Annotated in this window: 117 protein-coding genes, 1 tRNA gene and 3 pseudogenes (1 of these 121 running past the window's edge); 37 read left to right on the top strand and 84 right to left on the bottom strand. The window is 58.9% G+C overall.

Going from position 1 to position 112,565, the window contains the following annotated elements; all coding sequences use genetic code 11:
* On the top strand, window positions 1–459 hold the final stretch of the coding sequence (gene gliR / locus AC0J6G_RS03995) for an AraC family transcriptional regulator GliR (RefSeq protein WP_475251507.1). Its footprint begins 564 nt before the window's first position; the window shows 459 of its 1,023 coding nt (coding positions 565–1,023); its start codon lies beyond the left edge, outside the window; its stop codon occupies window positions 457–459.
* 60 nt (window positions 460–519) lie between these two features.
* Here the strand turns inward: gliR and AC0J6G_RS03990 are convergent, their stop codons facing one another.
* Window positions 520–1,734, bottom strand: a complete 1,215-nt coding sequence (locus AC0J6G_RS03990; RefSeq protein WP_475251505.1) for a molybdopterin molybdotransferase MoeA — start codon at window positions 1,732–1,734, stop codon at window positions 520–522.
* Window positions 1,731–2,270 (bottom strand): molybdenum cofactor biosynthesis protein B, encoded by a 540-nt coding sequence (moaB, locus tag AC0J6G_RS03985; protein ID WP_475251503.1) that lies wholly within the window; start codon window positions 2,268–2,270, stop codon window positions 1,731–1,733. Before moaB ends, AC0J6G_RS03990 begins: the two co-directional genes overlap by 4 nt.
* A 67-nt stretch (window positions 2,271–2,337) precedes the next feature.
* Between moaB and mobA the strand changes: the two genes are divergently transcribed.
* The 5 genes from mobA to AC0J6G_RS03960 all read left to right on the top strand — a co-directional run bounded on the left by mobA (window position 2,338) and on the right by AC0J6G_RS03960 (window position 5,615).
* Entirely contained in the window at window positions 2,338–2,919 is a 582-nt protein-coding gene (gene mobA / locus AC0J6G_RS03980) for a molybdenum cofactor guanylyltransferase MobA (RefSeq protein ID WP_475251501.1), read from the top strand.
* 77 nt (window positions 2,920–2,996) lie between these two features.
* Complete coding sequence (locus AC0J6G_RS03975) at window positions 2,997–3,218, top strand: YgdI/YgdR family lipoprotein (protein WP_475251499.1); 222 nt, start codon at window positions 2,997–2,999, stop codon at window positions 3,216–3,218.
* 142 nt (window positions 3,219–3,360) lie between these two features.
* Window positions 3,361–3,437 (top strand) — tRNA-Pro (locus tag AC0J6G_RS03970).
* A 285-nt stretch (window positions 3,438–3,722) separates the two neighbouring features.
* Window positions 3,723–3,947 carry a DUF2061 domain-containing protein gene (locus AC0J6G_RS03965; RefSeq protein WP_475251497.1) on the top strand — a complete coding sequence of 75 codons (225 nt, stop codon included), beginning with the start codon at window positions 3,723–3,725 and terminating at the stop codon, window positions 3,945–3,947.
* A 108-nt stretch (window positions 3,948–4,055) separates the two neighbouring features.
* Window positions 4,056–5,615: a glycoside hydrolase family 17 protein gene (locus AC0J6G_RS03960; protein ID WP_475251495.1), complete on the top strand. Its 1,560-nt coding sequence runs from the start codon at window positions 4,056–4,058 to the stop codon at window positions 5,613–5,615.
* Here AC0J6G_RS03960 and AC0J6G_RS03955 read toward each other — a convergent pair whose 3' ends face one another.
* Window positions 5,616–5,984 (bottom strand): hypothetical protein, encoded by a 369-nt coding sequence (locus tag AC0J6G_RS03955; protein WP_475251493.1) that lies wholly within the window; start codon window positions 5,982–5,984, stop codon window positions 5,616–5,618.
* 104 nt (window positions 5,985–6,088) lie between these two features.
* Between AC0J6G_RS03955 and AC0J6G_RS03950 the strand changes: the two genes are divergently transcribed.
* From AC0J6G_RS03950 to AC0J6G_RS03935, 4 genes are all read left to right on the top strand, one after another.
* Window positions 6,089–6,661: a hypothetical protein gene (locus tag AC0J6G_RS03950; RefSeq protein WP_475251491.1), complete on the top strand. Its 573-nt coding sequence runs from the start codon at window positions 6,089–6,091 to the stop codon at window positions 6,659–6,661.
* 141 nt (window positions 6,662–6,802) lie between these two features.
* On the top strand, window positions 6,803–8,101 hold the full coding sequence (locus tag AC0J6G_RS03945) for a serine/threonine protein kinase (RefSeq protein ID WP_475251489.1): 1,299 nt from the start codon (window positions 6,803–6,805) through the stop codon (window positions 8,099–8,101).
* Window positions 8,102–8,135: 34 nt separating this feature from the next.
* On the top strand, window positions 8,136–8,870 hold the full coding sequence (locus AC0J6G_RS03940; RefSeq protein ID WP_475253584.1) for an MlaA family lipoprotein: 735 nt from the start codon (window positions 8,136–8,138) through the stop codon (window positions 8,868–8,870).
* Window positions 8,871–8,934: 64 nt separating this feature from the next.
* On the top strand, window positions 8,935–9,378 hold the full coding sequence (locus tag AC0J6G_RS03935; RefSeq protein WP_475251487.1) for a MerR family transcriptional regulator: 444 nt from the start codon (window positions 8,935–8,937) through the stop codon (window positions 9,376–9,378).
* Between the two features lie 155 nt (window positions 9,379–9,533).
* On the opposite strand, the gene AC0J6G_RS03930 is transcribed toward AC0J6G_RS03935, so the two are convergent.
* The 10 genes from AC0J6G_RS03930 to ccmA all read right to left on the bottom strand — a co-directional run bounded on the left by AC0J6G_RS03930 (window position 9,534) and on the right by ccmA (window position 16,854).
* Window positions 9,534–9,860 (bottom strand): hypothetical protein, encoded by a 327-nt coding sequence (locus AC0J6G_RS03930; protein WP_475251485.1) that lies wholly within the window; start codon window positions 9,858–9,860, stop codon window positions 9,534–9,536.
* Window positions 9,857–11,059, bottom strand: a complete 1,203-nt coding sequence (gene ccmI, locus AC0J6G_RS03925; protein ID WP_475251483.1) for a c-type cytochrome biogenesis protein CcmI — start codon at window positions 11,057–11,059, stop codon at window positions 9,857–9,859. Before ccmI ends, AC0J6G_RS03930 begins: the two co-directional genes overlap by 4 nt.
* Window positions 11,059–11,556, bottom strand: coding sequence for a cytochrome c-type biogenesis protein (locus tag AC0J6G_RS03920; RefSeq protein WP_475251481.1), 498 nt, complete (start codon window positions 11,554–11,556; stop codon window positions 11,059–11,061). Before AC0J6G_RS03920 ends, ccmI begins: the two co-directional genes overlap by 1 nt.
* Entirely contained in the window at window positions 11,553–12,089 is a 537-nt protein-coding gene (locus AC0J6G_RS03915) for a DsbE family thiol:disulfide interchange protein (RefSeq protein WP_475251479.1), read from the bottom strand. Before AC0J6G_RS03915 ends, AC0J6G_RS03920 begins: the two co-directional genes overlap by 4 nt.
* Complete coding sequence (locus AC0J6G_RS03910) at window positions 12,086–14,059, bottom strand: heme lyase CcmF/NrfE family subunit (RefSeq protein WP_475251477.1); 1,974 nt, start codon at window positions 14,057–14,059, stop codon at window positions 12,086–12,088. Before AC0J6G_RS03910 ends, AC0J6G_RS03915 begins: the two co-directional genes overlap by 4 nt.
* Window positions 14,056–14,544 carry a cytochrome c maturation protein CcmE gene (ccmE, locus tag AC0J6G_RS03905; RefSeq protein ID WP_475251475.1) on the bottom strand — a complete coding sequence of 163 codons (489 nt, stop codon included), beginning with the start codon at window positions 14,542–14,544 and terminating at the stop codon, window positions 14,056–14,058. The genes AC0J6G_RS03910 and ccmE overlap by 4 nt, the downstream gene beginning before the upstream one ends.
* Window positions 14,541–14,717, bottom strand: a complete 177-nt coding sequence (ccmD, locus tag AC0J6G_RS03900; RefSeq protein WP_475251473.1) for a heme exporter protein CcmD — start codon at window positions 14,715–14,717, stop codon at window positions 14,541–14,543. Before ccmD ends, ccmE begins: the two co-directional genes overlap by 4 nt.
* Window positions 14,714–15,472 (bottom strand): heme ABC transporter permease, encoded by a 759-nt coding sequence (locus tag AC0J6G_RS03895; protein ID WP_475253582.1) that lies wholly within the window; start codon window positions 15,470–15,472, stop codon window positions 14,714–14,716. The genes ccmD and AC0J6G_RS03895 overlap by 4 nt, the downstream gene beginning before the upstream one ends.
* A 78-nt stretch (window positions 15,473–15,550) precedes the next feature.
* Window positions 15,551–16,222 carry a heme exporter protein CcmB gene (gene ccmB / locus AC0J6G_RS03890; protein WP_298190582.1) on the bottom strand — a complete coding sequence of 224 codons (672 nt, stop codon included), beginning with the start codon at window positions 16,220–16,222 and terminating at the stop codon, window positions 15,551–15,553.
* Window positions 16,219–16,854, bottom strand: coding sequence for a cytochrome c biogenesis heme-transporting ATPase CcmA (gene ccmA, locus AC0J6G_RS03885; protein WP_475251470.1), 636 nt, complete (start codon window positions 16,852–16,854; stop codon window positions 16,219–16,221). The genes ccmB and ccmA overlap by 4 nt, the downstream gene beginning before the upstream one ends.
* 162 nt (window positions 16,855–17,016) lie before the next feature.
* Here ccmA and fliK point away from each other — a divergent pair, with 162 nt between their 5' ends.
* Together fliK and AC0J6G_RS03875 are read left to right on the top strand one after the other, a co-directional pair.
* Window positions 17,017–18,558: a flagellar hook-length control protein FliK gene (gene fliK / locus AC0J6G_RS03880; protein ID WP_475251468.1), complete on the top strand. Its 1,542-nt coding sequence runs from the start codon at window positions 17,017–17,019 to the stop codon at window positions 18,556–18,558.
* The gene (locus AC0J6G_RS03875) at window positions 18,555–18,881 is read left to right on the top strand and encodes an EscU/YscU/HrcU family type III secretion system export apparatus switch protein (protein WP_475251466.1); all 327 of its coding nucleotides are present in this window, start codon (window positions 18,555–18,557) and stop codon (window positions 18,879–18,881) included. The genes fliK and AC0J6G_RS03875 overlap by 4 nt, the downstream gene beginning before the upstream one ends.
* 25 nt (window positions 18,882–18,906) lie before the next feature.
* Here the strand turns inward: AC0J6G_RS03875 and AC0J6G_RS03870 are convergent, their stop codons facing one another.
* The 34 genes from AC0J6G_RS03870 to putP form a co-directional block, all read right to left on the bottom strand.
* A complete protein-coding gene (locus AC0J6G_RS03870; RefSeq protein WP_475251464.1) occupies window positions 18,907–19,311 on the bottom strand; it encodes a DUF2802 domain-containing protein in 405 nt (134 codons plus the stop codon).
* Window positions 19,312–19,314: 3 nt separating this feature from the next.
* Window positions 19,315–19,794 carry a chemotaxis protein CheW gene (locus tag AC0J6G_RS03865; RefSeq protein WP_274087870.1) on the bottom strand — a complete coding sequence of 160 codons (480 nt, stop codon included), beginning with the start codon at window positions 19,792–19,794 and terminating at the stop codon, window positions 19,315–19,317.
* A gap of 105 nt (window positions 19,795–19,899) precedes the next feature.
* Window positions 19,900–20,730 (bottom strand): CheW domain-containing protein, encoded by an 831-nt coding sequence (locus AC0J6G_RS03860; protein ID WP_475251462.1) that lies wholly within the window; start codon window positions 20,728–20,730, stop codon window positions 19,900–19,902.
* An 87-nt stretch (window positions 20,731–20,817) separates the two neighbouring features.
* Window positions 20,818–21,606 (bottom strand): ParA family protein, encoded by a 789-nt coding sequence (locus tag AC0J6G_RS03855; RefSeq protein ID WP_475251460.1) that lies wholly within the window; start codon window positions 21,604–21,606, stop codon window positions 20,818–20,820.
* 52 nt (window positions 21,607–21,658) lie between these two features.
* Window positions 21,659–22,528: a flagellar motor protein MotD gene (gene motD, locus AC0J6G_RS03850; protein WP_475251458.1), complete on the bottom strand. Its 870-nt coding sequence runs from the start codon at window positions 22,526–22,528 to the stop codon at window positions 21,659–21,661.
* 12 nt (window positions 22,529–22,540) lie between these two features.
* Window positions 22,541–23,281 carry a flagellar motor protein gene (locus tag AC0J6G_RS03845; protein ID WP_475251456.1) on the bottom strand — a complete coding sequence of 247 codons (741 nt, stop codon included), beginning with the start codon at window positions 23,279–23,281 and terminating at the stop codon, window positions 22,541–22,543.
* Entirely contained in the window at window positions 23,281–24,384 is a 1,104-nt protein-coding gene (locus tag AC0J6G_RS03840) for a protein-glutamate methylesterase/protein-glutamine glutaminase (protein ID WP_475251454.1), read from the bottom strand. The genes AC0J6G_RS03845 and AC0J6G_RS03840 overlap by 1 nt, the downstream gene beginning before the upstream one ends.
* 43 nt (window positions 24,385–24,427) lie before the next feature.
* A complete protein-coding gene (locus tag AC0J6G_RS03835; RefSeq protein ID WP_475251452.1) occupies window positions 24,428–26,614 on the bottom strand; it encodes a chemotaxis protein CheA in 2,187 nt (728 codons plus the stop codon).
* 11 nt (window positions 26,615–26,625) lie between these two features.
* The gene (locus tag AC0J6G_RS03830) at window positions 26,626–27,414 is read right to left on the bottom strand and encodes a protein phosphatase CheZ (RefSeq protein WP_475251450.1); all 789 of its coding nucleotides are present in this window, start codon (window positions 27,412–27,414) and stop codon (window positions 26,626–26,628) included.
* Between the two features lie 19 nt (window positions 27,415–27,433).
* Window positions 27,434–27,808 carry a chemotaxis response regulator CheY gene (locus AC0J6G_RS03825; RefSeq protein WP_475253580.1) on the bottom strand — a complete coding sequence of 125 codons (375 nt, stop codon included), beginning with the start codon at window positions 27,806–27,808 and terminating at the stop codon, window positions 27,434–27,436.
* A 94-nt stretch (window positions 27,809–27,902) separates the two neighbouring features.
* Window positions 27,903–28,649 carry an RNA polymerase sigma factor FliA gene (gene fliA, locus AC0J6G_RS03820; protein ID WP_475251448.1) on the bottom strand — a complete coding sequence of 249 codons (747 nt, stop codon included), beginning with the start codon at window positions 28,647–28,649 and terminating at the stop codon, window positions 27,903–27,905.
* A complete protein-coding gene (fleN, locus tag AC0J6G_RS03815) occupies window positions 28,646–29,476 on the bottom strand; it encodes a flagellar synthesis regulator FleN (protein WP_475251446.1) in 831 nt (276 codons plus the stop codon). The genes fliA and fleN overlap by 4 nt, the downstream gene beginning before the upstream one ends.
* 77 nt (window positions 29,477–29,553) lie before the next feature.
* Window positions 29,554–30,852, bottom strand: a complete 1,299-nt coding sequence (gene flhF, locus AC0J6G_RS03810) for a flagellar biosynthesis protein FlhF (RefSeq protein ID WP_475251444.1) — start codon at window positions 30,850–30,852, stop codon at window positions 29,554–29,556.
* Between the two features lie 15 nt (window positions 30,853–30,867).
* Window positions 30,868–32,991, bottom strand: coding sequence for a flagellar biosynthesis protein FlhA (gene flhA / locus AC0J6G_RS03805; protein ID WP_475253578.1), 2,124 nt, complete (start codon window positions 32,989–32,991; stop codon window positions 30,868–30,870).
* Between the two features lie 132 nt (window positions 32,992–33,123).
* Entirely contained in the window at window positions 33,124–34,260 is a 1,137-nt protein-coding gene (gene flhB / locus AC0J6G_RS03800) for a flagellar biosynthesis protein FlhB (RefSeq protein WP_475251442.1), read from the bottom strand.
* Between the two features lie 3 nt (window positions 34,261–34,263).
* Window positions 34,264–35,040 carry a flagellar biosynthetic protein FliR gene (gene fliR, locus AC0J6G_RS03795; protein WP_475251440.1) on the bottom strand — a complete coding sequence of 259 codons (777 nt, stop codon included), beginning with the start codon at window positions 35,038–35,040 and terminating at the stop codon, window positions 34,264–34,266.
* Between the two features lies 1 nt (window position 35,041).
* Window positions 35,042–35,311: a flagellar biosynthesis protein FliQ gene (gene fliQ, locus AC0J6G_RS03790; protein WP_475251438.1), complete on the bottom strand. Its 270-nt coding sequence runs from the start codon at window positions 35,309–35,311 to the stop codon at window positions 35,042–35,044.
* A 2-nt stretch (window positions 35,312–35,313) separates the two neighbouring features.
* Window positions 35,314–36,099, bottom strand: coding sequence for a flagellar type III secretion system pore protein FliP (gene fliP / locus AC0J6G_RS03785; RefSeq protein ID WP_475251436.1), 786 nt, complete (start codon window positions 36,097–36,099; stop codon window positions 35,314–35,316).
* Window positions 36,099–36,530 (bottom strand): flagellar biosynthetic protein FliO, encoded by a 432-nt coding sequence (gene fliO, locus AC0J6G_RS03780; protein ID WP_475251434.1) that lies wholly within the window; start codon window positions 36,528–36,530, stop codon window positions 36,099–36,101. The genes fliP and fliO overlap by 1 nt, the downstream gene beginning before the upstream one ends.
* Before the next feature lie 2 nt (window positions 36,531–36,532).
* Window positions 36,533–37,003 (bottom strand): flagellar motor switch protein FliN, encoded by a 471-nt coding sequence (gene fliN / locus AC0J6G_RS03775; RefSeq protein ID WP_475251432.1) that lies wholly within the window; start codon window positions 37,001–37,003, stop codon window positions 36,533–36,535.
* Between the two features lie 30 nt (window positions 37,004–37,033).
* The gene (fliM, locus tag AC0J6G_RS03770; protein ID WP_475251430.1) at window positions 37,034–38,005 is read right to left on the bottom strand and encodes a flagellar motor switch protein FliM; all 972 of its coding nucleotides are present in this window, start codon (window positions 38,003–38,005) and stop codon (window positions 37,034–37,036) included.
* A 13-nt stretch (window positions 38,006–38,018) separates the two neighbouring features.
* The gene (gene fliL / locus AC0J6G_RS03765; protein WP_475251428.1) at window positions 38,019–38,546 is read right to left on the bottom strand and encodes a flagellar basal body-associated protein FliL; all 528 of its coding nucleotides are present in this window, start codon (window positions 38,544–38,546) and stop codon (window positions 38,019–38,021) included.
* A 233-nt stretch (window positions 38,547–38,779) separates the two neighbouring features.
* Window positions 38,780–40,051: a flagellar hook-length control protein FliK gene (locus AC0J6G_RS03760; protein ID WP_475251426.1), complete on the bottom strand. Its 1,272-nt coding sequence runs from the start codon at window positions 40,049–40,051 to the stop codon at window positions 38,780–38,782.
* Window positions 40,052–40,160: 109 nt separating this feature from the next.
* Window positions 40,161–40,514: an Hpt domain-containing protein gene (locus tag AC0J6G_RS03755; protein WP_475251424.1), complete on the bottom strand. Its 354-nt coding sequence runs from the start codon at window positions 40,512–40,514 to the stop codon at window positions 40,161–40,163.
* A gap of 30 nt (window positions 40,515–40,544) precedes the next feature.
* The gene (locus AC0J6G_RS03750) at window positions 40,545–42,239 is read right to left on the bottom strand and encodes a SpoIIE family protein phosphatase (RefSeq protein WP_475251422.1); all 1,695 of its coding nucleotides are present in this window, start codon (window positions 42,237–42,239) and stop codon (window positions 40,545–40,547) included.
* A 14-nt stretch (window positions 42,240–42,253) separates the two neighbouring features.
* The gene (locus AC0J6G_RS03745; protein WP_475251420.1) at window positions 42,254–42,559 is read right to left on the bottom strand and encodes an STAS domain-containing protein; all 306 of its coding nucleotides are present in this window, start codon (window positions 42,557–42,559) and stop codon (window positions 42,254–42,256) included.
* Window positions 42,560–42,709: 150 nt separating this feature from the next.
* A complete protein-coding gene (gene fliJ, locus AC0J6G_RS03740; RefSeq protein ID WP_475251418.1) occupies window positions 42,710–43,162 on the bottom strand; it encodes a flagellar export protein FliJ in 453 nt (150 codons plus the stop codon).
* 3 nt (window positions 43,163–43,165) lie between these two features.
* The gene (fliI, locus tag AC0J6G_RS03735) at window positions 43,166–44,527 is read right to left on the bottom strand and encodes a flagellar protein export ATPase FliI (RefSeq protein ID WP_475251416.1); all 1,362 of its coding nucleotides are present in this window, start codon (window positions 44,525–44,527) and stop codon (window positions 43,166–43,168) included.
* On the bottom strand, window positions 44,517–45,335 hold the full coding sequence (fliH, locus tag AC0J6G_RS03730; RefSeq protein ID WP_475251414.1) for a flagellar assembly protein FliH: 819 nt from the start codon (window positions 45,333–45,335) through the stop codon (window positions 44,517–44,519). The genes fliI and fliH overlap by 11 nt, the downstream gene beginning before the upstream one ends.
* Window positions 45,336–45,338: 3 nt before the next feature.
* Window positions 45,339–46,355, bottom strand: a complete 1,017-nt coding sequence (gene fliG / locus AC0J6G_RS03725) for a flagellar motor switch protein FliG (RefSeq protein ID WP_475251412.1) — start codon at window positions 46,353–46,355, stop codon at window positions 45,339–45,341.
* The gene (gene fliF / locus AC0J6G_RS03720; RefSeq protein ID WP_475251410.1) at window positions 46,348–48,129 is read right to left on the bottom strand and encodes a flagellar basal-body MS-ring/collar protein FliF; all 1,782 of its coding nucleotides are present in this window, start codon (window positions 48,127–48,129) and stop codon (window positions 46,348–46,350) included. Before fliF ends, fliG begins: the two co-directional genes overlap by 8 nt.
* A 15-nt stretch (window positions 48,130–48,144) precedes the next feature.
* Window positions 48,145–48,474 carry a flagellar hook-basal body complex protein FliE gene (gene fliE / locus AC0J6G_RS03715; RefSeq protein ID WP_475251408.1) on the bottom strand — a complete coding sequence of 110 codons (330 nt, stop codon included), beginning with the start codon at window positions 48,472–48,474 and terminating at the stop codon, window positions 48,145–48,147.
* Window positions 48,475–48,568: 94 nt separating this feature from the next.
* Window positions 48,569–48,790: a VF530 family protein gene (locus AC0J6G_RS03710; protein ID WP_475251406.1), complete on the bottom strand. Its 222-nt coding sequence runs from the start codon at window positions 48,788–48,790 to the stop codon at window positions 48,569–48,571.
* Window positions 48,791–49,014: 224 nt separating this feature from the next.
* Window positions 49,015–50,502: a sodium/proline symporter PutP gene (putP, locus tag AC0J6G_RS03705; protein ID WP_475251404.1), complete on the bottom strand. Its 1,488-nt coding sequence runs from the start codon at window positions 50,500–50,502 to the stop codon at window positions 49,015–49,017.
* Between the two features lie 598 nt (window positions 50,503–51,100).
* On the opposite strand from putP, the gene AC0J6G_RS03700 reads away from it, so the two are divergent.
* Window positions 51,101–51,958 (top strand): HDOD domain-containing protein, encoded by an 858-nt coding sequence (locus tag AC0J6G_RS03700; protein ID WP_475251402.1) that lies wholly within the window; start codon window positions 51,101–51,103, stop codon window positions 51,956–51,958.
* Window positions 51,959–51,969: 11 nt separating this feature from the next.
* Here AC0J6G_RS03700 and AC0J6G_RS03695 read toward each other — a convergent pair whose 3' ends face one another.
* The 5 genes from AC0J6G_RS03695 to AC0J6G_RS03675 form a co-directional block, all read right to left on the bottom strand.
* Window positions 51,970–52,389, bottom strand: coding sequence for a group I truncated hemoglobin (locus tag AC0J6G_RS03695; RefSeq protein WP_475251400.1), 420 nt, complete (start codon window positions 52,387–52,389; stop codon window positions 51,970–51,972).
* Window positions 52,390–52,391: 2 nt separating this feature from the next.
* Window positions 52,392–53,249 (bottom strand): DUF3034 family protein, encoded by an 858-nt coding sequence (locus tag AC0J6G_RS03690; RefSeq protein ID WP_475251398.1) that lies wholly within the window; start codon window positions 53,247–53,249, stop codon window positions 52,392–52,394.
* Between the two features lie 2 nt (window positions 53,250–53,251).
* Window positions 53,252–55,591, bottom strand: coding sequence for a putative bifunctional diguanylate cyclase/phosphodiesterase (locus AC0J6G_RS03685; protein WP_475251396.1), 2,340 nt, complete (start codon window positions 55,589–55,591; stop codon window positions 53,252–53,254).
* A complete protein-coding gene (locus AC0J6G_RS03680; protein WP_475251394.1) occupies window positions 55,575–56,258 on the bottom strand; it encodes a methylamine utilization protein in 684 nt (227 codons plus the stop codon). Before AC0J6G_RS03680 ends, AC0J6G_RS03685 begins: the two co-directional genes overlap by 17 nt.
* Window positions 56,259–56,428: 170 nt before the next feature.
* Window positions 56,429–57,181 carry a helix-turn-helix domain-containing protein gene (locus AC0J6G_RS03675; RefSeq protein ID WP_475251392.1) on the bottom strand — a complete coding sequence of 251 codons (753 nt, stop codon included), beginning with the start codon at window positions 57,179–57,181 and terminating at the stop codon, window positions 56,429–56,431.
* Between the two features lie 293 nt (window positions 57,182–57,474).
* On the opposite strand from AC0J6G_RS03675, the gene AC0J6G_RS03670 reads away from it, so the two are divergent.
* The 3 genes from AC0J6G_RS03670 (at window position 57,475) to cmoB (ending at window position 59,779) form a co-directional block, all read left to right on the top strand.
* The gene (locus tag AC0J6G_RS03670; RefSeq protein ID WP_475251390.1) at window positions 57,475–57,876 is read left to right on the top strand and encodes a protease inhibitor I42 family protein; all 402 of its coding nucleotides are present in this window, start codon (window positions 57,475–57,477) and stop codon (window positions 57,874–57,876) included.
* Window positions 57,877–58,070: 194 nt separating this feature from the next.
* Window positions 58,071–58,814 (top strand): carboxy-S-adenosyl-L-methionine synthase CmoA, encoded by a 744-nt coding sequence (gene cmoA, locus AC0J6G_RS03665; RefSeq protein ID WP_475251388.1) that lies wholly within the window; start codon window positions 58,071–58,073, stop codon window positions 58,812–58,814.
* Window positions 58,811–59,779 carry a tRNA 5-methoxyuridine(34)/uridine 5-oxyacetic acid(34) synthase CmoB gene (cmoB, locus tag AC0J6G_RS03660; RefSeq protein WP_475251386.1) on the top strand — a complete coding sequence of 323 codons (969 nt, stop codon included), beginning with the start codon at window positions 58,811–58,813 and terminating at the stop codon, window positions 59,777–59,779. The genes cmoA and cmoB overlap by 4 nt, the downstream gene beginning before the upstream one ends.
* An 88-nt stretch (window positions 59,780–59,867) precedes the next feature.
* Here the strand turns inward: cmoB and pdxJ are convergent, their stop codons facing one another.
* From pdxJ to rpoE, 12 genes are all read right to left on the bottom strand, one after another.
* Window positions 59,868–60,614, bottom strand: coding sequence for a pyridoxine 5'-phosphate synthase (gene pdxJ / locus AC0J6G_RS03655; RefSeq protein WP_475251384.1), 747 nt, complete (start codon window positions 60,612–60,614; stop codon window positions 59,868–59,870).
* Complete coding sequence (gene recO, locus AC0J6G_RS03650) at window positions 60,607–61,305, bottom strand: DNA repair protein RecO (RefSeq protein ID WP_475251382.1); 699 nt, start codon at window positions 61,303–61,305, stop codon at window positions 60,607–60,609. Before recO ends, pdxJ begins: the two co-directional genes overlap by 8 nt.
* 43 nt (window positions 61,306–61,348) lie before the next feature.
* Window positions 61,349–62,251, bottom strand: a complete 903-nt coding sequence (gene era / locus AC0J6G_RS03645) for a GTPase Era (RefSeq protein WP_475251380.1) — start codon at window positions 62,249–62,251, stop codon at window positions 61,349–61,351.
* Window positions 62,244–62,933 carry a ribonuclease III gene (gene rnc / locus AC0J6G_RS03640; protein WP_475251378.1) on the bottom strand — a complete coding sequence of 230 codons (690 nt, stop codon included), beginning with the start codon at window positions 62,931–62,933 and terminating at the stop codon, window positions 62,244–62,246. The genes era and rnc overlap by 8 nt, the downstream gene beginning before the upstream one ends.
* Window positions 62,930–63,307: a DUF4845 domain-containing protein gene (locus AC0J6G_RS03635; RefSeq protein ID WP_475251376.1), complete on the bottom strand. Its 378-nt coding sequence runs from the start codon at window positions 63,305–63,307 to the stop codon at window positions 62,930–62,932. The genes rnc and AC0J6G_RS03635 overlap by 4 nt, the downstream gene beginning before the upstream one ends.
* A gap of 103 nt (window positions 63,308–63,410) precedes the next feature.
* On the bottom strand, window positions 63,411–64,265 hold the full coding sequence (lepB, locus tag AC0J6G_RS03630; RefSeq protein WP_475251374.1) for a signal peptidase I: 855 nt from the start codon (window positions 64,263–64,265) through the stop codon (window positions 63,411–63,413).
* 6 nt (window positions 64,266–64,271) lie between these two features.
* Window positions 64,272–66,071, bottom strand: a complete 1,800-nt coding sequence (gene lepA / locus AC0J6G_RS03625) for a translation elongation factor 4 (protein WP_475251372.1) — start codon at window positions 66,069–66,071, stop codon at window positions 64,272–64,274.
* 147 nt (window positions 66,072–66,218) lie between these two features.
* Complete coding sequence (locus tag AC0J6G_RS03620) at window positions 66,219–67,601, bottom strand: DegQ family serine endoprotease (RefSeq protein ID WP_475253576.1); 1,383 nt, start codon at window positions 67,599–67,601, stop codon at window positions 66,219–66,221.
* A gap of 82 nt (window positions 67,602–67,683) precedes the next feature.
* Window positions 67,684–68,139, bottom strand: coding sequence for a SoxR reducing system RseC family protein (locus AC0J6G_RS03615; protein ID WP_475251370.1), 456 nt, complete (start codon window positions 68,137–68,139; stop codon window positions 67,684–67,686).
* Window positions 68,136–69,083, bottom strand: a complete 948-nt coding sequence (locus AC0J6G_RS03610) for a MucB/RseB C-terminal domain-containing protein (RefSeq protein ID WP_475251368.1) — start codon at window positions 69,081–69,083, stop codon at window positions 68,136–68,138. The genes AC0J6G_RS03615 and AC0J6G_RS03610 overlap by 4 nt, the downstream gene beginning before the upstream one ends.
* Window positions 69,084–69,105: 22 nt before the next feature.
* Window positions 69,106–69,699, bottom strand: a complete 594-nt coding sequence (locus AC0J6G_RS03605) for an RseA family anti-sigma factor (RefSeq protein ID WP_475251366.1) — start codon at window positions 69,697–69,699, stop codon at window positions 69,106–69,108.
* Window positions 69,700–69,730: 31 nt separating this feature from the next.
* Window positions 69,731–70,312 (bottom strand): RNA polymerase sigma factor RpoE/AlgU, encoded by a 582-nt coding sequence (rpoE, locus tag AC0J6G_RS03600; RefSeq protein ID WP_090252003.1) that lies wholly within the window; start codon window positions 70,310–70,312, stop codon window positions 69,731–69,733.
* Window positions 70,313–70,680: 368 nt separating this feature from the next.
* On the opposite strand from rpoE, the gene nadB reads away from it, so the two are divergent.
* On the top strand, window positions 70,681–72,297 hold the full coding sequence (nadB, locus tag AC0J6G_RS03595; protein ID WP_475251364.1) for an L-aspartate oxidase: 1,617 nt from the start codon (window positions 70,681–70,683) through the stop codon (window positions 72,295–72,297).
* On the opposite strand, the gene AC0J6G_RS03590 is transcribed toward nadB, so the two are convergent.
* Complete coding sequence (locus AC0J6G_RS03590) at window positions 72,266–72,718, bottom strand: protein YgfX (RefSeq protein WP_475251362.1); 453 nt, start codon at window positions 72,716–72,718, stop codon at window positions 72,266–72,268. The genes nadB and AC0J6G_RS03590 overlap by 32 nt on opposite strands.
* On the bottom strand, window positions 72,702–72,956 hold the full coding sequence (locus AC0J6G_RS03585; RefSeq protein ID WP_475251360.1) for an FAD assembly factor SdhE: 255 nt from the start codon (window positions 72,954–72,956) through the stop codon (window positions 72,702–72,704). The genes AC0J6G_RS03590 and AC0J6G_RS03585 overlap by 17 nt, the downstream gene beginning before the upstream one ends.
* 151 nt (window positions 72,957–73,107) lie before the next feature.
* On the opposite strand from AC0J6G_RS03585, the gene ygfZ reads away from it, so the two are divergent.
* The 3 genes from ygfZ (at window position 73,108) to AC0J6G_RS03570 (ending at window position 75,784) form a co-directional block, all read left to right on the top strand.
* Window positions 73,108–74,049 (top strand): CAF17-like 4Fe-4S cluster assembly/insertion protein YgfZ, encoded by a 942-nt coding sequence (ygfZ, locus tag AC0J6G_RS03580; RefSeq protein WP_475251358.1) that lies wholly within the window; start codon window positions 73,108–73,110, stop codon window positions 74,047–74,049.
* Window positions 74,050–74,106: 57 nt separating this feature from the next.
* Window positions 74,107–74,943: an HDOD domain-containing protein gene (locus tag AC0J6G_RS03575; protein WP_475251356.1), complete on the top strand. Its 837-nt coding sequence runs from the start codon at window positions 74,107–74,109 to the stop codon at window positions 74,941–74,943.
* Window positions 74,944–75,022: 79 nt separating this feature from the next.
* On the top strand, window positions 75,023–75,784 hold the full coding sequence (locus AC0J6G_RS03570; RefSeq protein WP_475251354.1) for a substrate-binding periplasmic protein: 762 nt from the start codon (window positions 75,023–75,025) through the stop codon (window positions 75,782–75,784).
* Here the strand turns inward: AC0J6G_RS03570 and AC0J6G_RS03565 are convergent.
* A complete protein-coding gene (locus AC0J6G_RS03565; protein ID WP_475253574.1) occupies window positions 75,774–77,195 on the bottom strand; it encodes a sensor histidine kinase in 1,422 nt (473 codons plus the stop codon). The genes AC0J6G_RS03570 and AC0J6G_RS03565 overlap by 11 nt on opposite strands.
* A 22-nt stretch (window positions 77,196–77,217) precedes the next feature.
* Window positions 77,218–77,889, bottom strand: coding sequence for a response regulator (locus AC0J6G_RS03560; RefSeq protein ID WP_475251352.1), 672 nt, complete (start codon window positions 77,887–77,889; stop codon window positions 77,218–77,220).
* 206 nt (window positions 77,890–78,095) lie between these two features.
* On the opposite strand from AC0J6G_RS03560, the gene AC0J6G_RS03555 reads away from it, so the two are divergent.
* The 6 genes from AC0J6G_RS03555 to AC0J6G_RS03530 all read left to right on the top strand — a co-directional run bounded on the left by AC0J6G_RS03555 (window position 78,096) and on the right by AC0J6G_RS03530 (window position 84,512).
* Window positions 78,096–79,367 (top strand): OprD family porin, encoded by a 1,272-nt coding sequence (locus AC0J6G_RS03555; protein ID WP_475251350.1) that lies wholly within the window; start codon window positions 78,096–78,098, stop codon window positions 79,365–79,367.
* 29 nt (window positions 79,368–79,396) lie between these two features.
* Window positions 79,397–80,374: a Bug family tripartite tricarboxylate transporter substrate binding protein gene (locus AC0J6G_RS03550; RefSeq protein ID WP_170048055.1), complete on the top strand. Its 978-nt coding sequence runs from the start codon at window positions 79,397–79,399 to the stop codon at window positions 80,372–80,374.
* 142 nt (window positions 80,375–80,516) lie between these two features.
* Window positions 80,517–80,960 carry a tripartite tricarboxylate transporter TctB family protein gene (locus tag AC0J6G_RS03545; RefSeq protein ID WP_475251348.1) on the top strand — a complete coding sequence of 148 codons (444 nt, stop codon included), beginning with the start codon at window positions 80,517–80,519 and terminating at the stop codon, window positions 80,958–80,960.
* Between the two features lie 2 nt (window positions 80,961–80,962).
* Window positions 80,963–82,471, top strand: a complete 1,509-nt coding sequence (locus AC0J6G_RS03540; RefSeq protein WP_475251346.1) for a tripartite tricarboxylate transporter permease — start codon at window positions 80,963–80,965, stop codon at window positions 82,469–82,471.
* Complete coding sequence (locus AC0J6G_RS03535) at window positions 82,464–83,495, top strand: AbrB family transcriptional regulator (protein ID WP_475251344.1); 1,032 nt, start codon at window positions 82,464–82,466, stop codon at window positions 83,493–83,495. Before AC0J6G_RS03540 ends, AC0J6G_RS03535 begins: the two co-directional genes overlap by 8 nt.
* 147 nt (window positions 83,496–83,642) lie before the next feature.
* Window positions 83,643–84,512 (top strand): DUF6279 family lipoprotein, encoded by an 870-nt coding sequence (locus tag AC0J6G_RS03530; RefSeq protein WP_475251342.1) that lies wholly within the window; start codon window positions 83,643–83,645, stop codon window positions 84,510–84,512.
* Between the two features lie 7 nt (window positions 84,513–84,519).
* Here the strand turns inward: AC0J6G_RS03530 and ung are convergent, their stop codons facing one another.
* From ung to AC0J6G_RS03515, 3 genes are all read right to left on the bottom strand, one after another.
* Window positions 84,520–85,212 (bottom strand): uracil-DNA glycosylase, encoded by a 693-nt coding sequence (gene ung, locus AC0J6G_RS03525; RefSeq protein WP_475251340.1) that lies wholly within the window; start codon window positions 85,210–85,212, stop codon window positions 84,520–84,522.
* Window positions 85,213–85,299: 87 nt separating this feature from the next.
* Window positions 85,300–86,088 (bottom strand): hypothetical protein, encoded by a 789-nt coding sequence (locus AC0J6G_RS03520; RefSeq protein WP_475251338.1) that lies wholly within the window; start codon window positions 86,086–86,088, stop codon window positions 85,300–85,302.
* A gap of 134 nt (window positions 86,089–86,222) precedes the next feature.
* Complete coding sequence (locus AC0J6G_RS03515) at window positions 86,223–87,104, bottom strand: AraC family transcriptional regulator (RefSeq protein WP_475251336.1); 882 nt, start codon at window positions 87,102–87,104, stop codon at window positions 86,223–86,225.
* A 182-nt stretch (window positions 87,105–87,286) separates the two neighbouring features.
* On the opposite strand from AC0J6G_RS03515, the gene AC0J6G_RS03510 reads away from it, so the two are divergent.
* From AC0J6G_RS03510 to AC0J6G_RS03470, 9 genes and pseudogenes are all read left to right on the top strand, one after another.
* The gene (locus AC0J6G_RS03510; protein WP_475251334.1) at window positions 87,287–88,795 is read left to right on the top strand and encodes a CoA-acylating methylmalonate-semialdehyde dehydrogenase; all 1,509 of its coding nucleotides are present in this window, start codon (window positions 87,287–87,289) and stop codon (window positions 88,793–88,795) included.
* Between the two features lie 117 nt (window positions 88,796–88,912).
* Window positions 88,913–90,160, top strand: a complete 1,248-nt coding sequence (locus tag AC0J6G_RS03505) for a substrate-binding protein (protein ID WP_475251332.1) — start codon at window positions 88,913–88,915, stop codon at window positions 90,158–90,160.
* A 6-nt stretch (window positions 90,161–90,166) separates the two neighbouring features.
* Window positions 90,167–91,333: an isobutyryl-CoA dehydrogenase gene (locus tag AC0J6G_RS03500; protein WP_475251330.1), complete on the top strand. Its 1,167-nt coding sequence runs from the start codon at window positions 90,167–90,169 to the stop codon at window positions 91,331–91,333.
* A 112-nt stretch (window positions 91,334–91,445) separates the two neighbouring features.
* Window positions 91,446–92,264: an enoyl-CoA hydratase gene (locus tag AC0J6G_RS03495; protein WP_475251328.1), complete on the top strand. Its 819-nt coding sequence runs from the start codon at window positions 91,446–91,448 to the stop codon at window positions 92,262–92,264.
* Between the two features lie 166 nt (window positions 92,265–92,430).
* Window positions 92,431–93,534, top strand: coding sequence for an enoyl-CoA hydratase/isomerase family protein (locus AC0J6G_RS03490; protein WP_475251326.1), 1,104 nt, complete (start codon window positions 92,431–92,433; stop codon window positions 93,532–93,534).
* Between the two features lie 126 nt (window positions 93,535–93,660).
* The gene (gene mmsB / locus AC0J6G_RS03485) at window positions 93,661–94,557 is read left to right on the top strand and encodes a 3-hydroxyisobutyrate dehydrogenase (protein WP_475251324.1); all 897 of its coding nucleotides are present in this window, start codon (window positions 93,661–93,663) and stop codon (window positions 94,555–94,557) included.
* A 48-nt stretch (window positions 94,558–94,605) separates the two neighbouring features.
* A pseudogene (locus tag AC0J6G_RS03480) lies at window positions 94,606–94,848 on the top strand (transposase); the annotation flags it as partial.
* A 223-nt stretch (window positions 94,849–95,071) separates the two neighbouring features.
* Window positions 95,072–96,422: pseudogene (locus tag AC0J6G_RS03475) on the top strand (IS110 family RNA-guided transposase).
* Window positions 96,423–97,025 (top strand): annotated as a pseudogene (locus AC0J6G_RS03470) (IS3 family transposase); the annotation flags it as partial.
* 88 nt (window positions 97,026–97,113) lie between these two features.
* On the opposite strand, the gene flgL reads toward AC0J6G_RS03470, so the two are convergent.
* The 11 genes from flgL to flgB all read right to left on the bottom strand — a co-directional run bounded on the left by flgL (window position 97,114) and on the right by flgB (window position 108,368).
* Window positions 97,114–98,364, bottom strand: coding sequence for a flagellar hook-associated protein FlgL (gene flgL / locus AC0J6G_RS03465; RefSeq protein ID WP_475251322.1), 1,251 nt, complete (start codon window positions 98,362–98,364; stop codon window positions 97,114–97,116).
* A gap of 75 nt (window positions 98,365–98,439) precedes the next feature.
* Window positions 98,440–100,476 carry a flagellar hook-associated protein FlgK gene (flgK, locus tag AC0J6G_RS03460; RefSeq protein WP_475251320.1) on the bottom strand — a complete coding sequence of 679 codons (2,037 nt, stop codon included), beginning with the start codon at window positions 100,474–100,476 and terminating at the stop codon, window positions 98,440–98,442.
* 6 nt (window positions 100,477–100,482) lie between these two features.
* Entirely contained in the window at window positions 100,483–101,658 is a 1,176-nt protein-coding gene (gene flgJ / locus AC0J6G_RS03455; protein ID WP_475251318.1) for a flagellar assembly peptidoglycan hydrolase FlgJ, read from the bottom strand.
* Between the two features lie 13 nt (window positions 101,659–101,671).
* Complete coding sequence (locus AC0J6G_RS03450) at window positions 101,672–102,775, bottom strand: flagellar basal body P-ring protein FlgI (RefSeq protein WP_475251316.1); 1,104 nt, start codon at window positions 102,773–102,775, stop codon at window positions 101,672–101,674.
* A gap of 11 nt (window positions 102,776–102,786) precedes the next feature.
* A complete protein-coding gene (flgH, locus tag AC0J6G_RS03445; RefSeq protein WP_475251314.1) occupies window positions 102,787–103,506 on the bottom strand; it encodes a flagellar basal body L-ring protein FlgH in 720 nt (239 codons plus the stop codon).
* Window positions 103,507–103,628: 122 nt separating this feature from the next.
* On the bottom strand, window positions 103,629–104,414 hold the full coding sequence (flgG, locus tag AC0J6G_RS03440) for a flagellar basal-body rod protein FlgG (RefSeq protein ID WP_397494392.1): 786 nt from the start codon (window positions 104,412–104,414) through the stop codon (window positions 103,629–103,631).
* A gap of 46 nt (window positions 104,415–104,460) precedes the next feature.
* The gene (locus tag AC0J6G_RS03435) at window positions 104,461–105,201 is read right to left on the bottom strand and encodes a flagellar basal body rod protein FlgF (RefSeq protein WP_475251312.1); all 741 of its coding nucleotides are present in this window, start codon (window positions 105,199–105,201) and stop codon (window positions 104,461–104,463) included.
* Between the two features lie 206 nt (window positions 105,202–105,407).
* Window positions 105,408–106,763: a flagellar hook protein FlgE gene (gene flgE, locus AC0J6G_RS03430; protein WP_475251310.1), complete on the bottom strand. Its 1,356-nt coding sequence runs from the start codon at window positions 106,761–106,763 to the stop codon at window positions 105,408–105,410.
* 44 nt (window positions 106,764–106,807) lie between these two features.
* Window positions 106,808–107,476, bottom strand: coding sequence for a flagellar hook assembly protein FlgD (gene flgD / locus AC0J6G_RS03425; RefSeq protein ID WP_475251308.1), 669 nt, complete (start codon window positions 107,474–107,476; stop codon window positions 106,808–106,810).
* 25 nt (window positions 107,477–107,501) lie between these two features.
* Entirely contained in the window at window positions 107,502–107,945 is a 444-nt protein-coding gene (flgC, locus tag AC0J6G_RS03420) for a flagellar basal body rod protein FlgC (RefSeq protein WP_475251306.1), read from the bottom strand.
* Window positions 107,946–107,960: 15 nt separating this feature from the next.
* Entirely contained in the window at window positions 107,961–108,368 is a 408-nt protein-coding gene (flgB, locus tag AC0J6G_RS03415; RefSeq protein WP_475251304.1) for a flagellar basal body rod protein FlgB, read from the bottom strand.
* A gap of 363 nt (window positions 108,369–108,731) precedes the next feature.
* On the opposite strand from flgB, the gene AC0J6G_RS03410 reads away from it, so the two are divergent.
* Both AC0J6G_RS03410 and bfr read left to right on the top strand, forming a co-directional pair.
* Window positions 108,732–108,950: a bacterioferritin-associated ferredoxin gene (locus AC0J6G_RS03410; RefSeq protein WP_475251302.1), complete on the top strand. Its 219-nt coding sequence runs from the start codon at window positions 108,732–108,734 to the stop codon at window positions 108,948–108,950.
* Between the two features lie 269 nt (window positions 108,951–109,219).
* Window positions 109,220–109,690: a bacterioferritin gene (gene bfr / locus AC0J6G_RS03405; RefSeq protein ID WP_475251300.1), complete on the top strand. Its 471-nt coding sequence runs from the start codon at window positions 109,220–109,222 to the stop codon at window positions 109,688–109,690.
* Window positions 109,691–109,759: 69 nt separating this feature from the next.
* Here the strand turns inward: bfr and grxD are convergent, their stop codons facing one another.
* Window positions 109,760–110,086 carry a Grx4 family monothiol glutaredoxin gene (grxD, locus tag AC0J6G_RS03400; protein WP_475251298.1) on the bottom strand — a complete coding sequence of 109 codons (327 nt, stop codon included), beginning with the start codon at window positions 110,084–110,086 and terminating at the stop codon, window positions 109,760–109,762.
* 119 nt (window positions 110,087–110,205) lie between these two features.
* A complete protein-coding gene (locus AC0J6G_RS03395; RefSeq protein WP_475251296.1) occupies window positions 110,206–112,314 on the bottom strand; it encodes a molybdopterin oxidoreductase family protein in 2,109 nt (702 codons plus the stop codon).
* Window positions 112,315–112,565 lie beyond the last annotated feature (251 nt).

The raw sequence follows: 112,565 nt of genomic DNA, 5'->3' as shown, positions 1-112,565 counted from the left end.
CGTTTTCAGCAAAGCTGTAATGCGCTGATCGTGCCGCTGGAGTACCTCAGCGTGCCGCTGCGCCAGGCCGACGCTAACCTGCTGCGCACCCTGGAAGAACACGCCCTCACGCTGATGGCTGGGCTGGACGACAACGAGCCACTGCCGCAACGGGTGAAAAACGCCCTGCGCCTGCTGCTCAAAGATGGCCTGCCGCGCAAAGAACGCGTAGCAGAGAAATTCAACGTGACGGTGCGCACCCTGCAGCGTCACCTGCAGCTGGCTGGCACCAGCTACCAGCAGATTCTCGATGAGTTGCGTCAAGAACTGGCCGAGCACTACCTGCTGCGCAGCGACCTGGCGATTCAGGATATCGCCAGCTACCTGGGCTTTACCGAATCGCGCTCCTTTCACCGCAGCTTCAAAACCTGGACCGGGCAAACACCGGGCGAATTTCGCGAAAGCCGACGCAATAGCTGACACCGTTGGTGGATGGGTAAAGCGCCATCCACCGTGCAGGGACACATCAAGCGCACTGCCCTATCCGAGAATTTCGCTTAGCGGGATAAACCTCAGACTATCGCCCTCGCTCAAGGTGGTGTTCTCCAGCACCTCGGCAAACCCCTCAGCCCAGGCGGCGCTGCGCAGAACACCGGAGCTCTGGTTCGGGTAAGGCACCACGCGGCCGTTTTCCAGGCGTGCACGCAGGTATTCGCGGCGATTACCTGGCTTGCTCCAGGTAAATCCAGCCGGCATCGGAAAGCCCAACGGCTCGACCCGCTGCACACCCAAACGGCGCAACAGATATGGCCGCGCGAGCAGGCCAAAGGTGACCAGGGTCGAGGCCGGATTACCCGGCAGGCCGATCACCGGCACGCCACGGAACTGCCCGCAGGTCAGTGGCTTGCCCGGCTTGATCGCCAGCTTCCACAGCGCCAGCTCGCCCTCTTCGCGCAGGGCCATACCCAGGAAGTCCGCCTCGCCCACTGATACACCGCCGGTGGACAGAATCAGGTCAACATCGCTCAGCGCGCCCAACGCCGCGCGGGTCAACTCCAGGTCATCGAGCAGAATGCCGCCATCCACCACCTCGCAGCCCAGACGCTGCAACCAGGCGATCAGTAAACGGCGGTTGCTGTTGTAGATCTGCCCGGGGCCGAGCGGCTGACCCGGCTCGACCAGCTCATCGCCAGTCGATAAAACGGCCACGCGCGGGCGCCGGCGCACCGTCAATTCGGCGCACCCCAGGGACGCAGCCAGGCCCAGTTCGATCGGGCCTAAACGAGTACCGGCCGGCAATACCGAATCACCAACACGGTTTTCCTGGCCCTGGGCGCGCACGTTCTGCCCGCGCTTCGGTGGCTGGCTAAAGGCAACGCGGCCATCCTTGCCGAGCACGGCGTTTTCCTGCATTTCCACACTATCGGCGCCGTCTGGCAGCGGCGCGCCGGTAAAGATCCGCGCACAGGTGCCGGGCTGCAAAGGTGCCGGCGCGCTGCCGGCCTGGATACGTTGGCTGACGACCAGAGGCTCGCCCGCCCAATCGGCATGGCGCAGGGCATAGCCATCCATGGCGCTGTTGTCCCACGGCGGCAGATCCAGCTCAGCCAGCAACGGCTCGGCCAATACTCGGCCTGCGGCGTCGCTCAGCGTGACCCGCTCACATTCAACAATCGCGCTGGCTTCGGCCTGCGCCAGCAACTGCGCCAGCGCCGCCTCAACGGGCATCAGCCCTGGCTGGTCACAGCCGCTCATCCACGGCTCTCGCAGGCGACCACCGATTTGAGATGCGGGACGAAATTGCACGGGCGATGACGGTTATCCAACTGCTCGCCAAGGATGCCATCCCAGGCAGTGCGACAAGCGTTGGTCGAACCCGGCAGGCAGCACACCAGGGTGCCGTTGGCCAGGCCGGCCAAGGCGCGGGATTGGGTGGTCGAGGTGCCAATATCAGGCACGGAAATCTGCCGGAATAACTCGCCGAAACCATCGACCTGTTTGTCCAGCAAACAGGCCACGGCTTCCGGAGTGCTGTCGCGGCCGGTGAAGCCGGTACCGCCGGTGATCAGCACCACCTGCACCTGGTCTTCGGCAATCCAAGTGGCAACTTGGGCGCGAATTTTATACAGATCGTCCTTGAGCAAAACTCGCGCGGCAAGTTGATGGCCAGCGGCTTGCAGGCGATCGATCAGCAGCTGGCCGGAGGTATCGGTTTCCAGGCTGCGGGTGTCACTGACGGTCAAAACAGCAATGTTCAGGGGCACAAAAGGTGCGTCGGCCTTATGGCTCATGGCAGGCTTCCAGTTATGGTCAATAATGGCGGCCGTTATATCACAGGGCTGTTTTCGGAGACCGTTTATGCCTGGCGTAAATACATCACCCACATGTTCAGTGTTGCTGCTTGCCGGCGGACGCGGACAGCGCATGGGCGGTGCGGATAAAGGCCTGCTCGAGTGGCACGGCAAACCACTGATTGCCTGGCTGCATAATTTGGTTCGGCCGCTGACGGACGACTTGATCATCTCCTGCAACCGCAACCGTGAATGCTACGCCCCCTTTGCTGACCGCCTGGTGCAAGATGATGACAGCGATTTCCAGGGCCCGCTGGCAGGTATTCGCGCGGGCCTGCGCGCCGCTCGCCAGGCGAATGTGTTGATCTTGCCGTGCGACGCGCCCCAACTCGACAAATCGCTAGTTGAGGCGCTACTCAGCATGGCCGCTGAGCGCGCAGTGGTGGTGCGTCAGGACGAGTTTCTCGAACCGCTGTTCAGCGTCATTCCCCGCGCACTGCTTGCCGACCTGGAACAGGCCTGGCAAGCCGGCGAGCGCAGCCCACAACGTTGGTTGCGCAGCCTTAATCCATTGACAGTGGAGTGCCCACTCGGTGACCCTCGCCTGGCCAACATCAATACCCTCGACTTGCTGACGGCACGCGGATAAACACCGACAAGGGAACTTGACCGGCAAAGTTTCGTCACAAGCAAGGTAAAAACCCCTATCCAATCAAGGAGAAACCCATGTCTCAGCGGATTATTCCAGCATTGCTGCTTACCTTGGGCCTGGTCGCGCTGACTGGTTGCGCGTCCCCAACTGTAATTACCCTCAATGATGGCCGTGAAATCCAGACCATCGACGAGCCGGACTTTGATGAGGATTCGGGCTTCTACGAGTTTGAGCAACTCGATGGCAAACGCGCCAAGGTCAACAAGGATCAAGTGCGTACCGTCAAAGAGCTGTAAGCCAATGATCCAGGCGGCGTCTCCTTTATTTGAGGCGACGCCTGGGCTCTAACATAGGCATTTCACGCACACGGCAATAGAAAAAATTAAAAACCAACCCCCCTTGTGCAGCAAAACTTTTTCAGTAAAATTTCGGCCCATTCGGAGTGTAGCGCAGCTTGGTAGCGCGTCTCGTTCGGGACGAGAAGGTCGCAGGTTCGAATCCTGCCTCTCCGACCATTCCCCATGCAGCGTGTTTGTTTCGGTAAAACATGCTGCACAAAAAACCGGCCCATGAGGCCGGTTTTTTTATGCGTGTTGCGCATCTTTACCCCCCCCCCAAATGGCGCATGCCCGCTAGCCTGCGGTGAGCCCCGTTAGAGCATGGCCCATGCCATTAGCCACCTACACGCCTCGATTAATTATCAAAAGCTATCAACACCATCACATCAAAACACTTTAACAATATACGTTAGCCCCCTACATTGCTTCTCAATAAAGGTTAATTCTCATTTGAGGTGCAGCGTGCTCAAGACTGTGACGTTTACCCTGATGCATTTTTGCATCGCCTTCGGCGTCACTTACGCGCTGACCGGCAGTATTGCCGCCAGTGGCTTGGTGGCCGCCATCGAACCGCTGTGCAACTCGGTGGGTTTCTACTTCCACGAAAAGCTCTGGCAGCGCATTGAAGGGCGCTCAACGCCTGCCGATTCACAGCCTAAACACGCCTGGCTGCATCACCAGGCGTGACGGCTTGATACACACGTACAACACAGCCGGCTGAGGCGTAAAAACAGCCAGCAGGACGCTCAGTCAATCCGCTACTATGCGCGGCTCAGCCACCATACGCGTCCGATCATGCCTGTCACTTCTCGCTTCCCTGCAGCGCCCTACCTGCTTGCCTGCCTACTTGGCTTGCTGGCACTTTTTGGCCTTTGGTTTGGTATTGGCCAACCCGTTGAATTAGCCGATGCTGCCACCCCCACACATAAACTGCAGTGCGCGTCCTACACGCCGTTCGATAAAGACCAGTCACCTTTTGATCAGCCGATGCAATTGCGCCCCGAGCGCATGGATGCGGACCTAGCGATACTGGCTAAGCGTTTTGAATGCCTGCGCACCTATTCGGTAACCGGTCTGGAAGACCTACCCAATATGGCGCGTAAGCATGGCCTGAAGTTGATTGTTGGCGCCTGGGTCAGTCGCAACCCAGCCGATACGGCCGTTGAAATTGCAGGTTTGGTGAAGACCGCCAACGCGCACCCAGACGTCATTCAGGCAGTGATCGTCGGTAACGAGGCGCTACTGCGCAAGGAAGTGACTCCACAGCAACTGGTGGCGCTGATTGAGCAGGTCAAAGCACAGATCAAACAACCGGTAACCTACGCCGACGTCTGGGAGTTCTGGCTCAAACACCCGGAAGTCGCGCCTGCAGTGGACTTCATCACCATCCACCTGCTGCCCTACTGGGAAGATAATCCCGCGGGCATTGAAAGCGCGCTGCATGAAGTCGCGCAGGTGCGCCACACGTTTGGCAACGCCTACGCGCCCAAGGACATTCTGATCGGCGAAACCGGCTGGCCGAGTGAAGGCCGCCAGCGCGAAACAGCGGTGCCAAGCCTGGTCAATCAGGCGAAATTCATCCGCGGCTTTGTCGCGTTGGCCGAGCAGAATGGTTGGCACTACAACCTGATTGAGGCGTTTGACCAGCCGTGGAAGCGTGTCAGCGAGGGCGCAGTGGGCGGTTACTGGGGTTTGTATGACGCCGACCGCCAGGACAAATCGATCCTCGCCGGCAGCGTCTCCAACCTGCCGCATTGGCCGGCTTGGCTGGCGTTGAGCCTGGGCCTATTTGCCGCCACGCTGCTGCTCGCGGGGCGCCCACAGTCGCCGCGTGCCGCTCTACTCCTGCCATTACTGGCGGCGATTGGGGCCGGCTGTATCGGTTTGTTTGCCGAGTTGACGCTGATCACCAGCCGCTATGTGGGCGAATGGCTTTGGGCTGGCGCGCTGATTGCCCTGAACCTGCTGATCCTGGCCCACGCTGCCCTGCTGCTCAGCCAGAAGACGGGCTGGCGCGCACGGCTATTCAACTGGCTGCATAGCAAAGGCGCGCTGTGGCTAGCGCTGAGCGGTTTTGCTGGGGCGGTGATGATGCTCGCGCTGGTGGTGGACGCGCGCTACCGCAGCTTCCCCAGCGCCGCACTCTTGTTGCCTGCGCTGGTTTACCTGTGTCGCCCAGTGGGCGGCTACCGCCGTGAAATCGCCCTGCTCGCCCTGCTGATCGGCGCCTGCATTGCGCCGCAGCTGTACCAGGAAACTCTGAGCAACGGGCAGGCTCTGGGCTGGGCGCTGACCTGCGTGTTACTGGTGGCCGCGCTGTGGCGCAGCCTGCGGGTTAAAACGCAGGCCGCCTGATCAGGCAGTTTGCGGCGCACGCACCCAGCGCAACAGCGCCAGCACCACGGCAAATACCGCGAGGCTGGCGCTGTACAACACCAGCGCTGGCAGACCGAGCAGCAATGCAGGTACCGCCAGGCGCTTGCCCCAAGCGCCTGGCAGCACAAATGCCAGCACGGCACACACCAGCGCCGCCCACGCCAGGACTCGAAAGTGAATCAACCAGCCGAGGCTCGCGCGCACCTGACACGCCAACTGCTGCGGAGCGTCGACGCACAAGCCAACCCACTGCGCACCCTCCATCAGCTGATAACGCAGCACAAAGCTCAGCGTTAGACACAAGGCTGCAGCGATCAGCAGAGCAGTCAGGGGCAGATAACGGGACATAGGCAACTCAAGCAGACAAAAAGGCTGCGTAGGATAAGCCGCCACGTCACGGATAACATCCCCCGAGATCGCGTCCCCACAGCCGCTGCAGCTAGAATCCAGCCATGATCATACGTCGCCTGATACTCATAACCGCCAGCTTGCTCGGCCTCTGGATGCTATGGGTTATTGTGCTGCCCACGCCCGGCAGCCTGCCGCCCACAACGCCGCCGCCCAGCGGTAGCTGGCGCGTGACTGAGCACACGGTCAGTGCGCTGGAGAATTTCCAGCTAGAGGCGCGCATCCTGGGCCGTGAAGATTATTACTTCGACCGCGGCGCCAAGCTCTCACCGACTGATCTGGCACTCGGCTGGGGACCGATGGCTGAGCCTGAGGTGCTGCGCCATATCAGCATCAGCCAGCGCAACCGCTGGTACTTCTGGCGCGACGAACAACTGCCAATCGAGCGCCGGCAAATTGAGATCCACAGCGCCAACATGCACCTGATACCGGCTAACGCGGAGGTCGCCAGCACCCTGGCCGGGCTCAAAGAGGGCCAACAGATTCGCCTGAGCGGACAATTGGTGCGAATCGACGGCGATGACGGTTATCGCTGGGTCAGCTCGCTCAGCCGTGAAGACACCGGTGACGGTGCGTGCGAACTGATCTGGGTCGAACAACTGGCTGTGCTGCCCTAAAGCGCGCCATTGCAACAGAACCTTCTTCGCTTTGTGGCTGCCGCGCGTAACTAAAAGGCACTTGACCGAGCTTATGTGGTCAAATTGAGCCGGCATTATGCCGCTACAGCAGAATCAGCCCCGCTCTTAAGAGATTTAACCATGTCGCACGCCCCTCGCCTGCTTGTCCTTCTCGGTTGCTTGGCCCTGATGACCGCCGCCAATGCTGCTGATATAGATGCCAGCAGCTATGGCTACCCCATCACCAACCCATTCGAAGCGACCATCGCAACCACGCCGCCAGATCTGCGCCCGGAATTACCGGCCGATGCCGACATCAATGAGCGTGATTACCAGATCAAGCTGCGCCCGGAGCGTGAATTCGAGCTGCCCGCTAACTTTTGGTCAGTCACCAAGATGCGTTACCGCATGGCCAAGCAGTCCGGCGAAGCGCCGCTGATCTTTATCATCGCCGGCACCGGCGCGCACTACGCCAGCAGCACCCCGGAATACTTGAAGAAGCTGTTCTACGGCGCGGGCTATCACGTGGTGCAACTGTCATCGCCGACCAGCTATGACTTTATGAGCTCGGCCTCACGCTTTGCCACACCCGGCATTACCCGCGACGATGCCGACGATTTGTACCGCGCCATGCAGGCCGTGCGCGCTCAGCACCCACGCCTGAAAGTCAGCGAGTTTCACCTCACCGGCTACAGCCTCGGCGCACTGCAGGCCGCTTTTGTCAGTGAGCTGGATGAAACCCGCCGCAGCTTCAACTTCAAGCGCGTGCTGCTGCTCAACCCGCCGGTCAACCTCTACACCTCGGTCACCAACCTCGACCGCATGGTGCAAACTCAGGTTAAGGGGATCGATAACAGCACCACTTTTTACGAACTGGTCCTGGGCAAGCTGACCCGCTACTTCCAGAACAAAGGCTACGTCGATATCAACGACGCCCTGCTCTATGATTTTCAGAACTCCGGCGAGCAACTCAGCGACGAGCAAATGGCCATGCTCATAGGCGCGGCCTTTCGCTTTTCCTCAGCCGATATTGCCTTTACTTCGGACCTGATCAACCGCCGCGGCCTAATCACTCCAGTCGACTATCCCATCAGCCAAGGCACCAGCCTTACGCGGTTCTTCGAGCGCGCGCTGCAATGCGACTTTGACTGCTACCTGACCGAACAGCTGATCCCCGTGTGGCGCGCCCGCTATGACGGCGGCAGCGTGGCGCAGCTGATTGATCAAGTCAGCCTGTATGCCGTGGCTGATTACCTGAAAAACAGCAGCAAGATCGCCGTCATGCACAACGCCGACGACGTCATTCTCGGCCCCGGCGACCTGGGCTTTCTGCGCCGCACCCTGGGCGATCGCCTAACTGTTTACCCGCTGGGTGGCCATTGCGGCAACCTCAACTACCGCGTCAATAGCGACGCCATGCTGGAGTTCTTCCGTGGCTAAGCCCATCTCTCTTGCCGTATTTTTCACCTTAGCAATGGGTAGCAGCCTGGCGCACGCCGAGCACAGCGTTGGTGACGATGGTTTCAAACAGCCAATGCAACACTTGCAGTTCAACCCTGGGTTAGACCAGCGTGAGTTCGAACGCTCGACTTTCAACGCTCTGCAGGTTTATGACCCGCTGGAGTCATGGAACCGCCGCGTTTATCACTTCAACTACCGCTTTGATGAATGGGTATTCCTGCCGATTGTCGATGGCTACCGCTACATCACCCCCACTCTGGTGCAGACCGGTGTGAGCAACTTCTTTAGTAACCTAGGGGATGTGCCGAACCTGCTCAACAGCGCGCTGCAGTTCAAAGGCAAGCGCACGATGCAGACCACCGGCCGCCTGCTGCTTAACACCACCGTGGGGGTTGCCGGCTTGTGGGACCCGGCTACACGCGTGGGCTTACCCAAGCAGAAAGAAGACTTCGGTCAGACACTCGGCTATTACGGTACGCCAGCCGGCCCTTACCTGATTCTGCCGTTGCTGGGTCCGTCGAACCTGCGTGATACCGGCGGGCTAGTGGCGGATTTTGCGGTGAAAAGCCAGGTCAACTGGCTGAATGTTGCCGAAACCAGCGTCAGCCATCCGGAAATCATCCTGTTGGACGTCGTCGACCAGCGCTCTACGGTGAACTTCCGCTACGGCCAGCTCAACTCGCCATTTGAGTACGAGAAGATCCGCTTCTTCTACCATGAGGCGCGCAAGCTGCAGATTGCTGACTAGCTTGACCTAAGAGTCGCCCCAGCGTTTTAGGCTGGGGCGGCTTTGAAGAGTGCGGAGTTGTGCTATGCGTGTCGCCCAGTTGGCCAAAGCCGCTGCAGTGAGCAGCGAAACAGTGCGTCACTACACCGATCTCGGCCTGCTCAGGCCCACACGTAACCCAGACAATGGTTACCAGCAGTATTCGTCAGCGGATCTGCAGCGCCTGCGCTTTATCGCCCGTGCCCGGCGCCTGGGCTTTAGCCTGAAAGACAGCCAGCAGATTCTCGCCAGCGCCGATAACGGCCAAGCGCCCTGCACCGACGTGCGCGACCTGCTCAGCGAACGTCTGGCCGTCCTGCACGATCACATCAAGGAATGTCAGCGCCTGGCGCTGGTGATGCAAACTGCTTTCGATAACTGGGCTGACAAGGGCGACTGCGCCCCTGACGGCCAAGCCATCTGCCGTTTGATCGAAGATTTCGAGCCCGATATCGAGCGCCGCCCGGCGACGCCCTGCCCTGCACACTAACCAAGCTCTCTCAAAGCTCGCGCGTTTGGGGCCTGCAAGGTGCTGCGTGAGCATTACGCGTCGCAATCATCCTCTGGCGAGGCGCGCTAGCCATAAGCACTTGCCGAGTCTGTTTTAACGCAGCCAGGCCGACGCGCAGCCGATCATCGCCTTGGTTATTGGGCGTAGCGGCGATGCAAACCCGGCGGCACACCGCTGCTATCAGTCGGCAACCAAGGCCCCTGCGGGTTACTGGCCCAGCTCCAACCGGAACGCCAGCGATAATAGGTGCGCTCACGGTAGTAAAGGTCAGCGGTGCCAGTCACGGCATACACCCCGAGGCCCGCGTCCCATCGACTGGCTACGCCAGGCGGGGGCGCAAGGCGTGGGTGGTTGCTGCTGCCACTCGGGCTCACCACCGGAACGCTGCTGAGCGGTGCCTGCACGCAAGCACCGAGCCCTAGCAGGCTGACCAGCACCGCACTGCGCAGTAATGGACTCATGGGGCCTTGCTGTCGGCGCTGTCGATCACCAACTGCTGCAAATCGGTGGTATTACTGGCCAACGGCTGGCTGGTACCCACCCACTCACCGGCGGTGGCGTTGCCACTGCGCGAGATGCGCGCAACCAGCTGCACCTGCTCGAAGCCGGACATTTTCAGCTGCGGCATCATCGCATCGCTGTCTGACAGGCTGACCTCAGCCGGTAGATCCGCCACGCTCAAGCGCTTAACGGCCAGCGGCATTGGCGGGCCAGAGACGGCGCGGGCGAAAATAAACACCGCGTCGCCCGCCTGCACCTTGCCCTGCAGCTCGGCGGCGAGTTCGACGCGCACGGTCAAGCCCTGACTGGCAGCCGGCGTGGCATCAGCTGCCGGGGCGCCAAGTTGCTCACGGGCGCGGTCAATACCGCCCTGAATCGCCTGGCGCGATGGGTCTTCAGGTGGTAATACCTGCACCAGTTGCTGCCAGTGGCCAATCGCTTGCTGGAACTGCCCACTTTCATAAGCGGCAATACCGAGTAAGCCCAGGCTGGTAACTTCAGCCGGATCGGCTTTCAACGCTTCATCGGTCAATGCCTGCAACTGCGGCGTCCACTGTTTGTTACCGGAAAAATACAGCGCCTGCGCCCACTGCCCGAGTAGCTCGGGCTCGCGGCCAGCTATGCCAATGGCACGTTCAAACGCCTCCGCTGCATCCGCCGCACGCTCTTGGGCCATATAAGTACGGCCCAAGAAGTACCAGCTTTCAGCAGACTTAGGATCGTTCTTCACTGCCGCTTCCAGGCGTGCAGTCATTTCCTCGATGGTCTTCGGTTGGTCCGCAAAGGTGCGCGCACGCTCAACATCATCAATGGCACCCCAATGCTGGTAGAGGCCATAGCCCAACAGCGGCATCAACAACGCCATAACCAGCGGAATTTTACCGCCCAGCGAACGCTGTACCGGCACGCTGAGCGCGCCTTCGGTATCGGCCAGCAGCTCTCGAGCCGCCTCGTCCCGGCCGTTGGCCAGTTGCTCGGCATTCAGGGCGCCCGTCGCATGCTGCGCCTGCAGGTCTTGCAGGCGCTCTTGATAAAGGGTCACGTTAAGTGCGGTACGGTCTTCTTCGGCCTGGAGCTTGCGCGCCCGCACCACAGGTATCAGGACAAATGCCAGGGCTGTCAGCAACAGCAAGCCGGCGCATAACCAAAATTCAATCATCAGTCGTTCTTATCCACAGGCGGTTGATTGGCGGGCTGTTGGCTCAGCAAAGCAGCCAAGCGCTGCTGCTCGTCCGTAGACAGGCCATGAGCGGTGTCGCCCGATTTGCCGCGACGACGCAGCAGGATGACCCCAAGCAAGAGGAAACCACCGGCCAGCAAACCAGCCGGGCCGTACCACAGCAACAGCGTGCGCGCAGTGACTGGCGGTTTGTAGAGCACGAAATCGCCGTAACGGCTGACCAGAAAGTCGATGATTTGCTCGTTGCTCTGGCCTTCCTCCAGCATGCGGAAGATCTGTGCCCGCAGGTCCATGGCAATCGGCGCGTCGGAATCGGCAATGTTTTGGTTCTGGCACTTCGGGCAGCGCAGCTCTTGCACCAAGTTGCGATAACGCTGGCGCTCGGTTTCAGTGGCGAACTCGTAGGTGTCGATCGCGGCCTGAGCAGTACCCAGCAGCGCTAAGCCCAATACAGCGGCGCTTAGCAGACGTTTCATGGCTGCACCTCATCGACCAGTTCCTGATACAGCGGCGCCAGCTGCTCGCGCCAGACGCGCTCGTCAATCACCCCGACAAACTTGTGACGGATGATGCCGTCTTTGTCGATCAGGAAGGTTTCAGGCGCGCCATACACACCCAAGTCCAAGCCCAATGTGCCGCGCGCGTCATTGATGTTCAGCTGATAGGGGTCATGGAACTCCACCAACCACTTCTGCGCGGCAGCGTTGTCATCCTTGTAATTGACCCCATGAATGGTCACGCCCAGCTTGGCCAATTTGTTCAGCACCGGGTGTTCCACACGGCAAGCGACACACCAAGTCGCCCAGACATTGACCAGTGCCGGCTTGCCCTTAAGGTCAGCCTCGCTGAGCTGCTTGCCATCCTGCACAGCAGGCAGAGAGAAGGCCGGGAACGGCTTACCGATAAGCGCCGAGGGCAGCTCCGAGGGATCAAGGAACAACCCACGGTAGAGAAACACCGCCACGCCCAAAAACAGCGCCAGCGGCACCAGCAGCAGTAGGCGCTTCATGCCTGCACCCCGGCCACACCCAAGGCATCGCGCACGCGGGTGCGTACTTTGACGCGGTAGCGTTTATCACTGGCAGCCAGAAAGCCACCCAAGCCCATCAGCAGCGCGCCGAACCAGATCCAGCGGACGAACGGCTTGATGTGTACGCGCACGGCCCAGGCGCCGTTTTCCAGCGGTTCACCGAGGGCCACAAACAGATCGCGGGTGATCCCGGCGTCGATTCCGGCTTCGGTCATCACCGATTGCTGCACGGTGTACAGGCGTTTTTCCGGATGCAGCACGGCAATTTGCTTGCCGTCCTCAAGAATGCGCACGGTGCCTTTGTCCGAGGTGAAGTTAGGCCCTTCGAAGTGCTCAGCCCCCTCAAAGACAAACTGGTAGCCGCCGATGTCCACCGACTCGCCGGGCGCCATGCGCATGTCGCGCTCAAAGCTGCCTACGCTGGTGAGGACTACACCAATAGCGCAGATCGCCATGCCCAAATGCGCCACCTGCATGCCCCAGTAACTGCGGGTCAAGCTCGGCAAGCCGCGGAAGAAGCCCTTATGACGGATTTTGTCGATGATGTCGCGCACACCGGCGAGCACCACCCAGGCTGACAACAGGCAAACACCCAGCACCGCCCAATTAAAATCCCCCACCAGGAACGTCGCGATCACAGCCAGCACTACGCTGCCGATCAGCACGGGCGCGAGCATATTCAGCAACCACTTAACCGGCGTGTCTTTCCAGCGCACCAGCACACCTACTGCAATCATCGCCATCAGCAGGCCCATCAAGGGTACAAACAGCGCGTTGAAGTATGGCGGCCCTACCGAGAGCTTGGCCCCGGTCATGGCGTCCAGCACCAACGGATAAAGGGTACCGAGCAGGATCATGGCGGCGCTGACCACCAGAATCAGGTTGTTCACCAGCAGCAGGGTTTCCCGCGACCACAGGGCAAAGCCGACCTGGCTTTTCACCACGGGCGCGCGAATGGCGAACAATGCCAACGAGCTGCCCACCACCAATAGCAGGAAGGCCAGGATAAACACACCGCGCTCGGGGTCGCTGGCAAAAGCATGTACCGAGGTCAGCACGCCGGAACGCACCAGGAAGGTCCCCAGCAAACTCAGAGAGAAGGCTGCAATCGCCAACAGCACGGTCCAGCTCTTGAACACGCCGCGTTTTTCCGTCACCGCCAGGGAGTGGATTAGCGCGGTGCCGACCAACCAAGGCATAAAGGAGGCATTTTCAACCGGGTCCCAGAACCACCAGCCGCCCCAGCCGAGTTCGTAGTAAGCCCACCAGGAACCCAGGGCGATACCGATGCCGAGAAACGCCCAGGCAACGATGGTCCAGGGCCGCGACCAGCGCGCCCAGGCCGCATCCAGCTTGCCGCCAAGCAGAGCGGCGATAGCGAAAGCGAACGCCACGGAGAAGCCGACATAGCCCATGTAAAGCATTGGCGGGTGGACGATCAAACCAAAATCCTGCAAAAGCGGATTAAGGTCGCGGCCATTGGTTGGGGTATCAAACAACAGACGCGCAAAGGGGTTGGAGGTAATGATCAGAAACAGCAGGAAGCCGATGCTGATGATGCCCATCACGCCCAGCACGCGAGCAAGCATTTCTTCCGGCAGCTGCCGCGAGAAGATCGACACGGCAAAGGTCCAGCCGGCGAGGATCAGCCCCCACAGCAACAACGAACCTTCATGCGCGCCCCACACGGCACTGAACTTGTAATACCAGGGCAAGGCCGTATTGGAGTTGTTAGCCACATACGCGACGGTAAAGTCGTCGACCATAAAGGCGTAGGTCAGGCAGATAAAGGAAAACAGCAGGAAGGCGAACTGGCCCCAAGCGGCAGGTGCCGCCAGGCTCATCCACTGCCGGTCGCCGCGCCATGCGCCGATCATGGGCAGCGTCGACTGCACCAGCGCCATGCACAGCGCCAGAATCATGGCCAGATGGCCGAGTTCGGGGATCATTGCGCGTACTCCGATTGAGACGTCTGTTTAGCCGCTTTGGCGGCGTCGTGCTTTTGCTGCATGCCGCTTTGCTCAAGGGCCTGCAGCACTTCAGGAGGCATGTAGTTCTCGTCGTGTTTGGCCAACACTTCATCGGCAATCAACACGCCGTTGGCGTCGAGTTTGCCCATGGCGACGATGCCCTGACCTTCACGAAATAGATCAGGCAGGATGCCGCTGTAACGGATGGTCACGTTCTTGGCGCCGTCAGTGACGACAAAATCGGTGTCCAGGGTATCGCTGGAGCGCTTGACCGAGCCCTCCTCGACCAAGCCACCGGCGCGGATGCGGGTGTCCTGCGGGGCTTCGCCGTTGGCGATTTGCGTAGGGGTGTAGAACAGGTTGATGTTCTGCTGCAACGCGCTCAGGGCCAAGGCCACGGCGATGCCGACACCAGCGATGATCGCCAGGACAATAAACAGGCGTTTCTTGCGCAGCGGATTCACTTCGACTCCTCCCGGCGCAAACGACGCGCCTCGTCTTGCAGATAACGGCGCCGCGCCAGGATTGGCAGCGCCATGTTCAGCCCCAGCACAGCCAAGCTGATGGCATAACAGGACCAGACATAAGGCCCATGGGTCCCCATGGCGAGAAACTCACTAAAGCTGGCAAAACTCATTGGCTTTTCTCCACCAGCGCCTTGACCTCGGCTTTTGCCCAGCTGCTGCGGGCCTCACGTTTGAGCACTTCTAAGCGCATGCGCAGCAGCAGCACGGCAGCAAAAAAGCAGTAAAAGCCCAGCACCATAATCAGCAGCGGCATCCACATTTCGAATGGCATGGCCGGTTTGGACACCACACTGAAGGTGGCGGGTTGATGCAGGGTGTTCCACCACTCCACCGAGTATTTGATGATGGGGATGTTCACCACGCCGACGATGGCCAGCACCGCACAGGCTTTGGCGGCGCTGTCACGGTTGGTGATGGCATTGCCGAGGGCGATCACGCCGAAATACAGAAACAGCAGAATCAGCATCGAAGTCAGCCGTGCATCCCAAACCCAGTAAGTGCCCCAGGTGGGTTTGCCCCATACCGCTCCCGTGACCAGGGCGATTACGGTCATCCAGGCGCCAATAGGGGCTGCCTGCTGCAGGGCAACATCGGCCAGCTTCATTTTCCATACCAGCCCGACTGTGCCGGCCACCGCCAACATCACGTAAATCGACTGAGCGAGAAACGCCGCCGGCACATGGATATAGATAATGCGAAAGCTATTGCCCTGCTGGTAATCCGGCGGCGCAAAAGCCAGCCCCCAAACCAGACCAACCACCAGCAACACAGCGGCCGCCAGGGCTAACCAAGGCAGCCAGCGGCGGCTGATTTCATAGAACCATTTGGGCGAGCCGAGCTTGTGAAACCACGTCCAGTTCATCAGGTTACTCATCAGTGCTAGGGCTGATCAGGGCGCAGGCAGGCACCAGGATCAACCGGCCATTGAGGCTTAGTTATCTACTTACTCAGCGACGCTGATGGTCAAACCAGCGGCGATGGCAAAGGGAGTCAAGGTCACCGCCAATGCGGTGAGGCTGGCCAACCACAACAAGTGGCCAACCGCCGGCAATCCTTGCAGGCTGGCTTGTAACGCTCCGCTGCCGAGAATCAGCACCGGGATGTACAACGGCAAAATCAGCAGCGCGAGTAACAGTCCACCGCGCTTAAGCCCCACCGTTAACGCAGCACCGACGGCACCCAACAAACTCAGCACCGGCGTGCCCAACAACAGGGAAATCAGCAAGACTGGCAAGCAGCGCTCAGGCAAGCCCAACATCAAAGCCAGCAGCGGCGCCAACAGCACCAAGGCCAAGCCAGAGAAAAGCCAGTGTGCCAGCACCTTGGCTAAAACCAGAAGAGCCAGGGGGTGCGGCGAAAGGACCCACTGTTCGAGCGAGCCGTCTTCAAAATCACTGCGAAATAGCCCGTCAAGCGAGAGCAATACGGCCAACAGCGCGGCCACCCATATCAACCCAGGCGAAAGGCTTTGTAACAACTGCGTCTGTGGCCCCACCGCTAACGGGAACAGGGCAATCACAATGGCGAAGAACACCAGCGGATTGGCCAATTCAGCCGGACGGCGAAACAGCAAACGCGCTTCGCGGGCCAGTAGCAGGGTAAAAACATTACTCATGCTGTGCGCTGCCCTAAGTCCAGCTCGCGATAACCGGCCGGTTTAACCCTTAATTCATGGTGCGTGGTCATCACCACCAACCCACCTTGCTGGCAATGTGCGGTCAGATGATTTTCCAGCTGTGCCACTGCGGCTTTATCCAGCGCGGTGAACGGCTCATCCAGCACCCACAGTTGCGGCCCCGGCAAATACAAACGTGCCAACGCCACGCGGCGCTGCTGCCCGGCGGACAAGGTATGGCACGGTACATCTTCAAAACCGCGCAAACCTACCGCCTCCAGCGCCTGCCAAATGGCTTCACGCTCAGCCGGCTGATGCAACGCACAGAGCCAGCCGAGGTTCTCTTCGGCCGTCAACAACCCTTTGATGCCCGCAGCATGACCAATCCACAGCAGGTTACGCGCCAGCTCGGCACGCTGCGCGGTCAAAGGACGATTATTGAGACGGATCTCGCCAGCAGTCGGCTGCATCAGCCCGGCCAACAAGCGCAACAGGCTGGTCTTGCCACTACCGTTAGGCCCGGCAACCTGCAACATTTCACCGGGAACCAGACGCACGTCCAGCCGCTCGAACAGCATGCGCCAATCTCGCTCACAGGCGAGCGCCACGGCTTCGAGAACAGGACTGGTCAAGACATCGGCACCTAACGTAGAGGGTAAAAGCGGCTCAAGTCGACAGCGTCTTGGCCGTTATACTGACGCAAGTGAATACGTAGCCGGCCCTGACGGGGCGCGATTATACATGCCAGGCCCCGCCTCCCGCAGTGGGCATTTTCGACAGGGTGTAACCCACCAATGAGTGAAATCAGCAGCCCACGGCCCTTGCCGCCGACCGCCCCCAGCAGCCGCCCTAATGCGGCAGCGGCTGATCTGGCGGTTAAGCTGCTACAACCCATGCAAGGCCTACTGGCCAGCGGCGAAACCGCCAAAGCCGAAGTCATTGCCCTTAAAGAGGTGGCGCAAAGCTTTCAGCTGCTGCTCAAACTGACGCTTGAGAATGGCCGCCAGACCACCCTGGAAGCCAGCAGCTCAAGGCCTATCGCCCAAGGCACATCCCTGGCGGTAACGGCATTATCGGAAACCCGCCTGGCGCTGTCCGTACTAATGGGCGGCAACAAACCTCTAACGAGCCTGGACCTCGACCAGTTACCGGTTGGCACGCTGTTGCAAGGCAAGGTGGTCGCTCGCGAACAAATGCTGCAGGAGCGCTCACAGCAAGTGGTCTACAAAGTGCTGGTGAGCCTGCTCAATACACCCCTAGCCGGCAGCAAGCTGGCCCTGGAAACCCCGCTAGCACTGCCGGTGGGTAGCCTGCTCAGCGCTCAGGTACAGGGCAACCAATCGCTTAACTTTTTACCCTTGAGCGGCCGTCTTGACCAACTCGCGCTGAGCCAGCAGCTGGGCTCACAAAGTAACCGCCAAGGCTCACTGGAAGGATTATTCAGCGCCCTGCAGGGTCTACGCGGTAACGCGGAGATGAGCGAAGGCCTGCGCACTAGCATCGACAAACTGTTCGGCGCGCTTCCTGATGCAACGCAACTGAGCAGCCCGAAGGGGCTGGCCATGGCCCTGGAAAACAGCGGCATGTTGCTGGAAAGCAAACTGTTGGGCGGCCAAGGCCAGGCGCTCTCAACCGACCTCAAGGCCAACCTTTTACGCCTGATCAGCCAACTATTGCCCACCTTATCAACCGGCAGCCCGCTCGCCGCCAATGCCAGCACAGCCTTAGCCCAAGCGATGCCTGCCCTGGCCCGTGACTTACTCGGCAGTCTCGGCAAAGCGAGCCATCGCCAGCAAGCGCTGAACTTCCCGCTGCCCTCGCGACTGCTGCAAAACATGGAAGGGGAAGCAGACCTCGAGACGCTACTGAAGCTCGCGGCTGCGGCCATCTCACGCCTACAAACGCATCAGCTATCGAGCCTGGCGCAGAGCCAGGTTGGCCCAGACGGTAACCTGCTGACCACGTGGCAACTGGAACTACCAATGCGCAACCAGCAAGACCTGGTGCCGCTGCAGGTCAAGATCCAGCGCGACGAAAGCAACCCGCAAAGCAAGCCGGAGAAAAAGGAAATCCTGTGGAAGGTCGAGCTGGCATTCGACCTTGACCCTCTAGGGCCCTTGCAGGTGCAAGCACAACTGGCACACGGTCGCCTTTCCAGCCAACTCTGGGCAGAACGCAGCAGCACCGTCAGCCTGATCGAAGCGGAGCTGGACAACTTGCGCCAGCGCCTCAACACCGCAGGTGTTCAGGTCGCAGAACTGGCCTGCAGCCAAGGCACACCGCCGCGCGGGCCGCGCACAACCCTGGAACAACGTTGGGTGGATGAAACCGCATGAAGAAGACCAGCCCACGCCAAGCCATTGCCCTGACCTATGATGGCCAGAGCGCGCCAATACTCAGTGCCAAAGGTGATGATGAGCTGGCAGAAGCCATTCTGGCCATCGCCCGCGAATACGAAGTGCCCATCTACGAAAACGCCGAACTGGTGAGTTTGTTGGCGCGATTGGAACTGGGGGATGCGATCCCAGAGCAGCTGTATCGCTGCATCGCTGAAATCATCGCCTTTGCCTGGTACCTGAAGGGTAAATCGCCGAATGGCGACCAACATGACAGCGATATCACACCGCCCTTGCGCTTATTGGAAGGCCCTGCACACTGAACGCAGTTGCCCTCACGCAGATAAGTCAGGAGCGCTGTAACTTAGCCTGCTGCATTTTGCTGACCAACTCGGCCTCGGCCTTACTCAGACCACAGGACTGAGTAAGATCATCCACGCTAGCGCCCATGCCGGCTAAACGCGCAGCCTGGGTGAAGGACAAACTGCTGGGGTCACGCTGCTCAATCTGGTTGAGCTTATCCGGAAGCGGCGCGACGACCCGGCGTAACTCATGTAACTCTTCGCCCATCTGCACACTTCCGGTCAGGTAAGTGTCCAAGCGTCGACTGAGTTCCTTAAGTCGGCGGTCACGCACCGCATCCCGCTCACCTTGCAGCTTTAATGCCTCGCGCAGCTGCCGAGCAAGCCAAATACAGGCAGCCACTAGCCCTAGGCAAACCAGGGCCAACAAGGCCAGCAGCGCGTCGAGCATGAGCTAGATGCTCTCCAGCTCGGACCACTCTTCTTCGCTCATCATCTTGTCCAGCTCAACCAGAATCAGCAGCTCGCCGTTCTTGTTGCACACGCCCTGGATAAACTTAGCGGATTCGTCATTGCCGACGTTCGGTGCGGTTTCCACCTCAGATTGGCGCAGGTAAACCACCTCGGCCACGCTGTCGACCAAGATACCGACCACTTGCTTGTCAGCTTCGATGATGACAATACGCGTGTTGTCCGTCACCTCAGTGGAGTCCAGACCAAAACGCTGGCGCGTATCGATCACGGTCACGACGTTGCCGCGCAGGTTAATGATACCCAGCACATAACTCGGGGCACCCGGCACGGGGGCAATCTCGGTGTAACGCAGGACTTCCTGCACCTGCATCACATTGATGCCATAGGTTTCGTTATCCAGACGGAACGTTACCCACTGCAGGATCGGATCTTCAGAACCTTGCGCCGAACTTTTCTTCATATCCTTAGCCTCGTCATAAACCGCTCACGGCGGCGATCACGGGTGTATACCCCGCTGTCATTACTATAGTTGCAAAGCTGTGCGCGCCGCACAGCTCAGCGTTATTCAGTGGGCCAGCTTGGCGGCCATACGTTTTGCCGCGCCACTGGCGATCAATTCAGCCAGGGAAGCAATATCCAACAAGGCGCACATATGCTCAATCACTGTTCCGGCCAGCCATGGACGCTGAGTGCGTTGAGTGCGCCATTTGACCTCATTAGGATCGAGGCGAATTGAGCGGCTGACCTGATGCACTGCCAACCCCCACTCGTAGCCCTGAACGGAAATTACGTACTGCAAACCTTCCCGAAAATCATCGCGGTAGCGATCAGGCATTACCCAGCGCGCAGTGTCCAGCACCTTAAGGTTACCCGCCTGGCAAGGCAGTATGCCGAGAAACCAGTCTGGTTGGCCAAATAAAGGCGTGAGTTCCTGGCCTTCCAAAGGATAAATAGACCCCAGGCATACCAACGGCACCGCTAGCGTTAAACCGGCGACATCAAACAACAAACATTCAAAAGGACCTTCAGCCCATTCTGGTCGCCCCTGTCGATCGGGCTCTGGTACAACCAGCACCTGAGGCGCAGGCTCAATCACACGAGCGGTCTCGACCACGCGCGGCGGCGCCTTAAACTGGACGTCGCCCTTCGGCACAGGTATCTCGATCGTTGGCAGCACTAACGGGCGCGGCGCCAACTCAGCCAAAGGCTTGGCAGCAAGGGCTTGCATCTGAGGCATTATCCGAGCGTCACGCACCTGCTCTTCGAGCACGGCGGCCTCGAACTCATCCAGCGGAGTGTTTTCGGCTAACTCGACCGCAGCCTCCTGCAGCAAGCCATCCAAATAGGACTGCAAAGCCAGTTGCGGACGTGTAGCGGTGGCGAGAGGGCGACTCATGAATACAACCTGTCAGAACGATCTATACAGACTATCGGCCGAGCTAGCGCCAGACTTGAGCCTATAACTTGAGCATAGACACTCATCTCAGGCGACCTGCGCAGCAATCTGCTGTGCCAGCAAGTGCTTGAGTAACGCCCGGTACGCAATCACGCCACGGCTATTGTTGTCGAATTGGGATGGCGTAAGCCCTGCCCGGCTGGCATCACGCAAACGCGTGTCGACCGGTATGTAGGCCTGCCACAGGTGTTCAAGGTAATTGTTGCGCAATACCCGCAACGTACTCATGGATGCTTGGGTGCGGCGGTCGAACAGGGTCGGCACGATGGTGTATGGCAGCGCCTGCTGCCGCGAGCGGTTGATCATCGCCAAGGTATTGACCATTCTCTCCAGCCCTTTGACGGCAAGGAATTCAGTCTGCACCGGAATCACTAACTGCTGGCTGGCTGCTAGAGCATTGACCATCAACACACCAAGCAACGGCGGACTGTCGATCACCGCATGATCGAAATCCTGCCAGAGCTGCGCCAGACTCTTGGCAATCACCAACCCCAGACCACTCTGCCCAGGCGATTGACGCTCCAACGTGGCCAACGCAGTGCTGGAGGGCAGCAGGGAAATGCGCTCATTACTGGTGGGCAACAGCAGTTGCTGCGGCAGGCCATGAGGCACGCTGCCCTTGTGCTGAAACAGGTCAAAGCAGCTGTGTTCCAGGCTATCTGGATCATGGCCAAAATAGCTGGTCATTGATCCATGGGGGTCGAGATCGACCACCACCACACGCTTGCCGGCATCAGCCAGCAGGCCCGCCAAAGCGATTGATGTGGTGGTCTTACCGACTCCACCTTTTTGGTTGGCTACTGCCCAGACTCTCATCGTTATCATCCTCCCGGTACAGCTATACACCTGACCGAGAACGGGGCCACCCTTATGGGACCGGCGACGTGGGATTGACGGCACCCGCTTGCGGGACCGGCGCTGCGGGTGCTGGTGCAGGTTGCGTGCCAGCCCGCTGCAACGCAGCATCGGGTTTTGCATTGGCGCTACCCACACCGCTCACACTGCGGCGCACATCTAGATTGCGCGAGATCACCAACACCACACGACGATTGCGACCGCGCCCCTCGACTGTGTTGTTGTCGGCCACGGGTTGGAATTCACCATAGCCCACTGCGGCTAAGCGGCCCGGATTAACTCCATCCATAGCCAGCATCCGCACAATACTGGCCGCCCGAGCGGTAGACAGCTCCCAGTTGGTCGGAAACTGCGCCGTTTGAATCGGCAGGTTATCGGTAAAACCCTCGACATGAATCGGGTTCTCATAAGGCGCCAAAATTTTGGCCACCTTCTCGATAATATCGAAAGCCGCATTATTGGGAATGGCATCGCCACTGGTGAACAACAAGCTGGAACTGAGCTCGATTTCAATCCACAACTCGTTACCGCTGACCTTGAGCTGATCTGATTGAATCAGGTCACCGAACGCCTCACGCACACTACTGGCAATGCTCTGCAGATCATCAGCGGATGACTGCGCACTCTCCTCATCAACCAACGAACGATCCGGCTCAGTGGTTCGCGGCCGCTCTTCGCCCACGGGAATGGGCTTAATCGCACGATCAGGCTGGTTGAACACCCCAGTCAGGCTGTCCGAGAGAATCTTGTACTTGCCTTCGTTAATGGAGGAGATTGAATACATCACCACAAAAAACGCGAACAACAAGGTAATGAAGTCGGCATAAGAGACTAGCCAACGCTCGTGGTTTTCATGCTCTTCTTGATGACGCCTGCGGGCCATGTGGTGTCCCCATCAGTCCATAAAGCCTTGCAGCTTCAATTCGATGGAGCGCGGATTTTCACCCTCGGCAATCGATAGGATGCCTTCGAGTAGCATCTCGCGGTAACGCGATTGACGCTGGGCGATGGCTTTGAGCTTGTTACCAATGGGCAGCAGCAGCAGGTTGGCAAAACCAACGCCATAGATAGTTGCCACAAAGGCCACAGCAATCCCGCTACCAAGCATGCTCGGGTCAGCTAGGTTGCCCATCACGTGAATCAAGCCCATGACCGCACCAATAATGCCAATGGTCGGCGCGTACCCCCCCATGCTTTCGAACACCTTGGCCGCCTGAATATCACGGCCTTCCTGGGTGTACAGGTCGACCTCGAGAATACTGCGAATCGCCTCCGGCTCAGCACCATCAACCAACAGCTGCAAACCTTTGCGTGCATAAGGATCGGCCTCGACATCAGCCACGGCCTCAAGCCCCAGCAGCCCCTCTTTACGTGCAGTCATGCTCCAGCCGACCACCCGGTTAATCCCGCCTACCAAATCGATGCGCGGTGGGAAAAAAATCCAGCTGATGATCGCCAGAGACCGCTTGAATACATGCACAGGAGCCTGCAAAAACGCAGCGCCCAAGGTGCCGCCGATTACGATCAGTGCCGCAGGTCCATTGATCAGAGCAGCAGCGTGGCCACCTTCGAGGTAGTTGCCGCCCAAAATCGCGACAAATGCCAGGATGACCCCAATTAGGCTCAGAACATCCATTAAATACAGGTCTCCGCCAAATGCCTGCCGATCTCATCCAGCGGGTAAATAGCATCGGCTAAATTGGCTTTGACGATGGCCATGGGCATGCCGTAGATCACACAACTGGCTTCATCCTGCGCCCAGACCTGACTGCCGCTTTGTTTAAGCAGGCGCGCGCCCTCACGACCGTCAGCGCCCATACCCGTGAGCACGACTGCCAGTACTTTATCCGCATAGGATTTGGCCACCGAGCCAAAGGTGATGTCGACGCAGGGCTTGTAGTTCAGGCGTTCATCACCGGGAAGAATTTTCACTACTCCACGGGCGTCAACCATCATCTGCTTACCACCGGGGGCCAGCAGGGCCAGGCCAGGGCGTAATACATCACCGTCCTCGGCTTCTTTGACGCTGATGCGACATAGTTTATCTAGGCGCTCGGCAAAGGCCTTGGTGAACGCGGCCGGCATATGCTGAATCAACACGATGGGCGCCGGAAAATTAGCCGGTAGTTGGGTCAGCACCCGCTGCAGCGCCACCGGGCCACCGGTTGAGGTGCCGATTGCCACCAGTTTGTAGGATTTACGCTTGGGAGCAGCGCTCACGGCTGCGGGAGCTGGCGCAGTAGCCTGTCGGCCCAACGTACTGGCGGGAGTCGTGGGCCGCGCCGCCGGTCTCGCTTGCGCAGCAGGGGCAACCACCGCTGGAGGGCTCAAGCTGCGCCGGTTACTGCGGGCAATGGTATGAATTTTCTCGCAGAGCAGCTGCTTGACCCGCTCCGGATTACGCGAAATATCTTCAAAATTCTTCGGCAAAAAATCCACGGCGCCGGCTTCAAGCGCATCGAGAGTGACGCGCGCGCCTTCGTGAGTCAGCGAGGAAAACATCAATACCGGCGTTGGGCAGCGCTGCATGATGTTCCGCACAGCCGTGATGCCGTCCATCATCGGCATCTCGTAATCCATGGTGATCACATCAGGCTTGAGTGCCTGCGCTTGCTCGATGGCTTCGCGACCATTAGTGGCAGTACCGATCACCTGAATATTCGGATCGGCTGAAAGAATTTCCGACACGCGCCGACGAAAAAAGCCGGAATCATCAACCACTAACACCTTAACAGCCATAAACACTCCTAAACGGCGCAACAAACACCTGCGCCGCTAACAATCAGATACGTCGAGCGTAACGCTTAAGCATGCTCGGCACGTCAAGAATCAAGGCAATGCGTCCGTCACCGGTGATGGTTGCGCCGGACATGCCCGGAGTGCCCTGGAGCATTTTGCCCAGTGGCTTAATCACGACCTCTTCCTGACCGACCAGTTGATCAACCACAAAGCCGATGCGCTGACTGCCGACGGTGAGAATCACCACATGGCCTTCGCCCTGCTCGACATGAGCTGCGCTGCCGATCAACCAGCGCTTGAGGTAGAACAGTGGCAAGGCTTTGTCGCGCACGATCACGACTTCCTGACCGTCCACCACGTTGGTACGTGATAGGTCGAGGTGGAAGATTTCGTTGACGTTAACCAGCGGGAAGGCGAATGCCTGGTTGGCCAGCATCACCATGAGCGTTGGCATGATCGCCAAGGTCAGCGGGACCTTGATGACGATCTTCGAGCCTTGGCCCTTGACGGAAAATACGTTGACCGTGCCGTTGAGCTGGGAGATTTTGGTTTTCACCACATCCATGCCCACGCCACGGCCGGACACATCGGAAATTTCGGTCTTGGTCGAGAACCCTGGCGCAAAAATCAGGTTGTAGCATTCGAACTCGTTAAGACGGTCGGCCGCATCTTTATCAAGCAGTCCCTTCTCTACCGCCTTGGCACGCAGTACGTCGGCATCCATGCCCTTGCCGTCGTCAGAAATCGACAGAAGGATATGATCACCTTCCTGCTCGGCAGAGAGGATGACTCTCCCGCCACGGGCCTTGCCCGATGCTTCACGCTCTTCTGGCGTTTCAATCCCATGATCGACCGCGTTACGCACCAAGTGCACCAGCGGATCGGCCAATGCTTCAACCAGGTTCTTATCGAGGTCGGTTTCTTCACCGACCAGCTCCAAGTTGATCTCTTTTTTCAGGTTACGCGCCAGATCACGAACCAGGCGCGGGAAGCGCCCAAAAACCTTCTTGATCGGCTGCATACGGGTTTTCATCACCGCAGTCTGCAGATCGGCCGTAACCACATCCAAATTGGACACGGCCTTGGACATGGCCTCATCGCCACTGCTAGACCCCAGGCGTACCAAGCGGTTACGCACCAGCACCAGCTCGCCGACCATGTTCATAATTTCATCCAGGCGCGCGGTATCGACCCGTACGGTGGTTTCCGCTTCGCTGGGTGCCGCAGCCTTTTCTGCTACAGGCGCAGCGGCTGGGGCAGCAGGTGCCTTGGCCGGCTCTACCTTGGCTGCTGGTTTTGCCGCAGGCTTGGGAGCGGCTTTGGCCGGCTCCGCAGGCTTAGCAGCAGACGGAATAGGCTTGATTGCCTCAGGCTCGACAAACTTGCCTTTGCCATGCAGCTGATCGAGCAATGCTTCGAACTCATCGTCGGTGATATCACCCGTTGGCGCGGCGTCAGGCTCAGCCTTGGCCTCAGGCGCGGCAGGTAGTGATGCCGGAGGCGGGGCAAACTGCCCCTTACCATGCAACTGATCAAGCAGCGACTCGAACTCATCATCGGTGATTTCATTATCAGCGCCAGCAGGTGCTGTACTGACTGCACTAGCAGGTACGACAGCGGGATCAGGCGCTACGAATTGGCCTTTACCGTGCAGCTGGTCAAGCAGCGACTCGAATTCATCATCGGTGATTTCATCGCTGCTGCCGGCGCTGGGCACGGCTGCCGACGGCTCATCCAAGGCGCCGAGCAAATGCTCGAATTCACTGTCGGTGATATCGCCGGCGGCGGGCTCAGGCTGCGCCTCAACAGGCTCTTCGACTGGCGCGGGTTCAACAGCACCCGCGGGCTCAGCCAAACGCGCCAAAGCAGCCAGCAACGCGGGAGTGGCGGGAGTTAGATCAGTGCGCTCACGCACTTCGGTAAACATGCTGTTAACGGCATCCAGTGCTTCCAGCACCACATCCATCAACGCGGAGTCGACGCGCCGCTCACCCTTTCGCAGGATGTCGAAGACGTTTTCTGCAATGTGGCAGCATTCCACCAGCTCATTGAGTTGGAGAAAACCGGCGCCACCTTTGACGGTATGAAACCCGCGAAAAATAGCGTTCAACAGATTCATGTCATCCGGGCGACTTTCCAGCTCTACGAGCTGTTCGGACAAGAGGTCAAGAATCTCGCCGGCCTCTACCAGGAAGTCCTGGAGGATTTCTTCATCGGCGCCGAAGCTCATAAGTCGTGCTCCTAAAATCCCAGGCTTGAAAGCAGGTCGTCGACATCATCTTGACTCGATGCGACGTCTTCACGCTTATCGGCATGAATCTGCGGACCTTCACCATGTGAAGGCTGTTTTTGTTTTTCTTGTTCAGCGCGGAGCAACTCGTGGTTGTGCTCAATGCCGGCGAACTGATCCACCTGACTGGCCATCAACACCAGTTTCAGCAGGTTGCTTTCAACCTCAGTGACCAACTGAGTCACTCGCTTGATTACCTGCCCGGTCAAGTCTTGGTAGTCCTGAGCCAGCAAAATATCGTTGAGGTGGCCAGACAGTTTGGCGCCATCGCGCTGGCTGTTTGCAAGAAATAACTCAACGCGCTTGGCTAGCTCACGAAACCCATCGGCGCTCATCTCGCGGCGCATAAAACGCCCCCAGTCTACACTCAGGCTTTGCGCTTGATCACTGAGATCGTTGACCAGCGGTGCGCTCTGCTCGACCAGATCCATGGTGCGATTGGCCGCTTTCTCGGTCATCGTCACCACGTAATTGAGGCGCTCGGTGGCATCGGTGATTTGCGAGACCTCGGTTGCGTGCGGCATACGAGGGTCAAGCTGGAAGTTAACGATGGCGTTGTGCAGCTCGCGGGTCAGCTTACCGACCTCGTGGTAAAGACCACGGTCACGTGCTTTGTTCAGCTCGTGTATCAGCTGTACCGCTTCACCAAAGTTGCCATGTTCCAGGCTTTCTACCAATTGGCGAGCGTTGTGTTTCAGGGACGACTCAAGGTCGCCCTGAACGGAATCTTTATGTTCCATAGAACCCTCATGGCAGACATCAGCCGTTGACCCGCTCGAAGATCTTCTCAATCTTCTCTTTCAGTACCAAGGCAGTAAACGGCTTAACGACGTAACCGTTAACGCCAGCCTGGGCTGCTTCGATGATCTGATCACGCTTGGCTTCTGCCGTTACCATCAGCACCGGCAAGGTTTTCAGGCGCTCATCTGCACGCACAGCGCGCAGCAGGTCGATGCCGGTCATGCCTGGCATGTTCCAGTCAGTTACCAGAAAGTCGAAACTGCCGCTTTGCAGCATCGGCAGCGCGGTAACGCCATCATCAGCTTCTGCGGTATTGGTAAACCCCAAGTCACGCAGGAGGTTCTTAATGATCCGTCGCATCGTTGAAAAGTCATCAACGATGAGGATTTTCATATTCTTGTCCAAGTCGACCTCCGTACAGTCCCAAACGCACCCAGCACCCTGCATGCGCCTTTATTCGTGAAACCGGCTGCGTGAGCTAAACAGCTCAGCGTGCACGCCACTCACCCAAACGGGCGCGTAAACGTGCGGCACACTGACTGTGTAGTTGGCTTACGCGTGATTCGCTAACCCCCAACACTGCACCGATCTCTTTAAGATTCAACTCTTCATCGTAATAAAGCGCCAACACCAAGCGCTCGCGCTCCGGCAGGTTACCAATGGCATCCGCCAAGGCTGCCTGAAAGCGTTCATCTTCCAGATCACGAGAAGGTTCGAGGTGGTTGCTGCCCGCGTCTTCAGTCAGGCCTCCGTGCTCACCGTCCTGCAACAGGTCGTCGAAACTAAACAGGCGGCTGCCTAAAGTGTCGCCAAGAATGCCGTAGTAATCCTCGAGACTCAATTGGAGTTCGGCCGCAACCTCTTGATCTTTAGCGTCTCGGCCTGTTCTGGCCTCAACTTTTCGAATTGCGTCGCTGACCATACGGCTATTGCGATGCACCGAACGGGGTGCCCAGTCGCCTTTACGCACCTCATCAAGCATGGAACCACGGATACGAATACCAACAAATGTCTCGAAACTGGCGCCTTTACTGGAGTCGTATTTTTTTGACGCTTCAAGCAAGCCGATCATCCCGGCTTGAATTAAATCGTCAACCTGCACGCTGGCGGGTAGCCGCGCTAATAGGTGATAGGCAATGCGTTTGACCAAGGGCGCATAGCGCTCGATCAACTGGTGCTGAGAATCCTGCGCCTGCGCCTTGCTATACATACGAAGTCCAGAGGCTGCTGTCATAGGGTCGCGTCTGTGATCGGTTGCTGCACCAAGCGTTCAACAAAGAACTCCAAATGGCCGCGCGGGTTAGCCGGTAAGGGCCAAGCATCGACCTTCTGGGCGATCGCTTTGAACGCCAGCGCGCACTTCGAGCGCGGGAACGCCTCATAGACCGCACGCTGCTTCTGCACGGCCTTTCGCACTGATTCATCGTACGGCACTGCGCCTACATACTGCAGGGCGACGTCGAGAAAACGATCAGTCACTTTGGTCAGCTTAGCAAATAGATTGCGACCTTCTTGCGGGCTATGGGCCATGTTGGCCAATACCCGGAAACGATTCATGCCGTGGTCACGATTGAGCAGTTTGATCAGGGCGTAGGCGTCGGTAATTGAGGTGGGTTCATCGCACACCACCACCAGCACTTCCTGCGCGGCGCGCACGAAGCTAACGACGCCATCACCGATACCAGCGGCGGTGTCGATAATCAGCACATCGAGGTTGTCACTGATATCGCTGAAAGCCTGGATCAGCCCGGCATGCTGCATGGGCGACAGCTGCACCATGCTCTGAATGCCCGAGGCTGCAGGCACGATGCGAATCCCGCCCGGGCCCTGCAACAGCACATCACGCAGCTCGCACTCGCCACTTATAACGTCTTCCAGGGTGCGCTTGGCGCTGAGCCCCAATAAAACGTCAACGTTGGCTAAGCCCAAGTCGGCGTCCATCAACATAACCCTGCGACCTAGGTCAGCCAGTGCCAATGCCAGGTTCACCGAGACGTTGGTCTTGCCGACGCCACCTTTGCCGCCGGTCACTGCAATCACCTGTACGGGATGCATACCCATAATTTCTAACACCTTGTCTAACTTCGACTGGAGCCACTTGGTCGGCTAAGCACCGCTCAATCCCAATAACATGACGCTTAACTGACGCGGCGTGCGGGCTGCTGGTAAAGACCGGCAAACATCTCCGCCATCGTATCTTCGCTCGGTTCTTGGGTCGCCTGCAGCCCAACAGCCCGGCTAACCAATTGATGACTGCGCGGAACGTGCAAATCATCGGGAATACGTGGCCCATCAGTGAGATAGGCTACCGGTAGACGCTGGCTAATAGCCAGTCCTAAAACCTCACCCAGACTGGTGGCTTCGTCCGCTTTGGTGACGATGCAACCGACCAAACCACAGCGTTTATAACTATGGTAGGCGGCTTTGAGCACTTGGCCCTGACTGGTTGCAGCCATAACGAGGTAGTTTTTGGCATTGATGCCACGGCTGGCCAGAGCTTCCAGCTGCATACGAAGCGCAGGATCATTGGCGGGCAAGCCGGCGGTATCAATCAGCACCACCCGCTTGCGCGCCAGCGGAGCCAGAGCCTGGGTCAACGATTGGCCAGGATCGACCAGTGTTACCGGCACATTAAGAATTCGGCCCAAGGTTTTGATCTGCTCTTGCGCACCAATGCGGTAGCTATCCAGGCTGACCAAAGCGATATGCTGCGCGCCGTACTTGAGCACATAACGCGCGGCCAGCTTGGCCAAGGTGGTGGTCTTGCCCATACCCGCCGGGCCAACCAGAGCGATCACGCCGCCCTCTTCCATCGGTTCTTGCTGGGGCGTTTTGATCGCGTGCGCCAAATGCGCCAACAACATACGCCAGGCCTGACGTGGCTCGGCAATAGTAGCGACACGCTCAAGCAGTGCTTTCGACAGCTCGGCAGACAATCCCATACGCTGCAAACGGCGCCATAGATTGGCTTGCTGCGGCTGGCGGTTCTGCAACTGCCCCCAGGCAATTGAACCCAGCTGCACTTCAATAAGCTCACGCAGGCCGTGCAGCTCAAAACGCATGGCATCAAGGGCGCCCTGATCAGCAGGGGCCGACGGGGCACGCGCGGGACGTAGAACATCAGCCAGACTATCTGCCGGGGCATCAGGCATGGCGCCAAACAACTGGCGATCTTTGCCCGCATCCACTTGCGCACGTGTAGTCAGCTCAGCTTGGGCGGTGGCAATTTTCGCCTGGGTCTTGCGCAACTCGGCTTCCAGCGCGGGGTTGGGCTGACGGGACGGCGCAGCAGGCACTTGGTAATCCAACGCAGCAGTCAGCTCGACACCGCCGGCTACTCGGCGATTGCCAATGATCGAGGCATCGGCACCCAACTCATCACGCACCAGCTTCATGGCGGTACGCATATCGGCGGCGAAAAAGCGTTTGACCTGCATGGCCTGTAACCTCGGTTAGTTCTGCCCCACCGTCGCAACGATGGTGACCTGCTTGTTATCCGGAATTTCCTGGTATGCCAGTACATGGATACTCGGAACCGCCAGCCGCGCGAATCGCGAGAGCATCGCCCGGACCGGACCGGCCACCAGCAGTATCACTGGCTTGCCGAGCATCTCCTGGCGCTGCGCCGCTTCCACCAGGGAACGCTGCAGCTTCTCGGCCATACCCGGCTCCAGGAGGATGCCCTCCTCGGAGCCTTGACCGGCCTTCTGAATACTATTTAGCAATATCTGTTCCAACCTTGGCTCAAGGGTGATCACAGGCAGCTCCAGCTCTAGTCCCACGATGCTTTGCACAATTGCGCGGGCAAGCGCGACACGCACTGCGGCCACCATGGCGGCGGGATCTTGACTCTTGATCGAAGCGTTGGCGATGGCCTCGGCAATGGTGCGAATGTCGCGTACCGGCACTTGTTCCTGTAGCAAGCTCTGCAGCACCTTGAGCAGGGTCGACAAGGAAATCATCCCTGGCACCAGCTCCTCGGCCAGCTTCGGCGAGCTCTTGGCCAGCAGTTGCATCAACTGCTGCACTTCCTCATGACCGAGCAGCTCGTGGGCATGCTTATGCAGCACTTGGTTGAGGTGAGTGGCGACCACAGTGCTGGCGTCGACCACGGTGTAGCCCAAGGACTGCGCCTGATCGCGCTGGTTCGCGTCGATCCACACCGCCTCCAGGCCGAAGGCCGGGTCTTTGGCAGCAATCCCGTTGAGCGGACCGAACACCTGCCCAGGGTTGATTGCCAGCTCGCGATCGGGGTACACCTCGGCCTCCGCCACGCTGACACCCATCAGGGTCAGGCGATAAGCATTGGGCTGCAGGTCAAGGTTGTCGCGAATATGCACCGAGGGCATGAGAAAACCCATTTCCTGGGAGAGCTTCTTACGTACGCCCTTGATCCGCGCCAACAATTGGCCACCCTGGTTTCGGTCGACCAAAGGAATCAATCGATAGCCCACTTCTAAGCCGACCATGTCGACCGGCGTTACGTCGTCCCAGCCCAGCTCTTTGACTTCCTGAGCCTTCTGCGCGGGCAGCAATTCCTGCTGACGCTGCACTTCCTTGATTTCGCTTTCCTTGGTTGTGCGCTGCTTGTTAGCGATCCAGTACGCGGCACCGGCGGCGACCAGGCCCAGGCTGATAAAGGAGAAGTGCGGCATGCCAGGCACCAAGCCCATGGCGATCATCACCGCCCCTGTCACCGCCAGCGCACGGGGCGAGGCGAACATCTGCCGATTGACCTGGGCGCCCATGTCTTCCGAGCTGGAAACGCGGGTCACCATGATTGCGGCCGCCGTTGACAGCAGCAGCGAAGGGATCTGCGCCACCAGACCGTCGCCGATGGTCAGCAAAGTGTAGATACGGCCCGCGTCCGCGAAACTCAGCGAATGCTGGAAGATGCCGATGGCAATGCCGCCGATCAGGTTAATAAACAGAATCAGCAAACCGGCAATCGCATCGCCGCGGACAAACTTACTGGCACCGTCCATAGAGCCGTAGAAGTCTGCCTCTTGCGACACTTCACTGCGCCGCAACTTGGCGGTTTCCTGATCAATCAGGCCGGCGTTGAGGTCGGCGTCAATGGCCATTTGTTTGCCTGGCATGGCGTCCAGGGTAAACCGCGCGCTAACCTCGGAGATGCGCCCCGCACCCTTGGTCACCACCACGAAGTTAATGATCATCAAGATGGCGAACACCACGATACCAACCACGTAGTTACCGCCGATCACCACCTCGCCAAAGGCCTGAATCACCTTACCGGCAGCGCCGTGACCGTCCTGCCCATTGAGCAAAACCACCCGCGTAGAGGCTACGTTAAGCGCCAGGCGCAGCAAGGTTGCCGCCAGCAGAATGGTTGGGAACACAGCGAAGTCCAGCGGCCGCAAGGCGTAGATCGCCACCAGCAATACCACGATCGACAGGGCAATACTGAAGGTGAACAACACGTCGAGGAGAAACGGCGGAATCGGCAGCATGACCATGCCAAGCATGACCAGCAGCATCAACGGGATACCCAGATTCCCCTGCTTTAACCCCGACAGGTTGCTGCGTACGTCACCGATCATTTGCGAACGATCTATTGCCACACCACTACCCCAGCCCATTCAATCTTTTGACGCTTTGCGCGCCTCTGGGGAGGGGTTTGCAAGAAGCCGTCCAACTTTGCCAGCACAGGCTAAACAGCAGGCAATCCGGCTACCGACTGTGCGCCGTTACTCGTCGCGGCGTAAATCCGGTGGGATGGGTATCTCAGGCAGGGGCCCAGGCCGCTTACCTTTACCCGCTTGGTACTGGCGCAGCTGGTAGACATAAGCCAATACCTGAGCGATTGCCAGGTACAGGCCGGCGGGTATTTCTTGGTCCAGTTCGGTGGAATAAAACACCGCCCGCGCCAGGGCCGGCGATTCCAGCACCATGACCTTGTGTTCATTGGCGATTTCACGAATCTTCAATGCCATGAAGTCACCGCCTTTGGCCAGCAAAACCGGCGCACTACCCTTGGCCGGATCGTATTTCAAGGCCACGGCAAAGTGCGTCGGGTTGGTGATGACCACATCAGCGTCCGGCACTGACTGCATCATGCGCCGCTCAGCCATTTCCCGCTGCAGCTGGCGAATGCGCTGCTTGACCTCGGGCTTACCCTCGCTGTCTTTGTACTCGTCGCGCACTTCCTGCTTGGTCATCATCAGCTTCTGTTTGCTGCTCCACAGTTGGAACGGCACATCCACCGCTGCAATCAGAATTAACCCGCAGGACATCCATAGGGCGCTCCAGCCCACGACTGTCATCGAATGCAGAATGGCCGATTCCAGAGGCTCGTGAACAATTGCCAGCAGGTCTTCCTGCCAGGCAGACAACACCACCACGCACACCAACAAGATCAAAATGAATTTGCCCAGGGCTTTAAGCAACTCGACCAGCGCCTGTACGGAAAACATGCGCTTAAGGCCTGCCAGCGGGTCCATCCGGCTCGCCTTGGGCGCCATGGCTTCGGCGGAAAACAGCCAACCGCCAAGGGAAATCGGCCCAACAATCGAGACAATCAACAGCAGTATCAGCAGTGGAAACAGCGCGTTCAGCGCGATTTCCCCGGATGCCGCCAGCCACAACGCCATGCTGCGCTCATCCATAACCACGTCACGCGGCAAGGAAAAATTGCCCCGCATGATGTCCATCATGGCCTTACCGATGCTGCCGCCGAACGCCAACATGCCGCCAAACCCACCCAACGTAACGGCCAGGGTGTTCAGCTCTTTGGAGCGGGCAATCTGGCCCTTCTCACGGGATTCGCGCAGGCGTTTCTCCGTGGGTTCCTCACTCTTATCTGCACCGCTCTCGGACTCAGCCATGGCTTAGCGCGCCCTCGCCATTTCACGGAGGAACTGCAAGGCTTCGGTGGCGAACATCTGATATTGCGCGAGGAAATCCGCCATGCCGATCCAAACAATCACCAGCCCGAGTACCAGGGTCAGGGGAAAACCGATGGAGAAGATGTTCAGCTGCGGCGCCGCTCGGGTCATGACCCCGAATGCAAGGTTGACCACCAGCAGCGCGGTGACTGCCGGCAACACTAGAAGCAAAGCAGCGCCTATCACCCAACTCAGCTTGTGGGCAATTTCCCAGTAGTTTTCCAACAGAAAACCGCTACCCACCGGCAGGGTAAAGAAACTCTCGGCGAGCACCTCAAAGACCACCAGATGAGCATTCATCGCGAGAAACAACAGGGTCACGAGAATCGTAAATACCTGACCGATCACCGGCACCGAAATACCGTTGGCAGGATCAACCATTGAGGCAAACCCGAGGCCCATTTGCATGGCAATGATTTGCCCGGCAATCACAAATATCTGGAAAAACAGCTGCAGGACAAACCCCAACATCGCGCCGATAAGGATTTCCTGAGCGATCCAGATAAAGGCCTGCACACTGATTGCGTCAATTTCCGGCATTGGCGGCAGGCTCGGCATGATCACAAGACAGATGGCCAAAGACAGGTACAACCGCACACGGGACGGGACCAACTGGCTGCCGATAAGCGGCATAAACATCAGCAGCGCAGAAATGCGAAACAATGGCAGCAGGAAACTGCCCACCCATGCCCCGATCTGCGCGTTACTTAACTCGAACATGTCAGCCGATCAACATCGGGATATTCATGATCAGGTTCTCGGTGTACTCCATCAGCTCGCGTACCAGCCACGGGCCGGCGAAGATCAGCACCAGCAGGATGACCAGCAACCTGGGCAAGAAACTCAGGGTTTGTTCGTTGATCTGCGTGGCTGCCTGAAACATTGCGACCAACAGCCCCACAATCAGGCTGGGAACTACCAGAATCCCGACAATCACGGCCGTCAGCCACAAGGCATCGCGCACCAGATCAACAGCAACCTCAGGCGTCATGGCTAGGTGCCTCCAAAGCTGGCAGCCAGGGTGCCCATAATCAGCGCCCACCCATCAATCAGCACAAACAGCATGATTTTAAATGGCAAAGAAATGATCAGTGGCGAGAGCATCATCATGCCCATCGCCATCAGAATACTGGCCACCACCATGTCGATGATTAGAAACGGAATAAAGATCATAAAGCCGATCTGGAAAGCAGTTTTCAGCTCGGACGTGACAAACGCCGGCACCAGAATGGTCAAGGGAGCCTCTTCCGGGGACGCGATGTCGGTGCGTTTGGACAGACGCACGAACAGCTCCAGATCGCTTTCACGGGTCTGTGACAGCATAAAATTCTTGATCGGCCCTTCGGCCTTGAGAATCGCGTCTTGGGCAGGCATCTGCTCGTTCAGATACGGCTGCAGCGCCTCGCGGTTAATTTGATCGAACACCGGCGCCATGATGAACATGGTCAGAAACAGCGCCAAACCAACAAGAATCTGGTTAGACGGCGTTTGCTGCAGGCCCAGGGCCTGACGCAGTATCGAGAAGACGATGATGATCCGGGTGAAACTGGTCATCAGCATGACAAACGCCGGAATAAAACTCAGCGCCGTCATGATCAGCAGAATCTGCAGGCTGACCGAGTACTCCTGCTGCCCTTCCGTATCGGTGCTCAGGGTGATCGCCGGAATTGACAGCGGGCTGCTGCCCGACTGAATCAGCGAGCTGGCCGTCGGTGGATCGGCAGCCAAGGCAAGCGAAGCGCCCAGGCTGAACACCAAAACCAGTAAGAAACGCAGCATCAGGACTTGTCCTTCTGATCCTTGCCCAACAGCTCCATCAGGCGCTGGGCAAACTCGGTGGAAGCCGGCTCGGCATCCGGCAAATGCACCGGTTCCTTCATCACATGCAGCGAGGTAATCGTCCCCGGCGTTAGCCCCAACAGCACCTGCTCGCCGCCCACCTGCACCAACACCAGTCGATCACGTGGCCCCAACGCTTGGGTGGCCACGATTTTGATCACCTGCCCACCACGCGGCACAATTTGCTGAACCCGACGCATCACCCAGGCCAGCAGAAAGATCAAACCAATCACCAACAACAAACCCAGCACCAACTGCACCACTTGCCCGCCCATACCGGCACTGGCCAGCGGTTCAGCCGCGGGCGCGACGGGCTCAGCGGCAATAGCAGCAAAGGGCAGCGCCAGGCCCAGCAGAAGGGTTCTGTACATGGTTAGCGCAACTTCTTGATACGTTCGCTTGGGCTGATCACGTCAGTCAGGCGAATGCCAAATTTCTCATTCACCACCACCACCTCGCCATGGGCGATCAGGGTGCCGTTGACCAAAACATCCAAGGGCTCGCCTGCCAGCCGATCAAGTTCGATCACCGAGCCCTGATTAAGCTGCAGCAGGTTGCGAATGGTGATGTCGGTATTGCCGACCTCCATCGAGATCGATACCGGGATATCCAGAATGACATCCAGGTTCGGCCCGTCTAGATTAACCGGCAGGTTGATCTTCGGTACGTTGTCGAATTCTTCCATCGGCGCACGCGGCACCGCTGGCGCCGCGTTACTCGCCGCGAGCATGGCATCGATATCGTCCTGCCCGGTATCGCCGGCCTCAGACAAGGCCGCTGCCCACTCATCGGCAAGCGCCTGCTCTTCTGGGGAACTGGCTTCGTTTTCGTTTTCGTCTGCCATCGTTTTTCCTCGGCTGGCGTTAAATGGGCGTTAGCGCTGACGGTCGATAGGACCGAGCACCTGCAAGGCCAGGTTGCCTTTGTGGGCGCCCAGCTTGGCTTTAAATGAAGGCACCCCGTTTGCACAGAGCACCATATGTTCGGGCAGGTCCACGGGAATGACGTCCCCTGGCTGCATGTGCAAAATATCGCGCAGCTTGAGCTGGCGCCGTGCCACGGTGGCACCCAACGGTACGCTGACGCCGAGAATGTCCTCACGCAAGGCCTTGATCCAGCGCTCATCCTGATCGTCGACGTCAGACTGAAAGCCGGCGTCGAGCATCTCGCGAATCGGTTCAATCATCGAATAAGGCATGGTGATATGCAGGTCGCCGCCACCACCGTCCAGTTCGATATGGAAGGTGGACACCACGATCACTTCACTGGGGCTGACGATGTTGGCCAGCGCCGGATTCACTTCCGAGTTGACGTACTCGAAGTTGATATCCATCACTGCGTGCCAGGCTTCCTTGAGGTCGATAAAGGCCTGATCCAGCACCATACGGACGACGCGCAACTCGGTGGGCGTAAACTCGCGGCCTTCGATTTTGGCGTGACGACCGTCGCCGCCAAAAAAGTTGTCCACCAGTTTGAACACCAGCTTGGCGTCCAGAATAAACAAGCCGGTACCGCGCAGCGGCTTCATCTTCACCAGATTGAGGCTGGTAGGCACATACAGCGAGTGCACGTACTCGCCGAATTTCATCACCTGCACACCGCCCACCGCCACATCGGCGGAACGACGCAGCAGGTTGAACATACTGATGCGAGTGTAGCGGGCAAAACGCTCGTTGATCATCTCAAGCGTTGGCATACGCCCACGGACAATCCGGTCCTGGCTGGTCAGATCATATTGTTTGACGCTTCCCGGTTCGGCTTCGTCCTCGGTTTCCACCAAGCCGTCATCAACGCCATGCAACAGGGCATCAATTTCATCTTGGGAAAGCAGGTCTTGCACAGCCATATACGGCTCCTGGTTACTGCAACACGAGGTTGGTGAACAGCACTTGTTCGACGGTGACCTTGCCGGTTTCTTTCTCGGCAAGCTCCTGCACGCTGGCGGTTGCCTGCTGACGCAGCATTTCCTTGCCCACCGGCGTGATCAAAGAAGCAAAGTCCTGACCGGAAAACAGCATCACCAGGCGGTTACGCAACACCGGCATATGCACTTTCAGCGCATCCAGAGCGGCTTGATCGCGCGTCATAAGGGCGACGCTGACTTGCATATAACGGGCACGACCTTGATGGGTAAAATTCACCACAAAGGCTGGCGTCAGTTCTTCATAAATCGCCGGTTGCTTAACCGGCACGGCAGGCTCGGCGCTGGCTTCTGCCTTGGCCTCATCAGCACCAGCATCGTTCTTACTCAAGAAGAACCACGTCCCGCCTACGGAAAGCCCCACAGCCAACAGCACGGCGAGAACAATGATAATGATCAACTTCATTTTGCCGGCTGGTTTCGCCTCGGCATCTGCCGGCGCTTGCGCTGCTTCTTTCTTAGCCATGCCAATAATCCGTCGTTATTCGGAGTTCTATCCGTTTTCAAAGGGTTGGGAGCAAGTGTTATGCCAGTGTATTAACACGCTTGCTCACTACGGGTGGCCCAGCACCTGACGGTGATTTGGCCAAGGCAGCGGGTCGCACATGCCTTAAACAAAATCGCCCGGCTCCCACACAATGGGAGCCGGGCGAAACGCAGTTTAGATCAGTGCGCTAAGCAACTACAGCAGCAAGCGCTCTAGGCGTAGTAATCAACCAAACTGCGCAGGTTGCCGGAGTGAGTTTGAGAGGACTCAACAGGGCTTGCGTGCAGCTCCTCATCGGCGCCGAGTAACTCACCAACACCACCATTGCCCCCCCTGCCGTTACCACTGCCACCTTCCTGGCCTTGCCAGCCGCGACTCAGCGACTGATCTGAGACGTTTACATCCATCAAGTTCATGCCCTGCTGGGCAAACAGCTCACGCAGACGGTGCATCTGTGCATCGAGCGCTTCACGTACGCCGGCATGTGGGCTAGCAAAGGTGACCTGGCTTTGCTCCTGATTGACGCTGATGCGCACCTCCAGGCGGCCCAACTCGGCAGGGTCGAGTTGAATTTCGGCGGATTTGAGATTCTGACTGGACATCACCATCACCCGGTCAACTACCGCTTCACTCCAACCGCCCTGCTGCATCGGTACGGGTTGCCCAACCACAACCGGCGCACGTGCGGAGAGGGGGCTCTGCTGGCCGATGGCCTGACTCAGCGCATTAAGCTTGCTGACAAAGTTCTCCGGTGTGCTGTTCGCCGTACCTTCCTTCAATGCCTCAAGACTTTTGCCGGTCAGGGCTTCGAGCTGCATATCCGAGAGTTCAAGCGCATCGCCCTCTATCGGCACCTCATCCTGCAGCACCTGACCAGCCAACATGCCCTGGCTCGCATTCTGCGTCGCCAAGGTAGCCTGCGCCACAGGTGTCGCGGCTTGATCCGCCAAGGCTTTTTCCTTCGCGCCCATTTCCAATGCCATGCGCACCGCCGGCAGTTGATTGAGTGCATCCAGCTCCGCGTCAAAGCTGGCCTCAGTCAGGCTCGCCGGACCCGAGCTGTTCAGATTACCGGTGGTCACCAACAGTGGCGCGGGTTCGGTGTCGAGCGCTAACGCTTCAGCCTCTTGCGCTGGCATCTCGCCAGTTATGCCGAGCAACAGCAACGGATCAAGCACCGCACCCTCATTTGCCGGGTCGCTCGGCAAAGGCTTGCCGCTATCGGCAACCTCAGCCTGCCCGGTGGCAGCAACCACCTGCGACTCGTCGTCTGATGCCTCCTTCGGCTTAGTTTCACGCGCAGGTTTGGCGGAGGCTTCGTTACGCTCAGCTGCCTTGGCTTGACGCTCCTTGGCATATACCTGAGAGAAGTTGGAAGCCTCATTCTTGTTGGCTTGGGCGTTGTTTTCCGGCGGCTTTGCGGCAGCAGCCCTAGGTTTTACTGCAGGTGCCGATTTGAGCAGCAGATCGGGGGCAACGGACATGGATACTCTCCGCTCGGGATTAGTCGTGCGAAGGTATTTGCAAGGGGCGGGCCAACTTATTGGCGCAGGGGTAAACGAAGATGGGTATAGCCGTGCGGGGGGAGCGAGACTAATGCCGATAGCGTTGACGCTCGGATTTAAGCAGGATGCGCACAATGGCAAATTCACGCTCAATTTGCTCGACCAGCTCAGGCGCCTGCTCCAGCTGTTCACGCCGCCCAGCCTCCTCCAGATGTCTACACAGCCCCACTAGCGTCAGCGCGCCCATATTGCTGCAGCTGCCTTTGAAACTATGCGCTGCCAGTCGCAGGCTCTGTGCATCCGCCGAGCGTTCAGCCTGGCGCAACGACAGTAACCGCTCCTCTGAGTCGGTTAGAAAGGTATCCAGTAATACTGGATATTCATCTTCCATAACGTCCTGCAACGCCGCTAGTACTGCGCTATCAAGGTGTATATCAGACAACAGCTCGCCCTCCTGGCGTTAGGCGTCGGATTATGCACCAGGCAACCAGGAAAACTCTACGCGCACCCCTGGCTCGTCGTTATCCCAACTGCACCGCTCACTCAATTGCCTGACCAGCTCAAGCCCGCGACCGCTCAAACTGTGGGAGCTGCGGGGCTGCGCAGCTATCAGCGGCGCATTAAAGCCAGAACCGCTGTCTTCGACGCGGATAATCAAACGCCCGCCTGCGCCTTCGGGGAGTAATTGCATATGAAAACGTACAAAGCCGTCCGCGAGCGCAGCCAAACGCACGCTGCGTTGGCGGTAGTACTCGGCAAATCCTTTAGCATCGGCCTTAAGCGCTGAATCCAACCCCAGCACGCCGTGCTCCAGGGCATTTGAATACAACTCGGCCAGCACACTGAACAACGCGCCCGCTTGCGGCCTTAACCCTTGCACCTCAAGCAACAGCTGCAGGAGAAACGGCAACGGATTGAAATGGCGCAGGGTTTCGCCGCGAAACTCGAAGCTGGCCGACCAGTCCAGTGAATGGCTCTGGCCATTGTCCGCAAAGGCCAGCGGCGGCCTACTCAGCTGCCCCTGCTCAACCAGGCTGACCTCAAGCAGGCTGACATCATCCTGCTGCTCACCACTGAAATGCGCCAGTGCCTGCTGGATTTCAGAAAACAGCTCAGTCGGCTGCCGATTAGCAGCGAACACCTCAAGCAAGCGTTCTTCACCGAACAACTCACCCAACTTATTGCACGTTTCCAGCACGCCATCAGACAGCAGAAAAACCCGATCACCCAGCGCCAGCGGATAAACCTCGTACTTATCATTGAACGCGGCGGGCTCCAGCACCCCCAACGGCAAGTGCCGCGACACCAGCGGCAAGCGCTCGCCATTACAGCGCAGCAGATAACCATCCGGCAGGCCACCGTTCCACACCTCAACCACTTGGCGCTGGAAGCTGATGTTCAATACGGTCGCGCAGCAAAACACGCCCACAGGCAGGATGTGTTTGAGCTTGGCGTTGATCTCGCGCAGCACTTCGGCCAGGGAGTAACCCTTGGCAGTCATGCCATAAAACACTTCGGCCAGCGGCATTGCGCCAATCGCCGCTGGCAAGCCGTGGCCGGTGAAGTCGCCCAGTAGCACATGCATGCCGCCTGAGGGCTTGAACGCAGCCAGCAGCAGGTCGCCGTTAAAGACGGCATAGGGTGATTGCAGATAACGAATATTTGGCGCGTCCAGGCAGCCAGAATGGGTGACCTTGTCAAACACCGCCTTGGCCACTCGCTGCTCGGTGAGTAGGTGTTCGTTGTGCATGGCAATCAGGTCGCGCTGCTGCAGCACAGTGTCTTGCAAGCGCCTTAGGCGATCCATGGCCTTGATCTTGGCTTCGAGAATGACCCGGTTATAGGGTTTGGCAAGAAAGTCGTCACCACCGGCCTCCAAGCAGCGCACCAACGCTTCGCCTTCAGTCAGGGAGGTGAGAAAGATGATCGGCACCAGCTCTTCGCCGGCAGCCTGCTTAATCCGCCGCGCCGCTTCAAAGCCATCCATCAGTGGCATTAGCGCATCCATCAGCACCAGCTGAGGACGCTCCTGCTCAAACAGCGCCACAGCCTCCAAACCATTGCTGGCGGTCAGCACGCGGTGCCCCTGACGACTGACGATGGTCGACAGCAACATGCGGTCGGCCGCGTTGTCTTCAGCGATCAGAATAGACAGGCGCTCTGGCATGGCAGGCGAGCCGCTCAAGCGATCTTGAACAGTTGCTCGAAATTGGAAATAGCCAGGATTTTGCGTACATCCGGGTTACAGTTGAGCAGGCTGATCTGTGAGCTGTCGCCGCCGGCATGGTCACGCAACAGCAACAGCATGCCGAGGGCCGAACTGTCGAGGTAGGTGGTTTCCTTGAGGTCAACGATAAAGCGCAGCGGGCTACTGCTGGCATTTTCATACGCATTACGGAATGCCTGATGCGCACCGAAATCGAAGCGTCCCTGAATCATAATGGTTAGCTCTTGCCCATCGGATGAAGGTAGCGAAGTGATAGCCATGAAGTACTCCCATCGACAAAAGGACCTGGCGGCACATTTGGGTGAGCCAAGCTGCAGGTTATGCATGATCAAGATGTAGCATCGCAGCGCCCATGCGGCAACTGTTTAGGCCGTGCTTAATCAAAGCGACTGATGCCGGTGCGGCGGTGCTTAGTACTGCGGATCACGCCCGGCGATGCGCTGCGAGAGCTCATCAAGCAGTTTCTGTTCGCGCTTGTCTTCCGCCATCCGCGCTTCATCCTGATAACGCTTAACCAATTTGCGCAGCCCTTCCATGCGTGCGTAGCGCTGTTGCCAGACCTCGCGCACTTTATCCATATTGGCACGGTGCCAATCGACACTGTTGCGCTGCTGGCCGATGGCGCTTTCCAGTTGAGTGAGAAAGCGCTGGTAGTTCATCAACCATTGCCCGGAAACGCCGCGCTGCCCTTCACTGATCCACTGCTGCTGGTAATCACCGCGGTAGCGCTCAAGATCGCCCAGCTGCACTTCGGCCTGACGCAGAAGCCCCTGGCAGTGACCTAGTTGCAGGGCCGCTTCACGCTCGGCACGCTCGGCCATATCGACCACCGGGGCTAACCGCGCAGCACGACTTTGCGCCATGGCTTACCCGCCTGCTGCGGCAGGGTTGAAGGTTGCCGCCAGCTGCGCACTGCTGCTATCCAGGCTTTCGTTGTCATGCAGGCCCTGGCGCAGGTACTTGACCATGGCGGGTTGACGGGCGATGGCGAGGTCGGTGTCGGCATCACCGCCCGGGACATAGGCGCCGACGCTGATCAAGTCGCGGCTTTGCTGATAACGCGACCACAACTGCTTGAAACGCTGCGCCAGACGCATGTGATCGGCGCTGACCACCTGCGGCATCACCCGGCTGATCGAGGCTTCGATATCAATCGCCGGGTAATGGCCTTCTTCTGCCAGCCGCCGCGACAGCACAATATGGCCGTCCAACACGCCACGGGCAGCGTCGGCGATGGGATCTTGTTGGTCATCGCCTTCGCTGAGCACGGTATAGAACGCGGTGATTGAACCGCCGCCCTTCTCGGCGTTACCAGCACGCTCCACCAGCTTGGGCAGGCGGGCAAAGACCGAAGGCGGATACCCCTTGGTTGCCGGTGGCTCGCCAATGGCCAGGGCGATCTCGCGCTGGGCCTGAGCGAAACGGGTCAGCGAATCCATCAGCAGCAGAACGTTCTTACCCTTGTCGCGAAAATATTCGGCGATACGCGTGCAGTACATGGCGGCGCGCAGACGCATCAGCGGCGCATCATCGGCGGGCGACGCCACCACCACCGAGCGTTTGAGGCCCTCGTGCCCGAGGATCTCATCGATAAATTCTTTAACTTCACGGCCCCGCTCACCAATCAACCCGACCACGATAATGTCGGCCTCGGTAAAGCGCGTCATCATGCCCAGCAGTACCGATTTACCTACACCAGTACCGGCAAACAGACCGAGACGCTGACCACGGCCAACAGTCAGCAGGCCATTGATCGAACGGATGCCGACATCTAGCGGTTCACTGATGGGGTGGCGATTGAGCGGGTTGATCGTTGGGCCATCCATCGGCACCCAATCCTCGGCTTTCATCCCGCCTTTGCCATCGAGGGCGCGGCCGGTGCCGTCGAGCACGCGGCCAAGCATCGACATGCCCATCGGCAGGCGCCCGGTATCCGGCAGCGGCACTACACGGGCACCGGGGGCGATGCCGGCCAGGCTGCCGACCGGCATAAGGAAAATTTTGCCGTTGGAAAAGCCCATCACCTCGGCCTCAACCTGCACCGGGTGATAGCTGTCGTCGTTGATGACCAAGCAGCGGCTGCCTAGGGCGGCACGCAGGCCTTCGGCTTCCAGCGTGAGGCCGACCATACGCAACAAGCGGCCTTCAACCTGCGGCTGAGTGGGCAGCGTTACGGCATCGCCATAACTGGCCAAACGCTTGGCGAAGCTGACTCGATCAAGGCGCATCCGGGCTCGCCTGAGTATCGGCCGGTACAGCCTCCAGCTCGGTGTGCAAATCCGCTTCCAGCGGATGCATGGCCTGCTCACGCTGTTGTTCAAACAGCTGCTTGATCGCCTGATTTAACCGAGTTTCAACGGTGGCATCGATGCGGCTAAGCTCGCTTTCCACTCGGCATCCGCCAGGCAATAAAGCGTCGTCTTCGAGAATCCGCCAGCTCTCTTCGTGGCGCTCGCGCAACGCTTTGATCATCTCGAAATCTTGCGGATTAAGGTGGATACGAATGTTGCCGGCGCCCATTGGCAGCAACTTGAGCGCCTCGCTGAGCACCTGGCGAATCTGGCTGGAATCGCTAACCAGCTCACGCTGAACCACCTGCCGCACCATCTGCCCGAGCAGACTGATCATCGCTTCTTCGACTTGCTGATCCTGCTCGGCAATGGGCTCAAACAGCTGGGTCATCAGCTGCTCCAAGCCAGCCATTTTTGCGGCCAGGGCCGTGTCGGCCTCTTGCTTGGCTTTCAGCTGGCCGGCATGGAAGCCGTCTTTCTCGCCTGTGGCGAACCCTTCGTTGTAAGCATCCTGACGGATCGCCTCCAACTCATCCAACGTCAAGGGTTTGACATCTTCCAGGGCTACGTCTTCGCTCTCGACCGGCGCCTGCTCACTCTCCGCCACCGAGTGCTCGGCGGCCTGCTCTTCGGGCGTAGGCTCAGGCGTAGCTACTTGCGGGTCGAAGCTGGGCAGCGCCCAGAGGTCTACACCCTTGAGGTCCTTGGCGCGGATCAGTTCACTTGCGGGCTCTTTAGCGGACATGGCTTAAACCATTTCCTCGCCACCTTTGCCGCCCAAGACAATTTCCCCAGCTTCGGCCATACGTCGGGCGATGGTGAGAATTTCCTTCTGCGCGGTTTCCACGTCGCTGACGCGGACCGGCCCTTTGGCTTCCAAATCGTCGCGCAGCAGTTCGGCAGCGCGTTTCGACATGTTCTTGAAGACTTTTTCCTTGATCGCCTCGTCAGCCCCCTTGAGCGCCAGCACCAGCACATCCGAGGACACTTCGCGCATCAACGCCTGAATACCACGGTCATCGACATCCGCGAGGTTGTCGAAGACAAACATCAGGTCTTCGATCTGGCTGGACAGGTCTTCATCGACCTCACGGATCGAATCCATCAACTGGCCTTCAACCGAGCTGTCGAGGAAGTTCATGATATCGGCGGCACGCTTGACCCCGCCGAGCGCGGCGCGGGTGTTGTTGGAGCTGCCGGAGAACTGCTTTTCCAGAATCAGATTGAGTTCTTTCAACGCAGCCGGCTGCACGGTATTTAGCGAGGACACACGCAGCACAATATCCAGACGCACTTTATGGTCGAAGTGGCCCAGCACTTCACCGGCCTGATCGGGGTCGAGGTAAGCCACCACAATGGCCTGAATCTGCGGGTGCTCGAAACGGATCACGTCCGCCACCGCGCGCGGCTCCATCCACTTAAGGCTGTCGAGGCCACTGGTGCTGCCGCCCAGAAGAATCCGGTCAATCAAGTTGCCGGCCTTGTCTTCACCCAACGCCGCAGTAAGCATCTTGCGGATGTAGCCGTCAGCACCGACGCCCAGACTGGTCTGATCGCCGACGATGTCGACGAACTCGCCCATTACCTGCTCAACCTGCTCGCGCTGGATGTTGCGCATACCAGCCATGGCCACACCGACCCGCTGCACTTCCTTTGGCCCAAGGTGACGCAGCACCTGGGCGGCATCGGTTTCACCCAGCGACAACAGCAGAATCGCTGCCTTGTCGACCTTGTTCAATTTAGCAGCGGTTCGATTGTCACTCATCGGCGTTGATCCACTCTTTGACAACTTGGGCTACGCGGCCTGGGTCTTCAGCGACCAGGCTCTTGATGGCGTTTAGTTGTGCATCATACCCCTCACTCGGGCTCGGCAGGAGGATGCTTTGTGGACCGCCCAAGCTGACCCGATCTTCGGCCAGATCACCGCCCAACGCACCCATCTCCCCCAGCTCAACGTCAGCACCACGGCCGTCGCCCTGGCCTTTACCAGCGCCAGTGATGTTGTTCAGCACCGGACGCAGCACGCCGAATACCAAGACCAAGATAAACAGCACACCGAGCACTTGCTTGACCACATCCCAGAACCACGGCTGGGTATAAAAAGGAATTTCAATCATCTCCTCGCCAAGCTCGGCGGAGAACGGCGTATTGATCACGCTAACGCTGTCGCCACGGCTGGCGTCAAAGCCCACTGAGTCCTGCACCAGGCGGGTAAAGCGAGCCAGGTCATCACTGCTCCACGGCACACGAGTGACTTCACCGGTGGCCGCATCGATTTTCGCTTGATCATCGACCACCACCGCCACCGACAAACGGCGCAGACGGCCCTGCTGTTGTTTGGTGTAGCTGATGGAACGGTCCAACTCAAAGTTGCGCGTCGACTGTTCACGCTTGTCCGCGGGGTAAGGCGCGAGCATGGCCAGGCCAGTGGCTGGGTCGATGATCTGCGCACCGTTGGCATCCAGCAGCGGCTGACCAGCGGCAATCGGACCCGGTACGGCCGCCGCACCGCCCGCCTGTTCAGGCGCGGCAGCTGGGCCTGGTGGCTGGTTGGCCAGCGCCCCCGGCACACCTTGTGGCGGCAGGCTGCTGGTGCGCTGCTCGTTGACGGACTGCTCACTGCGCAGCGCCGGTTGATCCGGGTTGAACATCTCCGAGGTAGATTCCACCGCACTGAAATCCACATCCGCCGACACTTCGGCCTTGTAACGGCCCGAACCCAGCACCGGCTGCAGAATATTGTGCACGCGCTGGGTGAACAGGCTTTCCATGCGGCGACTGTAATCGAATTGTTTACCGGCCATGGTCAGTTCGGACATTTCTTGGATATCCGACAGCAGGTTGCCCTTCTGGTCGACGACGGTGACCTGTGCCTTGTTCATTTCCGGCACGCTGCTGGCAACCAGGTTGACGATGGCCATCACCTGGCTCGGCTCCAGGTTGCGCCCCGAATACAGCTCAACCAGCACCGAAGCGCTGGGCTTGCGCTCATCGCGCACAAATACCGAACTTTTGGGAATGGCCAGGTGTACGCGGGCCGCTTTGACATTGTTCAAGCTGGAAACGGTGCGCGCCAGCTCGCCTTCCAGGCCGCGGCGGTAGCGCGTGGCCTCCATAAACTGGCTGGTGCCCAGGCCTTGCTCCTGGTCGAGAATCTCAAAGCCGACGCTGTTGTCCTTCGGCGCAACGCCGGCAGCAGCCAGGCGCATACGTGCACGCGCCAGGTCATCCGACTTGACCAGCAGTGCGCCTGAGTTGGGCTCTACGGTGTATTTGATATCAGCAGCCGCCAACGTCTCCATCACCTGCGACGCATCCATGCCATCGAGGCTGCCATACAGCGGACGGTAATCCGGCTGCTGCGACCACAACACCACGGCAAAACCGATGGCCACGCTGGCAGCCAGGCCAACCATCAGGCCGATCTGACGCAACATCGACATATCGGCGAGGTTTTCCAGGAAAGCCAGGCCGAACAACGGTTTCTTCGGTTCATCTGCGCCGGTGGTGGCAGGAACGTTTACAACGGCTTCAGCCATGATTCTGCCCTACCCTTAAACCGGCATCTGCATGATGTCTTGATAAGCCTGAACCAGCTTGTTGCGCACTTGGGTCATGGCTTGCATGGAAACGCTGGATTTCTGTGAGGCGATCATCACGTCGGTCAAATCCACACCACTGGTGCCCATTTCAAAGGCGGCTGCCAGTTTGCTGGCGGCTTGCTGGGTTTCGCTGACCTTATTCACGGCCTGCCCAAGCATGTCGGAGAAGCTGGGTGCGCCAGGCTCGGGTGTGCTGGCTACAGGCTTCTGACGCATCATGGCGTCGGCCTGCATGGAACGCATTTCCAGCATCAAACGATTGAATTCAACACCCTGGCTCATCATTACCTCCAATGGCCGCGGTTTTTTGACGCTTCGCGGCGTTTGCAGAGGTATTGCAACAAGGGTGCCAGTTTTCCGAATGGGGTTTCGCCGCTTATTTACCCGCGTGCGAGCGGATATACAGCGCCTCGACCTTCTCCCGCGCCCAGGGCGTTTTGCGCAGGAACGTCAGGCTGGATTTGATACTCGGGTCACTCTTGAAGCAACGGATGTCGATGCGTTGCGCCAAGCCGTCCCAGCCATGCTGAGCAACCAGAGCGATGAGAATGGCTTCAAGGGTCACGCCATGCAGCGGATTTTTCGGTGATTGAATCATGCAGAACCTGTAAAAACAGCCTGGTTGAAAAACATGCGCCACCTTAGCCAAGCCCGCGCCTGACCGAAAGTGCCAAACCCATCGCGAGACGTTTTGGCGACCAAAAAAAACCGGCCCGACACCCAAGGTGTGGACCGGCGCAGCGTTATCAAGTCATGTGCATCAGCGCCTTACAGGTACGCGAGGGTACTGAGCGCCCCCGCGGTAGCCGGCGCCGCAAGCAATCAGACCGACTGGTATTCCTTCTCAGCTTCGTCGAAGCGCTTGATCATGCTGGCCGAAGGACCGTTACCGACCTTGCTGAACAGCACAATGGCGAGAGTGGCGAAGATAAAGCCCGGGATGATTTCGTACAGCCCCAGGTGACCGAGGAAGTTCTTCCACAGGATCACGGTAAAGGCACCCACCAGCATGCCGGCCAGAGCGCCGTTGCGGGTCATCTGCTTCCAAACCAGGGAGAGGATTACCACCGGACCGAACGCAGCACCGAAACCTGCCCAGGCGTAGGACACCAGGCCCAGTACGCGGTTTTCCGGGTTGGCGGCCAGCATGATGGCCACAACAGCGATCAACAGCACCATGCCGCGACCCACCCACACCAGCTCAGACTGCGAAGCGTCTTTACGCAGGAAGGCTTTGTAGAAGTCTTCGGTCAGGGCACTGGAGCACACCAGCAACTGGCAGCTCAGGGTGCTCATCACCGCAGCCAGAATGGCGGACAACAGGATGCCGGCAATCCATGGGTTGAACAGCAGCTTGGCCAGTTCGATAAACACGCGCTCAGGATTCTCAGTCACCGGGCCAGCGAGGTCCGGGTTGGCTGCGAAGTAGGCGATACCGAAGAAACCGACCGCCACTGCACCACCCAGTGTCAGGATCATCCAAGTCATGGAGATACGACGGGCGGCGGGAATCGACTTAACCGAATCGGCCGCCATAAAGCGCGCCAGGATGTGCGGCTGACCAAAGTAGCCCAAGCCCCAGGCCATCAGCGAGATCACGCCGACAAAGCTTGCGCCTTTGAGCATGTCGAAGCTGGTGGCATCTTTCAGCTCAATCGCCGCGAAGGTGGCATCAGCACCGCCGGTGGCAATCAACACCACGACTGGGGTGAGGATCAACGCGAAGATCATCAGCGTGGCTTGTACGGTGTCAGTCCAGCTCACCGCCAGGAAACCACCGATAAAGGTGTAAGCGATGGTCGCTGCAGCACCCGCCCACAGCGCAGTCTCGTAGGACATGCCGAAGGTGCTTTCAAACAGGCGGGCACCGGCTACAACACCCGAAGCGCAGTAGATGGTGAAGAACACCAGAATCACCAACGCAGAGAAGATGCGCAGCACGCGGCTGCTGTCTTCGAAGCGGTGGGTGAAGTAATCCGGCAGAGTCAGGGCGTTGCCGTTGTGCTCGGTCTGCACGCGCAGACGACCGGCAACGAACAGCCAGTTGAGGTAGGCACCAATAATCAAGCCAATGGCGATCCAGCCTTCGGACAGGCCAGACAGGTAGACCGCGCCAGGCAGGCCCATCAGCAGCCAGCCACTCATGTCCGATGCACCTGCCGACAACGCGGTGACGAAACTACCCAGGCTGCGACCGCCCAGAATGTAATCGGAAAGGTTCTTGGTGCGCATGTAAGCGAACAGGCCGATCAGCACCATAAGCGCGATGTACACCACAAAGGTGACCAGCATCGGAGTATTTGCAGTCATTGGGGGGCTCCCCTCTTGATTGTTGTTATTTCAGCAACAGGGGTAGCCCCATTGCCAACGTGGCACTTCACATCTGTCTATCGGGTGATAGTCAATTAACGCTGTCGAGGTACGACCTCAATACAACAACGGGCGCATGCCGCAAGACAGTCGCCCGTGAAAATCCGTTTAGTGACCAGCCAGGCCCTGCGCACATTCAACATTTTGCTAAAGGCTACGCGCCGGTAGAAAACGCGACACTACTCACAACTAAGGCCTGCACACAAAAAGTGACGGGGCAATGTTACACGGGCACGCATTATCACCCGGTTCCGTTACTTGCTCACGGTTGATGTTAGGTCTAGTTCAACTCCAGGGTCTTACCTGAGCATCCTGCGGCTAGAAACCTGCACAGCATTTTCGTGGAGGACGGAATTTAGTGGCAGAGGCATGAGTGCTTCTTACAAAATACTCTGGAGTTTTTGCACAATCCTCCAAGCAGGGAACTTCCGTTAAACAGATGTTTAACCTGTAGCGCAAAGAGCAGACAGCATTTTACAGCACTGGCATACGCGTTCAGCCCCGATCTAGACTGCTTCACTCAACAGGGAGGTGTGTATTGCACAGCGAAACATCGGATTATTCAATCTACCGGCGCTTGGTCTCGCAGTTGATGCAGGGTGAAGAACAATTACCCAGCCTGCCGACTATTACGATGGATATCCGCCGCGCTCTGCGCGACCCAACAACTTCCATCGCTGCCTTGGCGCGACTCATCAGCCACGACCCCGCCCTCAGTGCCTTGCTGATAAAACATGCCTCCAGCGCCCTGCATCGGCAGATCACAGCGCCCAAAACATTGCTTGAAGTCATCAACCGCCTTGGCATGGCCGAAGTCGACCGAATTACCATGGTGCACAGCATCAAGAGCCTGTTCACTTTGCACAGCGCGGGCCATAAGCAGCTGTTTATTCAGGCTTGGCAACGCGTGGCCAGTACAGCCAGCACTTGCGCCATGCTCGCTCGCCTGCTTGGCCAGGCGACTGCCGAACACGCGCTGCTGGCTGGTTTGCTCAGTGAAATCGGCACCCTTGTCGTTCTTTCAGCCTTGCGCAGTGAACACGTGGCGCCCTCAAAAGAGCTGTATGCCAAGCTGTGCAATGAATACAGCAAATCACTTGGCATTATCGTGCTGAAAAAGTGGTCGGTGGATAACGACTACATCGAGATCATCCGCCACACCGGCAACTGGCAATTCAGCCCCGGGCAGCGCTTGCAGTTGCTGGACCTGGTCAACCTGGCGCGCTATCACGCCATTAAAGAAGGCGATCCCAATAACGATCTACCGCCCCTGCACACACTGGCGGCCTACCCGAAACTGCTTGCCCCCCAGGATCTTATCGACGAGAACGGCTGCCTCAGCCTACTGAGCAGTCACCGGGCGGACATTGCGACACTTACTCAGACCTTGCGCTGAACCACACGCCCCTAACGGTCGATTATCTGTGCCCGCATAGGGGCAAGGCGGGCCAGCAGACGATTCTGCGCAGGCATGGGAATGTTCTGGGCGCGCATTGCATCCTGCAGGTTTTCCACCAACGCATTGAAGTCGCTCGGCGTAAGGTTCTGGCCCTTGTGGCTTTCTTCCATGCTGTCACCGCTGTAAATGCAAGGGCCGCCGGCTTCGGCGCAAACCTGCTCCACCAGTTTGTCGCGCAGTCGCACAATGTCGACTTTCTCGAAGTGCCGGACGATGCGCGGATCGGCGGCAATATTCAGCAGCATGCCTTCGACGATACGGATGATACCGGCCTGCTCGCCCAGCTCACGGTACAGGCTGTCGTCTTTCGGCGGCTGCTGGGCGCAGGCCGCCAGGCTTAGAAAAAGCGCCAAAAGCAGACTGCGCATGCTTAAAAACTCCCTTGCACGGACAGATAGACACCGTCCTGATGATCCAGCGTGGCGATTTCCCCAAGCCGTGCATAGGCCAACACCAGCGCTAGGTTTTTGCTGGGGAAGTAACCGAGAAACAGATCAGCCCAATCACTTTCGCCGGCAAAGCTTAAGTTATCCGGCTTCTCGCGGTACTCCACACCCAGCGCCCAACGCGGACTGAACAACACCGCCACGGAGCCTTCCTTGAGCACCGAGTGCCGATCACGTCGATCCCCACCAAAACCCAGCAAGCCCAGCTCGTTGGCCCGGCTATAACGCAGACCGCCGTTAAGCAGCAGGTTGTAGCCAAACGCACCGCCGAGGATCAATCGGCTGGCAGTGAGATAGCCCTCCGTGTCTTCGCTGCGCTGCGCGCCGACCAGGCTGGGAATCAGAAAATCCTTCTGCCGTTTGTGCTGAATGCCCAATGACACCTGTGGCAGTTGGTCGTAGATCAGGTCACCGAACAGGCGCACTTTGAGGCCGAAGATATCCTGGCTCAGGCTGTTTTCCGGCAGACTCAGGTTGCGTGCCAGGTTGCCCAGATCAAAGTGCTGGCGCGCATAGGACAGCTCGATACGGTTATCGAACGCCACGCCAACACCGGCCACATCCAGGCGGTAATCGCCGGTTTCCACCCGCGTGGCAAATACATCCGCGCCCCACTCCCCGCGCTCACCATAACCGGAAAGCACCGCCCAAGGCGTAATACCACCACCGGCCGCGCCTTCAATACTGCTGGCGCCACCCGTGGCCAGCAAACGCCCGTCCGCCCAGGCCAGATTGGCCAACAGGCTGAGTAGCAGGGCTATGCAACGAGGCAATAAGGTCATGGTTAATGCACCAGGGTCGAGGGGGCATGGGCGTGTTGCGCCATCCAGGCTTCGAAGGCTTGCGCCGCCAATGGCCGGCTGATCAGGTAACCCTGGGCGATGTCGCACTGCCAGCGCTTGAGCAACAGCAGGCTACGCTCGAACTCGACGCCCTCGGCCACGACTTTGAGGCCCAAGCTATGGCTCATTTCGATGGTGGAGCGAACGATCACGGCATCCTCGCTGGCATCGTCCAGGTCGCGGATAAACGACTGGTCGATCTTCAACTCCTGCACCGGCATACGTTTGAGCTGAGTCAGGGACGAGTAGCCTGTGCCAAAGTCATCCACTGACAGGCTGATACCGCACGCGCGCAAGCCCTGCAACACCTGCAAGGCGACCTCAGGGTTGAGCATCACTCCGCTTTCGGTTATCTCAAAAAGCAGCTGTTCGGCCGGCACTTGGTACTGGGCCAGCAGCCTGCTGACTTGCACTGGCAGCTGCGGGTCGAGCAGGTCTTCGGTGGAGATATTCAGCGACACCTGCACCCGCAGGCCGCGCGTAGCCCACTCGCGCAGCTGACGCATCACGTCCTCGATGACCCAGGCCGTGAGCAATTGAATGCTGCCGGTGCGCTCAGCCAGTGGAATAAATTCGCCTGGCGACACCATCCCCAGCTCAGGGTGCTGCCACCGCAGCAGGGCTTCCGCCTGATAAACGCGACCGCTGGCGAGATCCAGTTTGGGCTGATAATGCAGCAGCAGCTCGGCCTTGGCCGGCGCATGGCGCAGGTCACGAATCAGGCGAATTTGTCGCTGATGCGCATCATCGCGGCCGCGCTGGTAGACCTGCAGGTGGCTGGCCATGCTCGCGGCATCGTGCATGGCGATGGCTGCACGGCGCAGCAACTCAAGCGCGGTATCGCCATCCACGGGATAACTGGCAATACCGATGCGGCAATCCAGGGCAAAATCATGCGTGTCTATACGCAAAGGCTTCAGCAGCAGTTGCTGAACCCTGTCAGCAACTGCCACAGCACTGTCGCTGTCGCTGTTTTCCAGCAGCAGGAGAAACTGATCGGCAATGATGCGGGCAACACTGTCACCGGGACGCAAGGTGGTTTGCAGGCGCTGACTGAGCTGCTGCAGCACCAAGTCACCGCCCTGCGGCCCGAGGATTTCATTGACCGCACGAAAATTCCCGATTCCCAGGTAGAGCAACGCCGTGGGACGCCCAGCCGTAATCGCGCTGTTCAGCCGCTCCAAGGCCAAGGTGCGATTGGGCAACCCGGTCAGCGCGTCATGCAACGCATTGTGCGCCAGCTGCCGCTCACGTTCTGCGATGCCCTGCTGCATGGCTTGAAAGGCCGTGGCCAAACGCCCCAACTCATCACTGCGCTGTAGATCCAGGCTGGCCTGATAATCGCCCTGACGCACCCGTTCGACCACGGTGGCCAATTGCTGGACGGGTTGCGAGATTGAACGCGCCAGCAGCAAAGCGCCGCCCAACGAGGCCGTCAGCGCCACCAAGGCAATCAACAAAATATTTTGATCCAGCGGAGCAAACGCCTGCTGCGCTTGGCTTAGGGATTTATGCAGCAGCGCACGCACTTCAAAACCATCGCCACTGGCCAGCACCAACATCTGATTGAGGTAGCGCTCGGTGCCGATCATGCTCACCGCATCCTTTGTCAGGCTGGCCATTGCCGCCTGCACCTGCTCGCGCTGTGCTGACGGCAAGGTACTGATCCAGATGTCGGCGATAGCGTTTTGGGTTGCCAGCAGGGTCACATCCAAGTGCGTCAATTCGCGCAATTCAGCGGCAAACGCATCATCAACTTGAAACCCCATCACCACCCGCGCAATCGGCAATGGCGCATTGACGGTGGCCTGCACCAGCAGATAAATCTTGTCGGCAATCGGCATCAAGTAAATCGGCATGCCCTCACGCTGGCGCTGCATCACTTGGGCACTCAAGCGCTGGGCAATCTCGCCGCTGATCTGCCGATCACTGCTGACTTCCAGATTGCCGTCCAGGGCCAACATCATCATCACGCTGGCATTAATTCGCGCACCGTTATTGGCCAATGCCGAGCGAATGGTCTCGGTGTCACCACTGGCCACAGCATCTTTAAAACCGAAATCGGCAGCCAGCACCTGCACCGCATCGTGCAACTGCCGTCCGCGCACCTCAAGCAGTTGCTGGAACACCAGGCTCCCCACATCCAGCTGTTCGCGCGCTTGGCTGCGCACAGCAGCGCTGGTGGCGGTTTGCACGGCGACATAAAGCGCGCCAACCACCACCAGCAGCAGAAGGACCAGTACGCCGGCAATCCGCGCCTGAAAACTATTGCGCAGCATCACGTGCCCGCTTGAATGCATCACCAAAAGCGCTGGCCGGCGCACTCGGCACGGCCGCAGCAGCCAGGGCCTGTACGTCTAGGGTAAAGCGCTGTTGGTTGTCGCCCTCCGCCACGGTCAGCAATCCCGCAGCCTGCGGCACCCCATCTGGCGCCTGTGGGTGCCAGAGGGTGACGGCATAGCGCCCTGCTGGGAGCTGCTCGATACTCAAGCGCCCCAGCTCATCACTGACGGCAAACCAGGGGTCATCGGTGACATAGACATAGCCCAGCATCCAATCATGAATATTGCAGCCGAGCACCACCACACCGGGCGTGTCGAAAATCACCGGTTCACTCGGCGTGCCGTGATACAGGCGCAATTCGAAGCGCTTGGTTGGGGAAAAGGAGTAAACGTGGTGGCGAATATTATCGCTATTGGGGAATTGCACCGAGGTGCCACTGCGCACCGCCAGCACGTTCGGCGCGAACTGCTGCGAGCGCTGATCCATGATGGCTGTCGCCGGTGCACGCGCCGGGCTAACCGAGCTGCGTAAGCTGAGCACGGTGTTGGCCAAGGGCTGCCCTTGGCTGTCCACTACCTCAGCGTGCAAGCTGGCGCCATGCAGCGGCGCGCTCAGCAGCAGGCTCAACGATAAAAGCACGAACGATAAATGCAGGTATTTGCTCATCACGACTACTCAAGAGGCACACTTGATGTTGAACCGCTTCCTTGCCCGGCAACGCGAGTGCCTGTAGCGCCACAGCTTAGCCGGGCACGTGAAGAAGTTCACCTTATGTCAGCCATCACCGGCGGATAGGGTTACCGCAGGCAAGGCCAAGCATCGGCCAGCAAGAACGCTTACTCGGCGCTGCGCAAACGCTTGGGCGTCAACCCGAGATAACGGCGCATGGCCGTGGTCAGCGCGCTCTGACTGGAAAAGCCGCACTCTTCCGCGATGCGAATCAGCGGCAGGCCGCTCTCACGCAGTAGCCGTACGGCGCGATCAAGGCGGGTTTTCAGCAGGTATTGGTGCGGCGTTAGGCCGACGCTGTCCTTGAACTGCGCATGAAAGTGACTGGGGCTCAGGCAAGCCACCTGCGCCAGTTCGGCCACGCTGATGCGCCGCGCCAAATGTTCAATGATGTAACTGTCGAGCCGCTCCAGGTTAAGCGCCCCCATGGCGCGGACAGTTGGCTCGCCAAATAAGCGCAGGTGCAAGGCACGCAGCAACACACCACCTAAAGCACGGGGCAACAGCGGGTCGGCGCCATAACGCTCAAGCTCAGCACCGGCATAACTCAACAGGTTCTGAAAGTCAGCATCCAGCTGCGGATAGCGCGGGGTTTCAAACAGGCGGGTCAGCAGTTGCAGGTCTTCACTGGAGGTGCCCTGCTCACGCAGGTCAATGATCAGCATACGGTTATCGCCCATGCCAGCGAACTGATGATCAGCATCACCCGGCACCAGGCAGGCACGCATCCGGCAGACCTCGCCGCCACGGCCGTTAACCTCAAACTCAGCGCGCCCAGCCAGCGACAACACCACCTGGTGATGATCGTGGGTGTGTTCGTGGGCTTGGTCATCAAGACGCATCAAGCGCGCGGTGAGCATTAAAAGTGCAACCTCAAATAATAAAGGTGCAACTTTAACCGTTTGCCGGGTGCAACTTCAGCCTGAACGACAAATGGGCAACATTCAGGCTAAGAATGAACGCCCCCTGAAACCGCGCCAATACATTGCACACTGCCGCCAAGCATGACGAAGGTAGCCGTGGGCGACTCCTGGCTTTGCCCTTCACGCAGCATGCACAGCTGCCACTGGCGGCGTTGACGCACTGAGTGGCGATTTCCGCCGACACGCCGTAGCAGCTATGCTGGCCGCATTGCCTAAGCCAGGAGTCCATCATGCTTGCTCTGCGCCTAACAGTCATACTCACCCTTGCTCTGCTCACCGCCTGTGCACAAGCCCCGCGCAGCGTTACCTTGGAGCAGAAGCAGCAAAGCCAATGCCCACTGTCGCTGCAGGTCGGTCAGCAATTTATTCTGCGTTTGCCTAGCAACCCCACAACGGGTTTCCGCTGGCTGCTGCGCGATTCTGCGCCACAGGTTTTGCAAAGCCTCGGCCCGGAGGTCTACAGCAACCCTGAAGACAGCGGGCTGGTCGGCAGCGCAGGAGTTTCTACCTGGCGTTTCCAGGTGGTCAAGGCGGGCGAAGGCCAGCTCGCATTGAGCTATGAACGGCCTTGGGAAGTAGGCGTAGTGCCCGCCCAGCGCTTCACGTGCACACTCAAGGCCAAGCAGCCTTAGCGCAAAACCTGCTCAGTGACTGGCTTGATAACCGGCCATGGCTTTATAAAGCCTTAAACAGACCCGCCAAGCCAGTCCCGAGGCCTTAACTGGACGCGACACGGTTAATTTGCGACCAATAGCTGCAATCAACGTTTAGCTATGCCCTGCACTTGGCTAAAATGCTCGGCTTTCTTGACCAGTGCGTAGCCAACGTGAGCAAACAGCCCGATCGTCTTTTCGCCCAACCCCTGGCTCAAGTGCCGGACTTCGTGTTCAACGAAGACGTGGTACGGGTCTTCCCCGACATGATCAAACGCTCGGTGCCGGGCTACCCGACCATTGTCGAGAATATTGGCGTACTGGCCGGCCAGTTTGCTCAGCCGCATAGCGTGCTTTACGACCTGGGCAGCTCTCTGGGCGCAGTCACCCAAGCACTGCGCCGGCATGTGCAAATCGAGGATTGTAGGGTGATCGCCGTGGATAACTCCAGCGCCATGGTCGAGCGCTGCCGCGAATACCTGCACGCACAAGACTCGATGTTTCAGGAGCTATTGCCGGTCGAGGTGATCGAAGCCGATATCCTCAGCCTGGATTTTCAGCCCACCTCGCTGGTGGCCTTGAACTTCACCCTGCAATTTATTCAGCCCGAACAACGCCTCGAACTGCTCAGCCGCATTCGCCAGGCACTGCTGCCGGGCGGCGCGTTGATTCTCTCGGAAAAACTCCAGTTCGAAGATGCTCAGCAACACGCGCTACTGGGCGATCTGCACATCGCGTTCAAACGCGCCAACGGTTACAGCGAGTTGGAAATTGCGCAAAAGCGCAGCGCCATCGAGAAAGTCATGCTCCCCGACAGCCTCGAACAACACCGCGAACGCCTGCTGGCCGCCGGCTTCAGCCAGGTGGTGCCGTGGTTCCAGTGCCTTAACTTCGCCTCGATGATTGCCCTGCCATGATCAACCGCCTCGACCTCGACGCCCTGCAAGCCACCCTGGCCGGCACCCCACTGCAGGACTGGGCCGCCGACCTACCCGGCCAGATCGACGCCAAACTGGCCGTCGGCCATGGCGACCTGCCGCGCTGGTACGGTGCGGTACAAGCCCTGCCGGAACTGAATGTCGAACAGCTGGAGCTGCTGCACAGCTTTAGCTTCAACGGGCCATGCGACGACAACACCCGCGCCGCCCTGAACACCGCCCTGCAGGGCTTGATCCCGTGGCGCAAGGGACCGTTTCATCTGTTCGGCGTGCACGTCGACACCGAATGGCGCTCGGACTGGAAATGGCAGCGGGTCGCGCCCTACCTCGACCTCAAAAACAAGCGCGTGCTGGATGTCGGTTGTGGCAACGGCTATTACATGTGGCGCATGCTCGGAGCAGGTGCAAGCAGCGTAGTGGGCATCGACCCTAACTGGCTATTCCTCTGCCAGTTTCTGGCGATGAAGAACTACCTGCCCGACCTACCCGCTTGGCATCTGCCGCTGGCCTTCGAAGAATTACCCGGCAAGCTGCAAGGCTTCGACACGGTGTTTTCCATGGGCGTGCTGTACCACCGCCGCTCGCCCATTGATCACTTGATCGACCTCAAGGACTGCTTGGTAAAAGACGGCGAACTGGTGCTGGAGACCTTGGTGGTCGAAGGCGATGCGCAGCAAGTACTGGTGCCCGAAGACCGCTACGCACAGATGCGCAACGTCTGGTTCTTACCGTCGGTGCCGGCGCTGGAACTGTGGCTGCGCCGCGCCGGTTTTGTCGATGTGCGCTGCGTGGACGTCAGCACCACGTCAGTGGACGAACAACGCTCAACCGAGTGGATGCGCTTTCAATCACTGCCCGAGTTCCTCGACCCGGCCGACCACAGCCGCACAGTTGAAGGGCTACCAGCACCCAGCCGCGCGGTTTTGATCGCGCGCAAACCCTAGGATGGGGCGGGCCGCGCAGGTTGAACACCACGAGACCCACACCGGATCGATGGGTTAGGCGCGCGACGCGGCTAACCCACCCTACGTGTTAACCGCGATTGGCCGCCGCAATAATCAACGCCTTCATCTCCGCCACAGCCGGCTTAAAGCCAACAAAAAGCGCATGCGCTACCAGGGCATGACCGATGTTCAGCTCGTTGATCCCGGCAATCGCCGCCACCGGCTCGACGTTGTGGTAGTGCAGGCCATGGCCGGCATTAACGATCAACCCGTGTTGCAGGCCGCAGGCGACGCCATCGCGAATCCGCGCCAACTCGCGCGCAGCGTCCTCTGGTGTATGTGCATCGGCATAGCGCCCGGTGTGCAGCTCGATGGCCGGGGCGCCAACACGCTTGGCGGCTTCAATCTGCAGCGGGTCGGGATCGATAAACAGCGACACTTCGCAGCCGATTTTGCTCAGGCGCTCGACCGCTGCACGAATCCGCGCTTCCTGCCCTGCCACGTCCAAACCGCCTTCGGTGGTCAGTTCCTGGCGGGTTTCCGGCACCAGACAAACATGCTCGGGGCGAATGCTTTCAGCAAAGGCAAGCATCTCCTCGGTCACGCCCATCTCGAAGTTCATCCGCGTTTGCATGACCTCCTTGAGCAGGCGCACATCGCGCTCTTGGATATGCCGGCGGTCTTCGCGCAGGTGCACGGTAATGCCGTCGGCACCGGCTTCTTCTGCATCCAGTGCAGCCTTTACCGGGTCGGGGTAGCGGGTGCCACGGGCCTGGCGCAGGGTGGCCACATGGTCGATGTTCACACCCAGCAGAATACGATTGGCATCAGTCACGGCTTGGCTCCTTGAGCGTCATAAACAGTTCGCGGCTGACCAGTGGCCGACCGCCTAAATGAGGAGCGAGTGCTTGGCGCATCAGACGCTTGGCGGCCGCCAAGGCCCCTACTGCAGTCCAGTCGGCCTCGGCCATCGCCAGCAACTCTGCCCCCTGAAAAACCCCGGGTTGTAGATGCCCCACCGGCACCAACCCGTTTTCGGTCTGCAATCGATACAGGCCGCCCTCGACAATGGGCTGGCCTTCGCTGTCCAGATCCAGGGCGAAACCATAGCCCAGCTCATCGAGCAGGCGCCATTCAAAAGAACGCAATAAAGGCTCCAGGGCGCGACCTTCGGCCAGGGCAAGTACGGTCATGGCGTAATGTTGAAAAACGGCGGGATGGGGATCTTCGGCGGGCAATAAACGAATTAGCAGTTCATTAAGGTAAAGACCGCTGAACAGCGCATCCCCCATCAGCAGGTTTGGCACGCCTGCAGGCTCAAGGCGACCCACATTCTTCAGCTCGCCACGCCCGCGAAACTCGGCCTCCAGCGGAATAAAGGGCCGCGCCAGACTGCCCGCCTTGCCCCGCGCCCCGCGCAACACGGCACGCAGACGCCCTTGTGGGGTGAGGAAATCGACCAGCGCACTGCTTTCGCGGTAAGCACGGCTGTGCAGCACGTAGGCGGGCTGGCTAGAGGCAAGCATCAGGGCTTACTCAGAATGGCGGACAGACGCGCCCGCAGGCGCATCAAATATTGTCGTAGCCCAAAGAACGCATGGCGCGCTCATCATCAGACCAGCCACTTTTGACCTTGACCCAAAGGTTAAGCATGACCTTGGAATCGAACATCACCTCCATATCCTTGCGCGCTTCCTGGCCAATACGCTTGATCCGCTCACCCTTGTCGCCAATGATGATTTTCTTCTGCCCGTCGCGCTCAACCAGAATCAGCGCATGGATATGCAGGATGCGCCCGTCGCGCTTGAATTCCTCAATCTCCACGGTGATCTGATACGGCAGTTCGGCTCCGAGCTGACGCATGACTTTCTCGCGCACCAGTTCAGCAGCGAAGAAACGGCTGGAGCGGTCGGTGACCTGGTCTTCCGGGAAGAAGTGCACGCCTTCAGGCAAGCGCTCGCCCACCAGTTTTTCCAGGGTGTCGAGGTTGTGCCCGTGCTGAGCGGAGACCGGAACGATCTCGGCATTTGGCAACTGCGTGGCCAACCACTCCAGGTGCGGCATCAGTTCGGCTTTGTCTTCCAGGCGGTCGGTCTTGTTGATCGCCAGAATCACCGGGCCTTCGACGTATTGAATGCGCTCAAGGACCATCTGATCTTCATCGGTCCAGCGGGTGCGATCGACTACGAAGATCACCACGTCGACATCTTTCAGCGCCGACGAGGCGTTTCTGTTCATGTAGCGGTTGAGCGCTTTCTCGTTGTTTTTGTGCAGGCCGGGCGTATCGACGTAAATGGCCTGCACCTCACCCTCGGTTTTGATGCCGAGCATGTTGTGACGCGTGGTCTGCGGCTTGCGCGAAGTGATCGCCAGCTTCTGCCCAAGGATGTGGTTAAGCAGCGTCGACTTGCCCACGTTAGGCCGGCCAACGATGGCGACATAGCCACAGCGTGTAACAGGTGTATCAGTCATTGCCATTCTCCACACCCAGGGCAATCAGCGCGGCAGCGGCGGCTACCTGCTCGGCAATACGCCGGCTGGCACCCTGCCCCAGGGTTTTATCATTAAGTAGGGTGATCTGACATTCGACGACGAATGTCCGACAGTGCGGCTCGCCCTGGATGTCCACCACTTCGTAGCGAGGCAGTTCACAGCCGCGTGACTGTAGGAACTCTTGCAGACGGGTTTTCGGGTCTTTGTTGGTATCAACCAAGGTCAGGCTGTCCAGCTCAGTGGTCAACCAGGCCAGCACGCGATCACGGGCCGCGTCCATTCCAGTGTCCAGGTAAATGGCACCGATCAACGCTTCCAGGGCGTCGGCCAGGATCGACTCACGGCGAAAGCCGCCGCTTTTCAACTCACCCGAGCCCAGGCGCAAGTACTCACCCAAGTCAAAGCCGCGCGCCAATATGGCCAGCGTTTCCCCCTTGACCAGGCGCGCACGCAAGCGTGACAGCTGCCCTTCACGGGCCAACGGAAAGCGCTGAAACAACGCCTCGCCGGCGACGAAGTTGAGGATGGCATCACCGAGAAACTCCAGGCGCTCATTGTTGCGCCCGGCGAAGCTGCGGTGAGTAAGCGCCAGGATCATCAGTTCCTGGTCTTTGAAGGTATACCCGAGTTGCCGCTCGAGACGGGTTAACGATGCACTCACGGCATGCGCACGCGAAATTCTTTATCGAAACGCACCACCAGATCGATGTTCTCGATCAACGGCTCACGCTTCTCATATTTCAGATGCACCCGAAACTCGTTATTTTCGACTTTGATCTTGATCGCGTCCTGAGCATTCAAATCACGAATGCTGTTGACCTGCATGCCTTTGCTGATATGGCTGTAGAAGTCGCCTACGCTGCGAACATCTGCGGCTTTATCGGTATCAACGGCGGTAATCATTTTTTCCAGCGCCATGTAGTCAAAGTAGTGCGGCAACACTTTGAATGCAGCGCTGGCCAAAAAGGCCACAACAGCTAACACCATCAACCAACTAAGAATCGACATTCCTTTTTGCGAATGCGCAGATTTCATATTTGTCCCCAAATTCGAGTTTCGTAAAGCCGTGATGGCTGGAGGCAAGACTATATATAGCCTGCGACGCGGCGTTTAACAGCGTCGCAAAAACGGCAGCAGGTCAGTGAATGAGACCTACACGGGAAAAATTGGGCAGGTTGCGCGACTTAGGGTCTGGCCAGCTCATCCAGATAGCGAAGGCTTTACCAACAATATTCTGGTCGGGGACCATCCCCAGCAGCGGCTTAGGAATGGCAGGATCATTCCAGTAGCGGCTGTCGTTAGAGTTGTCGCGGTTGTCGCCCATCATGAAGTAATGCCCTTGCGGCACCACCCACTCGCGGCCTGGCTCAACGCGATAACGCTGCATTTCTTTACGGATCTGATGCTCGGCTATACCGAGCTTCTCGCTGTACACCGTCGCGCCGCCCAAGCTGCCAGGCTCATCACCAATCAACTGTTGAGCCACCGGCTGACCATTGATGGTTAGGCGCTTGTCACTGCTGTAGGCAATGCGGTCACCCGCCAAGCCAACCACCCGCTTGATGTAGTTGATGTTGGGGTCACTGGGGTAACGAAACACCATGACATCACCACGCTGTGGATCACCAACCTCAATCACCTTGGTATCCAGCACAGGCAAGCGAATGCCATAGGCAAACTTGTTGACCAGAATAAAGTCGCCCACTTCCAGGGTGGGTTTCATCGAGCCCGATGGGATCTGGAAAGGCTCGACCAGAAACGAGCGCAGCACCAGCACGATCGCCAAGACCGGGAAGAACGACTTGCCGTACTCCACCAGCAAGGGCTCTTTGTTCAAGCGCTCCACCACGGCCGAGTCAGGTTCACTCACCTGACCATGGTAAGTATTGATAGCCGCTCGCCGGCGCGGAGCCAGAAAGACCAGGTCGAACAACGCTAACGCACCACAAACGGCGACGGCGATAACCAGTAACAGCGGGAAATTGATCGACATAAGGCCTTAACTATCCAACCTGAGCACAGCAAGGAAGGCTTCCTGTGGAATTTCCACGTTGCCCACCTGCTTCATGCGTTTCTTACCGGCCTTCTGCTTTTCTAGCAGCTTGCGTTTACGGCTTACGTCACCGCCATAGCATTTGGCCAATACGTTCTTGCGCAGCGCCTTGACCGTGGTGCGCGCCACAATCTGCCCACCGATTGCAGCCTGGATCGCCACATCAAACATCTGCCGTGGAATCAGCTCTTTCATCTTCTCGGTTAACTGACGGCCTTTGTAATGGGCGTTGTCCTTGTGCACGATCAGGGCAAGTGCATCAACCTTGTCACCGTTGATCAACACATCCAGCTTGACCAAATTGGCCGACTGGTAACGATCGAAGTGGTAATCCAGCGAGGCATAGCCGCGGCTGGTGGACTTCAGACGGTCGAAGAAGTCCAGCACCACTTCATTCATCGGCAAGTCATAGCGAACCTGAACCTGGGAACCGAGGAACTGCATATCACGCTGCACACCGCGCTTCTCAATACACAGGGTAATCACGTTACCCAGGTGCTCCTGCGGCACTAGGATGGTGGCCTGCACGATCGGCTCGCGGAAGTCCTCAACCGAGGAAACATCTGGCAGCTTGGACGGGTTGTCGACGTAGATCGTCTCACCGGTCTTGAGCACCACTTCAAAGATTACGCTCGGCGCGGTGGTAATCAGATCCAGGTCGTATTCGCGCTCCAGGCGCTCCTGGATGATCTCCATGTGCAGCATGCCGAGGAAGCCACAACGGAAACCAAAGCCCAGGGCATCGGAGCTTTCTGGCGAGTACTGCAGCGATGAGTCGTTCAAGGTCAGCTTCTGCAGCGCGTCACGAAAATCTTCGAAATCTTCGGAGCTGACTGGGAACAGACCGGCATACACCTGCGGCTGAATGCGTTTGAAGCCCGGCAGCACCTCCACATCAGGGGTGGCCGCCAGGGTCAGGGTGTCGCCCACCGGCGCGCCGTGAATATCCTTGATGCTGGCGATGATAAAGCCCACTTCACCAGCCTTGAGGTCAGCAGTGGCGGTGTGCTTCGGATTGAACACGCCTACGCTATCAACCAAGTGAATTTTGCCGGTGGACTTCACCAGCACCTTGTCACCTTTCTTGATCCGGCCATGGCGCACGCGCACCAAGGAAACCACACCCAGGTAGTTGTCGAACCAGGAGTCGATAATCAGCGCCTGCAACGGCGCTTCGATGTCACCGGTCGGCGCAGGAATAGTCTGCACCAGGCGCTCAAGCACTTCATCGACACCCAGGCCGGTCTTGGCGCTGCAGGTCACTGCATCAGTGGCGTCGATACCAATGATCTTCTCGATCTCATCCCTGACCCGATCCGGGTCGGCTTGAGGCAGATCGATTTTGTTCAGCACCGGCATGACCTCAAGGCCCTGCTCGATGGCGGTATAGCAGTTGGCGACCGACTGCGCTTCCACGCCCTGGCCGGCGTCCACCACCAGCAGCGCGCCTTCACAGGCCGCCAGTGAACGGCTGACTTCATAGGTGAAGTCGACGTGACCGGGGGTGTCAATGAAGTTCAGCTGATAGGTGATGCCGTCTCGGGCTTTGTAATAGAGGGTGACGCTGTGGGCCTTGATGGTGATCCCGCGCTCGCGCTCAAGATCCATGGAGTCCAGTACCTGGGCCTCCATTTCACGGTCAGCCAGGCCGCCACACATCTGGATAAACCGGTCAGCCAGGGTAGACTTGCCGTGGTCAATGTGGGCGATGATGGAGAAATTGCGGATATGACTCAAATCACTCACGGATCAACACTCGAAAAGGTCGCAGGCGACTGCCCGCCGAAAATAGCCGCGAAGTGTACCCGAAAGCCACCTTGCACGTCATCAAGGCCGCAAAGCTGCTCTACGTAAAAGGGCGACCGAAGTCGCCCTTTTACACTCAAAGAACCCTTAATCAGCCAGTTTGAATGTGATAAAGCTGGCGCGCCCCTGACGCAGCACACGCATCGACACCGAGCGATTCTTCGGCAGCGCTTGGGCCACCTCAGTAAAGGTCTTGGCCGACTCGATCGCCTGATTATTCAAGTGAGTAATCACATCACCTGGGCGCAGACCAATAAGTGCTGCAGGCCCTTCTTGCACCTCAGAGATCACCACACCACCTTTGAGATCGAGGCTTTTCTTCTGCTCAGCGGTCAGCTCAACCACCTTAACGCCAAGACGGTTACTGCTGCGCTCAACACCTGGTGCAGGGTTGCCCGCCAGGGTCTCGCCATCTTCAGGCAGCGCACCGATGGTCAGTTGCAACTTTTTGCGCGCACCATCGCGAACCACATCCAACTCGGCACGAGCGCCAGGCTTGATCGCACCGACCAGATGCGGCAAATCGGCAGACATAATGATCGGCTTACCATCCAGGCTGAGAATGACATCGCCCACCTGCAAGCCGCCCTTAGCAGCAGGACCATCCTCCAACACCTGCGCCACCAGCGCACCCGCCGGTTTGTCCAAACCAAACGACTCGGCCAGGTCTTTATTCACTTCTTGAATCACCACACCCAACCAGCCGCGACTGACTTTGCCATCTGCCTTGAGCTGATTCGCCACATCCATGGCCACGCTCATTGGAATGGCAAACGACAAGCCCATAAAGCCGCCAGAACGGGTGAATATCTGCGAATTTATACCGACCACTTCACCCGCCAAGTTGAACAGTGGGCCACCGGAGTTACCCGGATTGATCGCCACGTCAGTCTGGATAAACGGCACATAGCTCTCGTTCGGCAGGCTACGACCCTTGGCACTGACGATACCGGCGGTCACCGAGTGATCGAAGCCGAATGGTGAACCAATCGCCAACACCCACTCACCAACCTTCAATTCTTCCGACTTGCCCAGCCTCACGGTCGGCAGGTCGCGCCCCTCAACCTTAAGCAACGCCACATCGCTGCGCGGGTCAGCACCAATCAGCTTGGCTTCCAGCTCGCTGCGATCAGAAAGGCGCACGATGATTTCATCGGCATCGGCGATTACATGGTTATTGGTCAGCACGTAACCATCCGCGGAGATGATAAAGCCCGACCCCAGCGACTGCGCTTCACGCTGGCGACCACCACCCGGGGCGCGCGGCACTTGAGGCAGATTACGCTCGAAAAACTCACGAAACATCGGCGGCAGCCCTTCTAGATCGGGCATATTCGGTTGAGCGGTACCGGCCACGGCGCGCTCCGGCATCTTCTGCCGGGTACTGATATTGACGACCGCCGGCGACGCCTGCTCAACCAGCTCAGTAAAATCGGGCAAGCTGGCCTGGGCAAGCAGCGCTTGCCCCATCAGCAACACGGCAAATAGCGCAGTAAAGGTAGATTTCAAACCAGGCTTCAACATACAGCTCCCCATCAGCTCAGCAAAATTCTTAAACCGCTGTCACAGCGCCCGCAAGCAAAGCGCGCAACACCACAGGTTGCAATGCCGAATCATCGGCCTTTACGCGACTGCGCCAACGCACAGCGTAGCAGGCAAGCAGAAAACCGATAAACGCACTGAGGATGACCCAAGGCTCACTTAAGCCCACTTGCTCCGCTGAAAGCGCTGCTACAAACAGACCCAGCAATGGCAACAGATAAACCAATAACGAACCACGCACCAGTAGATCCTCGCGCACACCGATGACAACTGCATCGCCAATGGCTAGCTGCAACGTCGAAAGCGCACGTACATAGCCGCGACGGCCATTCGCCCCGAGCTGATCAAGCAGACCCTGGCCGCAGCCAGCCTTGATTGAGCAGCTGGAACAGGTGCTTTTGCGCACGGTTTCGACCCAGACAGCACCTGGCTCAACAGCCACAACCCGACCTTGTTCCTCGATCACGGGGCAACACCTGCGGCCGCACGCATCGACAACGCCACACGCTCAGCAGTGCCTAGAGGAATCTCACCCACCACAGTAACCATGACATCGCCGTCGCCCGTCGTTAATCGGCGCGAAACAGCCACGGTCGGGCCCATTTGCGTTCGTTGATCCTCAACTGCAGCACCGCGAAGCGGCTCGATAAAAACGGAAAAGCGCGCCAGGCCATCGTCATACACCTGATAGATAACTGGCTCGTCCGATGCGGGGCTGCGACGTAGGCTAACCGAGCTCAGACTAAAACCTGGCGGCAGCCAATCTGAATGCCAAGCCTCGATATCCGCCACTGCAGCAGATGACAAACGCACGGGCTGGCATTCGGCGCTGGGCTCGAGATCAACAATTGAGGGCGCTTCGAGTTGTAGCTGGGTGAATTGAAAACGTTCGAGCAACTGCCCTTTGTCGTTGACCAGTAATGACTTTAAGGGCAAACCGGTTTGCTGATCGAGGTGCAACTCAATGCCATAGCGGTGCTGATCACGTGGTACCAATGCCAACACTTCAGTGCTACGACCCGCGACCCGAGACTGACCGAGCACACGCAGCTCATACCACGCCCCTAATTGCTCAGCATTGAGCGCCCGGGCAGGCCATTGCCGACTATCAACTGACTGGTCGGCCAGCGCACCACTGGCGCACAGCACCTGACCGTCAATGCGCACGATTTCTTGCGCCGCACCATCCAACTGCAGCATGCGCTCACGCAGCGCACCGCCTTTTTCAACGCGATGCCAAATGCTGTGCGTTGAGAAGCTGCCGTTGTGCTCGTAAACAAAGGTGCCCTGAAAGCTCTGGGTGCGCTCAGCATCGGCCAAACGTTGAAGCAACATTTGCTCACCATCGGCCGCTGCAGGCAACGCCAACACACTACCCAGCAACAGACCGCCCAGCGGAATCAAACGCATGTAAATCCTTAACAACAGCTTGTTAACGACCTTCCAGACTGGCTGCGCGTGCATAAGGCAACGCACTTTCGCTGGCACTTGCTGCCGCCTGCTGCGCATGCTGGCGCAAATAGGCTGGCAGGCGCTGCTCATGCCAGCCAGGCTGACCTTGCCCTACAGCACTTACCTTCGGCGCCGTAGACTCTGCAGAGCTATTAAACCCTGCCAGCATAGCCGGGCCATTGACCTGCGGCATGCTCAGGGCGGGCTGGTTGGCCTGTTGCGCTAACTGCGTACCGATAATATCGTCTTGGTTGTAAAGGCGTACGCCTGCCAGCACCGCGACGGTAACCGAGGCTGCCACAGCCAGCCGACCCACGGTATGCCAAGCGCTGCGCTTTACTGGCTGCGCAGCAGGCGCGGCGTCATCAGCCAGAGCGGCGGACACAGCCGCGGCAATGTCCAGGCGCGGTTCAAGCAGCTCCTTGTGCATAACTGCACGGGCCACCTGATAGCGCGACCAAGTTGCGCGCAGCTCAGGGTCATCGCCAGCCGCCAGCACTCGCCTTAATTCAAGTTCATCCGCTTGGTTATCCATCACCGCGGACAGCGATTCCTGCAGGGTTTCACGACTCATGGCGGTTCCTCTCTTGGCTGACGCCGCTGTCTCAGGTTTCCTGCAGCAATGGCTGCAGGGATCGATCAATGGCTTCACGCGCGCGAAAAATCCGCGAACGCACAGTGCCAACGGGGCATTGCATGACGCTGGCAATGTCCTCGTAACTCAGACCGTCAAATTCACGCAAGGTTAGTGCTGTGCGTAAATCTTCCGGCAATTGCTCGATGCTGCGATGCACGGTGGCCTCGATCTCGTCACGCAACAATGCGCGCTCCGGCGACTCAATGTCTTTGAGCGCATGATCACCATCATAAAACTCAGCATCCTCTGCACTCACATCGCTATCGGGCGGCCGCCGACCACGCGACACCAGATGATTTTTCGCCGTATTGATGGCGATACGGTACAGCCATGTGTAAAACGCGCTGTCACCGCGGAAGTTACCCAACGCCCGGTATGCCTTGACGAAAGCTTCCTGGGCCACGTCCTGCGCCTCATGGGTGTCATGCACGAAACGCACGATCAACCCGAGAATCTTGTGTTGGTACTTGAGCACCAACAGATCAAATGCACGCTTGTCACCGCGCTGTACGCGCTCGACCAGCTGCTGATCATCTTCCTGGGTTAGCATGAAAACTCCTCATTAGGTTCGAAGGAGCGCAACGCCAACCCGTTAACCGGTATGCCAAAGTAGACTTGGGCATTGCGCAAAAGTTCTCTCCTTCAAACAAGCTTCCTGCAGAACACTTAAAAGCCCTGCACGGAATAGCGCAGCAAAGGAACTCCGTTGCCGCACTTTTAGTCTGGATCACCCGCAGATTAGGCAAAAACTGCAGGATCATCGTGACGCCGCCTGAAACAGGCGAAGTCCATTTAAATGACCGCCTATGGAACCCAAAATACTAAAAAAGTTCCCGAGTAACGTGCTAGGTCATAAGCCAGCTATTGTGCAGCCCACCCCATCTATATACTAGGGGCCGCTTTTTGCGGAATTCGATCATGAGCCAACATTACCAACACGACGTTCTGATTATCGGTAGCGGCGCCGCTGGCTTGACCCTGGCCCTAACACTGCCAGAGCATTTGCGCATTGCCGTTCTGAGCAAGGGCACTCTATCCAACGGCTCGACCTATTGGGCCCAGGGCGGTGTAGCCGCCGTACTGGACGACACCGACACCATCGAATCGCATGTTGAGGATACCCTCAACGCTGGTGGCGGTTTGTGCCGCGAAGACGCTGTTCGCTTTACCGTGGAGCACAGCCGGGAAGCCATTCAGTGGTTAATTGACCAGGGCGTGCCCTTTACCCGCGACGACCAAACCGCTCGCGAAGATGGCGGCTTCGAATTCCACCTGACCCGTGAAGGTGGCCACAGCCACAGGCGCATCATTCACGCCGCTGACGCTACCGGCGCGGCAATTTTTAATACCCTGCTCGAACAAACCAAAACGCGTGGCAATGTTGAATTGCTTGAACAGCGCGTTGCGGTCGACCTGATTACCGAGCGCAAGCTCGGTCTAGACGGCCAGCGCTGCCTCGGGGCTTACGTGCTCAACCGCGCCAGCGGTGAAGTCGATACCTTTGCTGCACGTTTTGTGATCGTTGCCACCGGCGGTGCGGCCAAGGTCTATCTCTACACCAGTAACCCGGACGGCGCCTGCGGTGATGGCATCGCCATGGCCTGGCGCGCAGGTTGTCGGGTCGGCAACCTGGAATTCAACCAATTCCACCCAACCTGCCTGTACCACCCCAAGGCCAAGAGTTTTCTGGTCACCGAGGCGCTGCGCGGCGAAGGTGCACTGCTCAAGCTCCCCAACGGTGAACGCTTTATGCCGCGCTTCGATGAGCGCGCTGAACTAGCGCCACGAGATATCGTGGCCCGCGCCATCGACCATGAAATGAAGCGCCTGGGGATCGACTGCGTATTCCTCGATATCAGCCACAAACCGGCTGACTTTGTGAAGTCGCACTTCCCCACGGTGTATGAGCGCTGTCTGGACTTCGGTATCGACATCACCAAAGAGCCCATCCCAGTGGTGCCGGCCGCGCATTACACCTGCGGCGGCGTACTGGTCGACCAGCACGGGCATACCGACGTGCCAGGCCTGTATGCCATTGGCGAAACCAGCTTTACCGGCCTGCACGGGGCTAATCGCATGGCCAGCAATTCCCTGCTGGAATGCTTCGTCTACGCGCGCTCGGCAGCGGCCGATATTGTGAGCAAACTGGATCAGGTACAGATCCCCACCGCGCTGCCCAGCTGGGATGCCAGCCAGGTAACCGATTCGGACGAAGATGTGATCATTGCGCACAACTGGGACGAATTACGGCGTTTTATGTGGGACTACGTGGGTATCGTGCGCACCAACAAGCGCTTGCAGCGTGCCGAACACCGAGTGCGCTTGCTGCTTGATGAGATCGATGAGTTCTACAGCAACTACAAAGTCAGCCGAGACCTGATTGAGCTGCGCAACCTGGCCCAGGTTGCCGAACTGATGATCCGCTCCGCCATGTTGCGTCGGGAAAGCCGCGGACTGCATTACACCCTGGACTACCCGCAGCAGCTGGCCGAAGCCAAGGACACTATTTTGCTGCCGCCCACCTATGGCGACTGAATTTCAGCCGCACCCGTAAGCGCCTGTGCTGGTCACGTGGCAGGCAATCGCGGGCAATACAGAGTGAACGCACCCGCCACTGCCCGGGCAGACGAAAGCGCAACAGCACAACGAACGGCAAAGCCAGACTGTCGGGGTGTAACTCAATGGGCTGCCAGCCCTGCGCCGGGCTGAACACCTGCCAACCATCCGCCGTGCAGCGCAGCCCACGGTAGGCAGAGGGATGCACCCGCAACAGGTGGCGCGGCAACACCCAGACAGCGTGCACGAGACAGAACAGCCCACCTAGTGCCCGCGCCTGCCAAGGGATGTCAACAAGCAGCAGGCTGAGCAACGCTAGCCCTTGAATCAGGGCATAGACCACCAGCAGCAACCGCGAGGGTTGCCACTGGCATTCGAAGACATCACTTCGGCTGGACACGATCCAGAATCATCTGAACCATGCGCTTGAGGTCGGCATCATCCGGCTCACTGCGCTGCATAAACCAGCCGAACATGTCCTGGTCTTCACACTCAAGCAGCTTGCGATAACGCTCGCGGTCATCCGCATCAAGGTGCGGGTACACCTCCCTGACGAATGGCACCAACAGCACATCCAACTCCAGCATGCCGCGGCGGCTATGCCAAAAAAGACGATTGAGTTCAACCGAGTCAACCATGGGTCTGCTCCTTGAGTAAGGCGCGCAGTATACCGATGAAAAGCCCCCTGTTGACCATGTGCCGGTAATCCACCGTGACGAACGCTGACAAGGCGTGAGGCGCGCTCTATGATGAACACCCTAATTTTTAGCCAGCGATACCCAATCCACCATGGCCGATACCGCGTTCTATTGCACCCTCAGCCACGAAGGCATCCTCGCCGTACGCGGCCCGGACGCCAACAAGTTCCTTCAGGGCCAAGTCACCTGCAACCTCAACTACCTCCGCGACAGCCATTCCAGCCTGGGTGCGCGCTGCACGCCCAAGGGCCGCATGCAGTCGAGCTTTCGCATCGTCACGGTCAGCGATGGCTATTTATTGGCATTGGCCAGCGAGTTGCTTGAAGCGCAGTTGACCGACCTGAAGAAATACGCCGTATTCAGCAAATCCAAACTCACCGATGAGAGCAGCAACTGGCTGCGCATAGGCCTCAGTGGCGGCGATGAAGCGCTGCGCAGCATCGGCCTGGCGCTGCCAGAGGCTGCTGATAGCGTGGTACGCAACAATGAACTGCTCGCCGTGCGCCTAACTGACGGCCGCGCAGAACTGTGGATACCCGCCAGCCAGGCCGAGGCCATAACAACCCAAGTGGCCAGCCACCTGCCAGAAGCCCCCCTCAATGATTGGCTTTTGGCGCAGGTGCGCGCAGGGGTTGGCCAAGTCATGGGCAGTACTCGCGAGCTGTTTATTCCGCAGATGATCAACCTGCAGGCCGTGGGCGGTGTCAGCTTTAAAAAGGGCTGCTATACCGGCCAGGAAATCGTCGCGCGCATGCAATACCTGGGCAAGCTCAAACGCCGCCTGCATCGCCTAGAATTGCATGACACTCAGGTGCCAGAGCCTGCCACGGCGCTGTTTTCACCGTCACACTCATCCAGTGTTGGCGAGGTCGTGCTGGCGGCGCGCAGCAAAACGGGCGTCGAACTGCTCGCCGTAGTGCAGGACGATGCCGCGCACAATGGCCCACTTCATCTGGGTTCTGCCGAAGGCAGCACGCTGAGCCTGCTCGATTTGCCGTATACACTGGATTCAAACCGCGAAATTCAGCGCTGAGCCACGCACCCTTTACTGCACTCATTTTTGCCTCACCGCCTTAACAGAGAATTGCCCATGAGCAAGCTTGCCGAAAAAGTCCAAAAGGAACTGATCCAGGCCATCGACAGCGATGAACTGGTGCTGCCGACCCTACCTGAAGTTGCACTGAAGGTTCGCGAGGCCGCAGAGGACCCCAATATCGGCATACCGCAACTGAGCAAAGTGATCGGCAATGACGCAGCCTTGACGGCGCGCATCATCAAAGTGGTGAACAGCCCACTGCTGCGCACCAGCAAAGAAATCACCGACCTGCAGATGGCCGTCAGCCGTCTGGGCATCAATTACACCTGCAACCTGGCCACAGGCCTGGCCATGGAGCAGATGTTCCAGGCCACCAGCGATGTAGTGGATCGCAAAATGCGCGAAGTGTGGAACAAGAGCACGGAAATTGCCGGCATCTGCCACGTTCTGTGCAAACACTACACCCGCCTGCTGCCTGACCAGGCCACCCTCGCCGGCCTGGTGCACCAAATCGGCGTGCTGCCAATCCTCACTTACGCCGAGGAGCACAGTGAATTGCTGGCCGACTCGATCAGCCTCAACCATGTGATCGAGCAGATTCATCCGCTCATTGGTGACCGGATTCTGCGTACCTGGGAGTTCCCCGAGCAAATCGCCATGGTGCCCAGCCAGTACCTGGACTTCACGCGCGACAGCGCCAAGGTCGACTATGTCGACATCGTCCAGGTCGCCACGCTGCAGAGCTACCTGGGCAGCGAGCACCCTTACACACAGCTGGACTGGAGCCAGATCCCGGCGTTCCGCAAGCTCGGCCTGGACCCTAGCCAAAACCTCAACGAAGACGAAGACCTCTCTGCCGCGATGGATGCAGCCATGAGCATGCTTCAGTAACGCCCTCACAAAAGCACTCACGCGCATGCAGCCGAATGCAACTAGACTGGCTCCAGTCTTCACAACTGGCACATGGCTCATGCGTACACTGCTGTTATCCGCACTGCTCAGCTTGATCTGCAGCAGCCTGGCTGCTGCGCAGTCAGTGCGGTTGACCAACGGCGAATGGCCACCCTACCTGGGTGAACAACTGCCTCATAAAGGCGTTGCCTCGCGCATTGTCAGTGAAGCCTTTGCGATGCAAGGCGTCGTGGTGACGTGGGAGTTTTACCCCTGGGCTCGCTCATTACTCCTGGCTGAGCAAGGTAAACGCGACGGCAGCGCCGTGTGGCTGCACAACAGCGAACGGGAAGCCAAGTTCTTTATCAGCGACCCGGTAATGGAAAGCGGCTACTACCTCTTCCACCGCAAGAACTACGGTTTTGACTGGGCCCAGGTAACAGACCTGCAAGGCCGGCGAATTGTCGGCACCCGTGGCTATGACTACGGCCAAGCCTTTCAGCAGGCCGAAGCCAGTGGGCAGCTGCGGGTCAACCGAGTCACCAGCGATGAAACCGCCTTTCGTCAACTGCTCACCGGCCGAGTTGACCTCTTCCCTGTCGACAAGGCCGTTGGCTTTGACGTACTGCACCAGCACTTCAGCGCGGCCGAGCGCGCGCAACTCAGCTTTCACCCCACCCCGCTACGCAGTGACAGCATGCACCTGCTGCTGTCGCGGGAAGTACCCGGTAATGCACTGCTGATCAAACGCTTCAATCTCGGCCTAAAGCAGCTGCGCGAAAGCGGCAAAATCGCCCAATACCTGCTGGAAATTCAGCAACCGCTTAGCCTCAGCCCTTAACGCCACCCTCGCCGGCGGCAAATGCAACGCGCACTAACAGGCCGTGAGGCGGCGCTTGGTGCAGGCTGATGTCAGCCTGATGCGCACGACAAATCTCACCGACAATCGCCAAGCCCAAGCCCGCCCCCGCACCCTTATGGGTGTGCCGATAGAAGCGCGCAAAAACCCGCTCATGCTCCTCTGCGGGAATGCCCGGGCCGTCATCCTCGACCTCTAGCACCGCATTGGGCAGCACCCGCAGAATCACGTTGCCACCCGTTGGGGTATGCGCCATGGCGTTATCCAGCAGGTTACACAGCAGCTCGTTGAGCAAGGTCGGCTCACCACTGACCCACACTGGCTGCTCGGCTTCCAACGCCAGGGCGATGCCCCGCGCATGGGCCAGTGGCGCCAGCGCCATCCCCAGCTCACGGGCTAATTGGCTGAGATCGAGACGCTGCGCACCGCCTTCGGTAATCGCGCGCGCGCCGCTCTCGATCCGCGCCAGCGAGAGCAGCTGATTGGCCAGATGGGTAAGCTTGTCGGTGTTCTGCGCGGCGTCTTCAAGCGTACTACGCCACACTGCCGGCTCTTGCGCACGCAGGCCCAGCTCGACCCGCGCCTTGAGCGCCGCCAGGGGCGTGCGCAACTCATGGGAAGCATCGGCGATAAACTGCGACTGCCGCTCGAACAAACCGTGCAGGCGATCATTGAACTGGTTCAGCGCATCGATCAGCGGGCGCAGCTCACGCGGCATGCCGACATCCGATAAGGGCTGAAGATCATCGCTGGTACGCGCCGCTACGCTACGGCGTAATGCCTCCAGCGGCTGCAGCGCGGCGCTCACCGCCAACCACACCAGCAGCAACGCACTTAGCGCTAACAACCCCATGCGCAGCAAAGTACCCAGCAATAACTCGCGGGCCATGCGCTCGCGCGCGCCCTGAGTTTCTGCCACGCGAATTTCCGCCACCCCATTGAGCCCCGGCTCGCTGACCGGCTGCAGCAGGCTGACCACCCGCACGCCCTGGTTGCGATATTCACCGTCGTAGAAATACGCCAGCGCCGGGTAATCATCAGTGCGCTTGGTGCCGGGCGGCGGTGGCGGCAAGTCTTCGTAACCGGACACCCAAGCGCCCTGCATATCCAGCACTTGGTAGTAGATGCGCCCAGCGCTGTCATAGGCGAAGGTGTCCAACGCCACATAGGGCACATTGGCGTTCAGCCGTTCGGCAGTGGCGTACAGGCCATCGGCAATCGCCCGCGCCGAGGCCAGCAAGGTGCGGTCATAAGCGGTATCGGCGGCCTGCCGCGCACTCCAATAAGCACTCAGGCTACTGACCAGCAAAATCAGCGCCAGCAACACCGCCAAGCGGCGGATCAGCCGCCCGCGCAGGCTGCCTGACTCAGGTGCCGAGGCGCGCCCGCGCACCGTCAGCCAACGCCCCCAGCCCTCAGTCACCGACGGCCTCCAACAAATAGCCCAGGCCGCGGAAGGTGACAATCTTCACCCCGCCGCCTTCGAGCTTTTTGCGCAGGCGATGCACGTAGATCTCGATGGCATCGCTGCTGGCATCCTCATCCAAGCCGAACACCTGAGCAGCCAACTGCTCCTTACTCATCACCCGCCCCGGCCGAGCAATCATCGCTTCCAACACCGCCTGTTCGCGGGAGGTCAGGACCAACAGAGCATCGGCCAAGCTAAAGCGCCGGGTATCCAGGTCATACAGCAGGTTGCCGCAGCGTTGCTGACGTTCGCCACCGAGCACAGTGCGGCGCAGCAGCGCCTTGACTCGCGCCTCCAGCTCACTTAGCTCGAAGGGTTTTGCCAGGTAATCATCGGCGCCCAGATTGAGGCCATGTACGCGATCCTTGACCTCGCCACGGGCGGTGAGCATCAGCACCGGCACGGTATTGCCGCGCTCACGCAAACGCGCCAGCACCTGAAAACCGTCCAGGCGCGGCAGGCCGATATCGAGAATCGACAGGGCGTAATCCTCACTGCTCAAGGCCAGATCGGCCGCCACGCCGTCATGCAGCATGTCCACATTAAGCCCGATGCCACGCAGGGCCTGAGCCACGCTTTCAGCCAGGGGCAGATGGTCCTCGACCAGTAGGACTCGCACGGTAGTTGCACTCCACGAACTTGTTCTTCTGTGCCCAGTGTAACGGTGCAAAGACCGCTGCGAACGCACCCGCCACTTTCTTTCACGCTGAAAGCCTGGTGAAAGCTTGACCTCATAGCATCGGCTGCAGGTGGCTCGATCCACCGACCTAAACGACTGACGCAGTGGTGCGCAGCCGTGACAAAAACAACAATGGAGACCACAGGATGCCGACTGCATCTCATCAGGCGCTTGCGCCTGCTCACCTGCTTAGCCTGGCAATCGCCGCCGCATTGCTCGCCCCCGTTGCCAACGCCGACTTAATCGCCGACAGCAAAGCCAGCCTGACCACCACCAACATCTACCTCAACCGCGATTTCCGCGAAGGGACAAGCACTCAGCAGAGCAAGCGTGAAGAGTGGGGCCAGGGTTTCTGGCTCGACGTTCAGTCTGGCTACACCGAAGGCACCGTCGGCTTCGGCCTGGATGCTCTGGGTCTGCTTGGGGTCAAACTGGATTCCGGCGGCGACCGCACCGGCACCGACCTGCTACCGGTGCAAGACGATGGCGGCACTCCAGATCAGTTCGGCCGCCTGGGCCTGACGGCCAAGGTCAAGGTCTCCAATACCGAGCTGCGCTACGGCTCACACGTGCCCGAACTGCCTGTGGTCAAAGCCAGCGACAGCCGCCTGCTGCCGCAAGTGTTTGAAGGCGGCCTGCTGACCTCCAGCGAACTCGACGGCCTGACCTTTACCGGCGGGCGCCTAGATAAAGTCATTGACCGCGCCTCGACCAACTCTGAAGAGCTGATCCTCAACAGCAAGAACCGCCGCTTCGCCGCTGGCATCACAGCGGATCATCTGGACCTGATGGGCTTCGATTATGAGTTCGCCAAGGGCCTGAGCGGGCGTTATTACTTCGCTGACCTCGATGACATCTACCGCCAGCACTTCTTCGGCCTGCTCGCCAGCCAGCCCTTGGGCAGCGGCACCCTGAGCGCCGATATGCGGATGATGCTGAGCAAGGACAGCGGCGCAGCCAATGCCGGCAAGATCGACAACCGCGCCTTCAACGCCATGCTCACCTACGGCATCAACGGCCACAAACTGGGCCTGGGCTTTCAGGACATGAGCGGCGACACCGGTTACGCCTACATCGATGGCAGCGACCCGTTTCTGGTCAACTTTGTGCAAATCAACGACTTCGCCAACGCCGATGAGCGCTCATGGCAGGCCCGTTACGACTACGACTTCGGCAAACTCGGCGTACCCGGCTTGAGCTTTATGACCCGCTACATCAAAGGCAGCGACGCGCAAGTTGCCGGCAGTAACGATACCGGCGGCGAGTGGGAGCGCAACATCGAGGTCAAGTACGTGGTGCAAAGCGGCCCGCTGAAAGACGTCTATGTGCGCCTGCGCAATGCCAGCTTCCACTCCGATTTCGCCCGTGATGCGGACGAGAACCGCGTCATCGTCGGCTACACGCTGCCGATCTGGTAAACCACAATAAGAGTTCAGAGGAACACGCCATGAAAACTGCCTTTACCCGCATCGCCCTGGCCACCGCCTGTATGGCCTTTGCCGGCCAGCTGCTAGCCGCCGAACCCAAGCGTCCGGAATGCATCGCCCCCGCCAAGCCCGGCGGCGGTTTCGACCTGACCTGCAAACTGGCGCAGAGCGGCCTGAAAGACAGCGGCCTGCTGAAAGCACCGATGCGCGTCACTTACATGCCGGGCGGTGTCGGCGCGGTGGCTTACAACGCCGTGATCGCCCAGCGTGCTGATGATCCCGGCACCATCACCGCGTTCTCCAGCGGCTCCCTGCTCAACCTGGCGCAAGGCAAGTTCGGCCGTTATGACGAAACCGGCGTGCGCTGGCTGGCAGCGGTGGGCACCGACTACGGCGCGATCACCGTACGTGCCGACTCGCCGTATCAGAGCCTGGATGATCTGGTGCAGGCCCTGAAAAAAGACCCAACCAGCATCGTCTTCGGTGCCGGCGCCACCATCGGTGGGCAGGACTGGATGCAGACTGCACTGATCGCCCGCCTGGCCGGCATCGACCCGAAAAACCTGCGCTACGTGGCCTTTGAAGGCGGCGGCGAAACCCTCACTGCCATGCTCGGCGGCCATGTCCAAGTCACCTCCAGCGGCCTGGGTGAAGTCACCCCGCAGCTGGCAGCGAAGAAAGTGCGCATCCTCGCCGTGCTCTCCGAAGAACGCCTGCCAGGCAAGCTGGCCGACCTCCCGACGGCTAAGGAGCAGGGCTACGACATCGTCTGGCCGGTAATCCGCGGTTTCTACATGGGCCCAGAGGTGACGGACGAGCAGTACAACTGGTGGAAACAGCAGTTCGACACCCTGCTTGCTCGTGAAGACTTCGCCACCCTGCGTGAACAGCGCGACCTGCTGCCGTTGTCGGTGACTGGCGACGAACTGAAAGCCTTGGTCTTCAAGCAAGTTGAGGAATACAAGGCGCTGGCTGGCGAGTTCGGCCTGATGCAGTAACGCGTAAGACACCCTCTCCCAACTGGGGAGAGGGCCGGGGTGAGAGGTGGCAGTTACAAACCACGCTGCTCAAGCCCCTCTCCCTAACACTCTCCCCCAAGGGGAGAGGGGATTAGACGCCCAAGCTCTGAGGTAATCCGCCATGTACGTTCGCCTGTTCGCCGCGAGCTGGCTGCTGTTTTGCGCCGTTCTCGCCGTTATCGCCTGGGGCTTCCAGGCACCCTTCGCCTATGACCCGGTAGGGCCGCGCGCCTATCCGTTGCTGCTGCTCAGCCTGATGGCCGCCGGCAGCCTGTGGTTGGTATTCAAGCCCGGCCTGCTGGAGCAGACGCTGAATACCCACGCCACCATACGCGCGGTGCTGTGCGTGCTGGCCCTGTTGGCCTATGCGCTGCTGTTCGAAGTGCTCGGCTTCGTTATCAGCACCACGCTAGCCACCTTCGCCCTTGGCCTGCTGTTTACCGGTCGCCTGCTGCCCTGCGCCATCAGCGCCGTGCTGATGGGTGTACTGCTGTATGGCCTGTTTGATTATCTGTTGGATGTGCCGCTGCCCCTCGGCCTGTTCGAAGCCTTTGTGGAGAGCTGAAAATGGAAACCCTGAATTTCTTGATGCAAGGCTTCGAAGTCGCGACCCGTCCGGAAAACCTGCTGGTAGCCTTATTCGGTGCCTTTGTCGGCACCATCGTCGGCCTGTTGCCGGGCCTGGGCCCAATCAATGGTGTGGCGCTGCTGCTGCCACTGGCCTTCGCCCTCGGCCTGTCACCGGAAACCGCACTGATCCTGCTCGCTGCCGTATACCTAGGCTGTGAGTACGGCGGACGTATCTCGGCGATTCTGCTTAACGTACCCGGCGACGCCGCAGCGGTGATGACCACCCTCGACGGCTACCCACTCGCACGCCAGGGCAAGGCCGGGATCGCCCTGTCGCTGTCGGCCGTCAGCTCGTTTATCGGCAGCATGATCGCCACCTGCGGTGTGGTGCTGTTCGCCCCGCTGCTGGCGAAATGGGCGGTGGCCTTTGGCCCGGCTGAATATTTTGTGCTGATGATTTTCGCCATCGCCTGCCTCGGCGGCATGGTCGGTGACAAACCGGTTAAAACCCTGATGGCCGCCCTGATCGGCCTGGCCCTGGCCACCGTTGGGGTGGACTCGACCACCGGGGTGTATCGCTTTACTTTCGGCAGTGTCAGCCTATCGGACGGTATCCAGTTCGTTATCGTGGTAATCGGCTTCTTCAGCGTCAGTGAAGTGCTGCTGATGCTGGAAAAAACCCACAACGGCCAGAAAGCGGTGAAGGCCAGCGGCCGCCTGTTGTTCAACTTCAAAGAGTTCTGCTTCACCTTCTGGACCATGGTGCGCAGCGCTGTGGCCGGCTTTGTCATCGGTGTACTGCCAGGTGCCGGCGCAACCATCGCCAGCGCCATGACCTACATGACGGAAAAGCGCATGGCCGGCCCGAACGGCAAGTTCGGCGACGGCGACCTACGCGGTCTGGCGGCGCCGGAAGCGGCGAACAACGCCTCGGCCTGCGGCTCACTGATCCCCATGTTGACCCTCGGCGTACCGGGTTCCGGCACCACGGCAGTGATGATCGGCGCACTGACGTTGTACAACATCACCCCCGGCCCGCTGCTGTTCGAACAGCAACCGGACGTGGTCTGGGGCCTGATTGCCTCGCTGTTTATCGGTAACGTAATTCTGCTGGTGATGAACATTCCGCTGGTTGGCCTGTTCGCCCGCATGCTCAGCGTGCCCAACTGGGTGCTGGTGCCGGCGATCACCGTGATCAGCATGGTCGGCGTGTATGCGGTGCACAGCACCACCTTCGACCTGGTGCTGATGATCGGCCTCGGCGTATTCGGCTATATCCTGCGCAAGCTGGACTTCCCGCTGTCGGCACTGATCCTCGGCTTCGTTCTTGGTGAGCTGATGGAAGACAACCTGCGCCGCGCCCTGTCGATCTCCGCTGGCGACCTGAGCATTCTCTGGAACAGCCCGATCAGCCTTTGCCTGTGGGCACTCACCGCGCTGATGCTCGGCCTGCCGGGCCTGCGCTGGTGGCGTTCGCGCCGTGCGGCGCAACTGGCCAATGCCTAAGCTCCATGCGCTCACCGGCTGGCAAAGCTGGTGGGCCACACCCCTGGTCGGCCTGTTAGGCGGCTATCTGGCCAGCCTGATCGGCTGGCCTTTGCCGTGGATCATCGGCTCGCTGCTGGCGGTGATTGCAGCCCGCTGCAGCGGCTGGCTGATCACCGAGCTGCCGGGCGGACGCAAGACCGGCCAGTGGCTGGTGTCCAGCGCCATCGGCCTGCATTTCACCCGTGAAGTATTCGGCCAACTGCTCAGCCACTTCGGCGTGATTCTGCTCGGCGCCCTACTCACCCTGCTGCTCAGCCTGATTGGTATTATCATGCTGCGCCGCGCCGGTCTGGATCGCGCCACCGCGTTCTTCGCCAGCATGCCGGGTGGTGCCAGCGAGATGGTCAATCTGGCCCAGCGGCACCACGCCGAAACCGCCAAGGTGGCCGCCGCCCATAGCCTGCGCTTGCTGCTGGTGGTGTTGCTGATTCCGGCAATCTTTACCTGGAGCCTGCCGCCCATCGCACCGCCAGCACCCGCGGCGGTGAGCTGGCCCTGGCTGGCGGTACTGCTGCCCGGGGGCGCGCTGCTAGCTTGGCTATGGGGACGTTTGGGCCAACCCAACCCGTGGATGCTTGGTCCGCTGACTGTCTGCGCCGTAGCCAGTGTCAGCTTCGATTTACACCTGGGTTTGCCTGATGGTCTGGGGCAAGTCGGCCAATGGCTGATCGGTTGCGCCCTGGGTTGTCACTTCGACCGCAATTTCTTTCGCAGTGCGCCGGGGTTTCTCGCGCGCATTCTGTTGTTCTGCCTGCTCGCCATGCTCGGCGCCGCTGCACTGGGCCAAGGCCTGGGCTGGCTGGCCGGGGAAAACCAGAACGCGCTGATGCTCGGCATGATGCCCGGCGGCATCACCGAGCTGTGCCTGACCGCCGAAGCCCTGCAACTCTCGGTGGCGCTGGTCACCGCCCTGCAGGTGCTGCGTTTGTTTCTAGTGATGTTTCTCGCCGAGCCGTTATTCAGGCTTTGGCAACGCAGCTGAAAGCACTTTAACGACCACGTTTAGCCCGCCTTGTGCGGGCTCTTTTTTGCCTGCAACGCAGCAGTTTTTGTTTAACAGATATGTCTGCGAGCACGCACACGCGCACGTATGGCGTAACCTCAGGCCTTCACCACCGAGGCATCCTCTATGAGCGTACTGCGTTGGCCCGCCGTGAAAACCCTGCTGCTATTGCTCTGCCTGAGCCTGCTGATTAGCGCCTGTAGCCGCGCCGGCCTGGCGTATCGCAACCTGGACTGGCTCGTGCCCTGGCGGCTCAACGATTACCTGAACCTCAACAGCCAGCAGCAGGCCTGGCTCAAGCCCCGCTTGCAGACGCACCTGCAATGGCACTGCAGCGCTGAATTGCCGCGCTATATCGACTGGCTGCAAACCACCGAGAGCATCCTCGCCCAGCCGCAACCGAACAGCGCTCAGCTGCTTGAGCAATTTGCCCTGTTCGATGCCGCGCTCAAACGCATCGGCGTCGAGATCACACCCACCGCCATCGAGTTGCTGCGGGGCCTGAGTGAACAGCAGGTCAGCGAGCTTTATGCCGCGATTGAAGAAGACAATCTGGAAGATCGTCAGGATTTTCTCGACCCACCGCTGGCCACCCAAATCAGCGAACGCCGCGAGCGTATGCAGGAACGCCTGCGGGGCTGGATGGGCCGCCTGAACAGTGCGCAGATTGAACACATTGCCGCCTGGGCCAATGGCCTCGGCGAACAGAACCGCCTGTGGCTGGAGAATCGACAACTGTGGCAAGAAGAGCTGCGCAAGGTGGTCGCCGAACGCGACAGCGCGGACTTCGCCGAACAACTGACCCGCCTGTTGCAACAACGCGAGAGCTTCTACAGCGACGAATACCGCGCCAACTATGGCCGCTCACGCCAGGCGCTGGCCACGCTGTTCAGCCAGCTGCTAAGCAGCAGCGATGAGGCGCAGCGCGAGCGCCTGAGCCACCGTTTACGCGATCTGCGCAGAGACCTGGCCGAGCAGCAGTGCGATGCCGCTTAACAGTCTGTTAGGCCTCGGGTAAGCGCCAGTCGATCGGGCTTAGCCCATGCTGCTGGAGGAACTTGTTGGTGCGACTGAAATGGCCGTTGCCGATAAAGCCACGGTGCGCTGACAGCGGCGAAGGGTGCACGGATTTCAGTACCAGGTGCTTGCTGACATCGATCAGCTTTTCCTTGCTCTGCGCATGGGCGCCCCAGAGCAGAAACACCAAGCGTTCCTGCTGCTGGCTGACCACCTCGATCACCTTGTCGGTAAAGGTCTGCCAGCCGATCTTGGCGTGGGAGCCAGCGATGCCATGCTCCACCGTCAATGAAGTGTTAACCAGCAGCACACCCTGCTCCGCCCAATGCTGCAAGTTGCCGTGGTCAGGAATATCAATATTCAGGTCGCGCTTAAGCTCTTTGTAGATATTCACCAGCGATGGCGGCGTCTTCACTCCAGGCTGCACCGAGAAGCACAAGCCATGGGCCTGCCCAGGGCCGTGGTAAGGGTCCTGGCCGATTATCACCACTTTGGTCTGCGCCAACGGCGTGGAATTCAGCGCATTGAAAATCAGCGAGCCAGGCGGATAAATCTGCTTGCCTGCCGCCTTCTCGCTGCGCAGGAAGTCCCCCAGCTCACGCATGTAGGGCTTCTCGAACTCTTCATGCAGCGCGGCCTTCCAGCCGGCTTCGAGTTTGACGTTATCGGCAGCGCTCATGCTTGGTTCCTGCGGGTATCAACGAAGACGGCACGCTAAGGAAGCCGCCCCGGCAAGTCAAGCAATCGGCACGCCCTGTGACCTTGGCTAAAGCGCCTGGATCCCGTAACGCGCAAATAACGCGTCCCAGGCAGGATCGGCCTTGGCGCGCTCCAACATGTCACGTAAGTCAGGGCGGCTTAAGGGAATCATGGCCTGTAACGTAAACTGATTGAATGGCTGCGGGGCCACGTAGAAGTCTGCGGCGATGGGCTTTAGTTGCTTATCGTTCTGCAGGTAATAATTGAACGCCAAACGGCGGATAACGGTCACCTCCGCACGCTGTGAGTGGACGCGCATCAGCGAGGCGCGCACATCATTACCATCTTCACGGTTAATTTTGCCCTGCTGCATCAGCTCTTCGACGCCTTGCGGATAGCGATGCCCGCGCAGGGCGGCAAAGCGTTGCCCAATCAGCGATTGGGCGTTGCGGTAGGCAACCTTGCGCTGCTGGGTTGACACCACCAGATCCTCGTCCTTGAACAGATCAACCCAAAGGTATCGCTGTTCAGCGTCTTCCCCCCAGCCCCAGGCGGGAATCACCCAAAGCAGTATCCAGTTGTCATCACACTCAGTCGCACCGGCCACTGCGCAGCGATCGTCGATCCACCCAGCCAGGGTTTTGTTCAAGCGGGCACGCGGCAACACGCGAACATCAAAGGAATGCTCAGCATTGACTTGCCGGCTCAGCAACTCTGCTACCTCGAACATAAGGCCCGTGCGCTGCTCCATCGACAGAACGAAGGGCGGCTGGAGGTGGTAGGCATAAAGATTGATAGGGGCGGCAAAGACCTTGAAGGGCAACAACACAAGCAGCATCCAGGCTAGGCGTATCACTATCACCTCGTACAAGCGGCGTCACTGCCGGCTGTGCTCACTCAGAAAAAGCGTTTCGTGTGCGGGTAAGGCTTTCAGCAGCTTCTTATGTATAGGCCAAATTGCCTGCAATCTCTACACCCCAGCCAGCAGAGCTAGCCCAAATGCAGCGCCCGATAGTGGCTGGGCGCCATGCCCACCACTTTGCGAAACAGCCGCGAGAAGTAATACACATCGTCATAACCCAGTTGCTCGGCGACCTGACGGATGCCCTGCTCACCTTCGTCGAGCAGGCGGCAGGCGTGGGCCATCTTCAGTTGGATAAAGTCCTGAATCGGCGCATGCCCGGTCAGGGCGCGGTAAGTCTTAGCGAAGTGAAAGCGCGACAGCTTGAATTGTGCAGCCAGCTCATCAAGGTTCAGTGAGTCATGCAGGTGGGCGCGCATCACCGCGTGTACGGCGTCCACATCCAGCACCCGTCCGGATTTCAAAGTAGTGCGCGCCGGCAGCACCGCAAGGGAGGTCAACAGCACCTGCAACTGGTGCGCAGCATGAACGAAGTGCGCCAGGTTCAAGCCCTGCTTGCGCAAGTTAAGCAAGGCATCGAACTCGGCCAGCAGGCGCGGTTGCACGCCGATGCGCAGCAACGGTCCCTTGCCCAGGGGCTTGAGAAAGTCCGCCACCAGCTCGCCGTCAAAATGCACCCAGTACAGCGTCCAGGGCCTCTCCACGTCCGCGCCATAGGCGTGCATCACGCCTTTTGGCAGTAGCAGTAAGTCGCCACCACTAACCGCTAATCGTCCATCCGCCGTCTCCAGCCAGCCCTGGCCTGCGCGGCAATAAATCAGCAGGTGATCATCCGGCTGCAGGCGGTGCATGCGATGCCCCTGGGCCTCGGGATAGTACCCCAGGGCCAGGGGATAACAGCCCTGCCCCAGCGCATGCTTTGCTAGCAGGCGACGTAGCCGGGGCGGCGTGATAAAGCGCACGCCATTGGCCGGCAAAGGCCAGTTGGAGATATCAACAAAAGCGCGCATGACGATGCTCAAGTAGCCCGGGTGCAATCCGGGTGAAAGGGTCCCGGATTGCATCCGGGCTACCAATTAAATCCCAAGATAGTCCATCCGCAGACCAAGATCGTCAATCCACAAAGCCGAGTAAGGTGTCTATAACACTGACAAAACAACAATCGGGCCTCAGGTCCCGCGCGGAGAGAACAATGGCCAAGGCAATCCTGCAGTTGATCGACGGTGAATGGCGCGAAAGCCGCGCCCGCGAATTTATCGAAGTCACCGACCCGGCGACCCAGGAAGTGCTGGCGTTGGCCCCCAAGGCCACCGCCGAGGAAATCGAAGCAGCGATTGCCAGTGCCAAGGCAGCGTTTCTCACCTGGCGCGAAGTGCCGGTTTCCGATCGGGCGCGGGTGATGCTGCGCTACCAGCACCTGCTCAAAGAGCATCACGACGAGCTGGCGGAAATCCTCGCAGGGGAAACCGGCAAAACCCTGGCCGATGCCAAGGGCGATGTATGGCGCGGTATTGAGGTGGTGGAACAGGCCTGCAACATCGCCAGCCTGATGATGGGCGAGACCATGGAGAGCGTGGCCCGCGACATCGACACCGCCAGCTGGATTCAGCCGCTGGGCGTATGCGTCGGCGTTACCCCGTTCAACTTCCCGGCGATGATTCCGCTGTGGATGTTTCCCCTGGCCATCGCCGCCGGCAATACCTTTATTCTCAAGCCGTCCGAACAAGACCCACTGACCCCTAACCGCCTGGCCGAGCTGTTTATCGAAGCCGGCGCGCCCAAGGGCGTATTGCAAGTGCTGCACGGCGCCCGCGAGGTGGTCGACAGCCTGCTCACCCACCCGGATATCCGCGCCATCTCCTTCGTCGGCTCGGTGCCGGTTGGTCAGCATATCTACCGCACTGGCACCGCTCACCTGAAGCGCGTACAGGCCTTTGCTGGGGCGAAGAACCATATGGTGATCATGCCCGACGCCAACAAGCAGCAGGTGCTGAGCAACCTGGTGGGCGCCAGTTGCGGCGCGGCCGGGCAGCGTTGCATGGCGATCAGCGTGGCGGTGTTTGTCGGCGAGTCGAAACAGTGGATCGACGAACTGCAGGCGCAGATGGCCGACCTGCAACCCGGCTACTGGACCGACGGGCACGCCGCCTTCGGCCCGCTGATCAGCCAGCAGGCCAAGCAGCGCGTGCTGCGCCTGATCGCCGAAGGTAAAGCCGAAGGCGCCGAATGCCTGCTGGACGGCTCGCACTGCGCAGTCGAAGGCTATCCGAAGGGCAACTGGGTCGGCCCTACCCTGTTCCGCGGCGTTACCGCCAAGATGAGCCTGTACCGCGAGGAAATCTTCGGCCCGGTGCTGGTGTGCATGGAGGTCGATACGCTTGAGGAGGCCATCGAACTGGTCAACGCCAGCCCCTACGGCAACGGCACCTCGATCTTCACCCGCTCCGGCGGCGCGGCGCGGCATTATCAGCATGCAGTGGAAGTCGGTCAGGTCGGCATCAACGTGCCGGTGCCGGTACCGCTGCCGTTCTTCTCCTTTACCGGCTGGAAAGGCTCGTTCTACGGCGACCTGCACGCCTACGGCAAACAGGGCGTGCGCTTCTTCACCGAAACCAAGACCGTCACCAGCCGCTGGTTCGATGAAGACGCCGTGGCCGCCGGATCGCCGGCCGGACCGAACATGACCATTCAGTTGAAATGAGAATGTGTAGCGGCATTGATCCACTGCAATACCCAGCGGTTTAGACCAAAAGACAATGCCTCCCTGCGTGCCAGAGCGTCACAGTGCTCTGGCATAAGAAGAACATGGAGGATTGCAATGAAACGACTGACTGCCACCCTGGCCCTGTGGGCCGGGCTTACCGCCTGCGCGCAGGCTGCTGAGCCGATCACCCTCGGCCTCAACTACCCGCGCACCGGCCCGTACAAGGAAGAAGGATTGGCCCAGATGCGCGGAGCCTTATTGGCCATCGATGAACTCAACGCCCAGGGCGGGGTGCTCGGGCGTCCGTTGCGCCTGTCCAGCAAAGACACCGCGTCGCGCCCGGCCAAGGCAGTGAAGAACGTCGATGCACTGGCCAGCGAAGGCGCGGCCATGCTGTTTGGCGGATCAAGCAGCGCGGTGGCCATCGCCTCCGGCAAGCGTGCGGCGGAGCACGGCCTGCTGTATTTCGGCACCCTCACCTACTCCAACGACACCACCGGTAAAGACGGCCACCGCTACATGTTCCGCGAGTGCAACAACGCCTGGATGAGCGCGCGGGTGCTGGGCCAATACCTGAGCAAGAACCTGCCGGATAAGCGCTACTTCTACATCACCTCCGACTACACCTGGGGCCACACCACCGAAAGCTCGTTGCGCCAGACCACCGGCAGCGAAGACAGCGCCCAGCATCCGGGCCTGAAAGTGACCTTCCCCGGCGCACGCCTGAGTGACTACCAGAACGCCCTAAGCCAAGCGGCGGCCAGCAATGCCGAGGTGCTAGCACTGGTGCTGTTCGGCGAAGACCTGGTGCGCGCCATGCGCATCGCCAAGGACCTGGGCCTGACCGAGCGCATGCAGATCGTGGCGCCCAACCTGACCCAGAGCATGGTCGAGCAAGGCGGCCCCGGTTTGATGGAAGGCGTAATCGGCACCGAACCCTGGACCTGGCGCGTACCGGCGCTGGAGAAATCTGTGCGCGGCGAAGCCTTCGTCAACACCTTCAGCGAACGCTACGCGATGTACCCGTCTAGTTCTGCCGCGTCGGCCTACAGCATCGTCTATCAATGGGCCGATGCCGCCAAACGGGCAAACAGCCTGGACAGCGAAGCGCTGATCAAGGCCCTGGAAGACCATCCGTATCAGCTGCTCAAAGATCAACAAACCTGGCGCGCCTTCGACCACCAAAATCTGCAGACGGTGTATGCCGTCAAAGTTAAAACCCGCGCCGAGGTGCTGAAAGACCCGCTTAAGCAAGACTACTTTGAAATCGTCGATCGCCTCGACGCCACCCAAGCAGCGCCCAGCCTCGCCGAATGGCAGGCCGAACGACGCGCCGCCGGGCAACCCCTGACCCTGCAATGAGGACTTATGGACTTCGAACTCAGCGATGAACAACGCCTGCTGGTAGACAGCGCCCGCCAGTTTGCCAGCCGTGAACTGGCGCCACATGCCGCCGACTGGGACCGTGACCATCACTTCCCGGTGGATGTGATCAAACGCTCCGCCGAACAGGGCTACCTGGCGCTGTATATCCAGGAAGACGACGGTGGACTCGGCCTGTCGCGGCTGTCCGCCTCGCTGATTTTCGAACAACTGTCGGCCGGCTGCATCGCCACTACAGCGTTTCTGACCATCCACAACATGGCCGCGTGGATGCTCGCCTCCTTCGCTGACCAAACGCTGAAAGATGCCTGGCTGCCGCGCCTGGTCAGCGGTGAACTGCTGGCTTCCTACTGCCTCACCGAACCGGATGCCGGCTCCGACGCCGCGCACCTGCGCACGCGCGCTAAGCGCGATGGCGACGACTACGTGCTGGACGGCAGCAAGTGCTTTATCTCCGGCGCCGGCAGCACCGATGTGCTGATCGTTATGGCGCGCACCGGCGAAGAAAGCGGCGCCAAGGGTGTGTCGTGCTTCCTGGTGCCGGCCGACGCCGAGGGCGTGAAATACGGGCGTAACGAATTGAAGATGGGTTGGCGCGCGCAGCCGACCCGCACCATCACCTTTGAAGGCGTGCGCATCCCCGCCGGCAACCGCATCGGGCCTGAGGGCCAGGGCTTTGTTTACGCGATGAAGGGCCTGGATGGCGGGCGCATCAATATCGCCAGCTGCTCGCTGGGGGCGGCACAAGCGGCACTGGAGCAATCGCTGCGCTACGTTGAGGAACGCAAACAGTTCGGCAAGCCGCTGAGTGACTTCCAAGCCCTGCAATTCAAGCTGGCCGACATGCTCACCGATTTAACCGCCAGCCGGCAGATGGTGCGCCTGGCTGCGCACAAGCTGGACCACGGCCACAGCGAAGCCAGCCTGTATTGCGCCATGGCCAAACGCTTTGCCACCGACCACTGTTTCACCCTGTGCAACGAGGCGCTGCAACTTCATGGTGGTTACGGTTATCTGAATGACTACCCGTTGGAGCGCTGGGTGCGCGACAGCCGCGTGCATCAGATTCTGGAAGGCACCAACGAAATTATGCGAGTGATCATCGCCCGCCGCTTGCTCGACCAAGGCGGCATGCTGGATCGTTTGCTCTAACCATGTGGTGTTAAACCTGAAGGCCGCGCTGGCTGACGATGGTGTGACCACCCCCATGCAAAGCGCGGCCCCCAAACAGGTTCTAAATTTATTGCATAGATGAGGACATCGTATGAGCCATGCCATCGAAGCCTACAAAACCGGGGTCTTCGACCTGACCCACAAGATCACCGTGGAAAAGCACGGCCACACGGCCCTGATCACCCTCAATAACCCACCGGCTAACACTTGGGACCGCGACTCACTGATCGGCCTCAAGCAACTGGTCGAGCACCTCAACCACGACGATGACATCTATGCCTTGGTCATCACCGGCCAAGGCGGCAAGTTCTTCAGCGCCGGTGCCGACCTCAAGCTGTTCGCCGATGGTGACAAAGCCCGCGCACGCGAAATGGCCCGACGCTTCGGCGAGGCCTTCGAGGCGCTACGTGATTTCCGCGGTGTATCGATTGCAGCGATCAACGGCTACGCCATGGGCGGCGGCCTGGAATGCGCGCTGGCCTGCGATATCCGCATCGCCGAACGCCAGGCGCAAATGGCCTTGCCAGAAGCCACGGTCGGCCTGCTGCCCTGCGCCGGCGGCACCCAGCACCTGAGCTGGCTGGTCGGCGAAGGTTGGGCCAAACGCATGATCCTCTGCGGCGAACGCGTCGACGCGGAAACCGCCCAGCGCATCGGCCTGGTCGAGCAGGTCGTGGACAGCGGCGAAGCCCGTGGCCATGCCCTGCTGCTGGCGGCCAAAGTGGCGCGGCAAAGCCCGGTGGCGGTGCGCACCATCAAACCGCTGATTCAGGGCGCCCGCGAACGCAGCCCGAACACCTGGCTGAGTGAAGAGCGTGAGCGCTTTGTCGACCTGTTCGACGCCGACGACACCCGCGAAGGGGTCAACGCCTTCCTGGAAAAACGCGACCCGCAGTGGCGTAACAAGTAACTCGCAGACTGGAAAGCCGAATGGCGTTTTCCACCACAGCACCGATCGGTGGATGGGTAAAGCGCCGGCCAGCGCAACGAGAACCGTAGGGTGGATGTCGCTCTTTACATCCACCCTGAACACGCGCAGTGGATGCAACCAGTGCAGCCCCATGATGGAAGCAACGATGAACGTGCAATTTGAAGAACGCCCCGCACAAAACGGTTTCCGCATCGGCATCGCCAGCCTGGATGCCGAGAAGAGCCTCAATGCCCTGTCGCTGCCGATGATCGAAGCGCTGGATGCCAAGCTAAAAACCTGGGCGGACGACCCAAGCATTGCCTGCGTACTGCTGCGCGGCAATGGTCCTAAGGCGTTCTGCGCCGGTGGCGACGTGGTGCAACTGGTGCAGCAGTGCCGCGAACATCCCGGTGAAGTCCCGCCCTTGGCGCGGCGCTTTTTTGCCGATGAATACCGCCTCGATTACCGCATTCACACCTACCCGAAACCCTTTATCTGCTGGGCCCATGGCCATGTGCTGGGCGGCGGCATGGGCCTGATGCAAGGGGCCGGTATTCGCATCGTCACCCCAGGCAGCCGCCTGGGTATGCCGGAAGTGAATATCGGCCTGTACCCGGATGTCGGTGGCAGCTGGTTCCTCGCGCGCCTACCGGGCAAACTCGGCCTGTTTCTCGGCCTGACCGCCAGCAGCATCAACGCACGTGACGCACTGGACCTGAACCTGGCCGACCGTGTGCTGCTCGACAGCCAGCAAGACGACCTGCTCGATGGCCTGGCCCAGCTCAACTGGCAGGACCACAGTGCGCAGCAACTGCACAGTTTGCTCAAAGCCCTGGAAAACCAAGCCTTGGGCGAGCTGCCAGAAGCGCAGTGGCTACCCCGCCGCGCGCGCATTGACCAATTGCTCGACAGTGCTGACCTGCCCCATGCCTGGAATGCCATCAGTGCGCTGCAAGGTGACAGCGACGCGTTGTTGGCCCGCGCCGGCAAAACCCTCGCCGGCGGCTGCCCGCTGACCGGGCACTTGGTCTGGGAGCAAATCAAACGGGCCAAGCATCAATCGCTGGCCGAAGTGTTCCGTATGGAATACGCCATGAGTCTGAACTGCTGCCGTCACTCGGAATTCCCCGAAGGCGTTCGCGCCCGCCTGATCGACAAAGACCAAACACCACACTGGCACTGGCCGGATGTGGCCAGCGTGCCCGCGCAAGTGATCGATGCCCACTTCGCCCCCGTCTGGGAAGGTGAACACCCGCTGGCGGACCTATAACCGACAACAGCGTGCAGTGCGTAGGGTGGATGACGCCGTTTTCATCCACCGATAAAACCGCAGCCGTGGATGGGTGAAGCGTCATCCACCCGACACCTGACGCACCCCACAAGGAGAACAATAACAATGACCACAATCGCGTTTATCGGCCTCGGTCACATGGGCCTGCCCATGGCGCGCAACCTGCTCAAGGCCGGCTTCGCCCTTAAAGTTTTCGACCTGGTACAAGCAGCCATGGATGAGCTGGCCGCTGAAGGCGCGCGGGCGGCCAGCAGCGCGCTTGAGGCCGTTCAGGGTGCGCAGGTGGTGGTCAGCATGCTGCCCGCCAGCCGCCATGTTGAAGGTTTGTACCTGGGTGATAACGGCCTGTTAACCGTACTCAAGCCCGGCACGCTGGTGCTGGAATGTTCAACCATCGCCCCGCAGGCTGCACGCAAGGTGCATCAGGCTGCAGCCGCGCGCGGCATCGAGCTGCTCGACGCCCCCGTATCCGGCGGCACAGCCGGCGCAGCAGCCGGCACCCTGACCTTTATGATCGGCGGCGCAGAAGCCACGCTGGAAAAAGCCCGAGCAATCTTCGAGGCCATGGGTAAGAACATCTTCCATGCTGGCCCCAATGGCGCCGGGCAAGTGGCCAAGGTGTGCAACAACCAGGTGCTGGCGGTGCAGATGATTGCCACCGCCGAAGCCATGGCCATGGGCGTGGCCAACGGCCTGGAGCCCGCAGTGCTGGCCGAGATCATGCGCCAGAGTTCAGGCGGCAACTGGACGCTGGAGAAGTACAACCCCTGGCCCGGCGTGATGGAGAATGCCCCGGCGTCCAAAGGCTACAGCGGCGGCTTTATGGCCGAGCTGATGACCAAGGACCTCGGCCTGGCCCAGGAAACCGCCCAAGCCAGCGGCAGCAGCACGCCCATGGGCGCGCTGGCGTTGCAGCTTTATCGCCTGCTGCTCAAGCAAGGCAAGGGCAAACAGGATTTTTCGGTGGTGCAGCAACTGTTTGTCGAATTGAATAGCCCCTAGTTTCGTAGACACCTCCAGGCCTCATAATACGGCCCAATAGGAGGTGCCATGAGCAACCCGCGCTATCCCGAAGAATTCAAAATCGAAGCAGTCAAACAGGTGACCGAGCGAGGTCTGCTGGTGGCTGAGGTAGCTGCTCGTTTGGGCATGTCGACACACAGCCTTTACGCCTGGGTAAAGCGCTACAGCAAGCCTCAAGAGCTGCGAGCGCAAGAAGACGACCAGCATGCTGAACTGCGTCGTTTGCGCGCTGAACTCAAGCGTGTGACTGAAGAGCGAGACATCCTAAAAAACTGCCTCCCCGGCGCTCCGCGGCCCACTGGACTAGAAACACGACCAATACACTGAGTCCGCTGGACAGTGGTCGTCTGCTTTTTGGAGGCTAAGTCCCCGTCAAAAAACCTGACCCAGGGGAAGCTGCGGACCCGTTAGTGGTGGCACGTTTCGTGACCCTGTTTAGGAATGTGATTCGATCCGAGTCCCCGTCCAGCATTTCTTGTGTTGGAGGGTGCTCATGAAGAAAATCAGTTCAGAAAGTCACGGCCTGCCGGTCATTCATAGCCGTGCAGCTGGCATCGACATCGGCTCGCGCTTCCATGTGGTAGCCGTGCCAGCCGACCTCGCTGAGGCGTCAGTGCGAACCTTCCAGGCATTTACTGCCGACCTGGAAAGGATGGCTGATTGGCTGGTCGATCTTGGGATTACCACAGTGGCAATGGAGTCGACCGGGGTGTATTGGATTCCGGTCTACGAAATTCTGGAAACCCACGTCCTGCATGTCGTGCTGGCCAATGCACGGGACGCCCGTGCAGTACCTGGACGCAAAACCGACGTTAACGATGCACAGTGGATTCAGCGGTTACATGCCTGCGGGTTGCTGCGTGCTAGCTTCCATCCTGATCGAGAGATCGCGGCGTTACGCAGTTATCTGCGTTTACGAGCACGGCACCTCGATTACGCGGCTGCGCATATCCAGCATATGCAGAAGGCGCTCACCCACATGAATCTGCAACTGCATCATGTGGTGTCTGACGTCACCGGAGTCACTGGGATGCGGATCATCCGAGCCATTGTCGCTGGCGAGCGAAACCCGACTAAATTGGCAACCATGCGCGATACCCGCTGCAAGTCCAGCCCCGAGGTTATCCAGAGTGCCTTGGTCGGCAACTACCAGCCGGAGCATGTTTTTGCTCTGGCGCAAGCGCTGGCCATGTACGACGCTTATTAGGTGCAGCTTGAGGTCTGCGACCAACAAATTGATCAGAGTCTGCTGCGGCTCTCCCAGCAAAAGTCCCCACCCAGCGAGCCCCTATCGAAGCCATGTCACCGTACTCGGCAGCCGAATGCGCTCAATTTCGACGTCCGCTCCTTGCTCTAATCAGTTGGTCGGCGTCGACCTGACTCAAATCCACGGCATCGGTCCCTACTTGGCACTGCGGTTGGTCGCTGAGTGCGGTACCGATCTGAGTCGTTGGCGTACTGCCCACCACTTTACCTCCTGGCTGACCTTGGCACCTGGGTGCCGTATTAGCGGCGGTAAGGTGCTCTCGGCTCACACTCGCAAGACCAAGAATCGAGTCACGGCTCATCTCCGGTTAGCGGCGGTAACCATTGGCAGGACGAACACAGCGTTGGGCGCTTTTTATCGGCGCTTGTCGGCTCGTATCGGCAAGGCCAAGGCGGTAACAGCGACTGCCCGCAAGATTGCCATCCTGTTCTACAACGCGATGCGTTTCGGCATGGCTTACCAGGATCCTGGAGCCGATCACTATGAGCAGAAGTATTGGGAGCGAATGGTTAAGGGATTGCACCGCAGGACAGCCGAGTTTAGCTTCACACTACAGGCCGTCGAAGGTGTTTCTTAGGAAGGCCGCCGCGTACTTTGCCAAAGAGTGCGGCTGAAGCACGCCTTTATCAATCAGCTATCCGTGGATTACCCGGTTCGCCGTCTGTGCCTGACACTGAAAGTACACTCCAGCGGTTACTACGCCTGGCTGGCTGAACCGAAGTCAGCGCGCGCCCTGGATGATCAGCGACTGCTGGGTTTGATCAAACACTCTTGGCTGGAAAGCGGTTGTGTCTTCGGCTACCGAAAAGTCTATGAGGACCTGCGTGAGCTTGGAGAGCCGTGCGGCAGGAATCGAGTTGCTCGATTAATGCGTCAGGAAGGACTGCGTTCGCAGACGGGTTACCGACGTCGACCGGGGCGTTATGGTGGCAAGCCTCCAGTCGCTTCGCCGAATCACCTGGAGCGGCGATTCAATGTCACCGAACCCAACAAACTCTGGGTCACGGACATAACCTACATCCGCACCTACGAGGGCTGGTTGTTTTTGGCGGTGGTGCTTGATCTGTTTTCGCGACAGGTCATTGGCTGATCGATGAAACCGCAGATGACGAGTGATCTAGCCATTGATGCATTGCTGATGGCGGTTTGGCGGCGTAAGCCAAAGCAAGAGGTGATGATTTAATCAGATCAGGGGAGTCAGTTCACTGAGCTATGCCCCTCGCCACCTCATTAAAAAAACGAGAAGTCTGTATGCCCTTGGGCATACTTTAACGCAACTGATTGAACAGGCTTAAACTAGCAATCTTCACGTAGCTCTGCTGCGATGCTTCTAGGATGATCGACTGGAACGACAACCTCGACAGCGCTTCGGGGTAATCCAGCTCACGTAGATCAGCCTGAATACCCTTGTTCACAAGGGCAACATCTTCGTTGTCAGTTTGAGTTGTTTCGATGACGTTGAGCCGCGCGCCGATGGCGCCGCGCACGCTGTCGACATTAATCATGCCGTTATCCAAGTTGGTTAGACCGACTGCGACGCTGTCGCGGATCTGCGCGTCGGTGCTAGCGGGATTTTCCAAAGTGCGGCGCAGAGTGGCAATGGTATCAAGGATGCCTTGCTTCTGGCGTGTCGTGTCGACGGTGACCTGCATATTTTCACCGCCTACCGCGTTACCGTCGAACAGAATGCTGACCCCACGGAATACCAGCTGGTCGCTGGTATCCGGGTCGTCGTCGAGGGTGCCGTTGGCCAATACCGGTGCCGGCGCGGCAGCGCCTATCTCGAAAACTTCGTAGCTGTTGGCGTCGGGGTTACCGAAGATAATTTCTACGCCCGCCTCGGGAAAGGGTGGGTTACCGCCGAAGGCGACTTCATCCTGCACAAGGGGAGCCGAGGCACGCAGGGTCGAGCCCGGTGCGCCGGTAAGATCCAGCGCACCGTCCAAGCGACCTGCGTTGACGATGTTTTGGAAAATCGCTTTGCCGCTGTCACTGATTGGCACCTGCAGAGAGCTGGCGATCTGCAGCTTGCGCTGACCTTCATCACCTTGATAACTGTAAGAGCCGTCTGCATCTCGGACAAAGGCTTGGGTTTTGCCCTGAAATCCGGAGAACAGGTATTCGCCTCGCGCATTGCGTGTGTTGGTCAGGGCGAATAACTCCTCCTCGCGCTCACCTAGCTCGGCAGCAATAGAAGCTCGGTCTTCCTTGCTCAGCGCACCATTCCCGGCTTGCACGGTCAGTTCGCGCACTCGCTGCAGGACAGTGTTGACCGAGTTGAGGGTAACCTCTTCCTGAGTCAGGCTACTGTTGGCCGCCGTCAGGTTCTCGTTGTATTGCCCCAGCACGCTCTGCTGCTGCTCGAGCTGCAGCAAACGTACCGAGGCAACCGGATCATCTGCAGGCGTGAGAATACGATTGCCGGTGCTGATTTGCTCTTGCGTACGAGTTACGTCGGCATAGTTGCGCTGCAGGCCGGTAACGCCGTTGTTGAAGGCCTGGATGGTAGAAATGCGCATAAAACTTACCTCGTGGATGTTCTGGCAGCGCCCGCTGTACGTTATCTAATCATCGGTGGACTGACGCATTTACATCTACCTGAAGGCACCGATCAGGGTATCAAACAACGAGCGCGCCACTTGGATGACCTGCGCCGACGCATTGTAGTACTGCTCAAACTTGATCAGGTTAGCGGCTTCTTCGTCGAGATTTACAGCCGACAGCGAATCACGGTTATCGGTCGCCTGCTTGAGTATAGCGGTGGTCGCTAGGCTATCTTGTCGTGCCTGGGCAGTTAGAGTTCCTACACGCTCGACCGTATCACCATAGCTGTCGACAAAACTGCTGCCGGTACTGGCTCCCACAATGGCCGGATCAACCCCTATCGTGGCTTTGCTTTGCAAGTCAGCCAGGGCCAGAGCATTGCGGTTATCCGAGACGCCATTACGGTTGAATGACAGGTTGAAGGTATCGCCATTTTCCGGGCGCCCGCTCAGGGACATACGCAGCCGACTGCCGTCGCTCAACACCAGCTCATAGGTATTTTGCTGGCCCGCCTGAAAGGTTGCAGGGGTCGCTGCAGTGCCGTCGTTGGGATTGATACGCGTCAGTGTGGCACCTGCCGGCACGGTAAAGTCTGAGGTCGCCGAGTTGAACGTAAGGGTAACCGGCAGCGCTGCCTGTAACGTGGTGGGGTCGATATTAGTACCCGTACTTTGCAACGTCGGCTGGCCAATGGTCGCAGTGCCGCGGTTCTGGACATTGCTATCTGCACGTACTGGCGAGGCAAACGCAAGCTGATCAGGCTGATCAAGCACTGCACTTATGGCTGTCGCTCCGCGCCGTGTAGGCTGGAGTAAGTAGCGATCATCAGCTGCCGGCGCTGAGTTTAGAGCAACCTCAAAACCTTGATCACGACCACTGGCATCGGTGAAGCTCAGCGCTGCCGGGTAGGTGCCTGGTGGATTAGGGTTGACGACCAGAGTCGCACCATCACTTAGACGCCTTGCAGAATACTGCGTGCCATCGAACTCCAGACGATAGTCGCTAGTGGTCAGTATGCTGGTATCGGTAATGTTCAAGGCAGGCTGAACGTTGCTCGTGTTGCTGCTGAAGGCACGCACCCGCAGTTGCGCGGTTGCTGGGTCATTGAAATCGCCAAACAGCGCCGTACCTACTTGCCCCTTTAGATCCAACCCCTGCCCCAACTGGGTGTTGACTTGGTCTGTCACTGCAAGGGCCAAACGTCCCAGTGAGTTGAGCGTGGGATCAAGGCTCTCGGCGCGGTAGCGAATCAAGCCGCCCAGCTCGCCCCCAGTTAGCAGCGACGTGACACCCTGGCGCGCGCCGCCGCTGACAAACTCGACCTCCGCTCGGGTCGGATCGCCCTGCCCTGGCACCACTTGCAGGCTGTTGCTGTTGCTCCCCACCACCAACGGTTGGCCGGAGCCGACGAACAGGTTGATGGTGTTGTCATCCTGCGGCACGGCGGTTACGCCGATAAAGGTGGAAAGCTGACGGATGGCTTCATCACGGCCGTCCAGCAGGTCGTTGGGCTGCGCACCGTTGGCGCCGGCAATAGCGATGGCATCGTTATAACTGGCTATCGATGTAGCCAAACGGTTGACCTGATCGGTTACCGCTGACATTTGTTTATTGATGAACTGATTTTGATCATTGATGCGGTCGTAGACCGTGTTAAAGCGCTTGGCCAAGCCTTCCGCTTCAGACAATACCAGTTGCCGGGCAGGGATATTCGCAGGGTCTTCGGCCGCTGTTTGTAACGCCGAAAAGAGCTTTTGCAGAGCCGGCGTAATGCCGGTGGTTGAACCGGCAAGCAGCGAATCCAGTTGCTCGATCTGGCTTTTGTACGCGCTTACATCGCTGCTGAGCGCCGTGCTACTGCGCACCTGAGCGCTCAGAAACTCACTGTAGCTGCGGCGAATGTCGACCAGCGTGGTGCCCGAGCCAATAAAGCCTGCGCCACTGAATTGCGGCACACGCGTGGCCTGCACCGTGTCCTGCCGCGAGAAACCCGGCGTATTGACGTTGGTGATGTTGTGGCCAGTGACGGCCAGCGAGGTTTTGTTCGCTGACAAGCCGGAGAGGCCAATATTGAGGAGATCAGCCATGGTTCATCATCCGTTGGTGGACGGCGTACTGACGGCCGCAACTGTTTGATAGGTCTGCATCTGCCGGGCGATCTGGGCGATCTTGCGGGCGTATTGCGGGTCGGTGGCGTAGCCGGCCTTCTGCAACTCGCGGGCAAACTGCTCGGGCTTATCGGTGCTTGCCAGGGCTTTCTCGTAGCGGCCATTACCCTGCAGGAAGCTCACGTAATCGTTAAAGCTGTGCTCGAACGATTCATAGGCACGAAACGAGGCGGCTTCCTTGACGGCTTTGCCGCCTTTGAATTCGGTGGTCAGCACGCGCGCCGAATCGCCTTCCCAGGTGTTGTGGGTCTTGATGCCAAACAGGTTGTGGCTGCTGCTGCCGTCTTGCTGACGAATGATCGACTTGCCCCAGCCCGTTTCCAACGCGGCCTGAGCCACTAGGTAGCGCGGGTCGACGCCAATCTTGTCGGCGGCCTTCTCGGCCATGGGCAACATGGCGGCGATAAATTCATCCTTCGAGCCAAAAGCCGCCTTACCTGGCGCCAACGGTGGCTGGGCAATGCGGCGGCCGGTGATGGCGTCAGTGCCGTTTAAGCCTACCGCCGTGTCAGTTGGGGCGGCAAACGCCTTAGCCGGAATCCAGTCGTTTTGCGCCAACGGCTGGCCCTCGGCGGCAGTGGCGGACGGCACAATGCCGGCCAGCAGGCGATCGGTCAGCTTACCGGGCAGGGACAAGCGCCGCTGGTTGAGCAGCGAGCTGTCGTCACGACTGTTCTCAACCTGAGCCAGTGGCTTGGTGGGTGCACTCGGCACCGGCTCATCGACTTGGGCGAATGGGTTGGGCCGGCTGTCGGCATCCTTCATCTTCGACATCTGCCGCACCAACACGTCGGCCAGGCCGATGCCGTTCTGGTGGTTGGACAAGGTGACCGACAGCTGCTGGTCGTGCATGTCCTGGTAGGTTTTGCTCTCGTTGCTGTTCATGAAGTTGCCTTCACCAAACGCCTCGTTGGCCGAGCGCATGGCTTTGAGCATTTCATTGAGAAACAGTGACTCAAATTCTTGAGCCACTTTTTTGATGTTCTTTTCGCTGTCGCCGCCGACTTTGAACTGCTGCAAACGGCCCAAATCGTTATAGGCACCGCTGTCTACGGCACTTTTGCCACCGCCGAGCAAACCGGCTGAGAGTCGAGAGTCCATAGCGTACGCTCCCTTAAATCACAATCAGGTCAGCCTGCAGAGCGCCGGCTTGTTTCAGCGCCTCCAGGATGGCCATAAGGTCGGAAGGCGATGCGCCTACCTGATTCACCGCGCGGACGATTTCGTCCAGCGTGGTGCCCGGGCCGAACTTGAACATCGGCTTCAATTCCTCATCAGCGTTGACCTTGGAGCGAGGCACCACCGCCGTTTGGCCGCCGGACAAAGCATCCGGCTGGCTGACAATCGGGTCTTCGGTGATGGTCACAGTCAGGCTGCCGTGGGTTACGGCGGCCGGCTGCACGCGCACGTTCTGGCCAATCACGATGGTGCCGGTGCGCGAGTTGATGATGACCTTGGCGACGGCTTGGCCGATCTCGACTTCAAGGTTTTCCAAAATCGACAAGTAATCGACGCGCTGACCTGGATCGAGCGGTGCGCTGACGCGAATTGAGCCGCCGTCGACGGCTTGAGCGACGCCAGGGCCAAGCAGTTCGTTGATATGGTCGACGATATTCTTGGCAGTGGTGAAATCGGGCCGATTGAGATTAAGCGTCAGGGTATTGCCCTGATCAAAACCGCTTGGCACCGGCCGTTCAACTGTCGCACCGCCGGGAATGCGCCCCGCTGAGGGCACGTTGACGGTAATCCGCGAGCCGTCGCCGCCTTCGGCGTCAAAACCGCCGACCACCAAGTTACCTTGGGCAATCGCATAGACGTTGCCATCAATGCCCTTGAGCGGCGTCATCAGCAGGCTGCCGCCACGCAGGCTTTTGGCGTTACCAATAGAGGACACGGTGATGTCGATGGTCTGACCGGGCTTGGCGAATGCCGGCAAGTCAGCGTGGATCGACACCGCGGCAACGTTCTTCAACTGTACGTTGCCACCGGCCGGCACCTTGATGCCGAACTGCGCCATCATGTTATTGAAGGTTTGCACGGTGAACGGCGTTTGAGTGGTTTGGTCGCCACTGCCGTTAAGCCCCACCACCAAGCCATAGCCGATCAACTGGTTGCTGCGTACGCCCTGAATACTGGCCAGGTCTTTGAGCCGTTCAGCCTGGGCCATTGATGCCAGCAACAGTGCAGCAGCAGCGATGAGGTATTGACGAAGCGTCATGGTGGCCATCCTCAGAACGGCCACATTGGGCTAAGAAAGAAACGGCTCATCCAGCCCGGCTGCGAAGCATCGGCAAACGCGCCAGTGCCCGAGTAGGTGATGCGCGCATCGGCAATGCGGGTCGAGGACACGGTGTTGTCGGTGGCAATGTCATCGGCGCGAACCAGGCCGGCGATCCGTACCAACTCATCGCCGGTATTCAGGGTCATCCACTTCTCACCGCGCACCAGCAGCACGCCGTTGGGCATCACTTCAGCCACCGACACAGTAATCGAACCGGTGAGGCTGTTGCTCTGCCCCGCCGCACCGGAACCATCCGCCGAGCGCGTGGCATCAAAACTGGCATCCAGACCGAGGGTGTCATTGGTCATACCCAATGCGCTAAGACCTGCTAACGGGTTTTTCGGTGATACGGCCATGCCAAACAGGTTCGGCACGCCAAGGTTGGCCGAGCTGTCTTTACTGACCTGGCTGTTGCTGTTCTTACTGGCTTGGGTGCGCTCGTTGAGGGTGATGGTGATGATGTCACCCACCCGGTAAGCCTTGCGGTCGCCGAATAGGCCATTCTCAAAACCGGCTTGGTAAATCGAGCCGTTGTTCTGCGCCGCAGGCAACGGCGTGCGCGGCATTACCGGCGCGTAATAGGGATCGTCCGGCTTAGGCGCGGGCGCCATGCAGCCGCTCAAAGCCAGCGGGCCAAGCAGTGCACTTATGATCATCAGCCGGTTCATATCTACTACCTCATGCGTTGCCTGGGGTGACGTGTTTGAGTGAGCCACGCCTACCCGTCCAAGCGATTCCTTACTGTTAGCAGGATCAAGCCAGCCGCTGCGCGACTAAGCCGCCTTAACCATCAAAGATTTTGCGAAATAAAGCCGAGCATCTGATCCGCGGTGGAAATGACCTTGGAGTTCATTTCATAGGCGCGCTGGGTGGTGATCATGTTCACCAACTCCTCAACCACGCTGACGTTGGAGTTTTCTAGGGTGTTCTGCAGCGTGGTACCCAGACCATTCAACCCTGGGGTGCCGACCTGCGGCGCGCCGCTGGACGCGGTTTCCAGGAACAGGTTGTTGCCGATGGCTTCCAACCCTGCCGGGTTAATGAAGTCAGCGGTCTGCAGGTTGCCAACAATCTGCGGCTGCGGGTTGCCGGCAGTGGTCACCGACACGGTGCCGTCCTCACCCACGGTAAAGGTGCGCACTTCATTGGGCAGCACGATGGCCGGCTCCAGCGCGTAGCCGTTGGACGTCACCACCTGACCATCAGAGTTCAGATGAAAGCTACCATCACGGCTGTAGGACACCGTGCCGTCTGGCAGCAGAACTTGGAAGAAGCCACGCCCGTTAATCGCCATATCCAGCGGTTGCTCGGTGGTTTGTAAGCTGCCTGCGGTGAAGATCTTCTGCGTACCCACCACCCGCACACCGGTACCCAGCTGCAAGCCGGACGGCAATTGGCTGTCTTGGCTGGACTGGCCACCTGGTTGACGACGGATCTGGTACAGCAAGTCCTCAAACTCGGCACGATCACGCTTAAAGCCGGTGGTCGAAACGTTGGCCAGGTTGTTGGAAATGGTGGTCAGGTTCATGTCCTGAGCGGTAAGACCGGTCTTACTGACCCACAGTGCAGGAAGCATATCGATTCTCCTCGGGCGCTGGCTTAACGGCGCCGCGTGCTGGTAATTAGGACATCTGCAAGACGCGCGCCATGGCCGCTGAATTGTCTTCGGCGGTGCGCATCATTTTCACTTGCAGTTCAAATTGGCGAGATAGCGAGAGAATCGCGGTCATCTCTTCCACCGCGTTGACGTTGCTCGACTCAAGAAACCCCGAGGTGATTTCCGTGGTGGCATCGGCCAGCACCGGGCCTTGCCCCTTAAAGCGGATAAGGCCGTCTGAGCCCTTTTCCATCTGCTTGAGATCAGGATTGACCAGCTTCAAGCGGTCGACTTCAGCCAGCACGCTGGGCGCTTCACCGAGCGCACGAATACTGATGGTGCCGTCTTTGCCGATTTCAATTTTCTGCTCAGGCGGTACTGCAATCGGCCCGGCGTTGCCCATCACCGGCAAACCGTTGCCGGTACGCAACATGCCCAGAGCGTCGACGTTCAAGCTGGCGGTGCGCACATAAGCTTCAGTGCCGTCAGGCGCCTGCACGGCCAACCAACCTTTACCGCCGACTGCCACGTCGAGATCGCGCCCCGTTTCCTGCAACGCACCTGGGGTGAAGTCAGTGCCGGGGCGCTCACTCATGGCATATACACGCGCCGGTAAACCGTCACCAAAAATCGGCATGGAACGCGCCTGTTCAAAATCCCGGCGAAAGCCACTGGTAGAGATGTTCGCCAGGTTGTTGGCGTGCGAACGCTGAGCCAGGGTGTTGTTGTGGGCACCAGTCATGGAAACGTACAGCATCTTGTCCATGGTTAATCTCCGAGTTGGGCGCGTTGCCAGTTGCTCTATACACGCTACAAAGCAATGCCTATGCCAGCATTCGAAAAATAATCACAAACCATTGATACGTATGAATTTTAAAAATAAAAAAGCTCCATAAAGGAGCCTTTTTAAAAACCGTGGTGGCGTTTTTTTGCCGCCGGCGACAAGCACTTGCCTGCCGCCGGCGGCGATCATCAACGCAGGTTGATAATGGTCTGGGTGATCGCACTCTCGGTTTCGATGGTTTTAGCGTTGGCCTGGTAATTGCGCTGCGCCACGATCAAGTTAACCAACTGATCAGACAGCTCGACGTTGGAGTCTTCCAACGCGCCGGCCTGAATCGCACCCAAAGTACCGGAGCCTGGTGGGTTACGCACAGGTTCTCCCGAATTAAAAGACTGCACCCACTGTGTCTTACCAACCGGTGTAAGCCCCTGCACATTGGCAAAGTCAGCCAGGATAATCTGCCCCTGTATCTTGGATTGACCGTTGGTGTAGCGCGCGAAAATAACGCCGGTTTCGTCGATTTCCAGCCCGGCCAATTCACCCGTGGTGTAACCATTCTGGCTGACACTGTTGACAGCAAAACTGCTTGAAAACTGAGTTGAGCGACGCAAGTCAATCGTCAGGTTTTCCGGGCTTTGCAAGGCACCATTAGGCCCCCACACGGGTGGAGTGGAATTGTCCGGGGCGGCAGGATTCCAGTTGTTGAGAAGCAAAGTACCGTCGGGATTCACAGTGAAATCGCCGCCCGTGGCCGCTTGAAACTGTCCCGACGGGCTGAATGTTAGCGTTGTACTAAACGGCGCAGTACCAGCTGTATTGTCGAAAACAGGGGGAGGTCCTGGAAGTAGAACACTTTGAGGATTAGTCGGATTACGCCCATCAATTAATACATTCATGGTCCAGCTGTTGAGAGCCGGCGGCGCGTCCTTGACGAAATACTGGGTAAGCACATGCGCATTACCCTGTGTGTCGTAGATATTGGTCGAGGTAGACGAGTTGTAGGTCGTTGGGTCAGACGCATTAAACGGCGTAGTGGCCGGCGCCGCATTGGTGGAGTTGAGGTTGAAGACCTGGGTCATGGTCGATGTGGCCTTCGGGTCCTGGCTTGCAGATTGAATCTGCAAGTCACCCACCACCCCCGTCTGCAGATTGCCGTTAGGGTCAACGGTGTAACCCTGCAGGTTGTAGCCAAAGTTATCGACCAAAAAACCTTCTTTGTCTGTGCCGAAATAGCCGGCACGGGTGTAGCTCAACGCACCGTTGTTATTGACTTGAAAAAAACCATTGCCATTAATCGCCAAGTCCAAGGCATTTTGCGTGTAGTTAATGTTGCCCTGGTTGAACAATTGCGAAACGTTGGCCAGCAACACACCGCTACCTTGTGGGTTTTTACCGGTGCCCAACACAGAAGAGGCATACACATCGGCAAACTCGGCACGTGATTGCTTGAAGCCCGCAGTGCCTGCGTTAGCAATGTTGTTACCCGTGACGTTGAGATCTTTGGTTGCTGAACGCAAACCGCTAAGGCCAATATTGAACGACATAGCTGTCTCCTTGTACCGGCGTAACCGGCGCTGAAATCTGTTAGTTACTGACCGATAACCTGCACTTGCGACAGCGGCACACTGCCGAGCCCCGCGAGGTTCAACATCAACTCGCTGCCACCAAGGACTACGCTGTCGACGTTGGCCGGTAACATGGTGTAAAGCCCCTTGGCCTCGCCGTTATAGGTGGCCTGCGCTTCAAACTTATAAGTACCGGGCGGCATCAGGTTGCCGCTGCTGTCTTTGCCGTCCCAGATAAAGCTGACATTGCCGGCCGCCTGCTCACCCAGGTTGACTCGGCCCACTGCAGAGCCGGCCTTGTCATAGATGTTGACGTAGACATTGCTGCTGCTGGTCGGCAGTACCAGGCTCGCCTTGAAGCTCTCACTGGTATCAACCACAGCCTTGTCCGTAGGTACGATGACCTTACGCCCGACCAGCGAAGAAGCCTGCAGCGCTTGGGACGACTGATAGCCACTCAACAAAGAACCCATGCTGGTGTTGAGTTTCTCGATCCCCTCAACCTGGCTGAACTGCGCGAGCTGAGCGATAAACTCGCCATTGCCTTGTGGCTCGAGTGGGTTCTGGTTATTCAACTGAGCCACCAACAGGTTGAGAAACTCGTTTTTACCGAGCTCTTTGTTTTGGCTACTGCCCTGCTTAATCTGGTATTGGTCCAGCGCCGAACCGCTAACATCGCCAACAACACTCATTGCTCTGCACTCCTAATTCGTTGGCTTACTGACCCAAGGTCAATATGCGCTGCATCATCTGCTTGGCGGTGTTCATCATTTCGGTGTTGGTCTGGAAGGCTCGACTGGCTGAAATCATGTCAGCCATCTCTTCCACCACATTGACGTTGGGGTAGTACACATAGCCGCCCTCATCAGCAGCCGGATGGTTCGGCTCATAGCGCGGCATCAGGCTGCTTTGATCCTCAACCACACCCAGCACCTGCACACCCGCACCGGCATTGTCCTGCTCAGCAAACAGCGAACCACGATCGCCGTCCTGCGCGGTTTGGTACACGGTGGCAAACACCGGATGCCTGGCACGGTAGGTTTGATCAATGCTCGAAGACACGGTCTCGGCGTTGGCAATGTTGCTGGCGATGGTATTCAGGCGAGTGCTCTGGGCACTCATACCCAATCCGGCGATATTAAAAACACTGGTAAGTGACATAGCTTCAGGCTCCTATTAATCGCCGCGCAGGGCACTGACCAGCCCTTTGAATTTGCTGTTAAGCAAGGTAAAGCTGGCTTGAAACTGCACCGAGTTCTCCGCGTAGTTCGATTGCTCGATCTGCAGGTCTACGGTGTTCTGATCAATCGATGAGTGCATCGGCGTGCGGTACGCCAGGCTGGCATCGCCAACCATCACGCCATCGGCAGGAATATGGTGGCTATTGGTACGATTCAGGCTGACCGGACCACGCTGGCTATTGGCACTCTGCTCAGCCAAAACACTGGCAAATTGCAGGTCACGCGCCTTGAAGTTGGGCGTGTCAGCGTTCGCGATATTGTTGGCCAACACCTCGGCACGCTGAGTGCGAAAGCCGAGAGCTTTTTCATGTATGCCGAGTGCCCGATCGAAACTGATGCTCATGGTCAGAAACCTTTGCCAGGTGGCGTTGCTGTTTTCCGTGCAAAACCATAAGCAAAGCGTGTGCCATTTTATTTTTTGGCTATTTATCAGTTAGTTAGCCTATAAACCTGGCCTTATGCGTGGCAAAGCGGCAAACGCTTTCCGCCTAGGGGCCTGCAAGCGGCAAGCGCGCACGGCCTTTTGCCACCCTCCCCGGCAATCGACCCTGCAAGGTCATAACTAGCAGCCGACGACGTAAAACTGCGAACGATTCAATTCGCCACCCGGCGCCACTCGTCAGCCAACCACATACAGCTTTGACAAGCATTCTCATTAACATTAGTATCTTTCGCACCAGCCACTGCCCTGCCATGAGCCCAAATCATGTACGTCTGTCTCTGCGAAGGTGTTACTGACGGTCAGATCCGCGAAGCCATTTACGAAGGCTGCTGCAGCTACCGTGATGTGCGCACCACCCTCGGCGTCGCCAGCCAATGCGGCAAATGCGCCTGCCTGGCCAAACAAGTGGTGCGCGAAACCTTGAGCGAAGTGCAAAGCAGCCAGGCCGTGATGACTTATCCGGCAAACTTCGTAGCCGCCTGAATTCAGCGACATAAAAAAACCGGACCTCGTGTCCGGTTTTTTATGGCCAGCCGTTTAAGGTAAGCAGTCTTCGCGCTATCGCTGTGCACTCTTGAGCCTCAGCACATGCTGGTTTATCACAGATAAATCAATGCCTTAGCAGCAAGATGCACAACTTAAGCATTCTTAATCAGATTAAATTTAACTTTAGATTCAAATACTTAGGTTTGACAGCCAAAAACCCGCAGCCCAAAATCAGGTGCTAATTCCCCTGCAAGGCAGACGCAGATATGAAAGGCGACAAGAAAGTCATCCAGCATCTGAACAAGATCCTCGGTAACGAGCTGGTCGCGATCAACCAATACTTCCTGCATGCGCGTATGTACGAAGATTGGGGCCTGAAGAAACTCGGCGAGCATGAGTACCACGAGTCCATCGACGAGATGAAGCATGCGGACAAGCTGATCAAGCGCATCCTTTTCCTCGAAGGCCTGCCCAACCTGCAAGACCTCGGCAAGATCCTGATCGGTGAGAACACCCAGGAAATGCTTGAGTGCGATCTCAAAATCGAGCACAAGGCGCATGCTGATCTGAAAGCAGCGATTGCTTACTGCGAAAGCATCGGCGATTACGCCAGTCGCGAACTGCTCGAAGAAATTCTCTGCTCGGAAGAAGACCATATTGACTGGTTGGAAACTCAGCTCAGCTTGATCGCAGCAGTGGGCCTGCAAAATTACCTGCAATCGCAGATGGACGAATAAGCGCAAAACACCGCGCCACAAACAACAAACCCCGCACTTGGCGGGGTTTGTTGTTTGTGCAGGGGCTGCTTACGCGTCAGCTTTCTGCACGGCGTTTTTGATCAGGGTTTGCAGCTCACCCTTATCGAACATTTCCGCCAGGATGTCGCTGCCGCCGACCAGCTCACCGCCAACCCACAGCTGCGGGAACGTTGGCCAGTTGGCGTATTTTGGCAAATTCGCGCGGATTTCTGGGTTTTGCAGGATGTCGACGTAAGCGAACTTTTCGCCACAGGCCATCACGACTTGCGATGCTTTAGAGGAAAAGCCGCACTGTGGAGCGTTCGGCGAGCCTTTCATGTACAGCAGAACGGTATTGTTAGCGATCTGCTCTTTGATGGTTTCGATGATATCCATTGGGCACCTCAGGACTTAACTTCCCGACTCACGGGTCGGCACGGTGGCGGCATTGTAGCGAAAAGCCGAGCGTAATGCTCGGCCTTCCCTGCCAGTTTCCGTGTACGCGTGAGTGCCGCTCAGGCCGCCTCAACCTGCACCGGCACCCCGTTCAGCGCGGCATTGCCGGACAAAGCGTCGAGCTGCCTCTCATCAGTCAAATCATTGGCACTGGCGCCTGGCTGTTCGCTGGCGATGCTCATCTGCACGCCCGGTCGCGCATGGCCCCAACCATGCGGCAGGCTGACGACACCGGTCATCATCTCGTCACTGGCGGCCACCTCCACTTCGATGACGCCAACCCGCGAACGCACGCGCACCAGCTGACCGTCGCTCAGCCCGCGCTGCTGCAGATCCGCCGGATGCATCAGCAGCTGATGGCGCGGCTTGCCTTTAACCAGGCGGTGGTAATTGTGCATCCAGGAGTTATTGCTGCGCACATGGCGTCGGCCAATCAGCAGCAACTCGTCAGCCTTCGCCGTTGGCTGCGCGGCAAAGCGTTGCAGATCGGCCATGATCACCGCCGGCGCCGCCTGAATCTGCTTGTTAGCAGTTTTCAGGCGCCCGGCCAAGTTGGGCTTGAGCGCGCCCAGGTCGAGCCCGTGCGGGTGCTGACGCAACTTTGCCAGCGACAACTTATGCGCGGATTGGTCGCCGTAGCCCCCCATACGCAAGCCCATGTCGATCATCTGCTCAGGTGGCATGGTCGGTTTGAGCTGCAACTCATTTTTGCCAGCAAAGGCCTTAGCCAAGCCAACAAAAATTTCCCAGTCATGCAACGCACCCTCGGGCTTAGCCAGCACCGCCTCGTTAAAACGAGTGACATTACGCACGGCGAACATATTAAAGGTGGTGTCGTAGTGATCATGTTCGAGCGGCCCAGTTGGCGGCAGGATCAGGTCGGCATAGCGGGTGGTTTCGTTGATGTAGAAATCGATGCTGAGCATAAACTCCAGGCCATCCAGAGCCTGCTCCAGCTGGCGGCCATTGGGTGTGGACAGCACCGGGTTGCCCGCCACCGTCACCAGCGCGCGCACCTGCCCTTCTCCCTCGCTGAGCATTTCCTCGGCCAGGGCTGCAACCGGCAATTCGCCGCCGTACTCCGGCAAGCCGGAAACACGGCTCTGCCAGCAATTGAAATGCCCACCGGAGGTCGAAGCCACCAGGTCTATGGCCGGCTCGGTGCAGAGCACACCGCCGACGCGATCGAGATTACCGGTGACCAGGTTGATCAGCTGCACCAGCCACTGACACAGCGTACCAAAAGCCTGGGTGGAGACGCCCATGCGCCCATAGCAGACCGCCGACTCGGCAGCGGCAAAGTCCCGCGCCAACTGGCGAATCACCTGAGCCGGCACGCCACAACGGGCGTTCATGGCTTCGGCGGTAAAGCTGGCAATCGCCTGGCGTACGTCATCCAACCCCTCTATCGCCAGGTGGCTGGCGCGACCGAGGTTTTCCTCGAACAGGGTATTGAGCAGGCCAAATAGCAGGGCCGCATCTTGGCCGGGGCGGACGAATACATGCTGGTCGGCAATCACCGCCGTTTCGCTGCGGCGCGGATCAACCACTACCAGCTTGCCGCCGCGTTTTTGGATGGCCTTCAGACGCTTTTCCACGTCCGGCACGGTCATGATGCTGCCGTTGGAGGCCAGCGGGTTGCCGCCGAGGATCAGCATAAAATCGGTGTGATCGATATCCGGAATCGGAATCAGCAGGCCATGGCCGTACATCAAATGGCTGGTCAGGTGATGCGGCAGCTGATCGACCGAGGTGGCAGAAAAGCGATTGCGTGTTTTCAGCAGGCCAAGAAAGTAATTGCTATGCGTCATCAGGCCGTAGTTGTGCACGCTCGGGTTGCCCTGATACACCGCCACGGCGTTCTGCCCATGCAGCGAACGGATCGAGCTTAAGCGCTCGGCAACAAGCTCAAAGGCCTCATCCCAGCCAATGGCTTGCCACTCGTTGCCGACGCGGCGCATCGGCTGGCGCAGACGATCAGGGTCGCTCTGGATGTCCTGCAGGGCTACGGCTTTGGGGCAGATATGGCCTCGGCTGAAGGTATCCTGGGCATCGCCCTTGATTGAGCGAATCTGCACCGTGCCGTCGGGCTGGGTTTCGGTCTCGATGCTCAGACCACAAATGGCCTCGCAGAGATGGCATGCACGGTGATGGAGGGACTTGGTCATGGCCTGGCCTCTTGTTTTAAGAACCTGTTCGTATCTGCTGCGCGTCGGCCAAACTGCGTTGAAAACGGCTTCGGAATGCTCATGTACAAAAGTACACTCCGCCTCCTCAGCCGTTTTCGCCTTGTTTTGCTCTAGCTCGCGAGATCCGCGACAAGTTCTAAGTCAACACGCTGAATATCGTAAAGGCATGACTATGGCGGCTGGTAGCACCCTGTACCAGCAGGGTTTATTCCGTGAATTGCGCGGCATTA

The sequence above is a fragment of the Pseudomonas sp. TS_SC_3 genome (assembly GCF_056156225.1).
Note: the sequence above shows the minus strand (reverse complement) of the source record. Positions and strands in the feature narration are given on the sequence as shown.

Bases quoted from the DNA above. Each gene is read 5' to 3' on its own strand.
- AC0J6G_RS03855 (WP_475251460.1), bottom strand. From the start codon at position 21,606: ATGAGAGTCTGGGCAGTAGCCAACCAAAAAGGTGGAGTCGGTAAGACC.
- fleN (WP_475251446.1), bottom strand. From the start codon at position 29,476: ATGGGTATGCATCCCGTACAGGTGATTGCAGTGACCGGCGGCAAAGGT.
- mmsB (WP_475251324.1), top strand. From the start codon at position 93,661: ATGACCACAATCGCGTTTATCGGCCTCGGTCACATGGGCCTGCCCATG.
- fliG (WP_475251412.1), bottom strand. From the start codon at position 46,355: ATGAGTGACAATCGAACCGCTGCTAAATTGAACAAGGTCGACAAGGCA.
- lepB (WP_475251374.1), bottom strand. From the start codon at position 64,265: ATGTCGATCAATTTCCCGCTGTTACTGGTTATCGCCGTCGCCGTTTGT.
- fliH (WP_475251414.1), bottom strand. From the start codon at position 45,335: ATGTCCGCTAAAGAGCCCGCAAGTGAACTGATCCGCGCCAAGGACCTC.
- AC0J6G_RS03435 (WP_475251312.1), bottom strand. From the start codon at position 105,201: ATGGACAAGATGCTGTACGTTTCCATGACTGGTGCCCACAACAACACC.
- AC0J6G_RS03710 (WP_475251406.1), bottom strand. From the start codon at position 48,790: ATGATTCAATCACCGAAAAATCCGCTGCATGGCGTGACCCTTGAAGCC.
- AC0J6G_RS03490 (WP_475251326.1), top strand. From the start codon at position 92,431: ATGAACGTGCAATTTGAAGAACGCCCCGCACAAAACGGTTTCCGCATC.
- AC0J6G_RS03510 (WP_475251334.1), top strand. From the start codon at position 87,287: ATGGCCAAGGCAATCCTGCAGTTGATCGACGGTGAATGGCGCGAAAGC.
- fliP (WP_475251436.1), bottom strand. From the start codon at position 36,099: ATGCTGCGTTTCTTACTGGTTTTGGTGTTCAGCCTGGGCGCTTCGCTT.
- fliJ (WP_475251418.1), bottom strand. From the start codon at position 43,162: ATGGCGCAAAGTCGTGCTGCGCGGTTAGCCCCGGTGGTCGATATGGCC.
- recO (WP_475251382.1), bottom strand. From the start codon at position 61,305: ATGCTTGCCTCTAGCCAGCCCGCCTACGTGCTGCACAGCCGTGCTTAC.
- AC0J6G_RS03620 (WP_475253576.1), bottom strand. From the start codon at position 67,601: ATGGGGCAAGCGCTGCTTGCCCAGGCCAGCTTGCCCGATTTTACTGAG.
- ygfZ (WP_475251358.1), top strand. From the start codon at position 73,108: ATGGCCGATACCGCGTTCTATTGCACCCTCAGCCACGAAGGCATCCTC.
- AC0J6G_RS03530 (WP_475251342.1), top strand. From the start codon at position 83,643: ATGAGCGTACTGCGTTGGCCCGCCGTGAAAACCCTGCTGCTATTGCTC.
- fliO (WP_475251434.1), bottom strand. From the start codon at position 36,530: ATGTACAGAACCCTTCTGCTGGGCCTGGCGCTGCCCTTTGCTGCTATT.
- AC0J6G_RS03840 (WP_475251454.1), bottom strand. From the start codon at position 24,384: ATGGCTGTTAAGGTGTTAGTGGTTGATGATTCCGGCTTTTTTCGTCGG.
- AC0J6G_RS03945 (WP_475251489.1), top strand. From the start codon at position 6,803: ATGTCGCACGCCCCTCGCCTGCTTGTCCTTCTCGGTTGCTTGGCCCTG.
- AC0J6G_RS03450 (WP_475251316.1), bottom strand. From the start codon at position 102,775: ATGACGCTTCGTCAATACCTCATCGCTGCTGCTGCACTGTTGCTGGCA.
- AC0J6G_RS03610 (WP_475251368.1), bottom strand. From the start codon at position 69,083: ATGCGTTTGATTCCGCTGGGCGGTCTGTTGCTGGGTAGTGTGTTGGCG.
- fliA (WP_475251448.1), bottom strand. From the start codon at position 28,649: ATGACAGCAGCCTCTGGACTTCGTATGTATAGCAAGGCGCAGGCGCAG.
- flgH (WP_475251314.1), bottom strand. From the start codon at position 103,506: ATGAACCGGCTGATGATCATAAGTGCACTGCTTGGCCCGCTGGCTTTG.
- motD (WP_475251458.1), bottom strand. From the start codon at position 22,528: ATGGCCCGCAGGCGTCATCAAGAAGAGCATGAAAACCACGAGCGTTGG.
- fliQ (WP_475251438.1), bottom strand. From the start codon at position 35,311: ATGACGCCTGAGGTTGCTGTTGATCTGGTGCGCGATGCCTTGTGGCTG.
- flgD (WP_475251308.1), bottom strand. From the start codon at position 107,476: ATGAGTGTTGTTGGCGATGTTAGCGGTTCGGCGCTGGACCAATACCAG.
- flgG (WP_397494392.1), bottom strand. From the start codon at position 104,414: ATGCTTCCTGCACTGTGGGTCAGTAAGACCGGTCTTACCGCTCAGGAC.
- AC0J6G_RS03535 (WP_475251344.1), top strand. From the start codon at position 82,464: ATGCCTAAGCTCCATGCGCTCACCGGCTGGCAAAGCTGGTGGGCCACA.
- rpoE (WP_090252003.1), bottom strand. From the start codon at position 70,312: ATGCTAACCCAGGAAGATGATCAGCAGCTGGTCGAGCGCGTACAGCGC.
- AC0J6G_RS03690 (WP_475251398.1), bottom strand. From the start codon at position 53,249: ATGACCTTATTGCCTCGTTGCATAGCCCTGCTACTCAGCCTGTTGGCC.
- flgK (WP_475251320.1), bottom strand. From the start codon at position 100,476: ATGGCTGATCTCCTCAATATTGGCCTCTCCGGCTTGTCAGCGAACAAA.
- AC0J6G_RS03545 (WP_475251348.1), top strand. From the start codon at position 80,517: ATGTACGTTCGCCTGTTCGCCGCGAGCTGGCTGCTGTTTTGCGCCGTT.
- AC0J6G_RS03500 (WP_475251330.1), top strand. From the start codon at position 90,167: ATGGACTTCGAACTCAGCGATGAACAACGCCTGCTGGTAGACAGCGCC.
- AC0J6G_RS03540 (WP_475251346.1), top strand. From the start codon at position 80,963: ATGGAAACCCTGAATTTCTTGATGCAAGGCTTCGAAGTCGCGACCCGT.
- AC0J6G_RS03680 (WP_475251394.1), bottom strand. From the start codon at position 56,258: ATGAGCAAATACCTGCATTTATCGTTCGTGCTTTTATCGTTGAGCCTG.
- AC0J6G_RS03495 (WP_475251328.1), top strand. From the start codon at position 91,446: ATGAGCCATGCCATCGAAGCCTACAAAACCGGGGTCTTCGACCTGACC.
- fliF (WP_475251410.1), bottom strand. From the start codon at position 48,129: ATGGCTGAAGCCGTTGTAAACGTTCCTGCCACCACCGGCGCAGATGAA.
- grxD (WP_475251298.1), bottom strand. From the start codon at position 110,086: ATGGATATCATCGAAACCATCAAAGAGCAGATCGCTAACAATACCGTT.
- fliM (WP_475251430.1), bottom strand. From the start codon at position 38,005: ATGGCTGTGCAAGACCTGCTTTCCCAAGATGAAATTGATGCCCTGTTG.
- moaB (WP_475251503.1), bottom strand. From the start codon at position 2,270: ATGAGCCATAAGGCCGACGCACCTTTTGTGCCCCTGAACATTGCTGTT.
- AC0J6G_RS03515 (WP_475251336.1), bottom strand. From the start codon at position 87,104: ATGCGCGCTTTTGTTGATATCTCCAACTGGCCTTTGCCGGCCAATGGC.
- flgE (WP_475251310.1), bottom strand. From the start codon at position 106,763: ATGTCGTTCAATATTGGCCTTAGCGGTTTGCGTTCAGCAACCAAAGAT.
- fliI (WP_475251416.1), bottom strand. From the start codon at position 44,527: ATGCGCCTTGATCGAGTCAGCTTCGCCAAGCGTTTGGCCAGTTATGGC.
- AC0J6G_RS03860 (WP_475251462.1), bottom strand. From the start codon at position 20,730: ATGAGTCGCCCTCTCGCCACCGCTACACGTCCGCAACTGGCTTTGCAG.
- AC0J6G_RS03605 (WP_475251366.1), bottom strand. From the start codon at position 69,699: ATGAGTCGTGAAACCCTGCAGGAATCGCTGTCCGCGGTGATGGATAAC.
- AC0J6G_RS03635 (WP_475251376.1), bottom strand. From the start codon at position 63,307: ATGAAATCTGCGCATTCGCAAAAAGGAATGTCGATTCTTAGTTGGTTG.
- flhB (WP_475251442.1), bottom strand. From the start codon at position 34,260: ATGGCTGAGTCCGAGAGCGGTGCAGATAAGAGTGAGGAACCCACGGAG.
- AC0J6G_RS03960 (WP_475251495.1), top strand. From the start codon at position 4,056: ATGCCTGTCACTTCTCGCTTCCCTGCAGCGCCCTACCTGCTTGCCTGC.
- AC0J6G_RS03555 (WP_475251350.1), top strand. From the start codon at position 78,096: ATGCCGACTGCATCTCATCAGGCGCTTGCGCCTGCTCACCTGCTTAGC.
- AC0J6G_RS03675 (WP_475251392.1), bottom strand. From the start codon at position 57,181: ATGCTCACCGCGCGCTTGATGCGTCTTGATGACCAAGCCCACGAACAC.
- flgL (WP_475251322.1), bottom strand. From the start codon at position 98,364: ATGCGCATTTCTACCATCCAGGCCTTCAACAACGGCGTTACCGGCCTG.
- AC0J6G_RS03760 (WP_475251426.1), bottom strand. From the start codon at position 40,051: ATGTCCGTTGCCCCCGATCTGCTGCTCAAATCGGCACCTGCAGTAAAA.
- AC0J6G_RS03410 (WP_475251302.1), top strand. From the start codon at position 108,732: ATGTACGTCTGTCTCTGCGAAGGTGTTACTGACGGTCAGATCCGCGAA.
- mobA (WP_475251501.1), top strand. From the start codon at position 2,338: ATGCCTGGCGTAAATACATCACCCACATGTTCAGTGTTGCTGCTTGCC.
- AC0J6G_RS03875 (WP_475251466.1), top strand. From the start codon at position 18,555: ATGAAGAAGACCAGCCCACGCCAAGCCATTGCCCTGACCTATGATGGC.
- AC0J6G_RS03940 (WP_475253584.1), top strand. From the start codon at position 8,136: ATGGGTAGCAGCCTGGCGCACGCCGAGCACAGCGTTGGTGACGATGGT.
- fliR (WP_475251440.1), bottom strand. From the start codon at position 35,040: ATGTTCGAGTTAAGTAACGCGCAGATCGGGGCATGGGTGGGCAGTTTC.
- era (WP_475251380.1), bottom strand. From the start codon at position 62,251: ATGACTGATACACCTGTTACACGCTGTGGCTATGTCGCCATCGTTGGC.
- cmoB (WP_475251386.1), top strand. From the start codon at position 58,811: ATGATCAACCGCCTCGACCTCGACGCCCTGCAAGCCACCCTGGCCGGC.
- flhF (WP_475251444.1), bottom strand. From the start codon at position 30,852: ATGCAGGTCAAACGCTTTTTCGCCGCCGATATGCGTACCGCCATGAAG.
- AC0J6G_RS03750 (WP_475251422.1), bottom strand. From the start codon at position 42,239: ATGCCAGAGCGCCTGTCTATTCTGATCGCTGAAGACAACGCGGCCGAC.
- flgJ (WP_475251318.1), bottom strand. From the start codon at position 101,658: ATGGACTCTCGACTCTCAGCCGGTTTGCTCGGCGGTGGCAAAAGTGCC.
- AC0J6G_RS03830 (WP_475251450.1), bottom strand. From the start codon at position 27,414: ATGGAACATAAAGATTCCGTTCAGGGCGACCTTGAGTCGTCCCTGAAA.
- AC0J6G_RS03695 (WP_475251400.1), bottom strand. From the start codon at position 52,389: ATGCGCAGTCTGCTTTTGGCGCTTTTTCTAAGCCTGGCGGCCTGCGCC.
- AC0J6G_RS03835 (WP_475251452.1), bottom strand. From the start codon at position 26,614: ATGAGCTTCGGCGCCGATGAAGAAATCCTCCAGGACTTCCTGGTAGAG.
- ung (WP_475251340.1), bottom strand. From the start codon at position 85,212: ATGAGCGCTGCCGATAACGTCAAACTCGAAGCCGGCTGGAAGGCCGCG.
- fliL (WP_475251428.1), bottom strand. From the start codon at position 38,546: ATGGCTAAGAAAGAAGCAGCGCAAGCGCCGGCAGATGCCGAGGCGAAA.
- AC0J6G_RS03870 (WP_475251464.1), bottom strand. From the start codon at position 19,311: ATGCTCGACGCGCTGCTGGCCTTGTTGGCCCTGGTTTGCCTAGGGCTA.
- bfr (WP_475251300.1), top strand. From the start codon at position 109,220: ATGAAAGGCGACAAGAAAGTCATCCAGCATCTGAACAAGATCCTCGGT.
- AC0J6G_RS03670 (WP_475251390.1), top strand. From the start codon at position 57,475: ATGCTTGCTCTGCGCCTAACAGTCATACTCACCCTTGCTCTGCTCACC.
- AC0J6G_RS03950 (WP_475251491.1), top strand. From the start codon at position 6,089: ATGATCATACGTCGCCTGATACTCATAACCGCCAGCTTGCTCGGCCTC.
- AC0J6G_RS03745 (WP_475251420.1), bottom strand. From the start codon at position 42,559: ATGGCTATCACTTCGCTACCTTCATCCGATGGGCAAGAGCTAACCATT.
- AC0J6G_RS03845 (WP_475251456.1), bottom strand. From the start codon at position 23,281: ATGGATGTTCTGAGCCTAATTGGGGTCATCCTGGCATTTGTCGCGATT.
- nadB (WP_475251364.1), top strand. From the start codon at position 70,681: ATGAGCCAACATTACCAACACGACGTTCTGATTATCGGTAGCGGCGCC.
- AC0J6G_RS03570 (WP_475251354.1), top strand. From the start codon at position 75,023: ATGCGTACACTGCTGTTATCCGCACTGCTCAGCTTGATCTGCAGCAGC.
- AC0J6G_RS03550 (WP_170048055.1), top strand. From the start codon at position 79,397: ATGAAAACTGCCTTTACCCGCATCGCCCTGGCCACCGCCTGTATGGCC.
- fliE (WP_475251408.1), bottom strand. From the start codon at position 48,474: ATGAGCCAGGGTGTTGAATTCAATCGTTTGATGCTGGAAATGCGTTCC.
- AC0J6G_RS03955 (WP_475251493.1), bottom strand. From the start codon at position 5,984: ATGTCCCGTTATCTGCCCCTGACTGCTCTGCTGATCGCTGCAGCCTTG.
- ccmB (WP_298190582.1), bottom strand. From the start codon at position 16,222: ATGAGTAATGTTTTTACCCTGCTACTGGCCCGCGAAGCGCGTTTGCTG.
- putP (WP_475251404.1), bottom strand. From the start codon at position 50,502: ATGACTGCAAATACTCCGATGCTGGTCACCTTTGTGGTGTACATCGCG.
- AC0J6G_RS03910 (WP_475251477.1), bottom strand. From the start codon at position 14,059: ATGATCCCCGAACTCGGCCATCTGGCCATGATTCTGGCGCTGTGCATG.
- ccmI (WP_475251483.1), bottom strand. From the start codon at position 11,059: ATGATTGAATTTTGGTTATGCGCCGGCTTGCTGTTGCTGACAGCCCTG.
- AC0J6G_RS03585 (WP_475251360.1), bottom strand. From the start codon at position 72,956: ATGGTTGACTCGGTTGAACTCAATCGTCTTTTTTGGCATAGCCGCCGC.
- AC0J6G_RS03920 (WP_475251481.1), bottom strand. From the start codon at position 11,556: ATGAAACGTCTGCTAAGCGCCGCTGTATTGGGCTTAGCGCTGCTGGGT.
- fliN (WP_475251432.1), bottom strand. From the start codon at position 37,003: ATGGCAGACGAAAACGAAAACGAAGCCAGTTCCCCAGAAGAGCAGGCG.
- AC0J6G_RS03505 (WP_475251332.1), top strand. From the start codon at position 88,913: ATGAAACGACTGACTGCCACCCTGGCCCTGTGGGCCGGGCTTACCGCC.
- AC0J6G_RS03395 (WP_475251296.1), bottom strand. From the start codon at position 112,314: ATGACCAAGTCCCTCCATCACCGTGCATGCCATCTCTGCGAGGCCATT.
- AC0J6G_RS03865 (WP_274087870.1), bottom strand. From the start codon at position 19,794: ATGAAGAAAAGTTCGGCGCAAGGTTCTGAAGATCCGATCCTGCAGTGG.
- fliK (WP_475251468.1), top strand. From the start codon at position 17,017: ATGAGTGAAATCAGCAGCCCACGGCCCTTGCCGCCGACCGCCCCCAGC.
- AC0J6G_RS03975 (WP_475251499.1), top strand. From the start codon at position 2,997: ATGTCTCAGCGGATTATTCCAGCATTGCTGCTTACCTTGGGCCTGGTC.
- flgC (WP_475251306.1), bottom strand. From the start codon at position 107,945: ATGTCACTTACCAGTGTTTTTAATATCGCCGGATTGGGTATGAGTGCC.
- AC0J6G_RS03990 (WP_475251505.1), bottom strand. From the start codon at position 1,734: ATGAGCGGCTGTGACCAGCCAGGGCTGATGCCCGTTGAGGCGGCGCTG.
- flgB (WP_475251304.1), bottom strand. From the start codon at position 108,368: ATGAGCATCAGTTTCGATCGGGCACTCGGCATACATGAAAAAGCTCTC.
- AC0J6G_RS03930 (WP_475251485.1), bottom strand. From the start codon at position 9,860: ATGAGTCCATTACTGCGCAGTGCGGTGCTGGTCAGCCTGCTAGGGCTC.
- AC0J6G_RS03935 (WP_475251487.1), top strand. From the start codon at position 8,935: ATGCGTGTCGCCCAGTTGGCCAAAGCCGCTGCAGTGAGCAGCGAAACA.
- ccmD (WP_475251473.1), bottom strand. From the start codon at position 14,717: ATGAGTTTTGCCAGCTTTAGTGAGTTTCTCGCCATGGGGACCCATGGG.
- AC0J6G_RS03825 (WP_475253580.1), bottom strand. From the start codon at position 27,808: ATGAAAATCCTCATCGTTGATGACTTTTCAACGATGCGACGGATCATT.
- AC0J6G_RS03575 (WP_475251356.1), top strand. From the start codon at position 74,107: ATGAGCAAGCTTGCCGAAAAAGTCCAAAAGGAACTGATCCAGGCCATC.
- AC0J6G_RS03915 (WP_475251479.1), bottom strand. From the start codon at position 12,089: ATGAAGCGCCTACTGCTGCTGGTGCCGCTGGCGCTGTTTTTGGGCGTG.